At 70.8% G+C, this 114,040-nt stretch carries 105 protein-coding genes, 8 tRNA genes, 1 pseudogene and 1 riboswitch; of the genes and pseudogenes, 49 read left to right on the forward strand and 65 right to left on the reverse strand.

Annotated features, from left to right (window positions below):
• Nucleotides 1-89: 89 nt before the first annotated feature.
• From EMA17_RS10025 to EMA17_RS10035, 3 genes are all read right to left on the reverse strand, one after another.
• Nucleotides 90-162: transfer RNA gene (locus EMA17_RS10025), tRNA-Lys, on the reverse strand.
• A 260-nt stretch (nt 163-422) separates the two neighbouring features.
• Entirely contained in the window at nt 423-1,517 is a 1,095-nt protein-coding gene (locus tag EMA17_RS10030) for a C40 family peptidase (protein WP_126636549.1), read from the reverse strand.
• A gap of 8 nt (nt 1,518-1,525) precedes the next feature.
• Nucleotides 1,526-1,655: riboswitch (cyclic di-AMP (ydaO/yuaA leader) on the reverse strand.
• Between the two features lie 559 nt (nt 1,656-2,214).
• The gene (locus EMA17_RS10035; RefSeq protein ID WP_126636550.1) at nt 2,215-2,679 is read right to left on the reverse strand and encodes a winged helix-turn-helix transcriptional regulator; all 465 of its coding nucleotides are present in this window, start codon (nt 2,677-2,679) and stop codon (nt 2,215-2,217) included.
• Between the two features lie 192 nt (nt 2,680-2,871).
• Here EMA17_RS10035 and EMA17_RS10040 point away from each other — a divergent pair, with 192 nt between their 5' ends.
• Nucleotides 2,872-4,236, forward strand: coding sequence for an MFS transporter (locus EMA17_RS10040; protein WP_126636684.1), 1,365 nt, complete (start codon nt 2,872-2,874; stop codon nt 4,234-4,236).
• A gap of 76 nt (nt 4,237-4,312) precedes the next feature.
• On the opposite strand, the gene EMA17_RS10045 is transcribed toward EMA17_RS10040, so the two are convergent.
• Nucleotides 4,313-5,998 carry an MFS transporter gene (locus EMA17_RS10045; RefSeq protein WP_246126561.1) on the reverse strand — a complete coding sequence of 562 codons (1,686 nt, stop codon included), beginning with the start codon at nt 5,996-5,998 and terminating at the stop codon, nt 4,313-4,315.
• A 237-nt stretch (nt 5,999-6,235) separates the two neighbouring features.
• Between EMA17_RS10045 and EMA17_RS10050 the strand changes: the two genes are divergently transcribed.
• The gene (locus tag EMA17_RS10050; RefSeq protein WP_126636551.1) at nt 6,236-6,727 is read left to right on the forward strand and encodes a MarR family winged helix-turn-helix transcriptional regulator; all 492 of its coding nucleotides are present in this window, start codon (nt 6,236-6,238) and stop codon (nt 6,725-6,727) included.
• Nucleotides 6,728-6,775: 48 nt separating this feature from the next.
• Here EMA17_RS10050 and EMA17_RS10055 read toward each other — a convergent pair whose 3' ends face one another.
• A complete protein-coding gene (locus EMA17_RS10055; RefSeq protein ID WP_126636552.1) occupies nt 6,776-8,173 on the reverse strand; it encodes an MFS transporter in 1,398 nt (465 codons plus the stop codon).
• A 156-nt stretch (nt 8,174-8,329) separates the two neighbouring features.
• Between EMA17_RS10055 and EMA17_RS10060 the strand changes: the two genes are divergently transcribed.
• A complete protein-coding gene (locus tag EMA17_RS10060) occupies nt 8,330-8,878 on the forward strand; it encodes a CGNR zinc finger domain-containing protein (protein WP_126636553.1) in 549 nt (182 codons plus the stop codon).
• An 85-nt stretch (nt 8,879-8,963) separates the two neighbouring features.
• Here EMA17_RS10060 and EMA17_RS10065 read toward each other — a convergent pair whose 3' ends face one another.
• Nucleotides 8,964-10,460 (reverse strand): MFS transporter, encoded by a 1,497-nt coding sequence (locus EMA17_RS10065; RefSeq protein ID WP_246126562.1) that lies wholly within the window; start codon nt 10,458-10,460, stop codon nt 8,964-8,966.
• Nucleotides 10,461-10,591: 131 nt separating this feature from the next.
• A complete protein-coding gene (locus EMA17_RS10070; protein WP_126636554.1) occupies nt 10,592-10,969 on the reverse strand; it encodes a nuclear transport factor 2 family protein in 378 nt (125 codons plus the stop codon).
• A gap of 209 nt (nt 10,970-11,178) precedes the next feature.
• On the opposite strand from EMA17_RS10070, the gene EMA17_RS10075 reads away from it, so the two are divergent.
• Nucleotides 11,179-13,914: a helix-turn-helix transcriptional regulator gene (locus EMA17_RS10075; protein ID WP_126636555.1), complete on the forward strand. Its 2,736-nt coding sequence runs from the start codon at nt 11,179-11,181 to the stop codon at nt 13,912-13,914.
• A gap of 12 nt (nt 13,915-13,926) precedes the next feature.
• Here the strand turns inward: EMA17_RS10075 and EMA17_RS10080 are convergent, their stop codons facing one another.
• A complete protein-coding gene (locus tag EMA17_RS10080; RefSeq protein WP_126636556.1) occupies nt 13,927-14,706 on the reverse strand; it encodes a hypothetical protein in 780 nt (259 codons plus the stop codon).
• Between the two features lie 139 nt (nt 14,707-14,845).
• Nucleotides 14,846-15,424: a TIGR03086 family metal-binding protein gene (locus EMA17_RS10085; RefSeq protein WP_126636557.1), complete on the reverse strand. Its 579-nt coding sequence runs from the start codon at nt 15,422-15,424 to the stop codon at nt 14,846-14,848.
• An 89-nt stretch (nt 15,425-15,513) separates the two neighbouring features.
• Here EMA17_RS10085 and EMA17_RS10090 point away from each other — a divergent pair, with 89 nt between their 5' ends.
• Together EMA17_RS10090 and EMA17_RS10095 are read left to right on the forward strand one after the other, a co-directional pair.
• Entirely contained in the window at nt 15,514-16,308 is a 795-nt protein-coding gene (locus tag EMA17_RS10090) for a helix-turn-helix domain-containing protein (protein WP_126636558.1), read from the forward strand.
• A 77-nt stretch (nt 16,309-16,385) separates the two neighbouring features.
• On the forward strand, nt 16,386-17,624 hold the full coding sequence (locus tag EMA17_RS10095) for a DUF2786 domain-containing protein (RefSeq protein WP_126636559.1): 1,239 nt from the start codon (nt 16,386-16,388) through the stop codon (nt 17,622-17,624).
• Nucleotides 17,625-17,648: 24 nt separating this feature from the next.
• Here the strand turns inward: EMA17_RS10095 and EMA17_RS10100 are convergent, their stop codons facing one another.
• The 3 genes from EMA17_RS10100 to EMA17_RS10110 all read right to left on the reverse strand — a co-directional run bounded on the left by EMA17_RS10100 (nt 17,649) and on the right by EMA17_RS10110 (nt 22,278).
• On the reverse strand, nt 17,649-18,185 hold the full coding sequence (locus EMA17_RS10100) for a winged helix-turn-helix transcriptional regulator (RefSeq protein ID WP_126636560.1): 537 nt from the start codon (nt 18,183-18,185) through the stop codon (nt 17,649-17,651).
• 99 nt (nt 18,186-18,284) lie between these two features.
• Entirely contained in the window at nt 18,285-20,555 is a 2,271-nt protein-coding gene (locus EMA17_RS10105; RefSeq protein ID WP_126636561.1) for a DEAD/DEAH box helicase, read from the reverse strand.
• A 208-nt stretch (nt 20,556-20,763) separates the two neighbouring features.
• On the reverse strand, nt 20,764-22,278 hold the full coding sequence (locus EMA17_RS10110) for a hypothetical protein (RefSeq protein WP_126636562.1): 1,515 nt from the start codon (nt 22,276-22,278) through the stop codon (nt 20,764-20,766).
• Nucleotides 22,279-22,421: 143 nt separating this feature from the next.
• Between EMA17_RS10110 and crcB (EMA17_RS10115) the strand changes: the two genes are divergently transcribed.
• Both crcB (EMA17_RS10115) and crcB (EMA17_RS10120) read left to right on the forward strand, forming a co-directional pair.
• Nucleotides 22,422-22,805: a fluoride efflux transporter CrcB gene (gene crcB, locus EMA17_RS10115; RefSeq protein WP_126636563.1), complete on the forward strand. Its 384-nt coding sequence runs from the start codon at nt 22,422-22,424 to the stop codon at nt 22,803-22,805.
• Nucleotides 22,802-23,152, forward strand: a complete 351-nt coding sequence (gene crcB, locus EMA17_RS10120) for a fluoride efflux transporter CrcB (protein WP_126636564.1) — start codon at nt 22,802-22,804, stop codon at nt 23,150-23,152. The genes crcB (EMA17_RS10115) and crcB (EMA17_RS10120) overlap by 4 nt, the downstream gene beginning before the upstream one ends.
• A gap of 6 nt (nt 23,153-23,158) precedes the next feature.
• Here crcB (EMA17_RS10120) and EMA17_RS10125 read toward each other — a convergent pair whose 3' ends face one another.
• Nucleotides 23,159-23,518 (reverse strand): metallopeptidase family protein, encoded by a 360-nt coding sequence (locus EMA17_RS10125; protein WP_126636565.1) that lies wholly within the window; start codon nt 23,516-23,518, stop codon nt 23,159-23,161.
• Nucleotides 23,519-23,645: 127 nt separating this feature from the next.
• Here EMA17_RS10125 and EMA17_RS10130 point away from each other — a divergent pair.
• From EMA17_RS10130 to EMA17_RS10150, 5 genes are all read left to right on the forward strand, one after another.
• Nucleotides 23,646-23,718: transfer RNA gene (locus EMA17_RS10130), tRNA-Glu, on the forward strand.
• A gap of 106 nt (nt 23,719-23,824) precedes the next feature.
• Nucleotides 23,825-23,899, forward strand: a tRNA-Asp gene (locus EMA17_RS10135).
• A gap of 44 nt (nt 23,900-23,943) precedes the next feature.
• Nucleotides 23,944-24,020, forward strand: a tRNA-Phe gene (locus EMA17_RS10140).
• Between the two features lie 176 nt (nt 24,021-24,196).
• Nucleotides 24,197-24,928 (forward strand): VIT1/CCC1 transporter family protein, encoded by a 732-nt coding sequence (locus EMA17_RS10145; RefSeq protein WP_126636566.1) that lies wholly within the window; start codon nt 24,197-24,199, stop codon nt 24,926-24,928.
• A gap of 86 nt (nt 24,929-25,014) precedes the next feature.
• A complete protein-coding gene (locus EMA17_RS10150) occupies nt 25,015-25,344 on the forward strand; it encodes a DUF6401 family natural product biosynthesis protein (protein ID WP_126636567.1) in 330 nt (109 codons plus the stop codon).
• A gap of 3 nt (nt 25,345-25,347) precedes the next feature.
• Here the strand turns inward: EMA17_RS10150 and EMA17_RS10155 are convergent, their stop codons facing one another.
• The 3 genes from EMA17_RS10155 to EMA17_RS10165 all read right to left on the reverse strand — a co-directional run bounded on the left by EMA17_RS10155 (nt 25,348) and on the right by EMA17_RS10165 (nt 28,694).
• Nucleotides 25,348-26,121: a mechanosensitive ion channel family protein gene (locus EMA17_RS10155; RefSeq protein ID WP_126636568.1), complete on the reverse strand. Its 774-nt coding sequence runs from the start codon at nt 26,119-26,121 to the stop codon at nt 25,348-25,350.
• Nucleotides 26,122-27,074: 953 nt separating this feature from the next.
• Nucleotides 27,075-27,281, reverse strand: a complete 207-nt coding sequence (gene bldC, locus EMA17_RS10160) for a developmental transcriptional regulator BldC (RefSeq protein WP_020555617.1) — start codon at nt 27,279-27,281, stop codon at nt 27,075-27,077.
• A gap of 534 nt (nt 27,282-27,815) precedes the next feature.
• Nucleotides 27,816-28,694 (reverse strand): DUF8083 family protein, encoded by an 879-nt coding sequence (locus EMA17_RS10165; protein WP_170222141.1) that lies wholly within the window; start codon nt 28,692-28,694, stop codon nt 27,816-27,818.
• 154 nt (nt 28,695-28,848) lie between these two features.
• Between EMA17_RS10165 and EMA17_RS10170 the strand changes: the two genes are divergently transcribed.
• Complete coding sequence (locus EMA17_RS10170) at nt 28,849-29,949, forward strand: Glu/Leu/Phe/Val family dehydrogenase (protein WP_126636687.1); 1,101 nt, start codon at nt 28,849-28,851, stop codon at nt 29,947-29,949.
• Nucleotides 29,950-30,188: 239 nt separating this feature from the next.
• Nucleotides 30,189-30,440 (forward strand): DUF3073 domain-containing protein, encoded by a 252-nt coding sequence (locus tag EMA17_RS10175; RefSeq protein WP_020555620.1) that lies wholly within the window; start codon nt 30,189-30,191, stop codon nt 30,438-30,440.
• Nucleotides 30,441-30,635: 195 nt separating this feature from the next.
• Here EMA17_RS10175 and purM read toward each other — a convergent pair whose 3' ends face one another.
• The 3 genes from purM to EMA17_RS10190 form a co-directional block, all read right to left on the reverse strand.
• Nucleotides 30,636-31,709: a phosphoribosylformylglycinamidine cyclo-ligase gene (purM, locus tag EMA17_RS10180; RefSeq protein WP_126636569.1), complete on the reverse strand. Its 1,074-nt coding sequence runs from the start codon at nt 31,707-31,709 to the stop codon at nt 30,636-30,638.
• Nucleotides 31,710-31,824: 115 nt separating this feature from the next.
• Nucleotides 31,825-33,381, reverse strand: a complete 1,557-nt coding sequence (gene purF / locus EMA17_RS10185) for an amidophosphoribosyltransferase (protein ID WP_126636570.1) — start codon at nt 33,379-33,381, stop codon at nt 31,825-31,827.
• 37 nt (nt 33,382-33,418) lie between these two features.
• On the reverse strand, nt 33,419-34,207 hold the full coding sequence (locus tag EMA17_RS10190) for a maleylpyruvate isomerase family mycothiol-dependent enzyme (protein ID WP_126636571.1): 789 nt from the start codon (nt 34,205-34,207) through the stop codon (nt 33,419-33,421).
• 126 nt (nt 34,208-34,333) lie between these two features.
• On the opposite strand from EMA17_RS10190, the gene EMA17_RS10195 reads away from it, so the two are divergent.
• Complete coding sequence (locus tag EMA17_RS10195) at nt 34,334-34,696, forward strand: hypothetical protein (RefSeq protein WP_126636572.1); 363 nt, start codon at nt 34,334-34,336, stop codon at nt 34,694-34,696.
• Nucleotides 34,666-35,541, forward strand: a complete 876-nt coding sequence (locus EMA17_RS10200) for an NlpC/P60 family protein (RefSeq protein ID WP_126636573.1) — start codon at nt 34,666-34,668, stop codon at nt 35,539-35,541. The genes EMA17_RS10195 and EMA17_RS10200 overlap by 31 nt, the downstream gene beginning before the upstream one ends.
• Nucleotides 35,542-35,617: 76 nt before the next feature.
• Here EMA17_RS10200 and purL read toward each other — a convergent pair whose 3' ends face one another.
• Genes purL through purS form a run of 3 tightly spaced genes read right to left on the reverse strand, consistent with a single transcriptional unit; the run spans nt 35,618 to nt 38,804 of the window.
• The gene (gene purL, locus EMA17_RS10205; RefSeq protein WP_126636574.1) at nt 35,618-37,867 is read right to left on the reverse strand and encodes a phosphoribosylformylglycinamidine synthase subunit PurL; all 2,250 of its coding nucleotides are present in this window, start codon (nt 37,865-37,867) and stop codon (nt 35,618-35,620) included.
• Nucleotides 37,867-38,544, reverse strand: coding sequence for a phosphoribosylformylglycinamidine synthase subunit PurQ (gene purQ / locus EMA17_RS10210; RefSeq protein ID WP_126636575.1), 678 nt, complete (start codon nt 38,542-38,544; stop codon nt 37,867-37,869). Before purQ ends, purL begins: the two co-directional genes overlap by 1 nt.
• A complete protein-coding gene (purS, locus tag EMA17_RS10215) occupies nt 38,541-38,804 on the reverse strand; it encodes a phosphoribosylformylglycinamidine synthase subunit PurS (RefSeq protein ID WP_078976147.1) in 264 nt (87 codons plus the stop codon). The genes purQ and purS overlap by 4 nt, the downstream gene beginning before the upstream one ends.
• A gap of 493 nt (nt 38,805-39,297) precedes the next feature.
• Between purS and EMA17_RS10220 the strand changes: the two genes are divergently transcribed.
• From EMA17_RS10220 to EMA17_RS10230, 3 genes are all read left to right on the forward strand, one after another.
• Nucleotides 39,298-39,624, forward strand: a complete 327-nt coding sequence (locus EMA17_RS10220) for a histone-like nucleoid-structuring protein Lsr2 (protein ID WP_126636576.1) — start codon at nt 39,298-39,300, stop codon at nt 39,622-39,624.
• A 214-nt stretch (nt 39,625-39,838) separates the two neighbouring features.
• A tRNA-Gly gene (locus EMA17_RS10225) sits at nt 39,839-39,910 on the forward strand.
• A 91-nt stretch (nt 39,911-40,001) separates the two neighbouring features.
• Nucleotides 40,002-40,077 (forward strand) — tRNA-Gly (locus EMA17_RS10230).
• A 141-nt stretch (nt 40,078-40,218) separates the two neighbouring features.
• On the opposite strand, the gene EMA17_RS10235 is transcribed toward EMA17_RS10230, so the two are convergent.
• The 7 genes from EMA17_RS10235 to EMA17_RS10265 form a co-directional block, all read right to left on the reverse strand.
• Nucleotides 40,219-41,121, reverse strand: coding sequence for a phosphoribosylaminoimidazolesuccinocarboxamide synthase (locus EMA17_RS10235; protein WP_126636577.1), 903 nt, complete (start codon nt 41,119-41,121; stop codon nt 40,219-40,221).
• Nucleotides 41,122-41,194: 73 nt separating this feature from the next.
• Nucleotides 41,195-42,571, reverse strand: coding sequence for a M48 family metalloprotease (locus EMA17_RS10240; RefSeq protein WP_246126563.1), 1,377 nt, complete (start codon nt 42,569-42,571; stop codon nt 41,195-41,197).
• 192 nt (nt 42,572-42,763) lie between these two features.
• The gene (purD, locus tag EMA17_RS10245) at nt 42,764-44,044 is read right to left on the reverse strand and encodes a phosphoribosylamine--glycine ligase (protein ID WP_126636579.1); all 1,281 of its coding nucleotides are present in this window, start codon (nt 44,042-44,044) and stop codon (nt 42,764-42,766) included.
• 43 nt (nt 44,045-44,087) lie between these two features.
• Nucleotides 44,088-44,690, reverse strand: a complete 603-nt coding sequence (locus EMA17_RS10250; protein WP_126636580.1) for a putative DNA-mimic protein — start codon at nt 44,688-44,690, stop codon at nt 44,088-44,090.
• 90 nt (nt 44,691-44,780) lie between these two features.
• Nucleotides 44,781-45,503, reverse strand: coding sequence for a GntR family transcriptional regulator (locus EMA17_RS10255; protein ID WP_126636581.1), 723 nt, complete (start codon nt 45,501-45,503; stop codon nt 44,781-44,783).
• Nucleotides 45,504-45,744: 241 nt separating this feature from the next.
• Nucleotides 45,745-47,097: an aspartate aminotransferase family protein gene (locus EMA17_RS10260; protein WP_126636582.1), complete on the reverse strand. Its 1,353-nt coding sequence runs from the start codon at nt 47,095-47,097 to the stop codon at nt 45,745-45,747.
• A 108-nt stretch (nt 47,098-47,205) separates the two neighbouring features.
• A complete protein-coding gene (locus tag EMA17_RS10265; RefSeq protein ID WP_126636583.1) occupies nt 47,206-48,498 on the reverse strand; it encodes an adenylosuccinate synthase in 1,293 nt (430 codons plus the stop codon).
• Nucleotides 48,499-48,622: 124 nt separating this feature from the next.
• Between EMA17_RS10265 and EMA17_RS10270 the strand changes: the two genes are divergently transcribed.
• A complete protein-coding gene (locus tag EMA17_RS10270) occupies nt 48,623-49,564 on the forward strand; it encodes a diacylglycerol kinase family protein (protein WP_160161360.1) in 942 nt (313 codons plus the stop codon).
• A 176-nt stretch (nt 49,565-49,740) separates the two neighbouring features.
• On the opposite strand, the gene EMA17_RS10275 is transcribed toward EMA17_RS10270, so the two are convergent.
• Nucleotides 49,741-50,157 (reverse strand): DUF3151 domain-containing protein, encoded by a 417-nt coding sequence (locus EMA17_RS10275; RefSeq protein ID WP_126636585.1) that lies wholly within the window; start codon nt 50,155-50,157, stop codon nt 49,741-49,743.
• A gap of 88 nt (nt 50,158-50,245) precedes the next feature.
• Nucleotides 50,246-51,268 carry a class II fructose-bisphosphate aldolase gene (gene fbaA / locus EMA17_RS10280; RefSeq protein WP_126636586.1) on the reverse strand — a complete coding sequence of 341 codons (1,023 nt, stop codon included), beginning with the start codon at nt 51,266-51,268 and terminating at the stop codon, nt 50,246-50,248.
• Between the two features lie 594 nt (nt 51,269-51,862).
• On the opposite strand from fbaA, the gene EMA17_RS10285 reads away from it, so the two are divergent.
• A complete protein-coding gene (locus EMA17_RS10285) occupies nt 51,863-52,489 on the forward strand; it encodes a SigE family RNA polymerase sigma factor (protein ID WP_246126564.1) in 627 nt (208 codons plus the stop codon).
• A complete protein-coding gene (locus EMA17_RS10290) occupies nt 52,486-53,451 on the forward strand; it encodes a hypothetical protein (protein ID WP_126636587.1) in 966 nt (321 codons plus the stop codon). Before EMA17_RS10285 ends, EMA17_RS10290 begins: the two co-directional genes overlap by 4 nt.
• Before the next feature lie 27 nt (nt 53,452-53,478).
• On the opposite strand, the gene EMA17_RS10295 is transcribed toward EMA17_RS10290, so the two are convergent.
• Complete coding sequence (locus EMA17_RS10295) at nt 53,479-54,858, reverse strand: FAD-dependent oxidoreductase (RefSeq protein ID WP_126636588.1); 1,380 nt, start codon at nt 54,856-54,858, stop codon at nt 53,479-53,481.
• A gap of 160 nt (nt 54,859-55,018) precedes the next feature.
• Between EMA17_RS10295 and EMA17_RS10300 the strand changes: the two genes are divergently transcribed.
• Nucleotides 55,019-55,684: a DedA family protein gene (locus tag EMA17_RS10300; RefSeq protein WP_126636589.1), complete on the forward strand. Its 666-nt coding sequence runs from the start codon at nt 55,019-55,021 to the stop codon at nt 55,682-55,684.
• A gap of 584 nt (nt 55,685-56,268) precedes the next feature.
• Here the strand turns inward: EMA17_RS10300 and pyrE are convergent.
• From pyrE to murJ, 3 genes are all read right to left on the reverse strand, one after another.
• A complete protein-coding gene (gene pyrE / locus EMA17_RS10305; RefSeq protein WP_126636590.1) occupies nt 56,269-56,808 on the reverse strand; it encodes an orotate phosphoribosyltransferase in 540 nt (179 codons plus the stop codon).
• A gap of 37 nt (nt 56,809-56,845) precedes the next feature.
• Entirely contained in the window at nt 56,846-57,589 is a 744-nt protein-coding gene (locus EMA17_RS10310) for an SRPBCC family protein (protein WP_126636591.1), read from the reverse strand.
• 88 nt (nt 57,590-57,677) lie between these two features.
• On the reverse strand, nt 57,678-59,537 hold the full coding sequence (murJ, locus tag EMA17_RS10315; protein WP_246126565.1) for a murein biosynthesis integral membrane protein MurJ: 1,860 nt from the start codon (nt 59,535-59,537) through the stop codon (nt 57,678-57,680).
• Between the two features lie 138 nt (nt 59,538-59,675).
• Here murJ and EMA17_RS10320 point away from each other — a divergent pair, with 138 nt between their 5' ends.
• Nucleotides 59,676-60,869 (forward strand): lipid II:glycine glycyltransferase FemX, encoded by a 1,194-nt coding sequence (locus EMA17_RS10320; protein WP_126636592.1) that lies wholly within the window; start codon nt 59,676-59,678, stop codon nt 60,867-60,869.
• A 25-nt stretch (nt 60,870-60,894) separates the two neighbouring features.
• Here EMA17_RS10320 and EMA17_RS10325 read toward each other — a convergent pair whose 3' ends face one another.
• On the reverse strand, nt 60,895-62,472 hold the full coding sequence (locus tag EMA17_RS10325; protein WP_218042742.1) for a polyamine aminopropyltransferase: 1,578 nt from the start codon (nt 62,470-62,472) through the stop codon (nt 60,895-60,897).
• Between the two features lie 109 nt (nt 62,473-62,581).
• On the reverse strand, nt 62,582-63,088 hold the full coding sequence (locus EMA17_RS10330; protein ID WP_126636593.1) for a DUF2617 family protein: 507 nt from the start codon (nt 63,086-63,088) through the stop codon (nt 62,582-62,584).
• Between the two features lie 231 nt (nt 63,089-63,319).
• Between EMA17_RS10330 and EMA17_RS10335 the strand changes: the two genes are divergently transcribed.
• Entirely contained in the window at nt 63,320-64,471 is a 1,152-nt protein-coding gene (locus EMA17_RS10335) for a pyridoxal phosphate-dependent aminotransferase (protein ID WP_126636594.1), read from the forward strand.
• A gap of 83 nt (nt 64,472-64,554) precedes the next feature.
• Here EMA17_RS10335 and EMA17_RS10340 read toward each other — a convergent pair whose 3' ends face one another.
• The 4 genes from EMA17_RS10340 to EMA17_RS10355 form a co-directional block, all read right to left on the reverse strand.
• Complete coding sequence (locus tag EMA17_RS10340; RefSeq protein WP_078976169.1) at nt 64,555-65,046, reverse strand: type III secretion system chaperone family protein; 492 nt, start codon at nt 65,044-65,046, stop codon at nt 64,555-64,557.
• 73 nt (nt 65,047-65,119) lie between these two features.
• On the reverse strand, nt 65,120-66,214 hold the full coding sequence (locus EMA17_RS10345; protein WP_126636595.1) for an RNA ligase (ATP): 1,095 nt from the start codon (nt 66,212-66,214) through the stop codon (nt 65,120-65,122).
• A 1,477-nt stretch (nt 66,215-67,691) separates the two neighbouring features.
• Nucleotides 67,692-67,811, reverse strand: coding sequence for a DUF397 domain-containing protein (locus EMA17_RS53915; protein WP_246126566.1), 120 nt, complete (start codon nt 67,809-67,811; stop codon nt 67,692-67,694).
• The gene (locus tag EMA17_RS10355; protein ID WP_246126567.1) at nt 67,771-68,688 is read right to left on the reverse strand and encodes a helix-turn-helix domain-containing protein; all 918 of its coding nucleotides are present in this window, start codon (nt 68,686-68,688) and stop codon (nt 67,771-67,773) included. Before EMA17_RS10355 ends, EMA17_RS53915 begins: the two co-directional genes overlap by 41 nt.
• A gap of 261 nt (nt 68,689-68,949) precedes the next feature.
• Between EMA17_RS10355 and EMA17_RS53920 the strand changes: the two genes are divergently transcribed.
• Nucleotides 68,950-69,243, forward strand: coding sequence for a hypothetical protein (locus tag EMA17_RS53920; RefSeq protein ID WP_246126568.1), 294 nt, complete (start codon nt 68,950-68,952; stop codon nt 69,241-69,243).
• 193 nt (nt 69,244-69,436) lie between these two features.
• Nucleotides 69,437-69,775, forward strand: a complete 339-nt coding sequence (locus tag EMA17_RS10365; protein ID WP_126636596.1) for a hypothetical protein — start codon at nt 69,437-69,439, stop codon at nt 69,773-69,775.
• Nucleotides 69,776-69,967: 192 nt separating this feature from the next.
• On the opposite strand, the gene EMA17_RS10370 is transcribed toward EMA17_RS10365, so the two are convergent.
• The gene (locus EMA17_RS10370; RefSeq protein WP_170222142.1) at nt 69,968-70,348 is read right to left on the reverse strand and encodes a hypothetical protein; all 381 of its coding nucleotides are present in this window, start codon (nt 70,346-70,348) and stop codon (nt 69,968-69,970) included.
• A 155-nt stretch (nt 70,349-70,503) separates the two neighbouring features.
• On the opposite strand from EMA17_RS10370, the gene EMA17_RS10375 reads away from it, so the two are divergent.
• Nucleotides 70,504-70,866, forward strand: a complete 363-nt coding sequence (locus EMA17_RS10375) for a cupin domain-containing protein (protein ID WP_126636597.1) — start codon at nt 70,504-70,506, stop codon at nt 70,864-70,866.
• A 65-nt stretch (nt 70,867-70,931) separates the two neighbouring features.
• Here the strand turns inward: EMA17_RS10375 and EMA17_RS10380 are convergent, their stop codons facing one another.
• From EMA17_RS10380 to EMA17_RS10400, 5 genes are all read right to left on the reverse strand, one after another.
• Nucleotides 70,932-71,327, reverse strand: a complete 396-nt coding sequence (locus EMA17_RS10380; RefSeq protein ID WP_126636598.1) for a hypothetical protein — start codon at nt 71,325-71,327, stop codon at nt 70,932-70,934.
• A 15-nt stretch (nt 71,328-71,342) separates the two neighbouring features.
• The gene (locus EMA17_RS10385) at nt 71,343-72,299 is read right to left on the reverse strand and encodes a hypothetical protein (RefSeq protein WP_126636599.1); all 957 of its coding nucleotides are present in this window, start codon (nt 72,297-72,299) and stop codon (nt 71,343-71,345) included.
• Between the two features lies 1 nt (nt 72,300).
• Nucleotides 72,301-73,152, reverse strand: a complete 852-nt coding sequence (locus tag EMA17_RS10390) for a hypothetical protein (protein WP_126636600.1) — start codon at nt 73,150-73,152, stop codon at nt 72,301-72,303.
• A 97-nt stretch (nt 73,153-73,249) separates the two neighbouring features.
• Nucleotides 73,250-74,227, reverse strand: a complete 978-nt coding sequence (locus tag EMA17_RS10395) for a hypothetical protein (RefSeq protein WP_126636601.1) — start codon at nt 74,225-74,227, stop codon at nt 73,250-73,252.
• Entirely contained in the window at nt 74,224-75,270 is a 1,047-nt protein-coding gene (locus EMA17_RS10400; RefSeq protein WP_126636602.1) for a hypothetical protein, read from the reverse strand. The genes EMA17_RS10395 and EMA17_RS10400 overlap by 4 nt, the downstream gene beginning before the upstream one ends.
• A gap of 338 nt (nt 75,271-75,608) precedes the next feature.
• On the opposite strand from EMA17_RS10400, the gene dnaK reads away from it, so the two are divergent.
• The 5 genes from dnaK to EMA17_RS10425 all read left to right on the forward strand — a co-directional run bounded on the left by dnaK (nt 75,609) and on the right by EMA17_RS10425 (nt 81,794).
• On the forward strand, nt 75,609-77,456 hold the full coding sequence (dnaK, locus tag EMA17_RS10405) for a molecular chaperone DnaK (RefSeq protein WP_126636603.1): 1,848 nt from the start codon (nt 75,609-75,611) through the stop codon (nt 77,454-77,456).
• Nucleotides 77,453-78,046, forward strand: a complete 594-nt coding sequence (gene grpE, locus EMA17_RS10410) for a nucleotide exchange factor GrpE (RefSeq protein ID WP_126636604.1) — start codon at nt 77,453-77,455, stop codon at nt 78,044-78,046. Before dnaK ends, grpE begins: the two co-directional genes overlap by 4 nt.
• 121 nt (nt 78,047-78,167) lie before the next feature.
• On the forward strand, nt 78,168-79,340 hold the full coding sequence (gene dnaJ, locus EMA17_RS10415; protein ID WP_126636605.1) for a molecular chaperone DnaJ: 1,173 nt from the start codon (nt 78,168-78,170) through the stop codon (nt 79,338-79,340).
• 1 nt (nt 79,341) lies between these two features.
• Nucleotides 79,342-79,812: a heat shock protein transcriptional repressor HspR gene (locus tag EMA17_RS10420; protein WP_126636606.1), complete on the forward strand. Its 471-nt coding sequence runs from the start codon at nt 79,342-79,344 to the stop codon at nt 79,810-79,812.
• 152 nt (nt 79,813-79,964) lie between these two features.
• Complete coding sequence (locus EMA17_RS10425; protein WP_126636607.1) at nt 79,965-81,794, forward strand: TIGR03767 family metallophosphoesterase; 1,830 nt, start codon at nt 79,965-79,967, stop codon at nt 81,792-81,794.
• 54 nt (nt 81,795-81,848) lie between these two features.
• On the opposite strand, the gene EMA17_RS10430 is transcribed toward EMA17_RS10425, so the two are convergent.
• On the reverse strand, nt 81,849-82,514 hold the full coding sequence (locus EMA17_RS10430) for a nucleoside/nucleotide kinase family protein (RefSeq protein WP_126636608.1): 666 nt from the start codon (nt 82,512-82,514) through the stop codon (nt 81,849-81,851).
• A 165-nt stretch (nt 82,515-82,679) separates the two neighbouring features.
• Between EMA17_RS10430 and clpB the strand changes: the two genes are divergently transcribed.
• Both clpB and EMA17_RS10440 read left to right on the forward strand, forming a co-directional pair.
• Entirely contained in the window at nt 82,680-85,298 is a 2,619-nt protein-coding gene (gene clpB, locus EMA17_RS10435) for an ATP-dependent chaperone ClpB (protein ID WP_126636609.1), read from the forward strand.
• A 373-nt stretch (nt 85,299-85,671) separates the two neighbouring features.
• A complete protein-coding gene (locus EMA17_RS10440; RefSeq protein ID WP_126636610.1) occupies nt 85,672-87,900 on the forward strand; it encodes a (Fe-S)-binding protein in 2,229 nt (742 codons plus the stop codon).
• 88 nt (nt 87,901-87,988) lie between these two features.
• On the opposite strand, the gene EMA17_RS10445 is transcribed toward EMA17_RS10440, so the two are convergent.
• Entirely contained in the window at nt 87,989-88,291 is a 303-nt protein-coding gene (locus EMA17_RS10445; protein WP_126636611.1) for a hypothetical protein, read from the reverse strand.
• Nucleotides 88,292-88,396: 105 nt separating this feature from the next.
• Between EMA17_RS10445 and EMA17_RS10450 the strand changes: the two genes are divergently transcribed.
• Together EMA17_RS10450 and EMA17_RS10455 are read left to right on the forward strand one after the other, a co-directional pair.
• On the forward strand, nt 88,397-89,062 hold the full coding sequence (locus EMA17_RS10450) for a Yip1 family protein (RefSeq protein ID WP_126636612.1): 666 nt from the start codon (nt 88,397-88,399) through the stop codon (nt 89,060-89,062).
• Between the two features lie 285 nt (nt 89,063-89,347).
• Nucleotides 89,348-89,950: a bifunctional DNA primase/polymerase gene (locus EMA17_RS10455; RefSeq protein WP_126636613.1), complete on the forward strand. Its 603-nt coding sequence runs from the start codon at nt 89,348-89,350 to the stop codon at nt 89,948-89,950.
• A 36-nt stretch (nt 89,951-89,986) separates the two neighbouring features.
• Here the strand turns inward: EMA17_RS10455 and EMA17_RS10460 are convergent, their stop codons facing one another.
• Together EMA17_RS10460 and dcd are read right to left on the reverse strand one after the other, a co-directional pair.
• A complete protein-coding gene (locus EMA17_RS10460; RefSeq protein ID WP_078976193.1) occupies nt 89,987-90,484 on the reverse strand; it encodes a phosphoribosyltransferase in 498 nt (165 codons plus the stop codon).
• Between the two features lie 127 nt (nt 90,485-90,611).
• Nucleotides 90,612-91,193 carry a dCTP deaminase gene (gene dcd, locus EMA17_RS10465; protein WP_020557430.1) on the reverse strand — a complete coding sequence of 194 codons (582 nt, stop codon included), beginning with the start codon at nt 91,191-91,193 and terminating at the stop codon, nt 90,612-90,614.
• Nucleotides 91,194-91,320: 127 nt separating this feature from the next.
• Between dcd and EMA17_RS10470 the strand changes: the two genes are divergently transcribed.
• Nucleotides 91,321-91,391: transfer RNA gene (locus tag EMA17_RS10470), tRNA-Gly, on the forward strand.
• A 65-nt stretch (nt 91,392-91,456) separates the two neighbouring features.
• Here EMA17_RS10470 and EMA17_RS56385 read toward each other — a convergent pair.
• The 5 genes and pseudogenes from EMA17_RS56385 to EMA17_RS10495 form a co-directional block, all read right to left on the reverse strand.
• A pseudogene (locus EMA17_RS56385) lies at nt 91,457-92,608 on the reverse strand (site-specific integrase).
• Nucleotides 92,608-92,823: a helix-turn-helix domain-containing protein gene (locus tag EMA17_RS10480; protein ID WP_126636614.1), complete on the reverse strand. Its 216-nt coding sequence runs from the start codon at nt 92,821-92,823 to the stop codon at nt 92,608-92,610. Before EMA17_RS10480 ends, EMA17_RS56385 begins: the two are co-directional and overlap by 1 nt.
• A gap of 211 nt (nt 92,824-93,034) precedes the next feature.
• Nucleotides 93,035-93,340, reverse strand: a complete 306-nt coding sequence (locus EMA17_RS10485; protein WP_126636615.1) for a hypothetical protein — start codon at nt 93,338-93,340, stop codon at nt 93,035-93,037.
• A 15-nt stretch (nt 93,341-93,355) separates the two neighbouring features.
• A complete protein-coding gene (locus EMA17_RS10490) occupies nt 93,356-93,598 on the reverse strand; it encodes a hypothetical protein (protein ID WP_126636616.1) in 243 nt (80 codons plus the stop codon).
• Nucleotides 93,591-94,082, reverse strand: a complete 492-nt coding sequence (locus tag EMA17_RS10495; RefSeq protein WP_126636617.1) for a hypothetical protein — start codon at nt 94,080-94,082, stop codon at nt 93,591-93,593. Before EMA17_RS10495 ends, EMA17_RS10490 begins: the two co-directional genes overlap by 8 nt.
• A gap of 213 nt (nt 94,083-94,295) precedes the next feature.
• Between EMA17_RS10495 and EMA17_RS10500 the strand changes: the two genes are divergently transcribed.
• Nucleotides 94,296-95,675, forward strand: a complete 1,380-nt coding sequence (locus tag EMA17_RS10500) for an NsdA family TPR-like regulatory protein (RefSeq protein ID WP_126636618.1) — start codon at nt 94,296-94,298, stop codon at nt 95,673-95,675.
• Between the two features lie 7 nt (nt 95,676-95,682).
• Here the strand turns inward: EMA17_RS10500 and EMA17_RS10505 are convergent, their stop codons facing one another.
• Nucleotides 95,683-96,600 (reverse strand): aminoglycoside phosphotransferase family protein, encoded by a 918-nt coding sequence (locus EMA17_RS10505; protein ID WP_126636619.1) that lies wholly within the window; start codon nt 96,598-96,600, stop codon nt 95,683-95,685.
• 338 nt (nt 96,601-96,938) lie between these two features.
• On the opposite strand from EMA17_RS10505, the gene EMA17_RS10510 reads away from it, so the two are divergent.
• Both EMA17_RS10510 and EMA17_RS51685 read left to right on the forward strand, forming a co-directional pair.
• Entirely contained in the window at nt 96,939-98,078 is a 1,140-nt protein-coding gene (locus EMA17_RS10510) for a toll/interleukin-1 receptor domain-containing protein (protein WP_126636620.1), read from the forward strand.
• Between the two features lie 619 nt (nt 98,079-98,697).
• Nucleotides 98,698-98,758: transfer RNA gene (locus tag EMA17_RS51685), tRNA-Gly, on the forward strand.
• A 65-nt stretch (nt 98,759-98,823) separates the two neighbouring features.
• On the opposite strand, the gene EMA17_RS10515 is transcribed toward EMA17_RS51685, so the two are convergent.
• Together EMA17_RS10515 and EMA17_RS10520 are read right to left on the reverse strand one after the other, a co-directional pair.
• On the reverse strand, nt 98,824-99,096 hold the full coding sequence (locus EMA17_RS10515) for a site-specific integrase (RefSeq protein WP_126636621.1): 273 nt from the start codon (nt 99,094-99,096) through the stop codon (nt 98,824-98,826).
• A gap of 541 nt (nt 99,097-99,637) precedes the next feature.
• On the reverse strand, nt 99,638-99,988 hold the full coding sequence (locus tag EMA17_RS10520) for a hypothetical protein (protein WP_126636622.1): 351 nt from the start codon (nt 99,986-99,988) through the stop codon (nt 99,638-99,640).
• Between the two features lie 158 nt (nt 99,989-100,146).
• On the opposite strand from EMA17_RS10520, the gene EMA17_RS10525 reads away from it, so the two are divergent.
• From EMA17_RS10525 to EMA17_RS10550, 6 genes are all read left to right on the forward strand, one after another.
• Nucleotides 100,147-101,073, forward strand: a complete 927-nt coding sequence (locus EMA17_RS10525; RefSeq protein WP_126636623.1) for an alpha/beta hydrolase — start codon at nt 100,147-100,149, stop codon at nt 101,071-101,073.
• 486 nt (nt 101,074-101,559) lie between these two features.
• Complete coding sequence (locus EMA17_RS10530) at nt 101,560-101,850, forward strand: MTH1187 family thiamine-binding protein (RefSeq protein ID WP_078976209.1); 291 nt, start codon at nt 101,560-101,562, stop codon at nt 101,848-101,850.
• Between the two features lie 933 nt (nt 101,851-102,783).
• Nucleotides 102,784-103,299: a SigE family RNA polymerase sigma factor gene (locus EMA17_RS10535; RefSeq protein WP_126636624.1), complete on the forward strand. Its 516-nt coding sequence runs from the start codon at nt 102,784-102,786 to the stop codon at nt 103,297-103,299.
• Between the two features lie 159 nt (nt 103,300-103,458).
• Entirely contained in the window at nt 103,459-104,808 is a 1,350-nt protein-coding gene (locus EMA17_RS10540; RefSeq protein ID WP_126636625.1) for a hypothetical protein, read from the forward strand.
• A gap of 472 nt (nt 104,809-105,280) precedes the next feature.
• Nucleotides 105,281-106,075, forward strand: a complete 795-nt coding sequence (locus EMA17_RS10545; protein WP_126636626.1) for a hypothetical protein — start codon at nt 105,281-105,283, stop codon at nt 106,073-106,075.
• Nucleotides 106,076-106,145: 70 nt separating this feature from the next.
• Nucleotides 106,146-106,625, forward strand: a complete 480-nt coding sequence (locus EMA17_RS10550) for an RrF2 family transcriptional regulator (RefSeq protein WP_174861334.1) — start codon at nt 106,146-106,148, stop codon at nt 106,623-106,625.
• Here EMA17_RS10550 and EMA17_RS10555 read toward each other — a convergent pair.
• A complete protein-coding gene (locus tag EMA17_RS10555) occupies nt 106,555-107,595 on the reverse strand; it encodes a LysR family transcriptional regulator (RefSeq protein ID WP_126636628.1) in 1,041 nt (346 codons plus the stop codon). The two genes, EMA17_RS10550 and EMA17_RS10555, sit on opposite strands and share 71 nt — an antisense overlap.
• Nucleotides 107,596-107,729: 134 nt before the next feature.
• Between EMA17_RS10555 and EMA17_RS10560 the strand changes: the two genes are divergently transcribed.
• Nucleotides 107,730-108,728 carry a nitrilase family protein gene (locus EMA17_RS10560; protein ID WP_126636629.1) on the forward strand — a complete coding sequence of 333 codons (999 nt, stop codon included), beginning with the start codon at nt 107,730-107,732 and terminating at the stop codon, nt 108,726-108,728.
• Nucleotides 108,729-108,742: 14 nt separating this feature from the next.
• On the opposite strand, the gene EMA17_RS10565 is transcribed toward EMA17_RS10560, so the two are convergent.
• From EMA17_RS10565 to EMA17_RS10585, 5 genes are all read right to left on the reverse strand, one after another.
• Entirely contained in the window at nt 108,743-109,753 is a 1,011-nt protein-coding gene (locus EMA17_RS10565; protein ID WP_246126569.1) for a zinc-binding dehydrogenase, read from the reverse strand.
• A gap of 640 nt (nt 109,754-110,393) precedes the next feature.
• Complete coding sequence (locus EMA17_RS10570) at nt 110,394-110,690, reverse strand: hypothetical protein (RefSeq protein ID WP_126636630.1); 297 nt, start codon at nt 110,688-110,690, stop codon at nt 110,394-110,396.
• 96 nt (nt 110,691-110,786) lie between these two features.
• Nucleotides 110,787-111,773, reverse strand: coding sequence for a hypothetical protein (locus EMA17_RS10575; RefSeq protein WP_126636631.1), 987 nt, complete (start codon nt 111,771-111,773; stop codon nt 110,787-110,789).
• A gap of 3 nt (nt 111,774-111,776) precedes the next feature.
• Nucleotides 111,777-112,082, reverse strand: coding sequence for a hypothetical protein (locus tag EMA17_RS10580; protein ID WP_126636632.1), 306 nt, complete (start codon nt 112,080-112,082; stop codon nt 111,777-111,779).
• A 455-nt stretch (nt 112,083-112,537) separates the two neighbouring features.
• Nucleotides 112,538-113,494: a pirin family protein gene (locus EMA17_RS10585; RefSeq protein WP_126636633.1), complete on the reverse strand. Its 957-nt coding sequence runs from the start codon at nt 113,492-113,494 to the stop codon at nt 112,538-112,540.
• Nucleotides 113,495-114,040: the final 546 nt, after the last annotated feature.

A 114,040-nucleotide genomic window follows, 5' to 3' on the forward strand; every position in this document is an offset into this window, starting at 1 on the left:
GTGCCTTCGGTTCCGGAGCAGGTCGAGGTGCACAGGGTGCGTCCTGGGAACCGCAGGCCCCTGACCAGGGGCGGAGCCGGTCGATGCGGTGGGCCGTCAGGGGATCGAACCCTGAACCCGCGGATTAAAAGTCCGCTGCTCTGCCAATTGAGCTAACGGCCCCGTCGGGCGTCCGGCGGTGATCCGCTTTTTGCCCACCGGCAGCGTACCGGTATCGGATCGAACATGCTGCGAGTATCCCCGGACACGCCGTGACCTGCGGCTATACAGGCGCGGGCGCGGAGAGCCGAGGTGCGAATCGGGCACTTCCCGCTACTCGCGCGCAGGTGGTGCGGGACGGTCGTGCCGAGGTGATCGGTCCGGGAGGTGGGTGTCGCACCTCCCGGAGCCGATCGCCGTGAACGCGCGCGCGGTCGGTGGGTCTAGCCGGGTCGCATGGCCGCGTAGAACGGCATCGAGTCCAGGGGGGCCTCGGTCACGTTCTTGCCGGGGCGGGGGGCGTGGATGATCTTGCCGTTGCCGATGTACATGCCCACGTGCGAGTTGTCCGAGAAGTAGAACACCAGGTCGCCCGGCTTGAGCGCGTCCTTGGAGATCCGCGGGCCGTCGTTGACCTGGGTCCACGTGGTGCGGCTGAGCGAGACGTTGGCGGCTCGCCACGAGGCCTGGGTCAGGCCCGAGCAGTCGAAGGAGTCGGGGCCCACGCCTCGCGGCGCGTACGGCTTGCCGATCTGGGCCCGCGCGAACGCGATCGCGGCCGCGGCCCGGCCGGACACGGGGACGTCCTTGCCCGTCGTCGGCGGCTCGTCCGTCTTGCCGCGCGAGCTGCGGTCGGTCTCGGTGCGCGAACCCGCGTCGTTCTTGTGGTCGTTCGAGTCGAGGACTTCCTTCTGCTGCTGCGCGGTGAGCGTGTTCAGCAGGCGCTGTGCCTCGGTGAGCTTGTTCTGGATCTCGCCCTTGTGCCGGTTCAGCTCGGTGCGCAGCTTCTCCAGTTCCGCGAGCTGCGAGGAGGCCTCGGTGCGGTCCTGCTGGAGGGCGCGGGCCTGCGCCGCGATCTGCTTCAGCTTCGCGGCCTGCTGGCCGTCGAGCTGGGACAACATCTGCGACTTCTGCAGGTAACCCTCGGGGTCGCCGCTGAGCGCGAGCGAGAGGGACGGCGGCAGGCCGCCGCTGCGGTACTGGTTCGCCGCCAGGACGCCGATCTGGTCGCGCAGCGTGTTCAGCGCGGCCTGTTCCTCGGTGATCCGGGCCTGCGTCTGGTTCGCGGTGCCCTGTCGCTTGGTGATCTGCTCGTCGACGCCGTTGGCGGCTTCGGTGGCCTTGATCGCCTCGCTGTGCAGCTGGTTGACGCGGTCCTTGGTCTGCTGGAACGACTGCGCGGGGTCCGCGCTCGCGGTGCCGGCGAAGGTCATCACACCGGTCATCGTCGCGGCGGCCGTGACCACGGTCGCGGCGGTACGCACGGCGGTGCGGGGTTTGGGCTTGCGGTGCTGCCCGGATCGACGCTGGGACGCCACTGGCGGCGGTCTCCTTCCTCGGCCGCCTACCGGGTTAGCTGACGGGTTCGGGCGGAAGAAGACGCCCTACGGTGCCGGAGCACCGATTCACCCCAGGGACTGCGAGGGTCCCCGGTTCCGGCTTCGCGTCGCGACGACCGTGGTTGCCCACCGTCACCGAAACCCGTCACCGAATTCGGCGGAGGCGATCGTGTCGACCGGGTGGCCGACGTGGAGCCGCTCGCCTATCGCAGAACGATAGTCACAGGGGTGTCACGGCCCTCACCCCGAGTCTCTGCATTACCAAAACTTTACCAAGATTTCCGTTTCCCCAGTCGTCGTATCACAGGAAAAGCACTCGGAATCCCGAAAGTCGATCTTGGACCGTTTTGGCAGCGATTGGTGGCAAGGATCCGGCGTCCGACCTCCACAAACGTCGCCGCACCCGGGAAATGGGCCGACCGCGGGGTTACCACCCGCGAGGCTCCGCTGTTTCGACCGGCTTGCCGGTACTTTTCGAACCCGACATTCGCCGGGCCGCCGCACCGAGGCGAATACGCGACGTCGAACAGGTGTGGGGCGGACCCCCGAACCCGGTTTCGAAAAGCGGCCCCGGACGGTCGTCGGCCGCCGGGCCTCGACCTCCGGACCGTCCCGACCCGGCCGACGATCGCCGCCGAACCGCCACCGAGGGTGAGCGGAACGAGCGCCGCGCCGACTACCCCGCCGCCGACCGGCCCGCCGCCACCGCCAGGTCGCCTTCCGCTCCCGTGCGCGCGTCGTACTCCGCCCGCGCCTCGGCGATGCGTTCCTGATGTTCCTCGGTCCAGGTGACCAGCGAGCGGATCGTGGTGTGCAGCGTGGTCCCCATCGGGGTGAGCGCGTAGTCCACCCGAGGCGGCACGACCGGATACACCGTGCGGCGCACCAGGCCGTCGCGTTCGAGCTGGCGCAGCGTCACGGTGAGCATGCGCTGGCTGATCCCGTCGATCTCCCGCCGCAGCTCGGTGAAGCGCAACGTGCGGCTCTCCAGGATCGCGATCACCAGCAGCGACCACTTGTCGGCGACCCGGTCCAGGATCTGCCGGACCTCGCACCCCTCGCGCACGTCCCACTGGAGGGCGTCGTAGTCCTCCTGGTTACTCGGGCAGGGGGTCGGTTCCTTCGAAGTGCCTTCTTCCATGGAAGTCGATGCTGCCGAAGGATGGAGTCGGTTACAAGAGGGAACCGGGTTCGTCCGAAGAACCGACCCCCGGGCCCCGATCCCACCGCGATCCCACCCACCCGCGTCCCGAGGGGCTGCCGCATGTCCACATCCACGTCCGCACCCGGCAGCACCACCGAATCCGCCCCCGGCAGCGTCGCCGCCGGTCGGATGAGCCCCCGCGCCTGGGGCATGCTGCTCGTCCTCTGCGGCGCGATCTTCCTCGAGGGCATCGACGTCGCGATGCTCAACGTCGCGCTGCCCACCATCCGCGAGGACCTGGGCATGTCCACCGGTGGCGTGAGCTGGGTGATGAGCGCGTACGTGCTCGCCTACGCCGGTTTCATGCTCCTCGGCGGCCGTACCGCCGATCTGCTCGGCCGGCGGCGGATGTTCCTCTTCTGGCTGACCGTCTTCCTGGTCTTCTCCGGCCTGGGCGGATTCGCCACCGAGGGCTGGATGCTGATCGTCGCCCGCTTCGTGACCGGCGCCTCGGCCGCCTTCATGACGCCCGCCGGGCTGTCCATCATCACCACCGGCTTCCCGGAGGGACCGCAGCGCAACCGGGCACTGCTCTTCTACGCAGGCACCGCCGCGGGCGGCTTCTCGCTCGGCCTGGTGATCGGCGGACTGCTGACCGCGATCGACTGGCGGCTGGTGTTCTTCGTACCGGTCGTACTCGCCGCGGCGATCCTGGTGGCGGCGGCGGCGCTGATCCCCCGGGACGAGCGGCCCGAGGCGGGTGGGGGCTTCGACCTCGTCGGCGCGATCAGCGTGACCGGCTCGATGTTGCTGCTGGTCTACGGCGTGGTCCGGCTCGAACACCCCGCCGAGGGCCCGGGCCGGACGATCCTGGTCTTCGCGGGCGGGGTCGCCCTCCTGCTCGCCTTCGTGGCCGTCGAACGACGCGCGGCGAATCCGCTGGTACGCCTCGGCATCCTGCGCTCGGGCGCGCTGGTGCGGGCGAACCTGGGCGCGCTGTTGTTCGCGGGCTCGTTCTTCGGATTCCAGTTCATCGCGGTCTTCTACCTGCAGGAGATCCGCGGCTGGTCGACCCTGGAGACCAGTTTCGCGCTGCTCGCGGTCGGGGCGGACGCGGTGCTCGCGCCGACGCTGACGCCGCGGCTGGTGGAGCGCTTCGGGAACCGGCGGGTGATCCTCGGCGGGATGGTGCTGGCCGCCGTGGCGTACGCGCTGTTCCTGTCGATCGACGGCGACACCTCCTACCTGGCGATGTTCCCGACGATGCTGCTGCTCGGGTCGGCCTTCGCGCTGGCGTACGGCCCGCTCACCATCGCCGCGACCGACGGCATCGACGAGGACGAGCAGGGCCTGGCCGGCGGACTCCTGTACACCGCCTTCCAGTTCGGCGCGGCGCTGGGCCTGTCGACGGTCACCGCGGTCCTGGCCGGTGCGGGCGGCTCCGAACTGGACGGCTTCCGAACGGCGCTGATCGTGCCGCTGGTGGGGGTGGTCCTGGGCGCGGCGGTGACCGCGTCCGGACGTCGCGGGCGGCGGGCGCGGACGGCGGCCTAGCCGAGCGGCCGCAGCCGACGAAGCCGCTCGCCGATGGGCGAGCGGCTTCGTCGGGGTGTCACGGTCGGGTCGGGGTTCAGGCCCCGTCCGCGCCCGCCGCCGAACCGGTACCGGCGGCCACCGTCGCGGCGGCGGCCCGCGCCGGCACCCGGCCCGACGCGGTCGCCGGTCCCGACGCCCGAACGGCCGTGCCCCCGTGCGGCTTCGCCCGCCGAACCCCGATCGTCAGCACCGTGATCACGGCGGCCGCGAACATGCCCGCCCCCGCGATCGTCATGCAGACGTGCATCGCGTCCGCGAAGCTGTCGCCGATCGCGCCGAGCGCCCTGCCCGTGGGCTCGGGAGCCAGGCCCAGGTGGCCGGCCGCCGACAACCCCTCGTCCGACACGGCCGAGCGCACGTGTTCGCGGTCGGCGTCGGCCAGCCCGGAGTCGGCCAGGTGACCCGGCAGGCCCGCGGTGATCCGGCTGGTCAGTACCGCGCCCAGGACGGCCGGGCCGAGCGCGCCACCGAGTTGGCGCAGCGTGTTGTTGCCCGCGCTCGCCATGCCGGCCAGGTGGTGCGGGACGCTGCTCACCGCGATCGAGGTGATCGGCGTCATGACGAAGGCGAAGCCGACGCCGATCACCGCCAACGGAGCGATCAGCGCGGCGAATCCGGTGTCCGTGTCCAGCGTGTTCAGGGACAACATGCCGATCCCGGTGAGCACCAGGCCGCCGGTCAGCAGCAGCCCCGGGGCGATCCGTCCGACCAGCCGGCCGACGATCGGGCCGAACACCACGCCGAGACCGTTGACGAGCAGGAAGCGGTAGGCGATCTCGAGGGCGCTCAGGTGCTGGACGTTGCCGAAGAACAGGCTGAGCGAGAAGACGATCCCGACCAGGCCGAACATGGTCAGCATGGTCACCACACCGGCGCCGCTGAAGACCCGCGAGGAGAACAGGTCCAGCGACAACATCGGCGCCGCCGAACGGCGCTCGACCCACACGAACGCCACCAGGCCCAGCACCGCGAGCGCGAACGCGGCCAGGACCGGACCGTGCGTCCAGCCGCTGGTGCCACCCTCGATCACGCCGTAGATCAGACCGGAGATCGCCACGATCGCGGTGAGCTGACCGGGGACGTCGATCGCCCGGCCGTGCGCCGAGCGCGAGTCCTCCAGGAGCGCCACCGCGATCACCGCGCCGATCAGGCAGATCACCACGGTCGGCGCGAAGATCCAGCGCCAGGAGGCGTGTTCCAGGATCGTCCCGCTCACCAGCGGGCCCAGGGACATGCCCAGGCCCAGGGACGCGGCCCACGCGGATATCGCCTTGGCCCGGGTCCGGAAGTCGGGGTAGGCGTGGCTGATCAGCGCCAGGCTGGAGGTGAGCAGGGCCGCGCCGCCCGCGCCGGAGAGGGCCTGGCCCACCCAGACCTGGGCCACGCTGTGCGCGGTCAGGTTGACGGCGGCGCCGACGGCGAGCAGGGCGAGGCCGGCCAGGAACGCCTTCTTGCGCCCGTACAGGTCGCCGATCAGGCCGAAGGTCAGGATCAGCGCCGCCATCGGCAGGATGAAGAAGTCGCTGATCCACTGGAGATCGCTCGTGGACGCGCCGAGCCCGCGCTGGATGGTCGGCAGGGACACCGCGACCCCGCCGATGGGCACGTACGAGGCGAAGACCCCGAGACAGGCGAGCACGACGGTGAGCGCAGGCCGGGCCACGGCCCCGGTCGGCGGCGGACTCGTTGCGGACGGGGTGGACTGCGGGGTCGTGGACATGGTGAGACAGCCTTCCGAGTAATCGAAGACTGTCAAGTTATCAGAAGCCTGTGAACTTGTATGCATACTTAGAACATGCATACTCCCTGCGAACATCCGCGTCTCCTGGGAACATGCACCTCACCTGCGAACATGTACGTCGACACGGCACGAGCCGGGGCCGGACGTGCCCTACGGTGACCGGTGAGGCACCCACGGGGTGCGGACCCCCGGCCATCCGATGAAGGGAAACGTGTGATGCCCGCCCCCCGGGAAGTCGCCGCCGCCGCGTGGAGCGAGCAGCTGCCCCATCTGCTCTGGCGTGCCCAGCAGTCGGTACAGCGGCTGCTCAACGAGCGCCTGGAAGGCATCGGCGTCTCGATCAACCAGCTGGGCCTGGCCGGTCGGCTCGACGAGAACGGCGCGTTGTCCGCCGCCGACCTCGCCCGCGCGCACCACATCACCCCCCAGAGCGTGACCACCGCGATGCTGGCGCTGGAACGTGTCGGCTGGATCGTCCGCCGCCCCCACCCGGTACACAAGCGGGTGGTCCTCCTGGAGCTGACCGAACTCGGCAGCGCGGGCGTCGCCGAGGGCCGGCGCGTGGTCAAGGACGTCGACGGCATGATCAGCCGGACGATCGGCCCCGAGGCGGCCGAGGTGTTCGCCGAGAACCTGCGGATGCTCAGCGCGATCATCGACGGCCCGGACGTCCCGGCGGGCCGGATGTGGCCGGAACCGCCGCACTGAGGAGGGGCCGGGCGATTCGGGCCGGCGCGGCTCGACCGGGGGTGCCGGCTAACGTGTCCTCGGCTCCTTCGCCGACGTTTCCTCCGCCCCCGTCTTCCCCGCCCCCGGCTCCTCCGCCCCGGGCACGCGGAATGCGGGGGCCAGGCGGGTGTCGGTGACCACCCGCAGGTACGGCGGGATCGTCGCGGCGGCGGCGACGGCGAAGGCCAGGAACGCCGCCCGGACGCCGAACCACTCGGCGAGCACGCCGATCAAGCCCGCGCCGACGGGGATCGCGCCCCATCCGAGCAGGCGGGCGGCGCCGCTGTAGCGGCCCATCATGTGCTCGGGGACCAGGTTCTGCGCGATCAACCGGGCGTTGACCGACCACAGCGTGCCGCCCAATCCGCCGACGAACGCCGCGCCGGCGATCGCCCACATCCCGGTGGTCACCGCCGGCACCGCCATCATCACGATCGTGGCGATCAGGTCGGCCAGCATCACCCGCCGGTGACCGAGCAGCCGGTTCAACCGGCCCACGAGCACCGCCCCGAGCAGTCCGCCGACGCCGAGCGCGCTCAGCACGACCCCGTACTCCCGGGCGGACATGTGCATCGTGTCGTGCGCGACCAGCGGCATCAGCGCCAGCCACGCGCCCCAACTCGCGAACAACACGGTGAGGATCAGCGTCATCGTGCGCAGGAGGCGATGCCCCCAGAGGTAACGCAGCCCCTCGGCGATCTGCGCATTGACCGTGCCGGGCGCATCGGGCGCACCCGACCCGTCCGACCCATCGGACCCGCCCTCGTCCCCGACCTCCACCCCCGCCCGCCCGACCGCCCGAAACCGCCCGGTCAGCAAAAGCAGCAACAGACTCGCGGCAACGTACGCCACCCACGTCGCCCCGAGCGCCAGACCGGTGCCCGCGGCCAGCAACAACCCGCCAACGAACGGTCCGGCGAACTCGTTCGCGGCCGTCTCCGCCCCGGTGATCAGCGCGTTGGCCCGCTCCCGATCGGACCGCGGGACGATCACCGGGATCAACGCCGCGGTCGAGGTGAGCGCGATCACCTCCGCCACGCCGAGCACGAGGCCGCCGAGCCCCAGTACGACGATGCCGGCCCGACCCGCCAGGACGATCGCGAGCAGCCCACCGATCGCCAGCAGCCGCAGCCCGCCGGCCAGCCACAACAATCGGCGCCGGTCGGCCCGATCCACCAGCACGCCCACGTGCAGCGCGACCAGCAACCACGGCAGCGACAGGGCCAGCGACACCAGCGTGACCAGCGCCGGCGAGTCGGTGGCCCGGGCGGCCAGCACCGGCAGCACGATCTTGGTGATGCCGTCGGCCAGGTTGGTGACCACGGTGAAGGCCAGCAGGACCGCGGTGTTCCGCGCCCGAGGACCGCCCGCTCGTGGTGCGGCGGACCCGACGACCCGCTCGGTTCGTGCGCCCCGCGAGGCCATCGCCCACCCCTAACCACCAAAGCCGTTTACCGGTTGGCCCGACTCCCGTGGATCCTGGCATCGACCCGCGCGGGGCGTCAACCGGTAAAAGCGATAGCCGGTTAGTCGCAGTAGAGTGGACCCGGCGGCCGAATCGACCCGAAGACGGAGGCGCCGATGCCCGAGGCACCCGCCGCGGCCCTGCTCGTCCAGGCGTTCGTCAACACGGTCGACGTCGACCTCGGCACCGACGACCTGGACAAGCCCACCCGGCTCGGCACGTGGCTGGCCGAGCAAAGGCTGCTCGATCCCGACGTCCCGATCGGCCCCACCGAGTACGCCGCCGCGCTGGCGCTACGGGCCGGGCTGCGCGAACGGCTGGGCGTCCCGGTCGGGGATCCGCCCGACCCGGACCTGCTGCGACGCGCCGACGAGGTGACCCGCGCGTTGCCCCTGGTCGTCGAACTGGGTCACGACGAGCGCCCCGCCGTCCTCGTACCGAGCCCCGAACTCCCGCCCATCCGGCGGGCACTGGCCGAGCTGACCATCGCCTGGAGCACCCTGGTCGGCAGCGGCGAGGCGACCCGCCTCAAGCGCTGCCCGGAGCACGGCTGCCACTGGGTCTTCTGGGACGTCTCCAAGAACCGGAGCCGACGCTGGTGCTCGATGCGCGTATGCGGGAACCGCACCAAGGCCCGCCGCTACGCGGCCAGACACGCCGAGTAGAACAACCCGCGACACCAAAGCGGCGACGGGACCCCTCGGGCCCCGCCGCCGCTCGCCACACCCCCGAAACCTCACTCCGCGGACCTCACACCAACACCGCCACCTCGGCCGCCGGTGCACCCGCCTCCGCCGCCCCGCCCGCCACGACCGTGCCCGCTCGCCGCCCCGGCAACAGCTGCACCAGCGCCGCGACCACCGCGCAGAAGGCCGTCAGCAGCCAGAGCCCGTTCACGAACGCGTCCCCGAAGGTGTCGGCCGTCGGCGCGCCGCCCAGCGTGTCGTAGAAGACGATGCCCACCAGGGCCACCCCCAGCGCCCCGCCCACCTGCTGCGCCGTGGACAGCAGGCCCGCCGCCGAACCGGCGTGCCGGGCGCCGATCCCGGCCAGCACCGTCGCCGCCATCGGACCCATCACCAGCCCCATCCCGAACCCGGTCAGCGCGAGGCCCGGGATCAGCCACAACGTCTCGTGCGTGTCGGACACCGTCGCCACGAGCGCCACCTGCCCCGCGCCCTGCACCAGCGCACCGAGCGCCAGCACCTGCCGACCCAGCCCCGCGGCGATCCGCCCCGAGACCGCCGAGGACAGGAAGTACCCGACCCCGAGGGCGATGAACAGCAGCCCCGAGTCCAGCGCCGACATCCCGTGGCCCAACTGCAGGTACAGCGCCAGGATCAAAAAGAACGCCACGTTCACCAGGCCGTACACCAGCGCCGTCGTGATGCCCACCGAAAACGGCCGCTCCCGGAACAACACCGGATCCACCAGCGGCGCGCCGCCGTTCCCGGCGAGCCGGCGCTGGTACAGCGTGAACGCGCCGAGCAGCAGCGGGGCGACACCGAGCGACAGCCAGGTCCACAGCGGCCAGCCCTGCTCCCGCCCCTGGACCAGCGGCAACACCACGGCGACCAGGCCGAGCGTGACCAGTACGGTGCCGACCGGGTCGAGCCGGGTGCCGCCCTCGCCGCGCGTCTCCGGGATCACCTTCGGGACCAGCACCAGCGCGACCAGTCCGACCGGGACATTGATCCAGTAGATGGCGCGCCAGTCGAGCCCGAACACGTCGGCCTGGATCAGGGCGCCCCCGATCAGCTGACCGAACACCCCCGCGAAGCCCATCGCCAGCCCGTACGCGGTGAACGCCTTGATCCGCTGCTCGCCGACGTAGAGCACATTGACGATGCCGAGCACCTGCGGCATCAGCAGCGCCGCCGCCGCGCCCTGTACCACCCGGGCCGCGATCAGCGTCTCCGCGTTCCCGGCCAGCCCGCAGCCGGCCGACGCGACGGTGAACAGGGCCAGACCGATCGCGAACATCCGCCGTCTGCCGTGGATGTCCCCCAGTCGACCGGCGGTGATCAGCCCGGCGGCGACCGCGAGGCCGAAACCCGCGACCACCCATTGGATCGCGGCCGGCGTGGCACGCAGGTCCTCCTGCGTGGCCGGGATCGCGACGTTGACGATGAAGAAGTCCAGCGTGGTGATGAAGATCCCGGCGAGCAGGACCAGCAGCGCGCCCCACGACTGCCGGGGCGTCGATGTCGCGGCGTCGGGGACGATGGCCGTCGTGGAGGCGGACACGGGTGATTCCTTCCGGGAAAGCGCCCGGCCGGCCCGAACGGACCGACCCGGACGGCGGGCACAAGAAGAGAAGAGACGAAAGACCGCGGGGCCGAGCTACCGTGGCCCGGCCCCGAGTCCGACGCGGCGGCTCACAACCCCGCCGGCACCTTGTCCAGGAAGCCGCTGACCCGCCCGATCCGGCCGTCCTCGGCGATGTTGATCACGTCGAAGCCGACCACGATGGCCTCCGCGCCCGCCGGGCCGAGGTTCCACGTGAAACGCGCCAGGTCGTGGTGCCCGTCGACGGCCCCGCCCAGGGTGAAGACCAGGCCCGGGAACTGGCTCTGGACCGCGCCGAGCGTCGCGTCGATCGCGTCGTGCCCGAAGGCCGCCACCAGCGGGTCGACATACCCGGCGTCCTCCGTGTACAGCCCCTCGATCAGCTTGCGCCGGGCGGCCGGGTCGGTCTCGTTCCAGACGGCGATGTAGCGCTCGGCCAGGGCGGTGTAGTCGATGTTCGTGGTCATGGCGACCGTCCTTCGTGGGGTGTTCCGGGCTTCCGGCGGTTCCGGCGAGCTCCGTTGCCCATGAACCTACGGAGCCCCGAATCGACGGGAATCGGTCGCGCATAGGTACTTTGGCGCGCAGGAGTCGGTAGGTCCGTACCGGTATCGACACCACACACCCGGACGGACGGGCCGGCCACGGAGCGGGCGGACATGGGGGACGCATCGGCATGCTGTACGGACGAGACGCCGAGCTGGGCGCGATCAAGGAGCTGATCGCCGCGGCCGAGGAGGGTCGCAGCGGCGTGCTCGTGCTGCGCGGCGAGCCCGGGATCGGCAAGACCGCCCTCCTCGATCGGGTGGTCGCCGACACCGACCTGCGGGTGATCCGCGGGACCGGCGTCGAATACGAGGCCGAACTCCCGTACGCCGGGCTCAGCCTGCTGCTCCGTCCCGCGCTCGGCGGCCTCGACCGGCTCCCCGACCCGCAACGCCAGGCCCTCGAAGCCGCCTTCGGCCTGGCCGTCGGCGAGCGTTCGGAACCGATGTTCGTCGGCCTCGCGGTGTTGTCCCTGCTCTCCGAGTACGCCGGCGACGGACCGCTCCTGTGCGTCGTCGACGACGCGCAATGGCTGGACCGCGCCTCCGCCGACGCGCTGGTGTTCGCCGCCCGGCGGCTGTACGCCGAGGGCATCGCGCTGATCCTCGCCGCGCGCGACGACCGCGACGCCTTCCCCGTCCCCGGCCTGCCCGAACTGCACCTGCCCCCGCTGCCGCCCGAGCAGGCGAGCGCGCTCCTGGACGCACACGCGGAGGAGCTGAATCCCGCCGCCCGCCACCGGGTGCTCGCCGAGGCCCGGGGCAACCCGCTCGCGCTGCTCGAACTGCCCGTGTCGCTGGCCGGCGAACGGGCCGGGGACACCCTGCGGCCGGGGGCGTTGCCGCTGACCAGCCGGCTGCAGATCGCCTTTCACGGCCGGGTCACCCGGCTCGACGAGCGCACCGGGATGTTGCTGCTGCTCGCCGCGTGCGACGACTCCGGCGACCTGGGCGTACTGCTGCGCGCGGGCGCCGCGTTCGGCGCGGGCGCGGCCGACCTGGCCGGCGCCGAGGAGGCGTCGCTGATCGTCGTCGACGACGACCGGCTGCGCTTTCGGCATCCGCTGATCCGCGCCGCGGTGCAGCAGCGCGCGCCGATCGACCGGCGCCTGGCCGCGCACCGCGCGCTGGCCGCCGCGTTCGGCGCGCCCGACCACGCGGACCGCCGCGCCTGGCACCTGGCCGCCGCCGCGACCGGCGTGGACGAGGCGGCGGCGACCGCCCTGGAGAGCACCGGCGAGCGGGCCCGCGAGCGCAGCGGCCACCTCGCCGCCGCGCTCGCCTACGAACGGGCCGCCCGACTGACCGAGGACGTCGCCGCGCGCACCCGGCGGCTGACCCTGGCCGCCGAGGCCGCCGCCGAGGCGGGCGAGTCGGACCGGGCCCGCACGTTCGCCGAACGGGCCCTGACCGACGCCGCGGACGACGCCGTCCGAGCCCGGCTGCTGCACGTCCACGCGCTGGCCGACTTCTGGCAGGGGGCGTTCCCCGGCGCACACGAGTCGCTGCGCCGGGGCGCCGCGCTCGCCGCCGGGGCCGACCCCGAACGCGCGGCCCGGATGTTGCTCCAGTCCGTGCACACCGCGTGGTATCTGGGCGAGGGGCAACTACGGGAGAGCATCGACGAGTTGGCCGCACTGAAGCTGCCGCCGACGGCCCCGGTGACGCCGGTCGCCGCGTTCGTGACCGCCGCCTTCCCGGCCGACGAGGACACCACCGAACGCCCGGTGCTCGGCGACCTGGTCCGGGTCGCCCACGACTTCGGCGGCGACGAACAGGGCGCCCTCCTGCTCGCGTGCGGCGTCGGACTCACCCTGGGGCAGGACGTCGACGCACACGACCTCGCGGCGGTGCTCGCCGCCGACAGCCGGCGACACGGCGGCATCGGTCGACTGCCGACGATCCTGTTCTTCCGGGCCGAGACGGAGGTCTTCGAGAGTCGGCACACCGACGCGCTGGCCACCGCGACCGAGGCGCTGCGGATCGCCCAGGACACCGGACAGCGGCAGTGGATCAGCCAGTTCGAGAGCGTGCTGGCCTATCTCGCGGGCGTCGCCGGCGACGAGGAGGCGGCCCACCGGCACGCCGCCGCGGCGCTGACCGGCGGCGTCGGCAGCGCGATGCCCGCCGGCGCACCCTGGTCCGCCTGGGCGCTGGGCCTGCTCGACCTGGGCCTGGGCCGCCCCGACGCGGCGCTCAACCGGCTGGAACGGCTCACCCGCGAACCGATGCGCCATCACATCTGCGCGACCCGCTCCGTCCCCGACCTCGTCGAGGCCGCGGTGCGCGCCGGCGACCCCGACCGGGCCCGCGAGCCGCTGGACCGCTTCGAGCGATGGGCGCACCGGGCCGGCCGCCCGTGGGCCGACGCCCTGGTCCTGCGCTGCCGCGCGCTGCTCGCCGGCGACGACGCGGCGGAGCGGTCCTGGCTCGCGGCACTGGCCCGGCACGAGGGCGAGCGCCGACCGCTGGAGCGGGCCCGGACCGCGCTGCTGTACGGGGAGTGGCTGCGCCGCGTGCGCCGCAAGACCGAAGCGCGCGATCGCCTGCGGACCGCCCTGGCCGAGTTCGACCGGCTCGACGCCCGCTCCTGGGCCGACCGGGCCCGTACCGAACTCGGCGCGATCGGCGGCAGCGCCACCCCACGCGGCCCACGACCCGCCGGCGTACTCGCCCTGCTCACCCCGCAGGAACTGCAGATCACCCGGCTCGCCGCCCAGGGCCTGTCCAACCGCGACATCGCCGCCCAGCTGTTCCTGAGCCCGCGCACGGTCGGGCACCACCTGTACAAGGCCTATCCCAAGCTCGGCATCGTCTCCCGCACCGAACTGACCGCGATCCCGGAGCTGACCGCCTCGACCGGCTGACCCGACGGGTCCTCAACCACCCACCCGCGTCCGGCGCGGCCAGCTTGCCGCCGACGCGCGCAGCGCCGGATGCTCGGCCCCGCCACCGGCGCCGACGTGCTCGTACACCCCACGCAGCACCTCCGCGCCCCCGGCCGCCCACAACTCCTCGGCGACCCGGGTCAACCGGAAGTGGAACCACGCGAAGTTGACCGCGCCGTGCTCGAAGGAGCGCTCCATGTCCGCGAGTTCGCGCAGCGGGGCGACCTCGACCGGCAGGTCGTCCACGGTCGCGGTGAAGGCGCGCAGGACCGGCAGCAGGTCCGGCTCGACCTCGTGCGCGTAGCCGACCATGGCCAGGTTCGCGTGCAGCTCGGCGATCCACATGCCGGGACGGGCCGGCCAGAGCTGGTCCTGGAAGAGGTGGGTCAGCTCGTGCACCGCCACCAGGTCGAAATACGGCCGCAACGCGAGCGGTTCCCCGTACACCTCGCGCAGCCGCCCGACCGTGCCGGCGCCCAGGTGCGGCCGCAGGTCCGCGTACAGCCGTGCCCCGAACCAGCCGTCGTCGGCCGCCACCCGCAGGTGGTCCCCGCTCCCCTGCGGCGTGCCGTACAGCGGCACCGTCGCCACCGCGTCCCAGTCGTCCGCGTCCGCCACCGACAACCGCACCCGCGCCGCGAACCCGAGCCGGTCGCCCAACCACGCCGCGGCCCGGTCGACCCGCCCGGCGACGAACGCGGCCCGCCGCTCCGCCCCCGGGCTGTACCGGACCGTACTCGCGAAGCCGTCGAGTGTCGCCATCGTTGCCACGCATACCTCCGGAGGGGTTCGGCGGCCACCATAGGCACAGCCGATCCACCCCCGCGCGGATTTCCCGACGCCGAAACGGTCCGGTCCGATCACCGACGGGATCGAACCGGCCGACCCCCGCCGACCCCCGGACCCGGGGTCAGGGCGTCCAGCGCGGATCCCGCCCCGAGGCGGCCAGTGCCCGCTCGAACGCGCTCGCGTCCGCGAAGCCCGCCACCTCCTCGGCGAAGCCGGCGTACTCGCGGTACATCCGCGCGTACTTCGCCACGACGGCCTCGATCCCCTCGCCCAGCTCGGTCGACGCCCGGTAGTCCTGCCCGGTCGCCCGGGCCACGTCCCAGCCGTGCAGGACCAGCTCCGCGAGCAACATCGCGGCGATCTCCGGCGCGGGCATCGTGCCGCCCCCGCCGAAGTCGATCTCGCCCTCCCACACCGCCGGATCGGCCCAGGCCGCCACGCCCCGGCCCAGCTGCGCGGCATACGCGTCGGCCCAGTCCGGCTCGGCGACGAAGTCGCGCGCGATCAGTTCCTCGGACAACTCCCGACGCAGCGCCCGATGCTCCAGGCCGTGCGAGGTGAACACCACCCAGTGGTTGATCAGCGCGCGCAGGTCGTAGTCGGTACACGGCGTCGATCCGGCGGCGGGCGCGGGGGCGACACCGTGGGCGATCCGGTCGGCTTCGGCGGCCGCTTCGACGAACAGGTGGTGAATATTCATGGAAACGACGCTATGCCCGCTCTCGTGACCGGTCTTGAACAAACGCGACAGCCCGAGCCGATGTCACCGGCGCCGGCTACCGTGGCCGGATGAGGCTTCCCCACCGCCCTCGCGGGGTGCTGCGCACCGACGCCGCGCCCGGCCATCGTGTGAGCCTCTACGAGCCGGCCGCCGACCTGGCGCCGTTCGTCGAGCACCACTGGATCGTGCACTGGGATCTGCGCGGGCGGGCGCCCCTCCGGCAGAAGGTGCTCTCGCATCCGAACGTGCACGTGGTCTTCGAGCGGCCGTTCCCGGCGGTCTACGGCGTGGTGCGCGACATCTTCGAGCGCGAGCTGAGCGGGGTCGGCCACGTGTTCGGGATCAAGTTCCGCGCGGGCGGTTTCCGGCCGGTCCTGGGCGCTCCGGTGGCCACGCTGACCGATCGGGTGGTGCCGGCGGTCGACCTGTTCGGCCCGGCGGTCGTGGCCGCCGGCGAGCGGGTGCTGGGCGCGGCCGCCGAGCCGGAGCGGGTCGCCCTCGCCGAGACCTGGCTGCGCGCCGCGCTGCCGGGGGCCGAGCCCGATCCCGCGGTGGCCGAGACCGCCGCGATCGTCGCGCGGATCACCACCGCGCCGAACCTGTTCCGGGTCGACGACCTGGCCGAGGAGGTCGGCGTCCCGGTCCGCCGCCTTCAGCGCCTGTTCGCCGAATACGTCGGGGTCGGCCCCAAGTGGGTGCTCCGCCGGGCCCGGCTCCAGGAGGTCGCCGAGCGGGCCGAACACGGCGCCGGCATCGACTGGGCGGCGCTCGCGGCCGATCTGGGCTACGCCGACCAGGCCCACCTGACCCGCGATTTCACCGCCGCCGTGGGCACCGCGCCCGGCCGCTACGCCCGCGCCTGAGCGCCGCGGTCGCGGCCGTGAACGGGGCCACGCGCGGGCCCGGCTCGTCCGCGCGCCGGAAATGCAATGCTTGACGGGTGTCCTCCACGCTCGTCGAAACCCAATTCCATGCCGTCCTGAGCGCGTCCGACGACGCCCTGGCGGACGCGATCGACCTCGGCGCCTCCCTGCTCGCGGCCTCCGCCGCCGACTGGCCCGACGTCTCGCGCGCGGTGCTCGTGCTGTACGAGCGCACCGCCGACGGCTGCCGGCGCCGCGGCTGGGAGCCCGCCGACGTGGTCCGCGCGGTCACCCGCGACCTGGGCGAGCGACACGCCCCGATCGCCGCCGACCTGGTCGCCGCGCAGGCCCGGGGCTACGCGGGCACCGGCCGCCGGTGGACCGCCCAGGTGCGCGAGTTGAACGCGACGACCCCGTGGTGGAGCACCGACGACGCCTACCTCACCGAACTGGGCGCCCGCGAGGGCCTGGACCGCTTCGGCACCGCCGCGCGAGTGCTCGAACTGCTGCGCTCGATCGCCCGACTGCCCGCCATCGAACCGCTCACCGCCGCGACCTACCGGGAACCGGCGCAGACCCGCCCGGCCACCGGCGAGGAGCGCCAACTCGCCCGCGTGCGCGCCCTGTTGGCTAAGGCCGAGTCGACCGAATACCCGGAGGAGGCCGAGGCGCTGACCGCCAAGGCCCAGGAGTTGACGACCCGGCACCGGATCGACGAGGCGCTGCTCGGCGTCGGCACGGACGCGGCGCACACCCCCGGTGCCTGCCGGATCGGTGTGGACAACCCGTACGAGGGCGCCAAGGCGCTGCTGCTCGACGCGGTCGCCGACGCCAACGGCTGCCAGGCGATCTGGTCCGGTGCGCTGGGCTTCTCCACCGTGGTCGGCTTCGACTCCGACCTGGACGCGGTCGAACTGCTCTACACCTCGCTCCTGGTCCAGGCCACCGTCGCGATGAACCGGGCCGGCTCGCATCTGCACGACTCCGGCCGGGCCCGGCGCACCAAGACCTTCCGCCAGTCGTTCCTGATCGCCTACGCCGACCGGATCCGCGAGCGGCTGACCGCCGCCGAGGAGGAGGCCGTCGCGGACGCGAACGCGGCCTCCGACAACCGGCTCCTCCCGGCGCTGGCCGCCCGCGAGGTCGCGGTCAAGGAGAGCACCGAGCGCATGTTCCCCACCCGCACCACGCACCGCCTGCGCGGCCGGGACGCCGACGGTTGGCGGCACGGCAAGGCCGCCGCCGACCGGGCCGACCTCGGCACCCGCAACCGCCTGGAACGCGGCGACCGCGCCGCCGAACCGAGCCGGGGGTAGGCCGCGCGGAGCCGGCCGGCCCCGCTACCAGGGCCCGCGCTGCGCCGGCACCGTCGACGCGCGGGCCCCGCATCGCCCCTCGGCCACCGCCCGATGCGCCTGACGCGGCGTCATACCCGGTCCGGTCAACGGCTCGACGTCCTCCAGGTGGAGCGGGTCGCCGCATACCGAACAGACCACCTCGGCCTGCGCCTCGTGCCCCTCCGAGCCGCCGTGCCGATAGACCACGGGCGGCCCGTCCTCGTCCGCCAGCCAGGTGTCGCCCCATCGGCCGATCGCCACCAGCACGGGAAAGAAGTCGCGCCCCTTGGCGGTCAGCACGTACTCGTGCCGGGGTCGCCGTTCCTCGTAGGGCACCCGATCGAGCAGACCCTCCTCGACGAGCAGATTCAGCCGCTGGGCGAGCACGTTGCGGCCGATGCCCAGGTTCTCCTGAAGATCCTCGAACCGCCGGACCCCGTAGGACGCCTCGCGCAACACGAGCGGCGTCCATCCGTCGCCGAACAACTCGAGGACGCGGGCGATGGAGCACGGCCAGGTTCCGAACGAGGTCCGCTTCATGCCGCCACATTACTGAGCGGGGCGGGATCGATACGCGATCGATCCCGCCCCGCCCGGTGGTTTTGACTACAGAACGATTACCGTTCGATTACGCACCGCTTACGCGTCGCGCTTCCAGCGCGGCTTGCGGTCGCCCGCGCCGCCGGCCGGCCGGTCGTAGTGCCCGTCCCGACGCGGCGCACGGTCGTGCGAACGCTCGCCCGAGCCCGAGCCGTACGACGGACGGTCGCCGTAGGACGGACGGTCGCCACGCGGCGCGCGGTCGTTGCCGTACGCGGGCCGGTCGGTGCGCGGCGCACGGTCGCCGTACGACGGACGGTCGCCGCGGTAGCCGCCCTCGCGCCGGTCGCCGCCGCCGTAGGACGGACGGTCACCGGTACGCGGACCCCGGTCGCCATAGGACGGACGGTCACCACGCGGGGCGCGGTCGCCGTAGGACGAACGCTCGCCGGTACGCGCGGAACGGTCGCCGCCGTACGACGGACGGTCGTTGTACGCGGGCCGGTCGCCGCGGGGGCCGCGGTCGCCCTGCGGACGGTCGCCGCGGTAGCCGCCCTCGCGCCGGTCGCCGCCGCCGTAGGACGGACGGTCACCGGTACGCGGACCCCGGTCGCCATAGGACGGACGGTCGCCACGCGGCGCACCACCACGACGGTCGCCGCCGCGGTCGCCGTACGACGGACGATCGCCGCGGTCACCGCGGTAGCCGGCCTCGCGCCGGTCACCGCGGTCGCCGCGCTCACCACGGTCGCGGTCCGGGCGCTCGTAGCGCTCGGTGCGCACCGGGACGTCGCCGTTCTTCGCCGCCTCGGCCAGCTCGGCCGCCTTGCGGCGCAGCTCGGCGGCCTCGGCCTTGAGCTCGACGATGCGAGCCGCCAGCCGCTCCGCCTCGGCCTCGGCCTCGACCGCGGCGTCCGCCACGGACTGGGCCTTGACCTCGGACAACGTGCGCGCGCCGGTCAGCTTGCGCATCTCCGGGTCGTTGGAGCCCTGCACCCGAAGGCGGGTCGGCTCGACGCCGGCGTCCTCCATCAGGCGGTCCACCGTGCGGCGCTGGTGCGGCAACGCGAGGGTGACCACCGCACCGGCCTCGCCGGCGCGCGCGGTACGACCCGCGCGGTGCAGGTAGTCCTTCGAGTCGGCGGCCGGGTCCACGTGCAGGACCAGGTCGATGCCGTCGACGTGGATGCCGCGGGCGGCGACGTCGGTGGCGACCAGGACCGGCGTGCGGCCCTCCTTGTACTCGGCCAGGGTGCGGGTACGCGCGCCCTGGGTCATGCCACCGTGCAGCGCCTCGGCGCGGACACCGGCCTCGCGCAGCTGCTGCGCGACACGGTCGGCGCCGAACTTGGTCCGCACGAAGATCATCGTGCGCCCGCGACGGGCCGCGATGGCCGCCGTGACGTACGTCTTGTCCTTCGGCTGCACCACGAGCACGTGGTGCGACATGGTGGTGACCGACGACGCGTGCGGGTCCACCGAGTGGGTGACCGGGTTGTCCAGGTACTTGCGGACGATCGCGTCCACGCCCTTGTCCAGCGTGGCGGAGAACAACATCCGCTGACCGCCGGCCGGGATCAGGTCGAGCAGCGCGCTGACCTCGGGCAGGAAGCCCATGTCGGCCATCTGGTCGGCCTCGTCGAGGATGGTGATCTCGATGTTGTCCAGCACGGCCGAACCGCGGTCGACCAGGTCCTGGAGCCGACCGGGGGTGGCCACCAGGATCTCGACGCCGCGCTCCAGCGCGAAGATCTGCTTCGGCATCGACATGCCGCCGGTGACGGTCTTCATCCGCAGGTCGAGGATGCGACCGTACGGCTCGAGCGCGTCGTGCACCTGCATCGCGAGCTCACGCGTCGGGGTGAGGATCAGCGCCAGGGGACGCCGGGCGCGGGCCTTGCGACCGGAGAGCCGGGTGAGCATCGGCAGACCGAAGCCCAGCGTCTTGCCGGAACCGGTACGACCGCGGCCGAGGATGTCCTTGCCGGCCATCGCGTCCGGCAGCGTCGCGGCCTGGATCGGGAACGGGTGGGTCACGCCGCGACGCGCGAGCGCCTCCACGACGTCCTTGTGCAGACCGAACTCGGCGAAGCTGGGGCCGGTCGGCTCGGGCCGCTCGTCGGCATCGGCCTCGTCCGAAGCCTCGACCCGCTCGTCGGCCTCGTCGGCCTCTTCGTAGTCCTCGACGCCCGCCTCGGCGTCGATGTCGGTGTCGGTGTCCTCGTCGGCGTCCGCCGCGGACACGGTGTCGTCGTCGTTCGCGACGACCTCGTCGGCGATCTCGGTGATCTCCGAAGCGACCTCGGTCACCTCGGCTGCCTGCGCATCCGCCACACCCTCCTGCACCTCGGCACCTTCGGTACCGGGCATGGGCGTAGCAGTGTCATTGGCATAGGGGGGCATGCAAAACCTTCCGGATGCGGCCCGTCTCGAAGGTCCGCAGCCGAAATGTGGTCGCACGAGAAAGCGACACTTCTGCGGAGCACCAGAACGAGCCTACGAGGCGCCGCGACTCATGGCAGCGCCTGGATATGGGCAAAGCGATTCACCAGCGTACCCGATCACTGCGCGTTTACGCCTATCGGGTGCGTTCGTACTCCACCCGCACACGTGCGTCCTCGTGCACCACGAGCAGCCTCGGGTGCCGCCACGACCAGTGCTCGGGGAGCAGGAACAGCGTCCCCGGGGCACGTCGCAACAAGCGCAGACCGGTGTAGCGGTAACGATAGGAAGCACCGATCTCTTCCTCGACCGCGATCCCGTCCCCGGACCGCATCCGCAGATCCTGCACGGAGTAGAGCACCACCCCGGTCCGCCGCGGCAGTTGGTGCGCGACGGCCCGGCCGTCGTCCCGCCCCGACACCTTCGCGTACGACCCCGACGCCCAGAACAGGCACAGCACCACGACCGCGGCGGTGAGCGCCATCGGCAGCGACCACGGCCGCCCGCCCGCGACGGAGCCGCGCCGGTGCGCGCCGATCCGACGCGAGAGCAGCACCCCGTAGGCGCAGATCGACAACCCGACCGCGAGCGCCCCGGGCAGCAGCAGCGGCTCCCAGCGCGGATCCCGCACGGGCCACCGGTGTGCGCCGAGCAGGACCGCGGCCGGCACCACGAGCCACGCCCAGCGCAGCGCGCGAACGCACCACCCGGCGATCCGTCGGTGCCGACGCAGCCACACCAGCAGCCGGGGGTGCGCCATCCGCGCGGCGAGCAGCCCGGCGGTGACCACGAGCAGCGGCCGGTACAGGGTGCGCAGGGCGTCCGCCGGATACTCCCGGGCCGGCGTGCCCAGCACGCTCTCGTCGAACCCGAGATAGTCGGACCGGGCCACGGCGCGGGTCCAGCCGAAGTGGTACAGCAGGCCCGCGAGAATCAGCGCCGGCACCACGAAGAAGGTCACGAACTCCCAACCGGCGCCGGTCGATCGCTCCTCGGGCAGCCCGCGCGCGACCTGCGTGCGGGCGGTCTCGGCGGTCCGACGACCCCGGTGCGCGGACCGGTGCCGCCGCGCGGCCCGCCGCTCCGTCGCCACGGTCTCGTGCTCGACGCGGGGCGCGCTCGGGATCGAATCGGGTTCGCCGAACCACTCGGCGAGCATCGACACCGGCTCGCCGTGGGAGCCCTCCGACACCTCCGCCACCTCGGCCGTGAGCCTGCCGCCGGTGCGGAAGAGGGCGAAGTCCCCCGCCGGGTCGCCGATTCGCTCCGGGGGCGGAACCCGGGAGACCGCATGCCCGACGGTCCCCGGATCCCGCGCCCCCGGTTCGGCGGTCGGGTCCGACCCGAACTCCTCGACGTCGCCGGGGCTCGGGACGGGCCGGTCGCGCGGCGGCTCCGGACTCCCCCACGCCTCGCCGGCCACCGGCTCGTACGGCTGTGCGCTCGGCGCCGGACGCCGGGCGTCGCGAGCGCGCGGCACGGCGGGCTGCCCCGTGTGCTCCGGCTCGAACCCGGGCGTCCCGGGGTCGCGCGCGGCATCGCCCGACCGCCGATCGGGCTCGCCCACTCGGGTCGACGATCCGCTTCCGGGAAACTCGGGCTCGTCGTCGGCGAAGTCCGGCATCGGCCCGATGTCCCCCTGCGTGGTCACCGGTTCAGCATGGCCAGGGACCAACTCCCGCTCCAATTTCGGGACACCGCCCGTCACTCGTTCGGCGGCGGCGCGTGATGGCGCGCCGGGAGCGTGCGCGATCCCCCGGCGGTGGCCGCGACCGGCCGTACTACCGTGGGCCGGTGCCCCCGTTCCGACTCCTCGCCGTGATCTCGCTCGGCGGCGCCATCGGCGCGCTGGGCCGCTGGGGGATCGCGCAGGCGATGCCGCACGCGGGGACCGCCTTCCCCTGGGCGACGCTGATCACCAACGTGCTCGGCTGCCTGCTGATGGGCGTCCTGATGGGCGTGACCCCACCCGACCCGCTGCTGCGCCCGTTCCTGGGCACGGGGGTCCTGGGCGGCTTCACCACGTTCTCCACGTTCGCGATCGAGACCCGCACCCTGCTCGCCGGCCACGCCTGGCTCCAGGCCTGGCTCTACGTGGCCGGCAGCGTGGTCCTGGGCCTGACCGCGGTCCGCCTCGGCCCGGCCGTCGTGCACCGCTCGCGCGGGGCGGCCGGATGATCCCGCTGATGGTGGTCCTCGGCGCCCTGGTCGGCGCCCCCGCCCGCTACCTGACCGACCGATACGTCTCCACCCGGTGGAAGTCGGCCTTCCCGTGGGGCGTGCTCACGGTGAACGTGGTCGGCTCGCTGATCCTGGGCGTCGTCACCGGCCTCGCCCCCGGACAACGGGTGACCACCCTCGTCGGCACCGGCTTCTGCGGCACGCTCACCACGTTCAGCACGTTCGCCTACGCGACGGCCGAACTGCACACCCTGGGCCAACGCCTGCTCGCCGCCCTGTACGTACTCCTCAGCGTCACCCTCGGCCTGACCGCCGCCGCCCTCGGCTACGTCCTGGCCCACTGACCCGCGTCAGCCGTACCCGTGCTCGTGCAACCACGCGTCCCCGATCCCGAAGTGATGCGCCACCTCGTGCACGACGGTCACCTCGACCTCCTCGACGACGTGTTCGTACGTCTCGCAGATCCGCAGGATCGGGTTGCGGTAGACGGTGATCCGGTCCGGCAGCACCCCGGCGTACCAGTCCCCGCGCTCGGTCAGCGGGATGCCCTCGTACAGACCGAGCAGGTTGGTCCCGTGCTCCCCGGCGGGGTCGGGCTCGTCCTCGACGAAGATCGCCACGTTGTCCATGAGCCTGGTCAACTCGGGCGGGATCCGGTCCAGGGCCTCGGCCACCAGTTCCTCGAACTCGTCGCGCGACATCTCCAACACCCCCTCATTCTGCGGCCTCCACCCCCGCCCCGCGGGGCCCCGGTTATCCGCTTTGCAAGCGCCGGCGAAAACCCCGTATAGTTCGGGACGTCCCCGACGGCAACAAGACGCCGGACACGGCCAACAAGCCCCCATCGTCTAGTGGCCTAGGACGTCGCCCTTTCAAGGCGGTAGCACGGGTTCGAATCCCGTTGGGGGCACGCACCAACCCCCCTCGGGGGCCGCAACAAGCCGGACAGCCAGTACGGTAGGGTTCAACACGAAACACCGCGAGGGAAACCCGGGAAGCCGGGAAGAGATCGCAGAGGTCCTGTGGAGCAGTTTGGAGTGCTCGTCACCCTGTCAAGGTGAAGGCCGCGGGTTCAAATCCCGTCAGGACCGCAAGATGGAAGATCGGGGCGCCGAAAGGCGCCCTGATCCATCGAGGCCAGGTAGCTCAGTTGGTACGAGCGTCCGACTGAAAATCGGAAGGTCGGCGGTTCGACCCCGCCCCTGGCCACCAGGCTCACTCAGCCACAACGCCCCGAGCGACGCGTTCGCCAGGGGCGTTTTCGCGTTCCCGAATGGTGTGTTCTCGGGGTGCGTTCGACGCCGGTGGACTGGGCCGCTCGGGTTCGGCGCGGGGATTCCGGTCGTGTCCGGGGGCTTCGCGGTCGGGCGGATCGTGATACTTCGGGCATGAGTGCCGCTGACGGGTTCGATCGGGCGTCGCCCACACACGCTCCGCACGACGAGGGCATGGGTACGCGGCTGAACTGGCTGCGGGCGGCGGTGCTCGGGGCCAACGACGGGATCGTCTCCACCGCCGGTCTCGTGGTCGGGGTGGCCGGAGCCACCGACGAGCGGGCGCAGTTGCTCACCGCGGGGCTGGCCGGGCTGCTCGCCGGGTCGTTGTCGATGGCCGCGGGCGAGTACGTCTCGGTGAGCACCCAGCGCGACGCGGAGCGGGCCGCGCTGGTCCAGGAGCGCCACGAACTGAGCGACGAACCCGAGGCCGAGCTCGACGAGTTGACCGGACTCTACGAGAAGCAGGGACTCACCCGACCGCTGGCGCGCGAGGTGGCCGAACAGCTCACCGCGCACGACGCGCTCGCCGCGCACGCCCAGGTCGAGCTGAAGATCGATCCGGACGAGCTGACCAACCCGTGGCACGCGGCCGGCGCCAGCTTCCTGGCCTTCACCGTCGGCGCCTTGTTGCCGCTGCTCGCGATGGTGTTGCCGCCCGCCTCGATCCGGCTGCCGATCACGGTGGCCGCGGTGCTCGCCGCACTGGTCCTGTGCGGCTGGAGCGGCGCCCGCCTCGGCGACGCCCCACCGGTCCGCGGGATCGTCCGCACCACCGCCGGCGGGGCCCTGGCGATGGCGGTCACCTATGCCGTGGGCACCCTGCTCGGCGCCGGCGGAGTCTGACCGGGACCCCGGCGCCGGACCCCCGACGTCTGATTCGCCACAAAAAGCTGCAGATTGATGCCGAAAAATATGTTTAAAGTGGAGACATGAGCCGACTCTCCGACGCCGAGCCGCCCCGCTGCCCCCTCGCGGGGGTCGTGGACGCGTACCTGCCCCGGCTCGCGGAGTTCGCCTTCGAGCCGGGGCTGGTCGCCGCCGTGGACCAGCACGCCGCGGCGGTGCGCACCTCGCTGGCCGCCGACGGCGCGGAGTTGATCCCGCGCCAACTGCGCCGCGAGGACCTCGCCGACTATGTGCTGGGGTTCACCGACGTACTGGCCGAAATCGACTGGCGCGAGCCGGTCGGCTACGACTTCGCCGCGTTGCGGCTGACCGCCGTGTGCTGGCTGGTCCGCGAACACGACCTGCTGGGTTGAGCCCTACCGGCGTTCCTCGCGCGTCTGCGCGGGTTGCCCGGCGATCGCGTCGCCGCGGCCCCGCTGGTACGCGTCGACGCTGGCCCGCGCGTTGGCGGTCTCGCGCTCGGCCACGTCCAGCCAGCGGTCCCAGCGCTGCCGCATCGGCATGACCAGGCCGCCACCGACGCCGACGATCATGATGCCCGCGATGGTGGCGAGCACCGCGGTCAGCACCGGACCGGTGATCGCCCCGGCGATGCCGGCCTGGCCGAGCGCGGCGATCACGCCGAGCGTCACGATGAGGGCCCAGGCGATGGTGCCCATCGCCCTGCCGTAGGAGACCCCGCCGAGGGCCGAGCGCACGATGTCGCGCACCGCACCGGCGACGGCCATCGCGACGACCACGATCACCAGCGCCACGATGCCGCGCGGGATCCACAACACGATGGCTCGGAGCATGTCGCTGATCGGGTTCGGCCCGAACACCCCGAAGCCCAATTGCAGCGTCATCAGCAGGATCGCGTAGTAGACGATCTTGGCGATGATCCCGGTGGCGTCGTATTCGGAACCCTCCAGGGTCTTGGCGACCCCGCCGCGTTCGGCCACCTTCTCGAAGCCGACCTTGCGCAGCACCCGGTCGAGGACTCGCGCGATCACCTTCGCGACGATCCAACCGATCACCAGGATCACGAGGAACGCGATCAGCTTCGGCACGAACGTCGCGAAGGAGGACCACGCGTCCGTGAACCCCTGGCTGAAGTCGACCGACAGCGCGAGATTCTGAGTCTGTGTCATGGCGTCCCTCTTCACTGAGGTCACTGAGGTTTCCGCGCGTCACAGTGGTCACACGCGTTCCCTCAAGTGGTAACACCGGGTACACGGACCCGCACGCGGAGCATCGCCCACCTACGCCACAGTGATGACCGCGCCGGCCCCGGCCGCATCGGGTCGGGCGCGGGCGCCGAATCCGGCCGGCCGAGACTGCTCGCACACAGTCACGAAGGCCGGCGTCGCGACGTGATCCGAATCTTTGCCCGAGACCGCCGATGATCACTCAGCGTGTTCGACTGCCGATTTCGGTCCCGGCCCGTCGAATCCGTCCCGATCGCCTCGTCCGTCGCACCCGCGGAGCCCGATCCGGACCGTCCCGCCCGACCCCGCGAAGACCGGCCGGACCGGCGGGCGCCACACCCCTCACCACGGCTCCGAGCGGGCTCGAACGGGCCCGATGCCCGCCCCGCGACCCCGGCCCGAGGCGCCCGCGGCACCCGCTCGCCGCGGCCCGACGGGCGGCCCGGGCGGGCGCCTCGCCGCCGCACCGACACGGCCCCGGCCGGCAGAGGTTCGAACCATTGGCGCGAGTCGCCGAGGCACTCTCCGAGGAGTCCCGTGTGACCAAGGTCACTGTTTCGACCGGCGATCGTTTTCATCGACGGCCGGAAATCAACCGTGCATTCTATGTGATATTTTACTGGACATCGTCGTGATCCCCCGGCGAAAGCGCCACCCCGAAGCGCCGTCGGCGCCCCGACCGCCCCGGGTCCGACCTCGACGGAAGCACCGCGCCGGCCCCGCGACACGGCCGCGCCACCGCCGCCGACCGGCCCGAGCGCACGGCGAGCGCGCACGGCGGACGACGGGGACCCGAGGGGCACCCGGCGGGCACGTGTACGGGCATACAAAAGAGTGCTGCACCGGACCCGGCGGGATCCGGTGCAGCACTCAGGGGAAAAGCTTCGACGCAGCCCTCAGGCTTCGCTGCGCTGCTGCGGAATGCCCGCGAGCAGGGCGCGGACCTCCACCTCGCGGTAGCGACGGTGTCCGCCGAGCGTGCGGATCGACGTGAGCTTGCCGGCCTTGGCCCAGCGCGTCACCGTCTTGGGGTCGACGCGGAACATGCTGGCAACCTCGGCCGGCGTCAGCAGCGGCTCGGCATCAGGCGTACGAGCGGTCATGAGCGGCCTCCTCGGGAGAACCGAACCAACACGGTTCTTTCTTCAAATTCTGCACCTTGACCCACGATGTCCTAAATAGTTCACGAGGGCCAAGTCGGTTATAGGACGAACGGCTTGTCCTTCACAGTACAAGTACACCATCCGCCGCACCCGGTTGGTCAAACCGCCGGAATTGGCATCCCAGGGTTCAAGCCACGCGATCCCGAAGGACCAGGCATAGCGGACAGTCACATGACTGTGACGATGAGTCACACGGGCCCGGCCGTCCCCTCGCGTCCACCCCGCCCCACCAGCAACGAAGTATCCCCGATGACCCGACCCGACCAGACCGACTACATCTGGTTTGTCCTTTTCATCATATACGAACCATTCGCTGGCGTATGCACCTTGTTGTGAGTCGATCTCCGGCAACCTGGAGAGCTGGGAGTCCCACAACTCGAACCAGCAGGTTGAGAGGCTTTCAGATCGCGGGGTGACTGAACACGAAAGAGTGACGACGGTCACGCCGAAACTTCATGAAATGCGGACGCTTGCTCAGCTCGCGTGCTCCAGCGCGCGTACCGATTGCCAACGCTCCGTAATCCTGCGGTAGGCCGCCGATGCTCGCGCTCCGTCACCGGACCCCAGGGCGGCGATGCCCTCCGCGACGTCCGCGACGGAGGTGTCGGCGGTCGGATCGGGGGCGACCAGGCGCACCAGGCCCCCGTAGTCGAGCTCGACCATCGCGCGCGGATGGAACTCCTCCAGCCACCGGCCGACGTTCTCCAGGCCGGTGATCAGCGCGCCGTCCTCGACCGTCTCGCGCAGCACCTTCAGCGCCCGGGCGATCCGCCGCCTGGCCTGCACCATGGGGGTCCGGTAGTAGAGCTCCCCGGGCCCCGCCGAGCCGCCCTCGGCCGCGGGCACCACGACCCGCTCCTCCGGCGCGAACAGCACGAACCAGCGCACCGGGACATGCCACGTGCTGCTGTGGATGTGCGGCTGCACGTCCGGGTGCGCCGACTTCCACCGCTCGTGCTCCAGGTGCGCCTGGTCGATCACCAGCCGGGGCCAGAACACGTCCAGGACGGTCGCCGGATACTCCCGGCGCAGCTCGGCCAGCGCCGTCCAGCAGCGCAGCCGGGGCTGCCGGGGGCAGACCACCGTGACGCCGTCCAGGACCTGCACGTAGGCGTCCTCGCTCTCGTGCGGCGGCGCGATCACCGGAGGGGTGGCCAGAAGGTTCTCCAGGCCGCTCCGGTGCTCCTGCGCGGTGAGTCCGGCGGGCGAGGGCGGCTCGGCGGTCGCCGAGGTGCCTGACGGCCGCGTGGCGGCGTACGCGGCCCACCGGCCGCGTTCCGGCTCGGGAAACGCCGCCAGCGGCTCGTACACCCGCAGATACGCCGCGTAGGGGGCAACCACCGAAGTCCGCACGAACGCATCTTGGCACGTCGCCGATGTCTCGACGTGGAGAAGGTCCAACCCGGTGATCCGCTCGGGTTCTAGGCTTGAACCGCCGCGCAGATCCGCGCGGCGCAGTGTCATCACGTCACCACGAACCCATGGAGTCACCACAGTGACCGACAGCATGGACGGCCCGCACGACACGACGTCGGGCCTGGTGTTCGGCAGGTCGACCGGCCACGAACAGGTCGTCTTCTGCCAGGACCGCGCGAGCGGACTGCGCGCGATCATCGCGATCTACTCCAGTGCCCTGGGGCCCGCGCTCGGCGGTACCAGGTTCCACCCCTACGACACCGAGGAGGAGGCCGTCGCGGACGTCCTCAACCTCTCCCGCGGCATGGCCTACAAGAACGCCCTCGCCGGCCTCGACCACGGCGGCGGCAAGGCCGTGATCATCGGCGACCCGACGCGGGACAAGTCCGAGGTGCTGCTGCGCGCCTACGGCCGCTTCGTCCAGTCCCTGGGCGGGCGCTACATCACCGCCTGCGACGTGGGCACCTACGTCGACGACATGGACGTGGTCGCCAAGGAGTGCGACTTCGTCACCGGCCGCTCCCCCGAGAACGGCGGCGCGGGCGACTCGTCCGTGCTGACCGCGTACGGGGTCTTCCAGGGCATGCTCGCCTCCGCCGAACACCGCTGGGGCGCCCCGACGCTGCGCGGACGTCGGGTGGGCGTCGCGGGCGTCGGGAAGGTGGGCCGGCACCTGGTCGGGCACCTGGTCGCCGACGGCGCCTCGGTGGTGATCACCGACGTCGACGAGCGGGCGGTGGCCCGGGTGCGACACGAGCACCCCGAGGTGGACTTCGTGTCCGACACCGACGCCCTGATCCGCATACCGGATCTGGACGTCTACGCCCCCTGCGCGCTCGGCGGCGCGCTGAACGACGACACCGTGCCGGTGCTGACCGCGGCCGTGGTCTGCGGCGCGGCCAACAATCAGCTGGCCCATCCGGGGATCGAGAAGGCGCTGGCCGAGCGCGGCGTGCTCTACGCGCCGGACTACCTGGTCAACTCCGGCGGGGTGATCCAGGTGGCCGACGAGCGGCGCGGATTCGACTTCGAGCGGGCCAAGCGCAAGGCCTCCGGCATCCGCGCCACCACCGCGCGGATCTTCGCCCTGGCCGACGAGGAGGGCGTGCCACCGGCCGTCGCGGCCGACCGATTGGCCGAGCGGCGCATGGCGGATGTGGGCCGGCTGCGTGACATCTACCTCCAAAGCTGACCGACAAGGTATCGTCAGACCCGGCAAAGGACCCCAGATCAGGCCCCTGACCAGCTGTAACGGCACAGCCCGGTCGGGGTCCGAGCCCCGCTGTCACCCATGCGACGTACCGTCCGGCGGCGGAAGCAGGTACCGTTAATCCCCTACGGGCCGGTTCTCAAGTGCCATCGAACCGTCCCTGACTATGAACGCGTGTCAAGACCCGGGGCCGTGAGCCCCGTCGTTGAGGGGGTCGAGCCATGGGGCGCGGCCGGGCCAAGGCCAAGCAGACAAAGGTCGCCCGCCAGCTGAAGTACAACAGCGGCGGTACGGATCTGAGCCGTCTGGCTGAAGAGCTGGGCGCGTCGTCGCCAACCGACTTGCCGATCGGCAAGCCCGAGGTTGACGACGACACGAGTGAAGACGAGTTCGACGACCCCTACGCGGGGTATTCGGCTCGCTACAACGACGACGAGGACGAGGAAGACGACGGCCGATCGCGCCATCGTTGACCCCGCACCCCTCGTCGTCGGGCACGGGAGGAAACACCCTCTTCAGCCGGGGTGCCCGTGCGCAGTGACACCGCCCGGTCCGGGACCGAGTAGGACGACTACTCGACCCCGGGCCGTTTGGCGTGTTCGCGAGCACGCCCGCGGCCGAGCCGCCGTCCCGTCGCGGGACGACGGCAGGCGCCGCGGGTGCCTTCGTCATGCCCGGTGATCGCCACTCAGTACGGCCCGGCCGGAACCGGTGACCACGTCGCCGAGGATCCAGGCCGGCACGCCGCGCTCGGCGAGCACCGCGAGGGCGGCGTCGGCCGCGTCGGGGGCGACCACCGCGACCATGCCCACGCCCATGTTCAGCGTCTTCTCCAGCTCCGCCCGGGGCACCTCGCCGAGCTCGCCGACCAGGCCGAAGATCGGGGCCGGGGTCCAGGTCGAGCGGTCCAGACGGGCGTCCAGGTGGGCCGGGAGCACCCGGGCCAGGTTGGCCTCCAGGCCGCCGCCGGTGACGTGCGAGTAGGCGTGCACGTCGGTGCGCCGGGCCAGGTCCAGGCAGTCGAGCGAGTAGATCCGGGTCGGCTCGAGCAGTTCCTCGCCGAGCGTGCGGCCCAGTTCCGGGACGTCGCGGTCGAGGTTCCAGCCGGCGACGGCGAAGAACACGTGCCGGGCCAGCGAGTAGCCGTTGGAGTGCAGGCCGGAGGCGGCCATCGCGATCACCACGTCGCCCTCGCGCACCCGCTCCGCGCCGAGCAGGCCGTCGGCCTCCACCACGCCGGTGCCGGCGCCCGCGACGTCGTACTCGTTCGGGTCGAGCAGGCCGGGGTGCTCGGCCGTCTCGCCGCCGACCAGCGCGCAGCCGGCCAGCACGCAGCCCTCGGCGATGCCCTTGACGATCGCCGCGACCCGCTCGGGGAAGACCTTGCCGGTGGCGATGTAGTCGGTCATGAACAGCGGCTCGGCGCCGCACACGACCAGGTCGTCGACGACCATGCCGACCAGGTCGTGGCCGATCGTGTCGTGCTTGTCCATCGCCTGCGCGATGGCGACCTTGGTACCCACCCCGTCGGTCGCGGTGGCCAGCAGGGGGCGCTCGTACCGCTTGAGCGCGGAGACGTCGAACAGGCCGGCGAAGCCGCCCAGGCCGCCGACGACCTCGGGCCGGGTGGCCTTGCCGACCCATTGCTTCATCAGCTCGACGGCGCGGTCACCGGCCTCGATGTCGACGCCGGCCGCGGCGTAGCTCGCGGTGCGGGGGGTGGGGGTGGACTGGTCGCTCACGGCGGCGGCCCTTTCGGGTCGGGTCGGTGGATCCTTGCGGAACGCCCGTCGCGCCCCCGGGAAGGGGGACGCGACGGGGCGCGCCGGAAACGGGAACTCGCTGGACTGCGGCGGATCAGGGACGACGGAGCGCGTCCTCCGCGCCGCCACCGCCGAGGAGGGCCTGCACGCCGTCCACGTCGGTGCGGACGGACTGCTCGATGCCTTCGAGCAGGTGCTTGCCCAACCGCTCGGGGTCGGGCAGCTCGATCGGGTATTCCCCGTCGAAGCAGGCCCGGCACAGCCGGTCCTTGGGAATGGTGGTCGCCTCGACCATCGCGTCGAGCGAGATGTAGGCGAGCGAGTCGGCGCCGAGCGACTTGGCGATCTCGTCCACCGAGAGACCGTTGGCGATCAGTTCGGCCCGGGTGGCGAAGTCGATGCCGAAGAAGCACGGCCACTTCACCGGCGGCGAGGAGATCCGCACGTGCACCTCGGCCGCGCCGGCCTCGCGCAACATGCGCACCAGCGCGCGCTGGGTGTTGCCGCGCACGATCGAGTCGTCGACCACGACCAGGCGCTTGCCCTGGATGACCTCGCGCAGCGGGTTGAGCTTGAGCCGGATGCCCAGCTGGCGGATGGTCTGGCTGGGCTGGATGAAGGTCCGGCCCACGTAGGAGTTCTTGACCAGGCCGTTTCCGTACGGGATGCCGGACTGTTCGGCGTAGCCGATCGCGGCGGGCGTGCCCGATTCCGGGGTCGGCATGACCAGGTCGGCGTCGACCGGGAACTCCTGGGCCAGCCGGCGACCCATCTCGACCCGGGACGCGTGCACGCCGCGGCCCGCGATGGTGGTGTCGGGGCGGGCCAGGTAGACGTACTCGAAGACACAGCCCTTGGGCTTGGCCTCGGCGAAGCGCCGGGTGCGCAGGCCGTGCTCGTCGACCGCGATCAGCTCGCCCGGTTCGATCTCGCGGATGAACGAGGCGCCGACGATGTCGAGGGCGGCGGTCTCGCTCGCCACCACCCAACCGCGCTCCAGGCGGCCGAGCACGAGGGGCCGGATGCCCTGGGGGTCGCGCGCGGCGTAGAGCGTGGTCTCGTCCATGAAGACCAGCGAGAAGGCGCCCTTGACCTCGGGCAACACCTGCATCGCGGTCTGTTCCAGGGACAGGTCGGGACTGCCGGCCAGGAGCGACGCGAGCAGGTCGGTGTCGCTGCTGGCCTCGATCCGGCCCTGGTAGGGGTAGTTGAGCTCGCCGCTGTCGGGGCCCTGCTCGGCGACCAGACGGGACAGCTCACCCGTGTTGGTGAGGTTTCCGTTGTGGCCGAGCGCGATGCTTCCGGTCGCGGTGGCCCGGAAGGTCGGCTGGGCGTTCTCCCAGACGGACGATCCGGTGGTCGAGTAGCGGGCATGGCCTACGGCCATGTGCCCGCGGAGCGAGCCCAGGGTGGTTTCGTCGAAGACCTGGGAGACCAGGCCCATGTCCTTGAAGACCAGGATCTGGGATCCGTTGCTCACAGCTATGCCGGCGGATTCCGTCCCGCGGTGCTGCAAAGCGTAGAGACCGAAATAGGTGAGTTTTGCGACCTCTTCGCCGGGGGCCCAGACGCCGAAGACGCCGCAGGCGTCCTGCGGGCCCTTCTCGCCGGGGAAGAGATCGTGGTTGAGTCGTCCATCGCCACGTGGCACGTGATCGAGTCTACGACAGGGCCGGATCGGTCGCGGATCACCCCATCAGTGGCAGGTATCCGGACAAGTCGCTCCGTTCCCCACTGGCCAGGACCCGGCCGTCGTCGACGGCGTCCGCCCAGGTCAGACGGCCGGTGGCGAGGCGGATCCAGGTCCTTGGGTCGGTCTCGACCACGTTGGGCGGAACGCCCCGAGTGTGCCGGGGTCCTGTGACGCACTGCACTACGGCGAACGGCGGGACGCGGACCTCGACGGAGTGTCCGGGGGCGCGGACGGCGAGTGCGTCGGCCAGCGCGCGGACCACGGTGCCCAGCGCGTGGCGGTCGTGCGGGAAGGGCTCGCCGGTGGCCCGCTCCAGGTCGTCGCTGTGCACGACGCCCTCGACGAGGCGGGTGACGAGCATGTCGGTGAGGCGCATCGGGCCGATCCGGGTGATCGTCGTGCGGGTGTCCGGGACCCCGTCCAGGGCGGCGATCGCGGCGTCGACGCAGTCGGCGGGGGTGCGGCCGGCCTCGGCCATGTCGTCGGCGATGGCGGAGATCACCTCGGCGTACGCGGTGGTGCCGTTCGCCCACTGCTCGACGGTGATCGGCGGGCCGGTCGGGACGGGTTCGGCGAGCCAGCGTGGAACCGCCTCGACGCTCGCGGCCATGTGGCCGACCAGGTTGGCGGTGGACCAGCCGGTCAGCCCGGAGGGGGCGGCGAGTTGCTCCGGGGTCAGCCGCGCCGTGACCTCGGCCATCGCGCGCCACTCGGCGATCAGCGCGGCACGCACCTTGACCGGATCGACCTTGCGGGGGCGGGGGGCGGCGGGGCGGTTCGTCATGGGTGCAGGTTAGAGGGCGGTGCGCGGGCGGGGTGGAGGGTTTTCGGCGGGGCGTAGGCGATTCGTTTCTGCACGGATTCGCCGCGCGCTCGCCCGCCGCAGCCGGCGGTCCGTGACGCTGGGGACATGAGCGATTACGGGGATCCCGGCCGGGTCGAGGCGATCGCGGCCGAGTTGGCCGGGGCGGCGAAGCGGGTGCCGCCCGTCTCGACGGCGGTCGACTGGCGCGGCGGGGCGGCGGAGGCGTTCGCGGCCCGGGCACAGGTCTGGCGGCGGGAGTGTGCGGCGACGGAGCCGGCGGTGCTGGCCGTGGTCGAGGCGCTGCGGGCGCACGCGGCGGCGATACGGGCCGCGCTGGGCCGGATCGCGGCGAACGAGCGGGCGGCTCGGGAAAAGGCGGTGTCGGGAGCGCCCGGGGCGGATGCGGCGGAGCGTTTTCCGGCGTCGGGCAGCGCGGCGTGGTTGGACGAGCGGTGGGCGGCGCGGTGATCGCCGGGTTCGCCGCCGCGCCGGGTGCTCTGGTCGCGCTCGCGGGTCGGTTGCGGGCGGTGGCGCGGGAGGTGTGGGGGCTGCGCGAGCGGGTGGCGGCGGTCGATGTCGCGGCGAGCCGCCCGTTGGCGCCGGAGACCTTCGAGGTGCTGCGGACCCGGCTTCGGGAGGCGGTGGAAACGCTGGATCGGGCCGAGCGCGGCGGGGTGGATCTGGCCGATCGGCTGGTCGACAACGCCCGGTCCTACGCGGAGGCGGACGACGCCGCGGCCGGCCGGCTGCTCGACCTGGCGTCGGCGGGCGGGCCGCCCGCGGGGCCCGGGCCGGCCGGCGGGTGGAACCGCGCGGGCGAGCCGTCGTTCGCGCCGCCGGAGGTGTACGACGGGCCGTACGCGGTCCGGCCGATCGGTCGTGGGGCGGGCGTCGTGCGGGTCGCGGCGCCGAGGCCGGAGCCGGGCGAGGAGGAGATCGTGGCCCGGGCGAAGCGGTGGGCCGACCTGGGGTTGGGCTACAGCATGAGCGGGTTCCACGAGGGCTACCGCACGGACTGCTCGGGGCTGGTCTCGATGGCCTGGGGACTGCCGCCGCCGGGGCTGACCACGGTGACCCTGCCGGAGGTGTCGCACCCGATCGGCAGGGACGACCTGCGGCCCGGCGACATCCTGCTCAACACCGCGCCGGGCGCGGCCGGCCACACGCTGATCTTCGCGGGCTGGGCGGACGCGGCGCACACGAGGTACCACGCGTACGAGGAGAGTTCCGGGAAGGGCGCGCACCACGGCACGATCCCCTATCCGTACTGGCCCGGGCACGGCACGTTCCGGCCGTATCGGCTGGGGGCGTAGGGACGGCGGCGCCCGGGAGACGGCGATGCCCGTGAGGGATGCACGAGACACCCCTCACGGGCGGGAGAGTCGCCGCTCAGCCGAACAGGGCCTTCAGGGTCCGCTCGTGGGCGGTGCGCAGTTCGTCCAGCGCCACCGTGAAGTGGCCCTGGAAGTCGAGCGTGTCGCCGTCGACCACACCGATCCGGGCGCACGGCAGGCCGCGCACCTTGCACATGTCGGAGAAGCGCATCTCCTCGCTCCTGGGCACCGCGACGATCGCCCGGCCCGCCGACTCGCTGAACAGCGCGACGGTCGGGTCGAGGTCCTCCGCCAGCACCACCCGCGCGCCGTGGCCGCCGGTCAGGCACGCCTCGACCAGGGCCTGGGCCAGACCGCCGTCGGCGAGGTCGTGCGCGGCGTCGACCATGCCGTCCCGCGAGCCCGCGATCAGGATCTCGGCGAGCAGCCGCTCGCGCTCCAGGTCCACCCTCGGCGGCAGGCCGCCGAGGTGGTCGTGGGCCACCTGCGCCCACGCCGAGCCGGACAGTTCCTCGTGCGTGTCGCCCAGGAGCAGGATGATCTGCCCCTCCTCGGCGAAGCCGACCGGCGTGCGCCGCTCGACGTCGTCGATCACGCCGAGCACGCCGACCACCGGGGTCGGGTGGATCGCCGTCTCGCCGGTCTGGTTGTAGAACGACACGTTGCCGCCGGTCACCGGCGTGCCCAGGACCTGGCACGCGTCCGCCAGACCGCGCGTGGTCTCGGCGAACTGCCACATCACCGCCGGGTCCTCGGGCGAGCCGAAGTTCAGGCAGTCGGTGACGGCCAGCGGCCTGGCGCCGGTGGTGGCCACGTTGCGATACGCCTCGGCCAGCGCGAGCTGGGCGCCGGTGTACGGGTCGAGCTTGCAGAAGCGGCCGTTGCCGTCGGTGGCGAGCGCCACACCCAGGCCGGTCTCCTCGTCGATGCGGACCATGCCGGAGTCCTCCGGCTGGGCCAGCACGGTGTTGCCGAGCACGTAGCGGTCGTACTGGTCGGTGACCCACGACTTGTCCGCCAGGTTCGGCGAGGCGACCAGGTCGAGCAGGGCCGCCTTCAGCTCGTCGGCGGTGCCCGGGCGGGGCAGCCGCTCGGCCGCGTCGGCCTGGAGGGTGTCCTGCCACTGCGGGCGCGCGTACGGCCGCTCGTAGACCGGGCCCTCGTGCGCGACGGTGCGCGGCGGCACGTCGACGATCTGCTCGCCGTGCCAGAAGATCTCCAGCCGGTCGCCCTCGGTGACCTCGCCGACGACGGTGGCGATGACATCCCACTTGTCGCAGATCTCCATGAAGCGGGCCACGTGGGCCGGCTCCACGACGGCGCACATCCGCTCCTGCGACTCGCTCATCAGGATCTCTTCGGGCGAGAGCGTGTGGTCGCGCAGCGGAACGGTGTCCAACTCGACCCGCATGCCGCCGGACCCGGCCGAGGCCAGCTCCGAGGTGGCGCAGGACAGGCCCGCGCCGCCGAGGTCCTGGATGCCCGCGACCAGGTGCTCGCGGAACAGCTCCAGGGTGCACTCGATCAGCAGCTTCTCCTGGAACGGGTCGCCGACCTGGACGGCCGGGCGTTTGGCGGGGCCATCCGCGTCGAACGTCTCCGAGGCCAGGACCGAGACGCCGCCGATCCCGTCGCCGCCGGTGCGGGCGCCGTAGAGGATCACCAGGTTGCCCGCGCCGGACGCCTGCGCGAGGTGGATGTCCTCGTGCTTCATCACGCCCACGCACAGCGCGTTGACCAGCGGGTTTCCCTGGTAGCAGGGGTCGAAGACGATCTCGCCGCCGATGTTGGGCAGACCCAGGCAGTTGCCGTAGCCGCCGATGCCCGCGACCACGCCGGGCAGCACGCGCCGGGTGTCGGGGTGTTCGGCCGCGCCGAAGCGCAGCGGGTCCATCACCGCGACCGGGCGGGCGCCCATCGCCAGGATGTCGCGCACGATGCCACCGATCCCGGTCGCGGCGCCCTGGTAGGGCTCCACGTAGGACGGGTGGTTGTGCGACTCGACCTTGAAGGTCACCGCGTAGCCCTGGCCGACGTCGACGACGCCGGCGTTCTCGCCGATGCCCACGAGCATCGCGTCGTTCTCGGGCATCTTGTCGCCGAACTGGCGCAGGTGCACCTTGCTCGACTTGTACGAACAGTGCTCGGACCACATCACCGAGTACATGGCCAGCTCGGAGGAGGTCGGCCGGCGGCCCAGGATCTCCCGGATGCGGGTGTACTCGTCCGGCTTGAGGCCGAGTTCGGCGAAGGGCTGCTCGACGTCGGGGTGTTCGAGCGCGTTCTTGACGGTGTCGAGGCTCATCAGGCGTTCACCAGGCGCTTCAGGATCGAGGTGAAGAAGGGGAGGCCCTCGGTCGTGGGACCGGTCAGCGGCTCCACCGCGTGCTCGGGGTGCGGCATCAGACCGACCACGTTCCCGGCCGCGTTGCTGATGCCGGCGATGTCGCGGCGCGAACCGTTCGGGTTGAGGTCCAGGTAGCGGGCGATCACCCGGCCCTCGGCCTCCAGCATGTCCAGGGTGCGCTCGTCGGCGACGAAACCGCCTTCACCGTTCTTGAGCGGAACGGTGATCTCCTGTCCGGGCTCGAAGTCCGACGTCCATGCGGTGGACGTGTTCTCGATCCGCAGCTTTTGGTCCCGACAGATGAAGTGGAGGTGGTCGTTGCGGGTGAGCGCGCCCGGCAGCAGGTGCGATTCGCAAAGAATTTGGAAACCGTTGCAGATGCCCAATACCGGAAGACCGGCCTGCGCCTGCTCGATCACCGATTCCATGACCGGCGAGAAGCGCGAGATGGCTCCGCAACGCAGGTAGTCGCCGTACGAGAATCCGCCGGGCAGGACGACCGCGTCGACCTGCTGGAGGTTCTTGTCCTTGTGCCACAGGGCGATCGGCTCGGCACCGGCGATGCGCACCGCACGCCGGGCGTCGTGGTCGTCGAGCGAACCGGGGAAGGTGACGACGCCGACGCGGATCGTCACTTCTCCCCCTCCGCCTCGACGCGGACGGTGAAGTCCTCGATCACGGTGTTGGCGAGGAAGGACTCGGCGGCTTCGCGGATGCGGGCGAGGGCGGCCTCGTCGACCGGTCCCTCCAGCTCCAGCTCGAAACGCTTGCCCTGGCGGACGTCGGTGATTCCGTCGAATCCCAGCCGCGGCAGCGCGCGCTGCACGGCCTGTCCCTGGGGGTCGAGGATTTCCGGCTTGAGCATGACGTCGACGACGACGCGTGCCACAGGCACTCCCACTGTGATGGTTCGGGCCGGTCGTCCGTATCGCGGGATACGGGGGGTCGGACCCTGCTGCTGGATCGGGTCGGTCGACGCCGGCACCCGATGGATCGGCGGTATCAGGGTACCGGCCGCCTCCGGGCGACCCGTCCCGGCGCCGAGTTATCCACAGCTTTGGGGTTGTCCACAGGGGGGTCGACCGGGTCCCGATGTCAATAAATCGCCTTCAAACGGGCAATGTGCCCCGCCTGGGCTCGTCCGGCGAACGACTCGGCCTCGCGTTGTCCACAGGCTGTGGATCAAACCGGCGACACTCGGGACACGCCCGCCCTCGCGCGGCGAGAGGAATATCTCGCGTATCGTGAAAACGAATCGCCGACCGGTAAATTAGCGCTTACCGAACCGGAGAACAGCGGACACACCGCAACGGTTCGCGTTTAGCGCCTAGACTCGGCAATGTAGTTTTGTTTTTCGCCTCGGTGCTATCACCCGAGAGGACACCGCCATGGCCCAGCGTGTAGTCGTCAGCCTGCACGACGACATCGACGGAAGCGAGGCCACGGAAACCATCCGTTTCGGCCTCGACGGCAAGTCGTATGAAATCGACCTTTCGGAAGAGCACGTTCAGCAGATGCGGGATGCGCTGGCTCCTTATCTCGCGGTCGCGCGGCGTACCGCGCGCACCGGAAAGCCCTTCCGCCAGACGACCGTCACCTCCGACCCCGCGGCGGTACGGGCCTGGGCCCGTGCGCGCGGGATGGACGTACCCGCCCGCGGGCGCATCCCGGCCCGGGTATACGCGGAATTCGAGGCCGCCAACACCGCGAACTGAGCGCGCCTTCGCACCGGCGACCGACGTCACACGTGTCCGACCCGGCCACCTCTCGGCCCCCGTCCCCGCCCGCGGCGGAGCGGGGGCCGGGGTCGCTCCGGAAGAACTTTCCCTGGCAAATCCGGACATCCGTGATGATCCGACTCCGGAGCGTACTGGGCACCCTCGGGGGTCCTATAGAGTTCTCTTGCACCCGGGAAACCGGGGAACACACGCAGGCGTAGCTCAGTGGTAGAGCGCCCCCTTTCCAAGGGGGAGACGCAGTGTTCAATTCCTGTCGCCTGCTCTGCTCGACCCCTCGAACCGAGGTCGGTGGCAACCACCTCCGCGGATCGGGTAGGGTTGGGGACACAACGCGGGGCAACGCCCCGAGTCGTGCGGACGTGGCTCAGTTGGTAGAGCATCACCTTGCCAAGGTGAGGGTCGCGAGTTCGAATCTCGTCGTCCGCTCCATGAGAAGGCCGGATCACTTATGTGATCCGGCCTTTTCGTCGTGTTCGCCGAGTCCGCCGGGCAAGGCGGCCGAATAGCGCCCCCGGCCGTCCCGACGGGTGTCGGGACGGCCGGGAATCCGCGTCCGTCGGGCTCGATCGATCAGGTCCAGCGGTTGCCGGTCAGTCGCTCGTACACCTCGACGTACTTCTCGTGCGTGCGCGCGACGATCTCCTCGGGCATGTCCGGCGGCGGGGTGTCCGCCACGCGGTCCCAGCCCGACTCGGGCGAGGTGAGCCAGTCGCGCACGTACTGCTTGTCGAAGGACGGCTGGGCGTGCCCCGGTGCCCAGCGGTCGGCGGGCCAGTAGCGGGACGAGTCGGGGGTCAACACCTCGTCGGCGAGCACCAGGCCGCCCGCCGGGTCGAGGCCGAACTCGAACTTGGTGTCGGCCAGGACGAGCCCGCGCCCGCGCGCGATGTCCCGGGCCCGGCCGTAGACGGAGAGCGTGGCCCGGCGCAGCGCGTCGGCCAGTTCGGCGCCGTGCCGCTCGGCGACGTACGCGAAGGAGACGTTCTCGTCGTGCTCGCCGACCTCGGCCTTGGTGGCCGGGGTGAAGATCGGCTCGGGCAACTCGGAGCCCTCGGTCAGGCCCTCGGGCAGCGCGACGCCGCACACCGAGCCCGAGGCGCGGTACTCCACCGTGCCGGAGCCGGCCAGGTAGCCGCGCGCCACACACTCGACCGGCACCATGTCCAGGCGGCGGCACACCAGGGTGCGGCCGGCCCAGTCGGCGGGGGCGCCGGCGGGCACCTCGGTGGACGACACGTGGTTCGGATACAGGTCCGCCAGCAGGTCGAACCACCACAGCGACAGGCTCGTGAGGATCCGGCCCTTGTCCGGGATCCCGGGCTCCAGGACCCAGTCGTAGGCGGAGATCCGGTCGCTCGCCACCATCACGAGGTTGTCGTCGACGTCGGTGTACAGATCGCGCACCTTGCCGGTGTGGATGTGGGTCAGACCGGGAACCTCGACCGGCTCGGGCTTGGTGACGAATCCGCTCACGGAACCAGCGCTTTCTTGGGGTGTGGTGGGGCAGGGTGAGTCTTTCACGGGCCCCACCGCGGACCCGAGGGCGTCAGGCCGCCGAGCCGTCGGGGTGGACCGGCTCGCGGGTGGCGATCCCGATCCGGGCCAGCCAGGCGCGCAGCGGGGCGTCGTTGCGCTCGTCGACGGCACGGGTGATCAGCGTCGCCAGGTCGACCGCGCGGCCGGAGCCGTCGACCAGGACCGGGCCGTCCAGCCAGTCCACCGCCGGGTGCATCCGGCCGGTGTCCAGGGCCGCGCACGCGACCACCGCGAACAGGTGGTCGGCGGCCTTGCGGTGGTCCTCGTCCGGATCCCGGCGCAGCACCGCCAGGGCGTCGTCGACGGGGGCCGCGAACGCCGCGGCGCGGGCCCGCCACACCGGCTCGATGACCGCGTCGGGGTAGTCGCCCCACGAGACCGGGTCCGGGGTGGGTCCGTCGGCGAAGATGCCCGCCGCGAGCCGGGAGATCTCGCCGTCCATGGCGACCGGGTCGGCGAGCAGGTCGCCGGCGGCGCGCTCGCCCAGGCGGGCGCCGAACGCGTCGGCGAGCCGGTCGCGCCGGGACAACTCGGTCAGCGCCGAGACCACACCCGCCATCAGCGCGTCCGGGCGCCGGCCGATCGCCCAGGCGGGAGCGGCGAGCCGGGTCAGCAGGCGGTCCCAGCCGGCGTAGGCCAGGCCGACCTGTTCGTGCGCGGTGGCGCGCAGTTCGGGCTCCAGCGGGATGGCCAGGGCCGCCGCGCCGACCGCGATCTCCCGCTCCATCAGTTCGGCGTGGCCCTGGCACAGGCCCAGCAGTTGGCGGGCGAAGGAGCGGGAGAGCCGGCGGGCCGGGCGCAGCGGGGCCGGGCCGAGCGGGCGCCGTACGTCGGCGACCGCGTCGAGGCGGCGGACCCAGCGGCGGGCACCGGCGACCACCGGTTCGGCCGACGCCTCGGTGCCCGCCACGACGGGGGCCAGCAGGGCTCGCAACTCGCCCACCCGCAGCCACCACAGGAATGGCGCGCCGACCACCAGGACGGTGCGCCGGGGCCGGCGGGGGTCGGGTTCCAGCCAGCTGTCGCATTCCGGGCACAATCGGATGCCGTCGGGCACCGGCACGTCCAGGCGCTCGGCCAGCTCGCGCACCATCGTGTGCAGTTCCGGCGCGTCGTCCGGGGCCAGCGCGACCGCCGGGACACCGCTGCGGCGCACCAGCGCCAGGTCGAGCGCGACCCAGCCGAGGATGGCCACGATGGCCACCGCCAAGACGGCGAGCAGCGTGCCCGGGGCACTCTCGCCGAAGGTGCGCGACGCCCAGTACACCAGCAGGCCGGCGGCCGTCAGCGCAGCCAGGACGGCTCCGTTGCGCACCCACAGCACCGCGCGCGCCCGCGCGCGCGCCTCGGCCAGCGCCAGTGGTTCGGCCGACTCGCCCACACGCATCGCCCCCATCCGATCCTGGATCCGGGGATCACTCGTCCGGGTCGTCGGTCACGACCCGCGGTGCTCGCACGATAATGCGACGAGTTCGGGTGTTCAGCCGCTTCCGGCCGAACACCATCCCTGCGAGTGAGATCCGGGGCCGGACGGCTGTGTGGGTTTGAGCCGACCGGTAAAGGGGCCGAACGGCCGAATTCAGCCCCGGGGCGGGTATCCGGCGACCGAGATCTCGCCCCGGCTCGCCTTGGCGGCGATGTCGGTGCGGTGGTGCGAGCCGGGCAGGCCGATCAGGGCCACCCCCTCGTACGCGTGCTGCCGGGCCTGCTCCAGCGTCGCCCCGGTGCCGGTGATCGAGAGCACCCGGCCGCCGGAGGACAACACCTCGCCGGCCTCGCCGCGGCGGGTGCCGCCGTGCAGGACGTAGGTGTGCGGGAGCTTGGCCACCTCGGCCAGGCCCTTGATCGGGTCGCCCGTGCGCGGGGTGGCGGGGTAGTTCTCGGCGGCCACCACCACGGTCACGGCCGCGCCCTCGTGCCAGCGCAGCGGCTCCAGCTCACCCAGTCGCCCGGTCGCGGCGGCGTGCAGCACGCCGGCCAGCGGGGTGGCCAGGCTCGCCAGCACGACCTGGGTCTCGGGGTCGCCGAAGCGGCAGTTGTACTCGATCACGCGCGGGCCGCGCGAGGTGAGCGCCAGGCCGATGAACAACACGCCGGAGAACGGGGTGCCGCGGCGGCGCATCTCGTCCACGGTGGGCTGGGCGACGGTGCGCACCAGGTCCTCGGTCAGGCCCTCGGGGGCCCACGGGAGCGGGGTGTACGCGCCCATGCCCCCGGTGTTGGGGCCCGCGTCCTCGTCGCCGACCCGCTTGAAGTCCTGGGCGGGCTGGAGGGCCACCACGTCGTCGCCGTCGCAGAGCACGAACAGCGAGACCTCGGGGCCGTCCAGGAACTCCTCGATCACCACCCGGTCGCAGGACGCGGCGTGCGCGCGGGCGACGTCGAGGTCGTCGGTGACCACGACGCCCTTGCCGGCGGCGAGGCCGTCGTCCTTGACCACGTAGGGCGGCCCGAACGCGTCGAGGGCGCGGTCGGCCTCCTCGGCGGTGACGCACACGTAGCTGCGGGCGGTGGGCACGCCGGCGGCGGCCATCACCTCCTTGGCGAACGCCTTGGAGCCTTCCAGACGCGCGGCGGTGCCGGACGGGCCGAAGCAGTCGATGCCCCGCGCGCGCACGGCGTCCGCGACCCCGGCGACCAGCGGGGCCTCGGGGCCGACGACGACGAGGTCGACGCCGAGGCGCTGGGCGAGGTCGGCGACGTCCCCGGCGTTGAGGGCGTCGACCTGGCGCAGTTCGGCCACCTGGGCGATGCCGGCGTTGCCGGGCGCGCAGTAGACGGCGGACACCGCGGAGTCGAGGGAGAGCGAGCGGCACAGGGCGTGCTCACGGGCACCGCTGCCAATCACGAGGACCTTCACACGGGCAGCCTAGTGGCACGCCCGGCGGCGGATGCCCTCGCGCTCAGGCGAAGACGACCATCGCGCCCAGGGTCACGCTCTCCTGGGCGGCTGCGTACAGGGTCGCCCAGACGAAACGTTCGCGCGCGAACGGGGCGCCGTCGTAGGTCGGCGTCGGCCTGGGCGGGTCGAGCAGGTCCACGCCGATGTACGGAGCCAGGTCCTCCAGCTCGCGCAGCATGCCCAGGCTGGAGCCGAGCGGCCCGCCGTCCTCGGGCAGCGGGTCGTCCATCAGCGGTTGCGGGAAGTCGATCGGCAGGTAGGCGCCGGCGTGGTCGTAGTGCCACACCAGGTGGGAGAACTGGGCGGCCGCCTCGAAGGTCTCCAGGAGGCGGTCGTAGTCCTCGCCCAGCCGCTCCACCGGGGTGACCGGGAACCCCGTGCGGTGCAGCAGGTAGGCGCGGCGCAGGTAGTGCAGCGACTCGTGGTCGAACGCGCCCGCGAGTCGCACCTCGGCGGTACCCGGCTGCCAGGTGCGCACCGGCACGGTGGGCAGGCCGTGGCCCACCAGCGCGGCGTCGTAGGCGGCCAGCTCGTCGCGGAACGGATTCTCCGGGTTGTGACACAGCGCGTCCACCAGCGGAACGAGCCAGACGTCACAATCCACGGTGCAGCTCCCGGTCCTGTCGATCCCACGCGGCGGGTTACCGGCGCCACCGTACCGCCACCGCGCCGGACCGCATCCGATGGGCAAGCGTCAGTGCGCGTCAGCGAGTTCGCGGGCGAGCCGGCGACCGGCCGAGGTGTAGTCGCGCATCAGGGCCATCGAAGCCTCCGCGTCGCGCGCGGCGACCCGGTCGGCGAGTTCGCGATAGCGGCCCCAGCCCGACGCGGTCGGCGGGGCGTCGCGCAGGTAGGGGACGATGTACATCCAGGCCTGGACCCGGAAGACCGCGAGCACGTCCGCGAGTCGGCGATTGCCGCTCCAGCGACCCAGTTCGCCGAAGAACCGCCGGTCGAGCAGCGCGACCTCGGACACGTCGCCGTTCCAGTGCGCGCCGTCGAGTCGGTCGCCGAGCGTGCGCAGCACCGGCATCGCCTCGTCCGGCGCGGTCCGGGCGATCCGACCGATCAGCGGCACGCCCAGCAGACGGCGCGACTCGACGATCTCGGCGAAGTCGGTCCAGGTGAACCGGCAGACCTGGAAGCCGCGATGGTGGCCGCCGAGCAGCAGGCCCTGCGCGGCCAGCTGGATCAGGGCCTCGCGCACGGGGGTCGCCGAGACCCCGAAACGTTGCGCGGTCTCGTTGACGGTGAGCGAGGTACCCGCCGGCAGCCGGCCCGTCACCAGGTCGTCGCTCAACACCTCGGCGATCTCCTGGCGCAGGCTGATCCGCCGCAACGGGGCCTGAGCACCGCCGGGATCGGCCGGGCCGAGAAACAGGCCGCCGTCTAAAACACTGCCCTGTGCCGACTGCACGCGGTCTCTTCTCGCCGGCCGTCGGCACCGTCGCGCCGACGGGCACCCGTCCGATCAAGTCGATCGCGTCGATCATATGAACCGATATCCGATTTGGGGAGCAACGTGCCCATCCGATTTCGCCCGGGACGCCGGGAGTCGGCGCCCGAAGGGGTGCGCGGGCGGCGAATACCGGGGGCGGAACCACGAAAAAGCCGTACCCGCGCCGAAGTCGGCGCGGGTACGGCCCGGTTCGCGAAGGCTACGCGCAGAACGCGTCGGCGACGGTCAGCGCCTCGTCCAGGATGGCCAGGCCCTCCTTGACCTCGGCGTCGGTGCTCGTGCACGGCGGCACCACGTGGGTGCGGTTCATGTTGACGAACGGCCACAGGCCGCGCGCCTTGCACGCCGCGGTGAACTCGTTCATCGGCTGCGCGGCGGGGCCCGCGGCGTTGTAGGCGACCAGCGGCTCGCGGGTCTCCTTGTTCCTGACCAGCTCGATCGCCCAGAACACGCCGAGGCCGCGCACCTCGCCGACGCTCGCGTGCCGTGCCGCCATCGCGCGCAGTTCGGGGCCGATCACGCTCTCCCCGAGCCGCTTGGCGTTCTCGACGATCTTCTCGTCGCGCATCGCGGTGATGGTCGCGACGGCGGCGGCGCAGGCCAGCGGGTGGCCGGAGTAGGTCAGGCCGCCCGGGTAGGGACGCTCGCGGAAGGTCTCGAAGATCCGGTCCGAGATGATCACGCCGCCGAGCGGGACGTAGCCGGAGTTGACGCCCTTGGCGAAGGTGATCAGGTCCGGGGTGATGTCCCAGTTGTCCACCGCGAACCACGCGCCGGTGCGGCCGAATCCGGCCATCACCTCGTCGGCGATGAAGATGATCCCGTACTTGTCGCACAGCGCCCGCACGCCCGCGAGGTAGCCGGGCGGCGGCACCAGGATGCCGGCGGTGCCGACCACGGTCTCCAGCACGATCGCGGCGATCGTCTGGGCGCCCTCGAACACGATGGTGTTCTCCAGGTGCGCCAGCGCGCGCTCGCACTCCTGCGCCTCGCCGTCGGCGTGGAACGCGGAGCGGTAGGCGTACGGGCCCCAGAAGTGCACGATGCCGGACACGCCGGTCTCGTTCGGCCAGCGGCGCGGGTCGCCGGTCAGCGCGATCGCGTTGGCGGTGGCGCCGTGGTACGAGCGGTAGGTGGAGAGCACCTTGTGCCGGCCGGTGTGCAGCCGCGCCATCCGGATCGCGTTCTCGTTCGCCTCGGCGCCGCCGTTGGTGAAGAAGACCCGGTTCAGGTCGCCGGGCGCGAGCTCGGTGATCAGCCGCGCGGCCTCGCTGCGGGCGTCGTTGGCGAAGGCCGGCTGGACCATGCACAGCTTGTCGGCCTGCGCCTTGATCGCCGCGACGACCTTGGGGTGCTGGTGTCCGATGTTGGTGTTGACCAGCTGGGACGCGAAGTCCAGGTACCGGTTGCCGTCGTAGTCCCAGAAGTAGGAACCCTCGGCGCCCGCGACCGCCAGCGGGCTGATGAGCCCCTGTGCGGACCAGGAGTGGAAGACGTGGGCGCGGTCGGCGTCGTATACGGCCTTCCCGGCCGCCGGGTCCAGAGTGCTCATGCGGCCACCCTAAGGCCGGGCAAACGCCGTCCGAAGCGACAGACTGTCAACGATCACGGGGTCCTGCCGACAGTGTGTCGGCAGGACCCCGCGTGGCCTCGACCCGCGCTACTTGCCGCGCAGCAGGCTGTTGATCTCGATGGTCTGCGTACGGCCGGGGCCGACGCCGATCGCCGAGATCGGGGCGCCGGACATCTCCTCCAGGGCCCGGACGTACGCCTGCGCGTTCTTGGGCAGGTCCGCGAAGGCGCGCGCGCCGGTGATGTCCTCGGTCCAGCCGGGCAACATCTCGTAGATCGGCTTCGCGTGGTGGAAGTCGGTCTGTGACATGGGCAGTTCGTCGTGCCGCACGCCGTCGATGTCGTACGCGACGCAGACCGGGATCCGCTCCCAGCCGGTGAGTACGTCCAGCTTGGTCAGGAAGAAGTCGGTGAGCCCGTTGACCCGCGTGGCATAGCGCGCGATGACCGCGTCGAACCAGCCGCAGCGCCGGTCGCGCCCGGTGGTCACGCCGCGCTCGTGGCCGATCCGGCGCAGCGCCTCGCCGTCCTCGTCGAAGAGTTCGGTCGGGAAGGGCCCGGCACCCACGCGCGTGGTGTACGCCTTGAGGATGCCGATCACACCGGTGATCTTGGTCGGGCCGATACCCGATCCGGCGCACGCGCCGCCGGCCGTGGGGTTGGACGAGGTGACGAACGGATAGGTGCCGTGGTCCACGTCCAACAGCGTGCCCTGACCGCCCTCCAACAGGACGACCTTGCCCTGGTCCAGGGCCTGGTTCAGGACCAGCGTGGTGTCGGCGACGTAGGGCCGCAGTCGGTCGGCGTAGCCGAGGTATTCCTCGACGATCTCCTCGACCTTCAGTTCGCGGCGGTTGTACATCTTGACCAGCATCTGGTTCTTGTCCGCCAGCGCGCTCTCGACCTTTTGGGTCAGGATGCCCGCGTCGAACAGGTCCTGGACGCGGATCCCGACCCGGTTGATCTTGTCGGCGTAGGACGGGCCGATGCCGCGTCCGGTGGTGCCGATCTTGCGCTTGCCGAGGAACCGTTCCGTCACCTTGTCCAGAGTGCGGTGGTACGGCGTGATCAGGTGCGCATTGCCCGAGATGAGCAACTTGGAGGTGTCGATGCCGCGTTCGACCAGGGTGCTGATCTCGTGCAGCAGCACCCCGGGGTCGACCACGACACCGTTGCCGATGACGGGCGTGCACTCGGGCGTGAGGATGCCGGAGGGCAGCAGGTGGAGGGCGTACTTCTGATCGCCGATGACAACGGTATGGCCGGCATTGTTGCCGCCCTGGTACCGAACCACGTAGTCGACGGATCCGCCGAGCAGGTCGGTAGCCTTCCCCTTGCCCTCGTCTCCCCATTGGGCGCCGACGAGTACGAGTGCGGGCATGAGGCGTACACCCCTTCCAGGCGGGGCATGTTTGACAACGGGAGCCCCGGACGGTCCAAGCCCCTTGACGCGATGCGCGGCAAGGGGCTCTTGCGGGGAGAGGTTACCTGAGGAAGGACGACCGGTGTCGGCCGAGCGCTCGCTGCTCGTGATCACGGACCCTGCGGCTCGCTCGGCGGACGGCGAATCCGTCCGGGTCGCGCTCGATGTTCTGCGGGCCTGCGCCCCCAGCAAGATCGTCATTCCCACCGACCCCGCCGACCTGCAGCGCGCCCTCGCGCGGCGCGGGCGTCGGCGTGTCGTGGTGATCGGCGGGGATGCCGGAGTACATGCCGTCGCCCGGTTACTGGATCGTGCGGGCGAGCTCGGCGAGACCCCGCTGGGCATCGTCCCGATCGACACCGGAAGCGGCCACGGGCTGGCCGAGGCGCTGGGCCTGCCGGCCGAGCCCGCCAAGGCGGCACGCGTGGCACTGGGCGAGAACGAACGTTCCTTCGACCTGATGTCGGACGACCTGGGCGGCCTCGCGCTGCGCTCGGTCCGGATCGGCCACGGCGTGCGCGCCGGCCGCGCCGGGCCGGCCGCGGGCATGGCCGGACGCGGCTGGCGCGGGTTGTGGGACCACGCCGCGCGGACCGTGTCGAGCACCGTCGGCGCCGCCGTCGGCCCCTCGGGACACCGGCTGCGGATCGAGGCGGACGGCCGGGTCGTGGCCGACACGGATCGCCCCGTGTTGTCCGTGCACCTGGGCTGCGACGGGTCGACCACGCCCGGCCCGAGGATGACGGAGGTCACAGTGAACGGGTACGGCGGCCGAAACGGAACACACGGGGCAAACGGCTCGAACGGCGCGGGCACGGCAACCGTGATGATCACCGGCCACCCGGGCGCGTCCCGCTTCGGCCCCAACCCGGCCCTCGACGCGCCGGTACAACTGCGCGCACACGAAATCACGGTACGCGGTCGCGACTTCACCTACGCCGCCGACGGCATGCCCACCGGCCCGGTCCACCTGCGCACCTGGACGGTACGCCCGACGGGCTGGCGCCTGTTCGTCCCGGCGTAGCACCGCGGCCGAACAGCAGCCGCAGCCAAAAAACGCCGGCCGGGCAAACCAACCAGCCCGGCCGGCGTTTGAGGCCAATCAGCCCGGCCGGCGCTTGAGCCCAACCAGCCCGGCCGGCGCTTGAGGCCAACCAGCCCGGCCGGCGTTTGAGGCCACCTCGGTCGGGGGCCGGGGGCTCAGCCCTCCAGGGCGTTGGCCCCCGTCGCGCTGCTGTCCCGCAGGAAGATGGTGCAGCGCGAGTACTCCTCCTCCTCGCCGATGGCGCCTGCGGCCCGCGCAAGCGCGTGCAGGGAGCGCAGGAACCCCCGGTTCGGCTCGTGCTCCCACGGCACCGGCCCGTGCCCGCGCCACCCCGCCCGCCGCAGCGCGTCCAGTCCGCGGTGGTAGCCCACCCGCGCGTAGGCGTAGGACTCGATCACGTTGCCCCGGCCGAAGGCTTCGTCGGCCAGGTCGGCCCAAGCGAGCGAGAAGGTCGGGAACTTCGCGGCCACCTCGGCCGCCGGCACGCCGTCCACGAGCAGCGCCAGCGGCTCGGGCTCCTCGGGAAGGTAGGTGGGGTCGGGTCCGCCGAAAAGGTTCTGGTCGATGGTCATGGACCCCATGATCGCCCATCACGCGCCGAGGCCCGCGACCTCGTGGTCGCGGGCCTCGGCGCGGATCGATGCCGATCGCGGGTGTCGGCTACTTCATCCGGGTGCCCGCGGAGCGCAGGTCGCGGCAGGCCTCGACGACCCGCTCGGCCATCCCGGTCTCGGCCGCCTTGCCGTACGAACGCGGGTCGTACAGCTTCTTGTTGCCGACCTCGCCGTCCACCTTGAGCACACCGTCGTAGTTGCGCAGCACGTGGTCGACGATCGGGCGGGTGAAGGCGTACTGGGTGTCGGTGTCGACGTTCATCTTGACCACGCCGTAGTCCAGCGCCTCGCGGATCTCCTCGAGCAGCGAGCCGGAACCGCCGTGGAAGACCAGGTCGAACGGCTTCTCCCGGCCGTACTTCGCGCCGACCGCGTCCTGGAGGTCCTTGAGGATGCTCGGCCGCAGCTTGACGTTGCCCGGCTTGTACACGCCGTGCACGTTGCCGAAGGTCGCGGCCAGCATGTAGCGGCCCTGCTCGCCCAGGCCGATCGCCTCGACGGTCTCCAGCGCGTCGGCCGCGGTGGTGTAGAGCTTGTCGTTGATCTCGTTGGCGACGCCGTCCTCCTCGCCGCCGACGACGCCGATCTCCAACTCCATGACGATCCGCGCGGCGGCGCACTTGGCGATCAGCTCACGGGCGATCTCCAGGTTCTCCGCCAGCGGTACGGCCGAGCCGTCCCACATGTGCGACTGGAACAGCGGGTCCTGCCCCTTGGCCACCCGCTCCGCGGAGATGTCGATCAGCGGGCGCATGAACCCGTCGAGCTTGTCCTTGGGGCAGTGGTCGGTATGCAGCGCGATGTTCACCGAGTACTTCTCGGCGATCACCTTCGCGTACTCGGCGAACGCGACCGAGCCCACCACCATGTCCTTGACGGTGGTGCCCGACAGGAACTCCGCGCCGCCCGTGGACACCTGGACGATGCCGTCGCTCTCCGCCTCGGCGAACCCGCGCAGCGCCGCGTTCAGGGTCTGGGACGAGGTCACGTTGATCGCCGGGTAGGCGAATCGACCGGCCTTGGCCCGGTCCAGCATCTCGGCGTAGACCTCGGGAGTTGCGATGGGCATGCGTGTGCTCCTTGTTGCTCGAGCCGGCGGTGATATGAGGGTTTCGGACACGGATGGCCGTATCCCCGCTTGCCGCCCATCCTGGCAGACCGTCCCGGTCGACACCGCATCCCGTCCGCCACGTTCGGCGGAGCGAACCGAGGATCCGACGGATCATCGAAGCGGTGCCGCGGAGGCCACACCGGGCTCGGAAAGATCTTCCGTACGAACTTTCGATCGGGCGCGACCATCCCATCGGACACGTGTCTCGGATGCGGCAGGCGGAGAGCGGCGGATCACAACGCTCGGAACCCGACGGCGCCGGCTTTCACGGCGCCCGGGGCTCCGGTTCGTCTTCGTTTTTCTTCCCCCCACCTTCCCCGGGGGACACCCCTGTCATGCACGTGTCCGCCATGAGCGCTGTCGCGAGGACGTCGGCCGGATCCGCGCCCGTCGACCCGCGCCGCGCGGCCGGGCCGGGCACCGCGAACGGACCCGGCGACACAAGGACTTCGAAGGCGGGCGCAACCCGCGGCGAGTCGAGACGTCTCCCTGACACGGGCCGTGCACAAGGGGTGGGGACGGTCCGACGACAGCGAAGGGGGCGGCGGGGCCGTGGCGCTGCTGAGCATGCCGGCATTCGGGGGCGACGAGCGATCGCCGGACTCCGCGTCCGACGACGCGACGGCCGGCGCCGCACCGCGTCGACCGCGGCTGCGCATCCTGCGGGGCGGTCGGGAGGAACCGCCGGCCCGGCCGACCCTGACCGAGCTCTACCACGCCCGACGGCTGGGCATGGTCCGGCTCTCCATCCTGCTCGTGGACGACCTCGGCACCGCCGAGGACGTGGTCCAGGACGCCTTCACCGCGTTGTACCGCCGCTTCGGCGAGGACCTGGACGACGTCGACAACGCGATGGCCTACCTGCGCACGTCGGTGGTCAACCTCTCCCGCTCGGTGTTGCGCCGGCGCCGTACGGCCCGTGCCTACGTCCCCCCGCACGAGCCGGCCGCCGCCTCGCCGGAGGACGCCGTGGTGCTCTCCGAGGAACATCTGCGGGTGCTCGGCGCAGTACAGCGCCTGGCCCCGCGACAGCGCGAGGTGCTCGTGCTGCGCTACTGGTCGGACATGACGGAGGCGCAGATCGCCGAAACGCTCGGACTCTCCCGTGGAGCGGTGAAGTCCACGGCGAGTCGTGCCATCGACGCCCTCGAAAAACTCATGAAGGACGAACAGTCGTGACCGAACCCAATGCGCGCGACGAATCGGTGGAGGACCTGCTGCGCGCGGCGATGGCGGCCCGGGCGGACACCGTCACCGCGCACCGACTGCGACCGCCGGCCCCGCCGCACGCCGACCGGTCCGCGCACTCCCGGTGGAAGAGCATCGGGCTCCCGCTGTCCGCGGTGCTCCTGGCCGCGGCGGTCGTCGGCGGGGTGTCCCTGGTGGGGGCGCCCACCACGAACCGGAGCACGCCGCTCCAGTCCCGGGTGCCCACACCGCCGCCCACCGCATTCGTGACGCCCTCCCCCGGCATGACGTCGGCGCTGCCGACGCACGACGCTCCGACCGACGTCCTCGAGGCGAACGGGACTCCGGAGTCGAGCACGGCGGAGTCGGAGGACACCCGGCCGGACACCCGCCCGACGACCCGGCCGCCGTCGTCGAAGCCGGCGAGCACCGCTCCCGGTTCGTCCACCAAGCCCAGGTCCGACGACGTCTCGGCGGTGAGGTTCCGGACCCAGCCGTCGTGGCGGGTCGTGCGGGCGGACGCCCGGCACGAGTGTGTGCTCGCCGACCCCGCGTACACCGGTGACTGCCTGGGTCACGGCGCCTGGGTCAGCGTCAGACCCGTCCCGGATGCCTCGGGAGGCTGGCCCGCCGAGGCAACCGTCGACAAGGACGACGGCGGGCCGACCCGGCCGTCGTGCATGCGCGACGGCGTCCCCGTCACGCCTTCGCCGCACGGGGGGCCGACCATGCGGCTGACCGCCAAGTCGACCGTGACGGTCGCCGGCCACCCCGCGAAGTACCGCTCCTGGACCGTGACATGCGCCGAAGTGGGGTCGTACGACATCCGGCTGTGGTGGCTGGTCGACCAGGGTGTGTACATCCACACCGTCGGGCTCCCGGCCGGCTCCGACATCGCCGACCGGGTGGTCGCGTCCCTCGATCTCTCCGGCTACAAGCCGCCGACGAGTTGACCGCCGGCCGGCGGGGCCGATCGCCGGTCAGCGATCCTCGGCGACCTTTTGTGCCGCCTTGCGGGCGGCGACCAGGATCGGGTCCCAAACCGGGGAGAACGGGGGCGCGTAGCCGAGGTCGAGCGAAGTGATCTCCTCGACCGTCATCCGGTGGGTGAGCGCGACGGCCGCGGTGTCGATGCGCTTGGCGGCGCCGTCGCGGCCGACGATCTGTACGCCGAGAAGTCGGCCGGTGATCCGCTCGGCGATCATCTTGACCCGCATCGACCGCGCGCCCGGGTAGTAGCCGGCCCGGCCGGTGGACTCGATGGTCGCGGTGACGAACTCGAAGCCGGCCGCCGCCGCGTCCTTCTCGCGCAGGCCGGTGCGGCCGATCTCCAGGTCGCACACCTTGCTGACGGCGGTGCCGACCACCCCGGGGAAGGTGGCGTAGTCGCCGCCGATGTTGGTGCCGATCACCCGGCCGTGTTTGTTCGCGTGGGTGCCGAGCGCGATGTGCCGGCGGCGGCCGGAGACGAGGTCGAGCACCTCGACGCAGTCGCCGCCGGCCCAGATGCCCTCGGCACCGCCGCCGACGCCGACCCGCATCCGCAGGTCGGTGGTCAGTCCGCCGCTCGCACCGAGCGGCAGACCGGCCGCGCGGGCGAGTTCGGTGGCGGGACGCACGCCCAGGCCCAGGACCACGATGTCGGCGGGGAACCGGCCGTCGGCGGTCAGCACGGCGCTCGCCCGACCGTCGGTCACCTCGATCCCCACCACCTCGGTCTCGGTCACCACGTCGATGTCCATGCCCTCCATGGCCTCGTGCACCAGCGCGCCCATGTCGGGGTCCAGGGTGGACATCGGCTGCGCGGAGCGGTCCACGACGGTGACCGCCAGGCCCTTGCGGACCATCGCCTCGGCCATCTCGATACCGATGTAACCGCCGCCGACCACCACCGCCCGGCGGTGTGCGGGGGCCAACCACTCGATCAGCTCGCGGGCGTCCTCCAGGGTCTGCACCCCGTGCACGCCGGGTGCGTCGATCCCGGGCAGCGGCGGCCGGATCGGCACCGCGCCGGTGGCCAGGACCAGCTGGTCGAAGCCGATCCGGTCGGCCCTGCCGGTGGTCAGGTCGCGGATCTCGACCGTGCGGCGATCCAGGTCGAGACCCTCCGCCTCGACGCCCAGGCGCAGGTCGATCCCCCGCTTGCGGTGCTCGTCGGGCGTGCGTGCGATCAGCGCGTCGGGGCCGTCCACGTCCCCGGAGACCAGATAGGGGATGCCGCACGCGGAGTACGAGGTGAACCGGCCCCGCTCGATCACCACGATCTCCAGGTCGTCCTCGCCGCGCCGCCGCCGGGCCTGCGAGGCCGCACTCATCCCGGCGGCGTCGCCGCCGATCACCACCAGCCGCTCGTTGCCCACGTGTCACCCCTGACTCTGTGTACGTACATGTGTCCGCGCAGGTGCGGACACCGCCGAAAACGGCCCTCGATCGCCGCGGGACGTCCCGACCCGGTAATGATGCGTGCCCGGAAGCGGGGACGGGTGACCACCCGAGCCGCCCGCGCACTACCCTCACAAGGTGGAATTCCAAGCTGTCAACGTCCTCGACGCGACGTCCCTCATCTCGACGTTCGGACTCATCGGCATCCTCGCGATCATCTTCGCCGAGACGGGTCTGCTGGTCGGGTTCTTCTTCCCCGGCGACTCGATGCTGTTCCTGGCCGGCGTCGCCGCGTCCTCGTCGGCGGACGAGATCGTCGGCACGTCCATCTCGCTGCCCTGGCTGCTCGTCGGGGCACCGCTGTGTGCGATCGCCGGTGCCCAGTTCGGCCACTTCCTGGGGGCCCGCTACGGCACGAAGATGTTCAGCAAACCGGACTCGAAGCTGTTCAAGACCGAGTACGTGACCAAGGCCGAGCAGTACTTCGAGAAGTTCGGCCCGGCCAAGGCGGTGCTGCTCGCCCGGTTCATCCCGATCGTCCGCACCTTCCTGAACCCGGTCGCCGGGGTGCTGGAGATGCCCGCCCGGACGTTCTTCCTCTGGAACGTCATCGGCGGCCTCGTGTGGACCGACGGCATCATCCTGCTCGGCTACAAGCTCGGTGACACGATCGGCAGCAGCATCGACAAATACCTGTTGCCGGGCGTTTTCGTCATCGTGCTCATCTCGGTGCTGCCGATCATCATCGAGGTCGTGCGCAGCAAGCGGGAGGCGAAGCGCGAAGCGGCTTCCTCGGGTAACTGAACACATACGCTCCGAAGCGGCGGTGCGCATTGGCGCGCCGCCGCTTTTTGTCGTCCCGGAGGATGTTCCGGGTACGGCACCGGCAATTGATCGGAATGAAATACGCGGGCGTACAACCTTTCCGGCTCGCCGTGCGTCGGGTCGCCGGACGGTCGGGGCAATGCGAAACACCCCGCCCCCGGACGGGGACCGGGAGCGGGGTGGACTCGGTACCGGCGGTGGCCGGGGCGGTGCCGTCCTCGGCGCCGCCCCGGCCACCGCCGGAGCGGCTGCGGGGACGGCGTCGAAGAAGAAGGTGGCCGCCGGGTCGGACGGGGAACCGACCCGGCGGCCCGAGGGGAAAGAGCAGAGTGTTCAACGCCCCGATCGGCACAGGACGACTCGGCCGCGAGAGCGCGGCGAGCGCATGCAGGGCGGCATACACGACGAATTCATACTTCCCCCCCGGGAAGTCCGGTCGACGGATGCGCCGACGTCGGAACTGGTTCGACAATATCCGAGACCGCGAAAAAAGCAATGGCCGTCCCATGAATGCGCAAGGCATCACACGGGACGGCCGACGGCGGAATGCGCGAGCGGGGCGGCTAATTCAGTTCGAGGTCTTCCAGGTGGTAGGCGACCCGATACTCGAGGCCGGCCTTTTCCACGGTGGGCGCGGCACCGCGCTCGACGATCACCGCGACCGCGACGACCTCGGCGCCGGCCTCGCGCAGGGCCTCGACGGCGGTCAGCACCGAGCCGCCCGTGGTGGAGGTGTCCTCGACCGCGAGCACCCGCCGGCCCCGCACGTCCGGGCCCTCGATCCGGCGCTGCAGGCCGTGCGCCTTGCCGGCCTTGCGCACCACGAACGCGTCCAGCCTGCGGCCCTGCGCGGCGGCGGCGTGCAGCATCGCCCCGGCGACCGGGTCGGCGCCCAGGGTCAGTCCGCCGACCGCGTCGAAGTCCAGGTCGGCGGTGAGGTCGAGCATGACCTTGCCGACCAGCGGCGCGGCCTCGCCGTCCAGGGTGATCCGGCGCAGGTCGACGTAGTAGTCCGCCTCCCGACCGGAGGACAGGACGACCCGGCCGTGCACGACGGCCTTGGTCTTGATCTGTTCGAGCAGCGCATCACGGTCGGAGGTCATGGCACGGGAGCCTATCGCCGCCGCGCACCCGGCCCGTTCAGGCTCGGCCGACGCGCTCGCGGCGGGCCCGCACCCGGACCAGGCGCCAGAGCACGACGGCGCCCAGCGCCGGGACCAGCACCCGGATCGCCCGGCGCGCGGCGCGGCCGCCGCCGTGTCCGACCTCGGACCACAGGTCCGCCTCGGAGCCGGGCTCGGCCGGACGCGGTGGCACGGGCCGGGTGCGGGGCGGCGTCGAGAACGGCTCGGCGAGCGGCCGGACCGGCTCGAACGGCGTGTCGGCCGCCGCCTCGGGCGCGAGTTCGTCGGCCAGCGCGGCGGCGAACAGGTCGGCCGCGCGGGCGAACGCGGCCTGCCGCGCGGCCTCGACCGAGCCGAACTCGCCCGGCTCGGCGGCGAATACGATCCGGGTCTCGCCGGCGTGCTCCGCGTCGTCGTCCTCGGCCGCGACGAGGTCGTACAGCCGCACCGTGAACTCGGCGTCGAGGCGGGCGGCCGGCGGCCCCTCGCCCCCGGCCGCGCCCGGCTCCTCGACCCCGACCACGGTCGCGATCAGCGCCAACGGCTCGGCCGCGGCGGCGAGCCGCAACAGGCCGCGGAAGGCGACGGTGTCGGCGCCGACCCGTACCCGCCAGCGGCCGGTCAGCACGACGCCCTCGGTACCGCCGCGGACCGGTTCCTCGGGCACCAGGCCCGGAATGCACCGCCCAAGGCGTTCGGCGTCGTGGAAGGTCTCCCAGACAGATCGGACCGGGATCGGCACGACGACTTCGTACTGCATCCGTTCTCCCCCGTTCGTGGCGACGGGCCGCCGTCCGACGACGCGCCCGCGCACCGACCCGGACGGTCGGTGTGTACCGCCCACCCCATCACATCCGCCGGTGCCGCCCGGTCGGTGCGTCGGGGTCGATCACCCTCGGCAGCGCCTCCGGGTCCGGGGCCGGGCGCGCCGGCTCCTCGGGCAACCACAACCGGCGAGCCCTCGGGTAGGCGACGGGCGCCACGATCACCGCGAACAACACGGTGGCGCCGGCCAGCGCGACCGCGGCTCCCGCCGGCCCCGAGCCGAGCGTGTGCGCACACCAGCGGGCCAGGAGCCAGGAGCCGCCCGCCGCACCGGCGGAGACCAGCGCCAGGCCCAGGTGGGTGCGCGCCACCCGGACCGTGTCCAGGCCGCGCAGCTTCCGGCGCAGCACCCGGGCCAGCCACACCAGGCCGATCACCTGCGCGACGCTGTATCCGGCGGCCATCCCGGTGACCGCCCACTCGGCGGGCAGCGTCCAGTAGGCGATCAGCGAGAACAACGCGCCGGCCAGGGTCATCGCCGCGTTGGCCCAGAACGGCGTGCGGGCGTCCTGTACCGCGTACAGGCCGCGCTGGATCAGGTATTGCCCCGAGTAGGCGATCAGTCCGGGTGCGAACGCGGTCAACATCAGGCCCATCGCCCGGGTGTCCGCCTCGGTGGTGATGCCGTGTTGGAAGACCACCGCGGTCACCTGCGGGCCGAGGGCGAGGAACAGGAACGACACCGGCACGATCACCAGCGCGTTCAGCCGCAGGCCCCGGGAGACCAACGCGCGGACCGTGGCGGGGTGTCCGTCGGCCGCCGCACGGCTGATCCGGGGCATCAGCATGGTCGCGATCGACACGGTGACCACGCCGTGCGGTACGACCCAGAGCAGTTGCGCGTTGGCGTAGGCGGTGTAGCCCACGCCGTGGCCGAGACCGGACTTCACCGCCTTGTCGGACACCTCGACCGCGAGCCGGGTCACCAGCCAGTAGCCCAGTTGCGAGACGCCGACCATGGCGACCGCCCAGCCGGCCATCCGCAGCGGCGCGCCCAGGCCGTGGCCGCGCCAGTCGAAGCGGGGCCGAAAGCGCACGCCCGCCGCGCGCAGGTACGGCACCAGGGTCAGCGCCTGTACGACGATGCCGAGTGTGGTGCCCAGGCCGAGGAGGCGGACCTGCGCCGGGGTGATGCCCTGCGCGTCCCGCACGTCGTGCGCGACCAGCAGGAAGGACCCGAAGACCGCGATCACCACGACGTTGTTCAGGATCGGCGTCCAGGCCATCGGCCCGAACCGCCCGCGCGCGTTGAGTACTTCGCCGACCAGCGCGAACATGCCGTAGAAGAGGATCTGCGGCAGGCACATCCGGGCCAGCGCGACGGTCAGTGTGCGCTGGGCGCCGTCGTAGTCCGCGTAGGCGGACACGATCGCGGGCGCCGCGAGCACGCCGGCGAGGGTGAGCACGAGCAGCAGGCAGCCCACCGCGGTGAGCAGCCGGTCGGTGTACCCGGCCCCGCCGTCCGCGTCGCGCCGGGCCGCGCGCACCAGTTGCGGCACCAGGACCGAGTTGAGCGCGCCGCCGACGAGCAGGATGTAGAGGATGTTGGGCACCGTGTTGGCCACGTTGTAGCCGTCGGCGAACAGGCCGGTGCCCAGCGCCGCGACCACGGTGGCGCTGCGGGCGAACCCGGTCAGGCGGGAGACCGCGGAGCCGAGCGCCAGGTTCGCGCCGCCGCGCAGCACCGATCGGCCGCCCGCCTTCTCGGTTCCGCCCCCCTGGCCCCGGCCCGGCGCCCGCTCGATCGAGCGCGCGGGTGCGTCCGCCGGCGTCTCGGACGCGGGCGGGCGATCCTCCGCACGAGCGTGCCGGCCCCCCGGTCGGCCCGAGACGACATGGCTCACAAACGTCTCCAATTCGGCCGCGTTCGGGGTTTCGGACATGCTCCCCCGTTGTCTGAGTGCCTGGGAGGCCACTTCCGTTGCATCCGAATTTGTTGGTGACGAAACCGTTCGCCCACGGGCTCTAAGGGTTTGCGGGGCTACCCCACCCGCATCACTCCGTCCCCTAGGAGACGTCCCGTGGTCACGCTGCTTCCGGCGCCGCCCGCCCGACCTTCCGTCACCGCAGTGCCCGCCGGCTCCGTCGCGCCCGCCGGGCCGGCCGACCGGGCGTTGCGGGTCGCCCCGCTGACCGAGGACGCGCACCTCGCGCACCTCGACGGGCGCGGCGACGCGGGGTTCCTGCAGTACCCCTCGTGGGCCGTGGTCAAGGAGGCGTGGCGCAGCGAGGGCATCGGCTGGTTCGACGCGAACGGCGCCGTGGTCGGCACGGCCCTGGTGCTGTACCGCAAGATGCCCAAGGTGCCGTACTGGTTCGCGTACCTCCCCGAGGGTCCGGTGATCGACTGGGCCGACCCGAACCCGCAGCGCTGGCTGGCGCCGCTGATCGAACACATGCGTGCCCGGCACGTGTTCACCGTGCGGATGGGCCCACCGCTGGCCCACCGGCGCTGGCAGGCGCAGACCGTCAAGGACGCGGTCCGGCACGGGCTCAAGCACCTGGATCGGGTCACCCCGGACGAGATCGACCCGCTCGGGGCGACGGTCGCGCTGCGACTGGGCGACCTGGGGTGGCGGGCCTCGGGCGACGGCGCGGACGCGCAGCCCCGGTACACCTTCGAGCTGCCGTTCGAGGGGCGGGCCCTGGACCAGGTCAAGGCGGGCTTCAACCAGGAGTGGAAGCGCGCGATCGCCAAGGCGGGCAAGGCCGGCGTGGACATCACCGTGGGCGGCTACGAGGACCTGCCCGCGTTCTTCGACCTGCTCCAGGTGACCGAGCGCCGCAACGGGTTCCGGCTGGGCCGCGAACTCCCGTACTACCAGCGGCAGTACCGGGCGCTGAACACCGAGGCGGCGGGTCGGATGAAGCTGTATCTGGCCCGGTTCGAGGACCGGCTCCTGGCCGCGCACACGCTGATCACCGCGGGCGAGCGGGTCTGGTACCAGACCGGCGCCTCCACCGACCACGGCCGAGGGGTGCGGCCCAGCCACGCGCTCCAGTGGCGGATGATCCAGGACGTGCACGAGCGCGGCATACCCGTCTACGACATGCGCGGGGTCAGTCCGGTGATCGACCCCGACGACCGGCTGTTCGGGGTGCTGCGCTGGAAGCTCGGTACGAACGGGCGCGTGGTGGAGAACCTGGGCGAGTGGGAGTACCCGGTGCAGCCCGCGCTGCACAAGGCGTTCCGCGCCTACATGTCGATCCGCTGAGCGGGTGGGCCACTCGCGGGCCGGGCTACTCGCGGGCGTAGTCGGCGATGCGCGGGTCGTTCAGGGTGGACGGCGGCACCTCCACCCGCGCCTCGTGCGGCGGGAACACGCTCGCGAGGGCCGCGCGGTCGGCGGCGAGGAACGGTACGACCGCCGGGTCCGGCGCGTCGTCGGCCGGCCGCGGCGCGGCCCCGGGCACGAGCGCGAGCGCGGCGAGCAGGAAGCCCCGATCCGCCGGGCCCGGCACGGTGATCCGGTAGGGCAGCGTGCGCAGCCCGGCGGCGCGCAGGCCCGCGTCGGCGCACCAGAACGCCCGGGGGTGCGCGTCGGGCGCGGGCGCGCGCACCACGATCCGGCCCGCCGGGCGCAGCACGGTGCGGGCCAGGCCGTAGAACTCCTGCGTGTACAGACGCGCGCCGGCGCCGACGGTGGGCCCGGGCAGGTCGGCGACCACCACGTCGAAGCGCTGGGCGGTCGCCCGTACCCACGCGAAGGCGTCCGCACCGACCACCCGCACCCGGGGGTCGGCGAACGCGTCGCCGGCGAGGGCGCGCAGGGCGGGATCGGTGCGGGCGGGCGCGGTCTCGGCGACGTGTGCGACCACGACCACCACGTCGCGCACCGCCGCGTAGCGCAGCACCTCGCGCAGGGCCAGCCCGTCGCCCCCGCCGAGCACGAGCACCCGTTCGTGTCGGCCGGCCATCGCCGGGTGCACCAGCGCCTGGGCGGTCTCGCTCGCCCCCGCGGCCGCCACCCGGCGCTCGCCGGCCACGTACATCTCGGGGCCGGCGGCGGTGCGGGTGACCACCACGTCCCCGCGGGCGGACACCACGTCGCCGTCGTAGAGGGCGTCGCGCGCGGCCCGTTCGAAGGCGGGCGTGTACAGCCAGGTCCCGGCGAGCAGGGCGAGCACGGCACCCACCGCGGCGTACATGCCCACCCGTGAGCGCACCGGCAGGTCGGCCCGGAACAACCACAACACCACGAGCGCGCCGGCGATCGCGTTGACCATGCCCGCGAGCACCACGGTGCGCAGTTGGCCCAGGTGCGGCAGAAGCAGGAACGGGAAGAGCAGGCCGCCGACCAGCGCGCCCACGTAGTCGGCCGCGAACAGGTCGGCCACCGCGCTGCCCGCCTCCTGCGGCCGGATCCGCTGGACGAGGGTCATCAGCAGCGGGATCTCGGCGCCGATCAGCAGCCCGAGCACGGCCGCGACGGCGATCATCGGCCAGCGGTAGACGTCGTACCAGGCGAACCCGGCGAACAGCACGGTCGCGCACATCCCGCCGCACGCGGCGAGCAGGATCTCGGCGGCCAGGAACGCGGGTGCCGCGCGGCGCACGAACGGCTTGGCGACGAGCGCGCCGACGCCCATCGCGAAGACCATCACCGACAACACGATCGAGGTCTCCACCACCGGATCACCCCCCAGCGTGCCGCCGAGCGTGGCCAGCGCGAGTTCGTAGACCAGGCCGCAGGCCGCGCAGACGAGGACGGCGAGCAGGACCACGAATCGCGCGGGCCCGGGGGCGATCGCGGTGGAGGGGGACCGGGCGGCCGACGCGCGCACGATCGTGGCGGCGCGCGGCGCTGGGGAGTTCACCCGGAGCACGCTAGGCGCGGAGCGCGCGGGGGGCGCCGAACGCGCCGACGGTTCACCCGATCCGACTACGCGTCGCGGGTGGGTGCGCCGGGTCCGCGCCCGAGCGGCCTCACATCGCGCGGCTCCGGGTGCTCACGATCCGGCATTCCTGCGGATACGTGTGCCACGTGGACCAGACCACGCCCGCCCCGCAGCGCTCCACCACGATCGCGGTGACCGCGTGGGGCAGCCCCGGATACTCGCCGATCAGGCCGTATCGGTGCCCGGTGGCCAGCGCGACGATCTCGCGCACCCGGGCCGCGAACACGGTGTCGCCGAGTTGCCGGGTCAGCGCGGTGAACTCGTACTCCCACCGACCGAGCCGGGTCGCCGCGCGGGCGGGCAACGGGGCGGCCGCGCCCGGCACGCACGCGACCGTCTCGGACACCGGCTCGGCCCCGCCCGGCTCGGGGGCGATCAGCACCTGGTGCGAGGCGCCGAGCAGGCGCAGGTCCAGCTTCAGTCCTTCGAGGTCGATGTCGCGCGCGGCCAACGCGGGAAGCGGCGGCATGCCCAGGCACCAGCCGAGGGCGTCCGCGCGGGTGTCGGTGTACGTGGTGGTGAGTGTGGCGTGCATTTCTCGCGCTCATCTGTCCGGGCAACGGGGAACACCCTCGGGAGGCTCCCGGGGCGACAATCGGCTGCAAACCAGGGGACATGACTCACCGTAGGTGCCCGAAGGCACACCGTCGTCACCCACGCAGGTGAAAGGCAATCACACGAACGGGTGAAGGGCGCCCTGTGAGCGGCGGGGTGTCGCAGGCGAGGATGGGCCCGAAGAGCCGACCCTCGCGAAGGAGCCGTACGGATGAACCGACCCCTGTTGGCCAGACACCTGGACGGCCTCGGCACGACGATCTTCGCCGAGATGTCCGCCCTCGCGCGCACCACGGGCGCGATCAACCTCGGCCAGGGTTTCCCCGACACCGACGGCCCGGCGGAGGTGATCGAGGCGGCCGTCGCGGCGATGCGCGACGGGGCGAATCAGTACCCGCCCGGCGACGGTATCCCGGATCTACGGCTGGCCGTGGCGGAGCACCGGCAGCGCTTCCACCGGCAGACGTTCGACCCGGACGGCGAGGTGCTGATCACCACCGGCGCCACCGAGGCGATCGCCGCCGCGCTGCTCGCGCTGCTCGAACCGGGCGACGAGGTGATCGCGCTCGAACCGTTCTACGACTCGTACGCGGCCTGCATCGCGATGGCCGGCGCCCGCCGGGTGGGCGTCACCCTGCGCCCTCCGCACTTTCGTCCGGACCTCGACGAACTGCGCGCGGCGGTCACCGACCGCACCCGGGTGATCATGCTCAACACCCCGCACAACCCGACCGGCACGGTGCTCACCCGGGCCGAGTTGGAGGCGATCGCCGCCGTCGCGATCGAGCACGACCTGATCGTGGTCACCGACGAGGTGTACGAACACCTGGTCTACACCGGCGAGCACATCCCGATCTCGACCCTGCCGGGCATGCGCGAGCGCACCGTCACCATCTCCTCGGCGGGCAAGACGTTCTCGTTCACCGGCTGGAAGGTCGGCTGGGTGTGCGCGCCGAGGGAGCTGATCGCGGCGGTGCGCACGACCAAGCAGTTCCTGACCTACACCTCGGGCGCCCCGTTCCAGCCCGCGATCGCACACGCGCTGCGCCTGCCGGACACGTACTTCGACGGGCTGCGCGAGGACCTGCGGCACAAGCGCGACCTGCTCGGCGGCGGACTGCGGGCGGCCGGACTGACCGTGTACGAGCCGCAGGGCACCTACTTCACCACCACCGACATCACCCCGCTCGGCTACGCCGACGGCCTCGACTTCTGCCGCAAACTGCCCGAACTGCGCGGCGTGGTGGCGATCCCCGAGGTGGTCTTCTTCGACAACGTGGAGGTGGGCCGCCCCCTGGTCCGCTTCGCCTTCTGCAAACGCGTCGAGGTCCTGGAGGAGGCCGCCAAGCGGCTCGCCGGCTGAGACCGGCCCGCCCGGGCGCGGACCCGGGGTGGTCCGATGGCGTGTGGGGGACGATCGGCGGCCCCCACACGCGCGGGGTCCGGCTATGCCTCGCCGTCGGTCGCCGGCTTGTCCTCGGGGCCGTACTGCTCGGTGATCCAGTTCGCGAACGAGATGCACGTGCTGATCCACGCGCGCGTGGTGAACACGAACAGCTCGCGGTTGATCCCCGGCTCGCAGTCGAGCTGGGCCTCGCCGATCAGCCGCAGCTGTTCCTCGTGCTCGTGCGTGTAGACCTTGGGCCAGAAGAACTGGCGGTGCCACTCGTCCAGCAGTTCCAGCATCCGCGGCCGGTCGGCCGGGTCGAACGCACGGTCCAGGAACATCCGGACCGTGAAGATCTCCTGCTTGTCTCCGCGCAGCATGAAGTAGACGCGAAAGCCGTCCCAGGGCGCACAGATGTCGCCCTCCTCGTCGGTGAAATGGTTCACCTGGAGTTCGTCGAGGACCTGGTTGATCAGGTCCGCCGACGGCTTGACGACCGGCGCGGCCGGAACGAAGGTCGACCTCGGAAGCGAGGACGGGTCGATGCTCATGAAGGATCCTCTCCAGACGTATCGACGCCATCCTCTCTCATTCGACCCGGACCGGTGGGGCCCGAGGGTGCGCTCACTCGTACTCCGTGCCGCCCTTGCGCATCAGGTAGGACGCGGAGACGATCTTGCCGATCGCACGCCCCCCGACCACGGCGCTGTACCGCTCGCGCGCCGGGCGCACCACCAGCCCTTCACGCAGGTGCGCGGCGGTGCCCGAGACGGTCTCCCGGCCCTCGGACAGGGCGAGCAGTTCGGCTTCGTCGTAGGGCCCGGCGTAGAGCGTCGGCACCACCGGCGGCGCGGTCGTGAGGTCGGCGAGCAGGTCGGCCAACTCCTCGGCGTCGACGTGCCGTACCGCGCCGGCGTCGTCCGCGAGCGCGATGTCGAACACCGCGTAGCCGGGCAGCTCGGACCGCCCCTGCGCGCCGTAGCCCAGGTCCTGCACACCCTGCCCGAACACCTCGCCGAACACGCCCACCCGGGCCGCGCCGAACCGCGCGGCCACCTCCGCGGCGACCTCGGGCAGCCGGTGCGCGAGCACGCTGCGCCAGTAGAGGTTGTGCTCGTCCCGGACCAGCGCCTGCGACCGCGCGCCGAAGCCCTTGGACGAGACGAAGCTCTCGCCGGTGTGGGTGAGGTAGGTGTAGAGGCAGGCGGTGCCGTGGATCTTCTCCGTGGCCACCACCGACTCGCCGGCCGTGAACAGGTCCGGGTGGCGCCGGATGTTCTCCATGTCGACCCAGGGCAGCAGATCGGGCGCGGCCACGACGTCGCCGCTCATGTGCACGGGGACGGGCGGCACCCACTTGACGATGCCGAGCAGTTCGGCGAAGTCCTTGCCGTCGGCGAGCGCGGCGTCGAGGTCGAGACCGAGCTCGGTCAGCGCGGCCGGCCGACAGACGATGCCCTGCGACAACTCGCCACGCAGCCGGATGGCCCGCACCCGGTTCTTGGCCGAGCCGGCGAGCCTCCCGGTGAGCCCGAGTTCGTCGATCAGCGCGTCGGGCAGGATCGCCTGCTCCGGGATGTACAGCGCCACATCCCCGGTCACGTAGGCCCCCTTGGCGACGACGGCCCGGTACAGCCCGACCTGGGCCAGCTCCAACGCATCGGCATCGGGGTGCGGGTGCACCACCAACCGCTCGACCGAGACCTTGAGTGTGGACATGGCTGACCCCTTCCCCGTGACCGCTACGGCGGCCGAACCTGCGTCACCTGCACGGTCCCAAGCGGCCGGGTAGGGCCGCCAACGATTTACGGGCGGGGCGAGCGGGCGGGGATGCGGCGGCAGCGGCGGGGAGGGTGGTCGGGTTGCCGGTCGACGCGCTGCGCCGTGGTGCGTGTCCGCTACGCGGCCCGGGGCCAGGTCTGGGCGGCGTTCGTCGTGGCGGCGGCAGGGGTGCGTTGGGGTGCACGTCTGCTCCGCAGCCGGGGTGGAGTCGACGCGCTGCGCCGTGGTGCGCGTCCGCTACGCGGCCCGGGGCCGGGCCTGGGCGGCGTTCGTCGTGGCGGCGGCAGGGGTGCGTTGGGGTGCGCGTCTGCTCCGCAGCCGGGGTGGAGTCGACGCGCTGCGCCGTGGTGCGCGTCCGCTACGCGGCCGAGGTGGGGGCTCGGGTCTAGTCGGCCGGGGAGGCTTCAAGGGTGGGTCGGGGCGGTTCGGGGGATGTCTGGGGAAAGGCTGGGGTTCGGAACCGGATCCCGGTGGGTGGTTGTGGGCTTCGAGTCTCGGTGACCTGCGGTTTTGTGGGGCGGGGATGGAAAGTCGGGTGTCGAGTGCCGGTTTCGTCTGCTCCGGCCCCTCAACTCCCGCGTGGCGACCGAAACCGCTCAATCGGAGCCGATCCCGGCCGCTGCGCCCTCCCGGAGGCCGCCGAGGAGACCGAAACTGCCCTGTGGGCGTCGAAACCGGATCCCGAGGCACTCGAAACGGCAACCGCCAGCGCTGACCTGCGGTCTTCTCTCGCACAGAGGCTGCGGCACCGCACGGGATCCGGTTTCGTGAAACCTCCGCCACCCACATGCCCACCACACCCCGAAAACACCCGGCCACCCGACCCACCCTGGAAGCCTCCCCGGCCGACTCGACCCGAGCCCCCGCCTCGGCCGCGTAGCGGACGCGCACCACGGCGCAGCGCGTCGACTCCACCCCGGCTGCGGAGCAGACGCGCACCCCAACGCACCCCTGCCGCCGCCACGACGAACGCCGCCCAGGCCCGGCCCCGGGCCGCGTAGCGGACACGCACCACGGCGCAGCGCGTCGACCCAACCCCGGCTGCGGAGCAGACGCGCACCCCAACACGCCCCCGCCGCCGCCACGACGAACCCCACCCAGACCTGGCCCCGGGCCGCGTAGCGGACACGCACCACGGCGCAGCGCGTCGACTCCACCCCGGCTGCGGAGCAGACGCGCACCCCAACGCACCCCCGCCGCCTTCCCGCCGACCAATGCACCCGTCTCGTCGGGAACCCTCCGCCTCGCAGCCCCGCACGCCGGCGGCGGCCCCGCTCGACGACTCTGACCCGCCCCGCACAGCCGACCCAGACGCGACCCTCGCCGGAAACACCCGACCCACCCGCGAAGCCGCCCCGGCAGAACAGCAGGAAGCCCCGCCGACCGACAACGGCCGACGGGGCGTCAGGTCGCACTAACCGCGCAGCGCCTCTGTGAGCACCGCCCACGAAGCCGCAGGGACAACGAGGTGCCCCAGGGCAGGGTCCTTCGAGTCACGCACCGGGACGGCGCCGGGGGATGTAGCGACTTCCACGCACTCCGCGCCTTGCTGGTTGCTGTAGCTGGAAGTTCGCCAACCGGTGGGGTGCACGATACATACCTTTCGCTACGGATCTGATCATCGCTTCGGACTCCCGAGCAGACAGGGCCGATGCCCGAAGTTGCTCGTAGGTTAGGCCAAACGCGTTCACCTCCGACCGCCCCTCCCAGAGTCGCCCATCGAATGCACTTTCGGTATACGCGTATCGGCTACCGTCCACTGTCTGAACGAGTGTCAGAGAGCCACCCATGGCCGCGTGTTCACCCGCATGGAACGGCAAGATCTGGATCTTGGTACCTGCGTTCGCCTCCTCCAGCAACCGAGCCATTTGAGCGCGCATCACGAACGGACTGCCGGCGCTCCGGGCCAGAACTGCTTCGTCGAGGATGACCCGGATACGGGGAGGGTTGTCGCCGCGCAAAATGCGCGCTTGGCGGTCCAATCGTCGCGAGATACGGTCCCGAAGCTGGTCGTCACTGGTTAGCGCTTGTCCGAGTCGGAGCGTGGCGCGAGCGTACGCCCTCGTCTGAAGCAGACCCGGCACAATCTGCGCGGCATAGAAACGCAGGTTGGTTGCCGCCTGCTCTCGGTCCATGTACTCACGGACATAGTCGGGGACCAGCTCCCGCTGGCTCGCCTTCCACAGGTCCGTGAGCAGGTCGTCTGCACCCAGCGCGGCATCCAGGCGCCAGGCCTGTTCCCACGTCGGCGGACTGCCCGTGCGCCGTTCGATTTGGGTGATGCGCGTGTCGTGCACGTGGATCAGGGTCGCCAGTTGTGCCTGCGTAAGCATGCGCAACTTACGCAGCTTGGTCACACGCGTGGCGAACATATTTGCGGACGATTGTGTGGGGTCGATCGCTTCGGCCAAGTCGTTTAATCCCTCAAGATCATTTATTCCTGATTGCTGCCCAAATCAGGTTCTCGCCTGGCCGCATCGTAAGGCGGTGGGTTGATCCTGGGATAGACATTCCGTGTCCACAGAATGTGGCCGGATATCTACCCGCCGCAGCGCGAGAGGGACAGGCATGCCATGACCGTGACAAGACAACAGCCGCCCACAGAAGCCGACTTGCGGCGTCGCCTGGCGACGTCCGACGAGGTGCGCGTGCGGGATACGCGGAGCGGATACGTGGGCACGCTCTACCGCGTGGCCACCGGCTATGTCGTGGCGCTCACGGCCAACAGCAGCGCCTACACCATTTCCATGGCCCGCCTCGAAGTGGTGGACGACGAAGCCGACATAGGGCAACCCGGCGTGGTCGCGCACGGTGTGCGCGGTGTGCGCGGACCCGGCGAGATCGTGGCGGCGCAACCGTTGCTGAACGAAGTGCGGTTCCTCATGGCCCGGTTCGGTCCGGATATCCAATGGCGCATGCCCTCCGACAGCGTGCGCCCGGCCGACCGACCGGAGCCCACTCCCTGAACTGCCGTGCCGCCGACTCCATTTGGTCGTGGCTACCGGCGGCACGGCGCCGAACCCTCTCCGCCTTCCCCCATGGCCCGGTCGGCGGAGAGGGCCACAAGCGGTATCCAGTCAGCAGCCAACCGCCAGGGGCCGGCGCTCGCTCGCCAGTGATCCGCCGGCCCCCGGTCTCCCCCACCGAAGCGAGGTCGACATGAAACTACCGATCCCACCGCCGGACGAAACAACATCGAGCGGCAGCGGCATCGGCATCGGGGACAAGGTGAAGCACGCCGACGACGCGCGCCGGCCCGAGCAGCCGCCCGGCGTGATCGTGCGCGTGGACGACACCGGCCGGGTGACGGTCCAGCCGTTCGACGCCGCGCGAGCGGAGTGGACCGCCGGCCCGGCGAACGTCGTGCCCGACGACGGCGTCTGGTTCCCCACCGACGGCGCCCAACCCGACGACCTGTTGCCCTTCCCGATCCCGCCCGGCACCATCACCCCGCTCCGCTACGGCGGCCTCCGCCCGAAGCCACGCCCCGGTCACTGACCCCGACGACGGAAGCCCCGGCCCTTCGAGAGTCGGGGCTTCCTTTCGCTTTTGTTACCCCATGAGTTCCACGACCGTGACCAGCAACGAGTTATTCGTGATTTGGTAGACCACGATCACGCTGCCACACGTCGCCTCGCGCCTGTCCTTGTGGTACGTCGCCGACGATCCGCATCCGTATCCCGGCGCTTGTCAGCGGGCAGACTCAGGCGGGCCCTCTCGCAGGCGGGACTGTACGCGATCGAGTACGACACTCCGTTCCTCCCCCATGATCGTCATTGCATCGGCTTCGGCGTGGATCCCTTCGACCCAGTCGTGCGTTCGCTCGATTGCCTCGTCGACTTCCGGGCGGGTGCGGCGGACCCATCGGTTGAGGGTCAGGGGCAGGTCCCGTGCCGGTGTGTCCTCGATCGCCTTGGTGAACTCCTCGCGCTGCTCGGCGGGCAGGGCAGCCCGAATGCCGGCGATGGTGGCCGGGAGTTCGATCAACTCGCCCGTTGCCCATGTGCGCCAGGTACGCCCGTCCGGTTCCGGCCCGTCCTGATGCTCGTGTTCGTCGATGTGGTCGTCCATACGCGCCCTTCGCCGTGTCACGACCCGGCTACTTACAGCGTTCCCTCCCAAGGGTGTCCGGCGGAAGCCGCGGGAGCGACACGGTCGAGACCGATTCCCCCGTCGCCGGGCAAGGCCGTCGACGATTCGGCGGCCTCCTGGGACAGGATGGGGCCATGCCGAAATTCATCGAGAAGCCGACCGTCGTCGAGGCGGCTGGGAACATCCCCAAGACCATTCGCGAGTTCGTGGGCCGGGTCAACACCGGCGACGAGGCGCTCAGCATCGCGCACATGACCAGCCCCGGCGGCTGGGAGGAGCCCGGCCAGCGCCCCGAGTTCGACGAGTACACGGTGGTCCTGCGCGGCGTGCTCACCGTGGAGCACGAGGGCGGCACCCAGGAGGTCGCCGCCGGCCAGGGCATCCACACCGCCGCCGGCGAATGGGTCCGCTACAGCACCCGAGGCGAAGAGGGCGCCGACTACATCGCCGTCTGCCTCCCGGGCTTCGCCCCGGACACCGTCCACCGCGACGAGTAGCCATCGTTCCGGCGAATATATGATCTCAGCGGTGAAACGAGCCGCCGAAAATTCGGCGGCTCGTTTCAAAAAAGGGAATTCAGCCAGTCATTTGACGCCGACACCGACCACGCCTCGTCGAGAGCGGACCTGGCCCTTTCCTCAGCGCCCATCGCCGCCTCACGCAGCCATTGGACGTGCAAATCTGCAGCCTCGTCCAAAGCGTGGCGAGCTACCCAGAAGGCATCTTCGGCGGCCACAGGGCATGTGGCCTGGGTATTTGCGACCCAGTTGGAAAGGTCGACTGCTGCGCTCGCCATAGCGGGCCCCGACGCACCGTTCACACTCTCGTGATGCAGCTGCGCCAACTCGTTCTGCCGCTGCGATATGCCGTTGAGGCACTGCGACGTACCTGCCGAGGCCGCAGGCGCAAGGGCGAGCAGTGCCGAGGAAACGAGGGTGCCGGAGGTGGGTTTGTCCACCCACCAACGGCAATCTCAGATCTTGGCGGCGATGCCGGGGACGACCTTCGACAGGGCGGCGGGGATCCAGTCGCTCGCCTTGACGAAGTTGCCGGACGCGTCGACCCCGCTGCCGCCGCCGGTCTTGGCGAACACCAGGTAGTAGCCGCCCTTGCGCATGTACATGTTGTCGCCCGAGTAGAACGCGCCGTCCATGCCGAGCGTCTTCGCGTAGTCCTTGAACTGCATGAACGCCGGACCCTTTTGGCTACGCGACAACTCACCCGAGTACCGGGTCTCGGACTCGGCCGCGTCGCCGATGTACGAGATCCGGATCTGGAGCTTGAGCGGGCTCAGTTGGTCGTGGAGCGCCGTGTCCTCCACCGTGTACTCGCACTGCGTGCTGCGGATCGGCGGATTCTCCCTGACCCAGGAGCCCTTGTCCGCGATGACCCCGTACTTCTCGATCTTCCCGGCCTTCGGCACCGCGAGCTTGATCTGCTCGTCCGTGACGAGGTCGCACGCGTCGGGCCAGGTCTTCGGGTCGTTCGTGGCGGCGAAGCGATCGCCCTGCTTGGGCGCCGGCGGCGCCGCCGGGCGCGAAGCGGCCTGGGACGGCGCCGCCGTCGAGGTGTTGTTCACCGCGTTCGGGTCGAAGCTTTCCAGCTTGCGGGCGCTCTCCGTGGGGGGAAGCTTTACCGCCTCGTTCTTCTTGCCGTCCGAGCCGTTGATCAGCAGCGCCGCGACCACAGTCGCCGCGGTGCCGCCCGCGACCACGGCGATCCAGCTGAAGATCTGCTTGCGGCGGTTGGGGCGCGGCGGCTGGGGCGGGGGGTATCCGGGCGGGCCGTAGCCGGGCGGCGGACCGTACTGCCCCGGCGGCGGGCCGTACTGGCCCGGCTGTCCGCCACCATACTGACCGGGCGGCGGGTAGCCGGGACCCTGCGGGCCCGGATACTGGCCGGAGTTCGGGCTGTTGTACTGGCCGGTCATCTCAGTCGTCCGTCATCTTGATGTTGAGGACGCGCACCAGCGCGGGTCCGGCCTTCTTGGTCCAGGCGTCCTTCGTCTCGGGGCCGCCCGCCGAGTCCTTGGTGTCGGCCTTGACGTCGAGCACCACGTAGTAGGCCGGCGAGTCCGGCTTCGTGCCCTGCTTGAACAGGTTCAGCTTGGTGGTGTCGTTCCGGAAGGCGCTCGGTACGAACAGCTTGTTGGCCAGGTCCTCGAAGCCGGTGAACGGGGCCGCCTCGCTCTTCGCCTTCTCGTACATGTCCTTGACCGGTCCGGCGTCGCCGATCGCCTTGATGGTCATGGTGAGCTTGGCCGGCGTCGCGGGGTCCGCGAGGTTGGGCAGCTTGAGGTTGACCGTGCATTCGTAGTTCCTGGGCGTCTTCGCGCCCTTCTTGCCCTGCCGACCGCCCACGATGCTCGAGTCGGGGATCGCGTTCTGGATCTCCTTGTCGGAGAGCATGTCGCACGCGTCCGGCCAGGTGGCGGTGTCCCCGCTGGCCCGGAACTTGGCGCCGTCGCTGAAGGCCACGCCGGGCGGCGGGGTGTACCCGTCGGGGAACGCGACCCCGTTCTCCGCGACCGGCTTGTCGCCCTTGTCGTTCTTCTTGTTGATCTCGTCGACGATGTACGAGCCGGCGACCGTCGCCAGCACACCGCCCACGACCACGCCGATCCAGCCGAGCACGGGCTTGAGCTTGCTGCGGCGCGGCGGCTGGTGGGGCGGCATCGGGCCACCGGGGTACTGCTGCTGGTACATGCCGGGCTGACCGTACGGCTGCTGCTGATGCGGCCCGCCGCCGTACTGGTTCCCCCCGGGGTTCCCGATTCGTACCATCCCCGTGCTCCTCCTGATTACCTGTTCCGAAGCGCTGTTCCGAGGCGCTGTCGCCGCTGCTGCCGTACCGCGCGGACCGCGGCCACATCCGTACTGGCTACATCCGTGCCACGAGGTAGCCGATGAGCGTCGGCCCGTACTGCTTCACCGCGTCGTCGTCCGGGAGCTTCGCGCCGCCGGGGCCGCTCAGCCCGGAGTGGACGTACAGCTCCACGTAGTACGGCCCCTTGTAGAAGTAGATGTAGCTGTCGTCACGGAACGCGTCGTCGGTGCCCAGCTTGGTGCCGAGCTCCTCGAACTCGCCGAACGGCTTGCGTGCCCGGTTCTTCTTGGTGTCGCCGTAGTGGCCCTTGGCGATCACCGGGGTGCTCACCTCGTGCAGTGTGAGCTCGATCTTGGCGTACGACGGATACTTCGGATTGTTCGGGTCCGGTACGGCCAGGTCGAAGTTGCACTGGTTGTCGGCCGCACCCGGGAAGTCGTACTTGACCGACACGGTCGTGTCCGGCTTCCTGGTCTTGACCGTGGCGCCCTTGATCACCTTCCCGATCTGCGCGTCGGACAGCATCTCGCACGCCTTCGGCCAGCTCTTGCCGTCGTTGGTCGCATTGAATCCTGGCCCGGCGTCGGCCGGCGGCGCTGCGGGGAAAACCATCGGTCGTTGCAGCGGCGCCGCGCTCTGGCCGCCGGGGCCGCCGCTCTTGCCGCCGCCGGAGGCACCGGGCGCGACGGGGGCGCCGGACGACGGGCCGGACTTCGCGGCGTCCTTCGAGTCGTCGTCCTTCTTCAGGAACAGGAAGCCGCCGACCCCTGCCGCGATCAGCACCAGCACGACCGCGATCCACAACACCGGCCGATTGCCCCGGCGTTGCGGCCCCTGTGGTCCGTACGGCCCGCCGGGCGGCCCGTAGCCGCCTTGCGGCGGGTAGCCGGGGTGCTGGGGCGCGTAGCCCTGCTGCTGCGGGAATCCCTGCTGCCCGGGCGGGTAGCCCGGATGTTGCGGATATTGCCCGGGTTGGCCGTAACCGCCGCCTTGCTGCCCGGGTTGTTGCGGCTGCTGCCAACCCCCGCTCACAGCTTCTGTCCGACGATCGCCGCCGTGGTCGGGCCGAACTGGCGCGCCAAGGTGCTGTTCTTGAGCGGGTTGCCCTGCGAGTCCTCAAGTTGGGCGGAGAGGATGATCCAGACCCGGAAGCCGTTCTTGGAGATCTGCACCGTGCGGTCTTCCCGGAACGCCCCGTCCACGCCGATCTTGTCGGCCGGGATGTCGTCGTACTGATCGGGGAATGCCTTGGCCGAGCGCTCCTGGCTGGTCTTTTCCTTGGCGAAGGAGACCTTCTCGTCGGCCAACGTCTTGTATCCGTACGAGGTGATGCTGATCGAGGCCGGGTAGTTCGACGACTGGAGATTCGGCAGGTCGAACGTGATCTCGCACTCGTTGTCGTTCACGTTGTTGCCGAACATGTTCGAGATCCGGCCCATGCGGCTCTTGCGCTCGCGGATCGTGGCGTCGGGAATCGCCGTCTTGATCTCTTCGTCGGTCAGCAGGTCGCAGGCCTTGGGCCAGGTCTTCGGATCGACCGTGATGCCGGTGATCTTCGGGCCGGTGATCGGCGGCAGCGCCGTCGGGATCTTCAGCTCGTTGGACATGTCGGCCTTCTTCGGCGCGGCCGCCGCGCTGTTGCTCGGCGCGGCCGTCTTGCCGACCACGATCGGCGCCGGCTTGCTCGCCTCGGCCGCCGGGTCCTTCTTCTCCGTCGGGTCGTCGAAGCCGATCACGGCGACGACCACGGAGGCGACCACGGCGCCGGTGATACCGGCGATCCAGGTGCCGATCACCTTGCGGCTGCGCGCCCCCCGCGGCGGACGGCCGTTGGCGTCGAGCTGGATCGGGTTCTGCGCGTACTGCTGGTAGTGGCCGTACTCGCTGTACTGCGGGTACGGGTAACCGCCGGTCTCCTGGAAGCCGCCCTGCTGGGGCTGCTGCTGCGGAAAACCGCCGGGCTGCTGCGGATGGCCGGCCGGCGGCGGTGGGTAACCCCCCTGCGGCGGTCCGGGCTGGCCCGGCGGGCCGGGCGGCATCGGCGGTACGGGCGGATAGCCCTGACCATCGCTCATGGGGGTCCCCCTGGGATCTCGAGTTTCGCCCGCCGTCGGCGCGGCAGGCAGCAGGCGCGCGAACATGCTGCCATGTGCACCCGGAGGCCGCAGAGGTCAAGGGTGTCGTTTGTGGTGACATTCACCTGAATAAGTCTCCCGGGGCGCACAACGTTTCGATGACGCCAAGCGTCCGGGCCTCGTGGTCCCGTGACGTGATCGAGGCGCCGAACCCCGCCCCTCACAGCCGCCGAGGCACTAAAGTTGAGCGAGGAATACTCAAGCGATTTGACCCGTTGAACCGGGCAGCTCATGCTTGAGCGACAAGCACTCAACTCTTCCCCTGGAGGAACCGAATCATGGCACGTGCGGTCGGTATCGACCTCGGTACGACGAACTCCGTCGTCAGCGTTCTGGAAGGCGGCGAGTCGACCGTCATCACCAACGCGGAGGGGTCGCGGACCACACCGTCCGTGGTTGCCTTCGCGAAGAACGGTGAAGTCCTGGTCGGCGAGGTGGCCAAGCGCCAGGCCGTCACCAACGTCGACCGGACCATCCGGTCCGTCAAGCGCCACATGGGGACCACCTGGTCCGTGGCGATCGACGACAAGAAGTACACCGCGCAGGAGATCAGCTCGCGCATCCTGATGAAGCTCAAGCGCGACGCCGAGGCCTACCTGGGCGAGAAGGTCACCGACGCGGTCATCACCGTGCCGGCGTACTTCAACGACGCCGAGCGGCAGGCCACGAAGGAGGCCGGCGAGATCGCCGGTCTGAACGTGCTGCGCATCGTCAACGAGCCCACCGCGGCCGCGCTGGCGTACGGCCTGGACAAGGCCGACGAGCAGACCATCCTCGTGTTCGACCTCGGCGGCGGCACGTTCGACGTGTCGCTCCTGGAGATCGGCGACGGCGTGGTCGAGGTCAAGGCCACCAACGGCGACAACCACCTCGGTGGCGACGACTGGGACCAGCGGGTCATGGACCACCTGGTCAAGCAGTTCCAGAACGCCCACGGCGTGGACCTGTCCAAGGACAAGATGGCCCTCCAGCGCCTGCGCGAGGCGGCGGAGAAGGCCAAGATCGAGCTGTCCTCCTCGATGGAGACCTCGATCAACCTGCCCTACATCACCGCCTCGGCCGAGGGCCCGCTGCACCTGGACGAGAAGCTCACCCGGGCCCAGTTCCAGCAGCTGACCCAGGACCTGCTCGACCGCACCAAGGTGCCGTTCCAGAAGGTCATCGAGGACGCGGGCATCCCGCTCTCGGCGATCGACCACATCGTCCTGGTCGGCGGCTCGACCCGGATGCCGGCCGTCGCCGACGTCGTGCGCGAGCTGACCGGCGGCAAGGAGCCCAACAAGGGCGTCAACCCGGACGAGGTCGTGGCCGTCGGCGCCGCGCTCCAGGCCGGTGTGCTCAAGGGCGAGGTCAAGGACGTCCTGCTGCTCGACGTCACCCCGCTGTCCCTCGGTATCGAGACCAAGGGCGGCATCATGACCAAGCTGATCGAGCGCAACACCACGATCCCGACGAAGCGTTCGGAGATCTTCACCACGGCGGAGGACAACCAGCCGTCGGTGCAGATCCAGGTGTTCCAGGGTGAGCGCGAGATCGCCGCGTACAACAAGAAGCTCGGCATGTTCGAGCTGACCGGCCTGCCGCCGGCCCCGCGCGGGCTGCCGCAGATCGAGGTCACCTTCGACATCGACGCCAACGGCATCGTGCACGTGTCCGCCAAGGACCTGGGCACGGGCAAGGAGCAGTCGATGACCATCACCGGCGGCTCGGGCCTGCCGAAGGACGACATCGACCGCATGATGCGCGAGGCCGAGGCGCACGCGGAGGAGGACCACCAGCGTCGCGAGGCCGCGGAGACCCGCAACCAGGCCGAGCAACTGGTGTACACCACCGAGAAGTTCATCAAGGACAACAGCGACAAGGTCCCGGCCGACGTGAAGACCGAGGTCGAGACGTCGCTGACCGAGCTCAAGGACGCGCTCAAGGGCGAGGACCTGGCCGCCATCCGCGACGCCGCGGAGAAGGTCAGCACCACGAGCCAGAAGCTGGGCACCGCGATGTACGCGAACGCCCAGCCGGGCACCGAGGGCGCGGCCGGCGCGGGTGACGCCTCGGCCAACACCGCCGACGACGACGTCGTGGACGCCGAGATCGTCGACGAGGACCGCAAGGGCGGTGCTGCGTGACCGAAGGGAACGGCTCGAACCACGGCGCCGTCCCGGGCGACGCCCAAGAAACCGAGTCGAAGCCGGAAACCGGGACCGCCGCAGCCGCGGCGGCCCCGGCCCCCGGGGCGGCCGAACTCGCCGAGCTGCGCAACCAACTCGGCGAGCGCACGGCCGACCTGCAGCGGCTTCAGGCGGAGTACGCGAACTACCGCAAGCGGGTCGAGCGGGACCGCAACGTGGCGGGCGAGCTGGCCGCCATCAAGGTGCTGAGCGAACTGCTGCCGGTGCTCGACGACATCGGTCGGGCCCGGGACCACGGCGAACTGGCGGGCGGCTTCAAGTCGGTCGCCGAGTCGCTGGAGTCGATCGTGGCCAAGATGGGGCTGCAGAGCTTCGGTTCCAAGGGCGACCCGTTCGACCCGACGGTGCACGAGGCGCTGCTGCACTCGTACGCGACCGATGTCACCGAACCCACGTGTGTGGAGATCCTGCAGCCCGGTTATCAAGTGGGCGAGCGAATCATCCGTCCGGCACGGGTGGCGGTCGCGGAACCCACGGCGGAGGCCGAGGGCGGTCCGGAGGAGTCGGGCGAAGCGGCCGGCAGCTGAACCGTCACCGGGATCGAGACGACGAGAAGCGGAGAGGAGGGACGCCGATGCGCGGGTGGTGTGAATCCGGAAACGGGCGCTCGGAGCACGAGGGCACCCCGACCCGATCGGCGAGGGGCGCATGAGTACGAAGGACTACCTGGAGAAGGACTACTACAAGGTGCTCGGCGTCCCCAAGGACGCCGGCACCGCCGAGATCAAGAAGGCGTATCGCAAGCTCGCCGTCGAGTTCCACCCGGACAAGAACAAGGGTGACACGAAGGCCGAGGAGCGCTTCAAGGAGATCTCGGAGGCCTACGACGTACTGGCCGACGACAAGCGGCGCAAGGAATACGACGAGGCCCGGACCCTGTTCGGCAGCGGCGGCGGCTTCCGCGGCGCCGGCGGCGGACAATCCGGCACCGGCGGCTTCCCGTTCGACCTCGGCGACATCTTCGGCGGCCAGCAGGGCGGCGCGGGCAACACCGGCGGTCTGGGCGACATCTTCGGCGGCCTGTTCGGCGGCGGTCGGCAGACCGGGCGCCAGCAGCCCCGGCGCGGGACCGACGTGGAGTCCGAGGTCACCCTCGGCTTCGCCGACGCGGTCGACGGCGCGACCGTGCCGATCCGGCTGACCAGTTCGGAACCGTGTCGGCACTGCAACGGCACGGGCGCGGCCGCGGGCACCACCCCGCGGATGTGCCCGACCTGCGCGGGCTCGGGCAACGTCAGCAAGCCACAGGGCGGTTTCGGCTTCTCCGAGCCGTGCCGCGACTGCAAGGGCCGCGGACTGCTCGTGGACGACCCGTGCATCGTGTGCAACGGCAGTGGCCGGGCCAAGAGTTCGCGCACGATGCAGGTCCGGATCCCGGCCGGGGTCCAGGACGGGCAGCGCATCCGGCTCAAGGGCAAGGGCGCTCCCGGCGAGCGCGGCGGCCCGGCCGGCGACCTGTACGTCGTGGTGCACGTCAAGGCCCACTCCGTCTTCGGGCGCAAGGGCGACAACCTCACGGTCACCGTGCCGGTCACCTTCCCGGAGGCCGCGCTCGGAGCGGACGTCACCGTACCCACGCTCGGCGGCATCCCGGTCACGCTCAAGCTCCCCGCGGGCACGGGCAACGGCCGCACGCTGCGGGTGCGCGGGCGCGGGGCGGCGCGCAAGGACGGCACTCGGGGCGACCTCCTGGTCACCATCGAGGTGACGGTCCCTCAGCACCTGAACGACAAGGCGCGCGAAGCGCTGGAGGCGTTCCGCGAGGCGACCGTCGCGCACGATCCCCGAGCCGATCTGCTGGACGCGGCGAAGGGGGCATGACATGCGACCGGGCGGCTTGGGCGGTGGCGGTGTCGGCGGTGGACACGGCTTCGAGATCGACGAGACCTCTCCGGTCTACGTGATCTCGGTGGCCGCCCAGTTGTCCGGCCTGCACCCGCAGACGTTGCGACAGTACGACCGACTCGGCCTGGTCTCGCCGGACCGTACCGCGGGCCGGGGGCGGCGCTATTCCGCCCGCGACATCGTGCAGTTGCGCGAGGTGCAGCGGCTCTCCCAGGAGGCCGGCATCAACCTCGCCGGGATCAAGCGGATCCTGGAGCTGGAGAACCAGGTGCTCGCGCTGCGCATGCGCGTGGCCGAGATGGAGCACGCGCTGCACGAGGCGACGGACGCGAGCGCCCGGCGCGAGGCGGCCGTACACGCGTCCTACCGGCGCGATCTGGTCCCGGTCCGGCCCCAGGCGGGCACCGCGCTCGTGGTGTGGAAGCCGCGGCGCGGGCGCTCGGACTGACGGCCGCGACGACGTCGAGGAGGCGGTACGGCCCCGGCCGTGCCCCTTCCTCGACGCCTCGTCGATACAGCCTCGACGCCTCGTCGATACAGCCTCGAAGCAGCCCCGACACGTCCTTGATGCGGCTCGCTACGCGTCAGTAGGGTCGCGGCATGAAGCCGAATCGTCGGGACGTCCTGAAGTACTCGGCCGCGAGCGCGGCACTGCTCGGAGTGGCCGCGTGCTCCGACGACGACAAGGACAAGCCCGACGGGAAGTCGAGCGACACTCCCAAGTCGGGCGCGCCCAAGCCGGCCGGCGCGGCCGGCACCACGCTGGAGCGCACCCTGGTGCTCGGCCCGCCCGGACCGGGCGGCTACCGCAAAGTCGTCGCCGGCCCCGGTGAACCACACCTGCTGCGCAGCGAGTTGGTCCCCGGTGGCGGCTCGGGCGACAAGGCGAAGCGGCGTTCCCTGGTCGCGTTCACCCAGTTGACCGACATCCACATCCAGGACGCGCAGTCGACGGCGCGCGTGGACTTCCTCGACCGGCACAGCGACAAGGACCAGCCGTTCGCCAAGCTGCTGCCCTTCCAGTCGGCGTACCGCCCGCAGGAGGTGCTGACCGCGCAGATCGCCGAGGCGATGGTGCAGTCGCTCAACCGGATCGGCAAGGGTCCGGCCCTCGGCGCGCCGCTGGCCTTCACGATCTGCACCGGCGACAACACCGACAACATCCAGTTCAACGAGCTGCGCTGGTACATCGACGTGCTCGACGGCGGCAGGAAGGTCACGCCCGACTCGGGCGATCGCAACAGGTACGAGGGCCCGATGGACGCGGTGGCGTACCACGAGCGCTACTGGCACCCCGACGGCACGCCGCCCGGGCAGAAGGACGACGTGCCGCGTGCCCAGTACGGCTATCCCACCGTGCCGGGCCTGTTGGACGCGTGCCGGCGGCCGTTCGACGCGACCGGCCTGAAGACGCCCTGGTACAGCGCCTACGGCAACCACGACGGCCTGGTCCAGGGCAACCTGCCGGTCAGCGAACTGCTGGGCAAGGTGGCGGTCGGCGACGAGAAGGTGCTCGACATATCGCCCGGACAGACCGTGGTCGCGCTGGCCCTCGGCCTGCAGAGCGGCAAGCCCGACGCGCTGGCGGCGCTGTTGGCCGGCCCCAAGCGCAAGGTCACCGCCGACCCGGATCGTCGCCTCGTCGACCGCGCGGAGACGATCAGGGAGCACTTCAACACCACCGGCCTGCCCAAGGGCCACGGCTTCACCCAGCAGAACCTGGACACCAAGACCGCGTACTACACCTTCGACCAGGGCCCGGTGCGCTGCCTGGTCCTGGACACGGTGAACTCGTACGGCTCGGACTCGGGATGCCTGGACCCGACCCAGTTCGCCTGGCTGGAGGACCAGCTGGTCAAGGGCAGTTCGAGCCATCTCGACGAGCGGGGCGGGGTGGTCCGGGGCACGGGACAGGACAGGCTGTTCGTGCTGTTCAGCCACCACACCATCGAGACGATGACCAACAAGACCGTGCCGGCCGGGGAGCCCGCGCGGATCCTGGGGCCGCAGGTGCTGGCGCTGTTGCTGCGGTTCCCGAACGTGGTGCTGTGGGTCAACGGGCACACCCACGACAACAAGGTGAAGCCCTATCCGCGCCCGGCGGGCAGCGCGGTCCCGGGCGGGTTCTGGGAGATCAACACCGCGTCGCACATCGACTGGCCGTCCCAGGCGCGGATCGTGGAGATCGCCGACAACGCGAACGGGACCCTGTCCATCTTCGGCACGATCATCGACTCGGCCGGCCCGGAATCACACGGCAACAAACTCGACTCCCCCCTGGCCCTGGCCGCCCTCGCCCGCGAACTCGCCGGCAACGACTGGCAGGAGCGAGACCGCCCCGACCCCAAGGTCGACGGCCGTCGAGGGCGCCTGGAGGACCGGAACGTGGAACTCCTGGTACCGGCGCCCTTCAGCCCGTCCGGCGCCTGAGCACGGCGGGCCGCGGGCCGGCCGCGTCGACCCGCGCCGACGAGCGTCGTGGGCTCACCACCCCACCGTGACCACTCGGGCGCAGCGCGACTTCGAGCGTTTGACCAGTTCGCCGTTGGGGCGATCGCTGCCCGCGACCCAGGCCATCGCCTCGCCGGGGCTGCGACCGCCCCGGCGCTGGCGCCTGGTCAGCCGCTCGTCGCGCACCCGGTCCGAGGCGTGTACGTACCAGACCTCGGTCATCAGGCAGTAGGCGTCGGCCCAGCCGGGCGCGTCCAGCGCCAGGTAGTTGCCCTCCGTCACGACGATCCGCGTGCCGGGCCGCACCACGTGCCGCGCGGCCACCGGCTCGTGCAACGTCCGGTCGTAGTCGGGCACGTACACGTCCCGATCCACCTCCCGCACCACCCGTGCCAGCGTGGTCGCGTAGCCCCACACGTCGAACGTGTCCACCGCGCCCTTGCGATGCAGCCGCCCGATCCGCTTGAGCTGCACGTTCGAGAGGTGGAACCCGTCGAGCGGCACGTAGGCGGCGGTACCGGAGCCGACCCGCTGCTCGATCGCGCGCACCAGCCGACCGGCGAGCGTGGACTTCCCGGCTCCCGGCGGACCGGCGAGACCGAGCACGACCCGATCGGCCTCGGGCGCCGCCGGAATGAGTCGTACCGCCTCATCCGCGAGCGCGTCGAGTGTTTCGAGAGCACCGGACACATCTGGCATGTCCGCAGTGTAAGCATCCCGGCCAACGCATGGTTGAGTGGAATAGACTCAACTTAGTTGTGGTTGGGATAGTCAACGAACCGTTCGGGTGCGGTACACGCGCGGCACGGACGGGATGATGGCCGTGACAGCGCGTGCCCGAAGCGAAGGAGTCGCACACCTCACATGGATGCACAGAAGCTCACCACCAAGGCCCAAGAGGCCCTTTCGGTCGCCATCCGCAAGGCTGCCGCGGCGGGACACCCCCAGGTGGAGCCCGCGCATCTGCTGCTCGCCCTGCTCGAACAGCCCGAGGGAATCGCCGTCCCGCTGCTCGGCGCCGCCGGTGTGGACGTGCCGCTCCTGAAGGTCGCGGTCGACCGGATCGCGGATCGTATGCCGAGCGCGTCCGGCTCGACGGTGGCCGCCCCACAGCTCGCCCGGGAGACGATGCTCGCGCTGGACGAGGCGGAGAAGCAGGCCGACAAGCTCGGCGACGCGTTCGTGTCCACCGAGCATGTCCTGGTCGGGCTCGCCTCCGGCCGCTCCGGCCCGGTCGCCGAGGCGCTGCGCGAGGCGGGCGCCACCCCGCAGGCACTGCTCGACTCCTTCAAGGCGGTGCGCGGCAGCACGCGGGTCACCTCGCAGGACCCGGAGAGCACCTACCAGGCGCTGGAGAAGTACGGCCGCGACCTGACCGAGGAGGCCCGAAACGGCAAGCTCGACCCGGTCATCGGCCGCGACTCGGAGATCCGCCGGGTGGTCCAGGTGTTGTCCCGCCGGACCAAGAACAACCCGGTGCTGATCGGTGAGCCCGGCGTCGGCAAGACCGCCGTCGTGGAGGGCCTGGCCCGGCGGATCGTGGCCGGCGACGTCCCCGAGTCGCTGCGCGACAAGCGGTTGATCGCGCTCGACCTGGGCGCGATGGTCGCGGGCGCGAAGTATCGCGGCGAGTTCGAGGAGCGGCTGAAGGCCGTCCTGAACGAGATCAAGTCCAGCGACGGCCAGGTCGTCACCTTCATCGACGAACTGCACACCGTGGTCGGCGCGGGCGCCACCGGCGACGGCTCGATGGACGCGGGCAACATGCTCAAGCCGATGCTCGCGCGCGGCGAGTTGCGCCTGGTCGGCGCGACCACGCTGGACGAGTACCGCAAACACATCGAGAAGGACCCGGCGCTCGAGCGCCGGTTCCAGCAGGTGTTCGTGGGCGAGCCCAGCGTCGAGGACACGATCGCGATCCTGCGCGGGCTCAAGAGCCGCTACGAGGCGCACCACAAGGTGCAGATCGCCGACTCCGCGCTGGTGGCCGCGGCCACCCTGTCCGACCGCTACATCACCGCGCGCTTCCTGCCCGACAAGGCGATCGACCTGGTCGACGAGGCGGCGTCGCGGCTGCGGATGGAGATCGACTCCTCCCCCGTCGAGATCGACGAGCTGCAGCGGTCGGTGGACCGGCTGCGGATGGAGGAGATGGCGCTCGCCAAGGAGACCGACGCGGCCAGCCGGGACCGGCTGGAGCGGCTGCGCAAGGACCTGGCCGACAAGCAGGAGCAGCTCAGCGGGCTGACCGCGCGCTGGCAGCAGGAGAAGGCCGGGCTGAACCGGGTCGGCGAGCTGAAGGAGCGCCTCGACGCGGCGCGCGGTGAGGCCGAGCGGGCCCAGCGCGACGGGGACTTCGAGACGGCCTCGAAGCTGATGTACGGGCAGATCCCGACCCTGGAGCGCGAGCTGGCCGAGGCGGCGGCGACCGAGGGCGATCGGGGCACGGACGGCACGGCGATGGTCAAGGAGGAGGTCGGCCCGGACGACGTGGCCGACGTGGTCTCGTCCTGGACCGGCATCCCGGCGGGGCGGCTGCTCGAGGGCGAGCGCGGCAAGCTGCTGCGGATGGAGGACGAGCTGGGCCGGCGGCTGATCGGGCAGCAGGCGGCCGTGACGACCGTCTCCGACGCGGTGCGCCGGGCCCGGTCCGGCATCGCCGACCCGGACCGCCCGACCGGCTCGTTCCTGTTCCTGGGCCCGACCGGCGTGGGCAAGACCGAGCTGGCCAAGTCGCTCGCCGACTTCCTCTTCGACGACGAGCGCGCCATGGTGCGCATCGACATGTCGGAGTACGCGGAGAAGCACTCGGTCGCGCGTCTGGTCGGCGCGCCGCCCGGCTACGTGGGCTACGAGGAGGGCGGCCAGCTGACCGAGGCGGTGCGCCGGCGGCCGTACTCGGTGGTGCTGCTCGACGAGGTGGAGAAGGCGCACCCCGAGGTCTTCGACGTACTGCTCCAGGTGCTCGACGACGGGCGGCTGACCGACGGCCAGGGCCGCACGGTGGACTTCCGCAACGTGGTGCTGATCCTGACCTCGAACCTGGGGTCGCAGTACCTCGTGGATCCGGCGCTGTCGCCGGAGCGGCAGCGCGAGATGGTGATGGACGTGGTCCGCACCTCGTTCAAGCCGGAGTTCCTGAACCGCCTCGACGACATCGTGCTCTTCGACGCGCTCGGCACCGACGAGCTGGCGCACATCGTCGGCCTCCAGGTCGATCGGCTCGGCGCCCGGCTCAAGGACCGGCGGATCACCCTGACGGTGACCGACGCGGCACGCGAATGGCTCGCGCTGACCGGCTACGACCCGGCGTACGGCGCTCGGCCGCTGCGCCGGCTGATCCAGACCGCGATCGGCGACAAGCTCGCGCGCGCCCTGTTGTCGGGCGAGATCGGCGACGGCGACACGGTTTTGGTCGATCTCGACGAAGCGGGCGACACGCTTGTCGTGCAACCTCGGAAGCAGGCCGTCAAGACACTGTGATCGGCCGCCTCGGCGGTCGGTGGGGCATGGTCGAAAATCACGGCGCCGGGACCTCTTGCGGGTCCCGGCGCCGTGGCATGGCAGCATGCGTGTGTACAGATCTGACGGTGCGTCACACAACTGGCGAGCCGGGCGGATCGGTACGCCGCGTCCGGATCGGCTCGGGAGCCGGTCCGGGGTGGAGTGTGGGGTCCGACAAGATCGTCCGGCGTGGGATAAAGCGGGCAAAACCTGCGAAGCCGATAGCGTCCGGCGTGACAGATATCATCGTCGCAGTGGTTAAGTTACCAGTGGGTAAGATGCCCGCACGGCCGTACGCTGTCGGCCGATACACGCCCCGGAAGGGACGTCCCACCGGAGGAGCCGAACGCCCATGCAGCTCGCAGCGATCGTGATCTCGCTGTTCATCAGCGTGATCGGGTTCGCCCTACTCGGGCGCACCGCCGCATACATCTACTCGTTCGTCAAACTCGGACAGCCCGTTCGCGGCCGGACCAATGCGGCCGGCAAGCGTCTGGGCACGATGCTGACCGAGACCGTCGGGCACACCCGGATGCTCCGTTGGGGCATCGTCGGCGCCGCGCACTGGTTCGTCATGGTCGGCTTCGGCGCGCTCATCCTGACCCTGGTCAACGCGTACGGGCAGCTCTTCACGCCCGAGTTCGCGCTGTGGGGGCTCGGCCACTGGGACCCGTTCGAGGTCTTCACCGAGTTCATGGGCCTGATGACCGTGCTCGGCATCCTGGTGCTGATCGTGATCCGCCAGCTCAGCCACCCGCGGCGGGCGGGCCGCAAGAGCCGGTTCGGCGGGTCCAACTTCGGCCAGGCGTACTTCGTCGAGTTCGTGGTCGGTTCGGTCGGCGTGTGCATCATGCTGCTGCGCGGCCTCGAGGGCGCGCTGGCGGGGGTGGACTCGTACGAGCCCGGCTACTGGGTCAGCTATCCGCTGGTCTCCGCGTTCGGCGGCCTCTCCGAGAACTCGCTGGAGAACCTGGTCTACCTGGTCGCCACGATCAAGATCGTCATCTCGATGACGTGGGCGATCACCATCGGCCTCACCCCCACCATGGGTGTCGCCTGGCACCGGTTCCTGGCGTTCTTCAACATCTACTTCAAGCGCAACGCCGACGGCACGGTCGCGCTGGGCGCGCTGCAGCCGATGACCTCCGGCGGCGAGCCGATCGACTTCGAGGACCCCGCCGACGACGCGGTGTTCGGCGTCAGTCAGGTCGAGCACTTCTCCTGGAAGGGCCTGCTCGACTTCTCCACCTGTACCGAGTGCGGTCGGTGCCAGTCGCAGTGCCCCGCGTGGAACACCGGCAAGCCGCTGTCCCCGAAGCTGCTGATCATGTCGCTGCGCGAGCACGCCTACGCCAAGGCGCCGTACCTGCTCGCGGGCGGCGGCAAGGACGAGGAAGGCAACGAGAAGGCCACGCCCGAGCAGCTGGCCAAGGTCCCGGCGGCGGCGCTCGCCGAGGCCGAGCGGCCGCTGATCGGCACCGCGGAGGAGAACGGGGTCATCGACCCCGACGTGTTGTGGTCGTGCACCACGTGCGGCGCGTGTGTCGAGCAGTGCCCGGTCGACATCGAGCACGTGGACCACATCGTCGACATGCGCCGCTACCAGGTGCTGATCGAGAGCGCGTTCCCGTCCGAGGCGGCGACGATGCTCAAGGGCCTGGAGAACAAGGGCAACCCGTGGGGCGTGGCCACCAAGGCCCGGCTCGACTGGGTCAAGGAGCTGAAGAAGACCACCGGCATCGAGGTCCCGATCGTCGGCCAGGACATCGAGCCCGCCGAGCTGGAGTACCTGTACTGGGTCGGCTGCGCGGGTGCGCTGGCCGACGGCCCGAAGAAGACCACCAAGGCGTTCGCCGAGCTGCTCGACATCGCGGGCGTCAAGTACGGGATCCTCGGCAAGGAGGAGTCCTGCACGGGCGACTCGGCGCGCCGGCTCGGCTCCGAGGTGGTCTTCCAGATGCTCGCGGCGCAGAACGTCGAGACGCTGAACGCGGCGCTCGAGGACGCGCCGAAGAAGCGCATCGTCACCACCTGCCCGCACTGCTTCAACACGCTGGCGAATGAATACCCGCAGTTGGACGGGCACTTCGAGGTCATCCACCACACCCAGCTGCTCCAGCACCTGATCGACGAGGGCCGGCTGCTGCCGGTCGGGCCGGTCGACGGTCTGGTGACCTACCACGACCCGTGCTACCTCGGTCGGCACAACAAGGTCTACACGCCCCCGCGCGAGATCATCGCGAGGGTGCCGGGCCTGCGGAACGAGGAGATGCACCGGCACAAGGAGCGCGGCTTCTGCTGCGGCGCCGGCGGTGCGCGCATGTGGATGGAGGAGCGCATCGGCAAGCGCATCAACAACGAGCGCATGGACGAGGCGCTGTCGCTCAAGCCGGACATCGTCTCCACCGCGTGCCCGTTCTGCCTGGTGATGTTCACCGACTCGATCAACGCCAAGAAGCAGGCGGGCGAGGCGAAGGAGGAGCTCCAGGTGGTCGACGTGGCGCAGCTGCTGCTCCAGTCGGTCAAGCAGCCGGAGCCGCCGGCCGAGGAGGACGTCCTGGAGGACGCGGGGGCCAAGTAGCTTTTTCGCGGCGCGCTTCGGTGCGCTCGATGTGCGGCGAGCGCCGTCGGTTCCCTCGGGGCCGGCGGCGTTCGGTTTTGTGCCCGAATTACCACCGTCCCGCGACGACGGAGGGGGGTGTGGTGCCGGTACCGTCAGGGGTGTGACTGGCAATGGACCCTACGACCCGTACCGGCAACAGCCCCCGCCTGCCGGCCAGGGTTACCCACCTCAGTACGGCGGGGCTTACGGCGACGGGCACGGGGGGCAGCAGGGGCAGCCCGGATATGGGCACCCCGGGCAGCAGGGGCAGCCTGGGCAACCCGGGCAGCAGCCCGGGTACGGGCAGCCGGGGTATGGGCCGCCCGGGCAGCAGGGGTACGGGCAGCCTGGGCAACAGGGGTATGGGCAACCGGTTCCTCCCGGGCAGCAGGGGTACGGGCAGCCGGTTCCTCCGCCGCCGTCGCCGCAGGGTGGGCGGGGCGGGTCGCCGGACTCGGGTTACGGGCCGCTGTCGTTGCCCGACGAGACGAGCCTGTACATCTACGGCGCGCCGCCGGAGGAGTACACGACGGTGACGCCGTCGGTGCCGCCTCCGCAACCGCAGCAGTACCAGCCGCCGCCGTACGGCGGACCGCCGAGGTACCTGCACTGGAAAGAGGTGCTGAGCGGGCTCGTGCTGCGCCCGCTGCGCACCATGGACGAGGTCCGCGACCAGGCGGTGTGGTGGCCGGCGCTGATCATGTCCGCGCTCGGCGGTGTGCTCGCGGTGCTGGCCAACGACGCGTCGCGCAAGGAGATCGTGCACTCGACGCTGAGCACGAGCGTGCCGGCGATCGGCATCGTCGTGGTCATGGTGCCCGCGTTCTGCGCGCTGCTCGGCCTGGTCTCGCACGCGCTGGCCACCCAGTTCGGCGGCAACGGCTCGCCGACGCCGTTCATCACGCTGTCGATGATCGTGGTCTGGATCGCGGACGCGCCGCGGCTGGCGGTCGCGATGTTCGCGCCGGACAAGAACTCGATCGTGACCGGCGTCGGGCTGCTCTCGTTCGTGCTGACGGCGTGGTTGTTGACGACGTTGATGATGCGCGTGCACGAGCTGGCGTGGCCGCGTGCGCTCGGTTGTGTGGCGGTCGAGCTGATCGCGTTGTTGTTGGTGTTGAAGCTGCCTTTGACGTCGTGAGGTCGTGAGGTCGTGAGGTCGCGACGTCGGGGGGTCGGGGGCGTGGGGCGGGGCTCTTTCGGCCCCGTGCACCGGGTTCGGGGCGGGGGCGGGGGCTGACGCCTGGTCAGGCCGGCGGCGAAGCGTGCCGGCAGTGGACCAACCGGACCGCAAGCGGCACGGTCGAGCCGCGTTGCGGATCTGTTCGGGGGCCGTTTCGGGCGGTGTACTCGTAGGAGTACGGGAGTACACCTGCCGGACCACGACACTTCGCCGTGGTCGCGGCCCGCGAGGAACGGAACGGACATGCTTGTGCGGCAACGCACCCGGGCTGCGCTCCAGGCCGCCGCCCTCTTCTACGTCGTGGACCGGGGTTGGCCCGTGCTGCCCGGTGCCTACGTCGAGGACGGCCGATGTTCGTGCGGCGACACCGAGTGCCCCGACCCCGGGGCACATCCCGCCGCCGAACCGGGGCTGACCCGGGCCACCCGGTCGACGGACGACGTGTGGGAATGGTGGAGCGGCAAGCCGTACACCGTCCTGCTGGCGAGCGGGCTGGAGTTCGACGTCCTGGACGCGCCGGCACAGGTCGGCTACGCGGCGATCCGCCAGCTCGAGGTGGTCGGCCTGCCGCTGGGGCCGGTGTTGCAGCTACCGGGCGAGCGGTTGTTGTTCCTGGTCGACCCGGGCGCGCGCAACCTGTACTGGTACACGGTGGACCACAACGACACGGCCCGGTTCGACGTCCGGCACCACGCGGTCGGCCACTTCGTACCGGCGCCGCCCTCGTCCACGGCGTGCGGGGGGCGGACGCGGTGGGCGGTGCCGCCGGACCCGATCGAGCGGGGCCTGCCGGGGGCGGTGGACGTGCTCGGTGCGTTGATGCGGTTCAGCACACAGGCGCGGTGACCGGGGGCGAAGTCGTCCCGTACCGCCGCTCGTCGCTCAGGCGTCGAGGATCTGGCCCTGGCGGGTGACCACGGGCGGCTCGACGGACCACGGGAAGTTGATCCAGTCGTCGGTGTGCTTCCACACGTATTCGCACTTCACCAGCGACTGCGGCTTCTCGTACACCACGGCGCAGCGCACCTCGGCCACATTGCCCTCGCAGAAGTCGCGGACCAGGAGCAGCGTCTTGCCGGTGTCGGCGACGTCGTCCGCGATGAGCACCTTCTTGTTCGAGAAGTCCACCACGTCGGGCACCGGCGCGAGCATGACCGGCATGTCCAGCGTGGTGCCGATCCCCGTGTAGAACTCGACGTTGACGAGGTGCAGGTTCTTCACGTCCAGCGCGTACGCGAGCGCGCCGGCCGCGAACACGCCGCCGCGGGCGATCGACAGGATGATGTCGGGCTCGTACCCGTCCGCCGCGACCTGCATGGCCAGCTCGCGCGTGGCCTGGCCGAAGAGCGGCCAGGTGAGGTTTTCGCGCACGTCACTCATGTCCGGGGATGCCTATCTTCTGTTCGGGGGTGTCGGTCGCGGGGACGTGGACCGGAGTCGGGGCCGACGTCGGGATCGGGGCCGTGGGCCGGGTCGTCCCCGACCGTCGTCCCGGGCCACCGCCTCCCTAGTCGCGGACGTTCGTGCGGTGGAAGTCCTTGAACGAACGTGAGGGGGTCGGCCCGCGCTGTCCCTGGTAGCGCGACCCGTACACCGAGGACCCGTACGGGAACTCGGCCGGCGACGACAGCCGGAACATGCACAGCTGGCCGATCTTCATCCCCGGCCACAACTTGATCGGCAGGGTCGCGACGTTGGACAGCTCCAGCGTCACATGCCCGGAGAAGCCCGGGTCGATGAACCCGGCGGTCGAGTGCGTCAGCAGCCCGAGCCGCCCCAACGAACTCTTCCCCTCCAGCCGCGACGCGACGTCGTCCGGCAACGACACGACCTCGTAGGTCGAACCGAGCGCGAACTCGCCCGGGTGCAGGATGAACGGTTCGCCCTCCGGCGGCTCGATCATCCGCGTGAGGTCGGGCTGCTCGACGGCGGGATCGATGTGCGGGTACTTGTGGTTCTCGAAGACCCGAAAGAACCGGTCGAGTCGAACGTCCACACTCGACGGCTGAACCATGGCCGGCTCGTAGGGATCGATCCGAACCCGACCGCAGTCGATCTCCGCGCGAATGTCCTTGTCCGATAGAAGCACGGGCAAAGCGTAATCGCAGCCCCCCGGATCCACCCAAACGCTCCCGCACCCACCGCCGGAACGATGCTGCGACCACACTCGACCATCCGGTAGAGTGACGGTGCAGCGCTCCAAGGAGCCCTGTGTTGCGGGCGTAGTTTAATGGTAGAACATGAGCTTCCCAAGCTTAGAACGCGAGTTCGATTCTCGTCGCCCGCTCGTTTGATGAAGGCCCAGGTCACGGACATGATCCGAGATCTGGGCCTTCGTCGTTTCCAGGGCTCCTACGCCTCGCGTGCCAGATCCGTGCCAGATTGGCGATGATCTTGGGGCCTGGATTTCTTGATCCGCTTCGCGATCGAGTCCGCGATGGCCTGGTCCCGGCCGGCGCGGGCGTGCTGGTAGATCAGGGCTGCGCGAGAGGTGGACTGGCCCATGCGGTCCATCAGCTCGCGGAGAGTGGCGCCGGTCTCGGCGGCGAGGACGTTCCCGGTATGCCGTAGATCGTGGAAGTGGAGATCGGTCACGCCGACGTGACGGGTTCCGCGTCGCCACACCCGGGTGAAGTGCACCGGCGGAGAGCGGCGCCCTTAGGTCCGACGAAGAGCAAGCCGTCGTCCTCCTTCTCCGCAAACCACTCCACGTGCCGACGCGGGTCGAGGAGGATCGGCGCGGGGATGGTGACGGTGCGCTTGCCGGCGGCCGACTTCGGCGGGCCCGTAATGCGCTCGCCGTTGCTCATCTCGATCGCGGAGACGTCGATGCGGATGGTGCCCGCGTCGAGGTCCACGTGATCGCGGCGGAGGGCGGCGAGTTCGCCCCAGCGCAGGGAGCCGAAGGCGGCGAGGAGGACGAGAGCCCGGTAGCGCGGGCCCACACCGTCCGCGAGCGTGAAGACCTGTTCGAGGGTGAGGATCGGCCGCTCCGGAGCCTTCTCGTCGCCGCCGCCCTTGATGCGGCACGGGTTGCGGCGGATCAGGCCGTCGTCCACGGCGGTGTTCATGATCGCGCGCATGAGTCGGTACGCCTTGGCTGTGGTCGACACACCGAGGCCGCCTTCGAGCCGAGTGGCACGCCAGCGGCGTACGTCGGCCTCCTTGATCGCCGGAATGGCTGCTTTGCCGAAGGTGGGCATCAGGTGAAGGCGGAGCAGGATGCTGTACAGCTCACGTGCGCGGTCGGAGATTCGGCCGCTCCTTGATCCAGGCCATGGCGAACGTACCGAAGACCATGTCGCCGCGCGGGTCGATCCAGTCTCCGCGTCTCATCTCCGATTCGGTGTCGGTCAGCCACTTTTCGGCTGCCGTCTTGGTAGCGAAGGTCTCGTCAGCCGTGCACAGTTGGCCGTCCGGCCCGGGGTAGCGCGCCTGCCACCTCTTGGACGGAAGTTGGCGGACCGTTCCGAAGCGACGACGCCGCCCCTTGTTGTTGGGCATCAGGCTGCCTTTCCATAAGTTCGGCCGGGCTCGACAAGACCAGCGCGAATGAACGCGTCGACCGCGTCCGCCGGAATCCGGACATGGCGGCCGATCCGAATGAAGGTGATGCGTCGCTCTGCGATGAGGCGACGGACAAAGCGCTCACCGACGTTGAGCCGGTCGGCGACTTGGGGGACGGTCAGGAGCCGTCCGAGCGTGCTCTTCTGGTTCACGGGAGCAAGTCCCCTCGCAGGTCTGGACTGGTCAGGTCACGTCCTGTTGGGGCCCGGCTACGTGGGGACCTCGGCTGGTTGTCTCGACACCGTTGGGCGTTTGGTCGGTGCGAGCCGGCCTGTGGCGGCCGTTGCCGAATATTGGTCAGGTGGTGCGTTGGTCCGGGCGGATGCGCGGGAGCCCTCTCGTGCATCCGCCCGGGGTATGCGATCAGGCCGCTTCGTTGTGCACGGCGATGTGATCCAGTTCGACACAAAGGCCGTTGGCCAGGAGCGTGGCCAGGCGGTGGACCGCGTCGGCAGAGACGGGGCCAAGGTTGACCAGGCCGTCACCGTGGACGTTCACTTCCGCCTTCAACGCTCCGAAACCGTCGTGCAGGCCAGCCAGGGTGAGACGTGTGGCGAGTTCGGTCGTGGCGCTATGCGCTTTGCTCCAGCCACGGACGTAGGGGATGCCGGCGTGCAGAACCTCGGCATTCGGTGCGCAGGTTCGCGCGTTGTCAGCGGCGGGACGCATGGCGATACCTCCTTCTCAGGTGGGGTTCTTCTCGGAGGCGGCGAGAAGTTCAGCAAGCCGGGTAGCGGCTTCCGGTGTCGTGCGGCCGAGTTCGACGAACCCGTGACCGAAGGCATTGATGTCGGCACGGAGGTAGGGGAAGTGCTCGGCGAGGCCGGCGGCGATCAGGACGTCCCGCAGGGCGGCAACGGCGGCCCGCGCCTCGTACCAGGCGGTGGTATCGATGGGCGACCAGGAAGCCGCATCGTGGTCACTCATCACCCGTGCCCTCGGCAGCGGCGGACAAGTTGCGCAACGCGATCAGGAGATGAACGGTAAGTACTGCGACCGCGTCACGATCGAGGGTGGACTCCTCCGTGGGCTTGCTGAGCCACTGGTAGCGGTCCCCGGTTTCCACACCCAACCCCGGGACCACCAGGTACCCGCCGGTCGAGAGGTAGCGATACGGCACGTCCCCACGTAGGACCGTCAACGCGCCGGCGAAGAAGGGCTCACCGACCGGCGCGATGAGGAAGGCAACTTTTCGCGCCTGGTGGTCGATGACGGACGGCGGAGCCTGGGAACCGAGACGCCGGTACCAGTCGACCGCTTCGATGCCCAGTCGGTCCGCCACGATGACCGCGTCCAGGACGTGGCCGGTCGCCCACAGCCGAGGCGCCCGAGGGTACGTGGTCCCAGCCGAGGTACCGAGGGCTGCGAGCAGCAAGGCACCGGCGGATTCACTCGCCTGATGAAGCGTCATGTTCATCTCCCGAAACCCGCCGGCCGTTCCGCCGGGCATCACCACGATGCGACGGCGACACCCGTCCGAGGCAGACGGCAAGGGATGACAAGGGGTGACATGCCTTGTCACCCAGGCGCGCACCACAAGATCAACTCACCGCAAGCCTTTGACGACGCTTCGTGTGCGTGAGCATGATGGCCGGATCTGGCTCCGCTTCCGGGGAGGCGATTCGTGGTGTCGACCACCACGCCGTATCAAGCCGATCTCCTACGCGCGGCCCGAAATCACCTCGGCTGGAAGAAGCCCCGTCTCGTCTACGCTCTGCGCCAGGCCGCCGCGCAGGAAGGCCGCTCCCTGCCCACCGACACATCCCTCCTGCGAAGCATCGCCCGCTGGGAGAACGGCCAGACCTACCCCGCCGACTACGTCGAGCTGCTGGTGAAGGTCTACGGCCAGCCGGCCCATCGACTCGGGTTGGCTGACGCGCCGGCCGCTCCAGAGACCCCAGGGACGGTCTACCCGACCACCCCCACAGACAGCGTTGAAGCACTCACGGCGTTGTGGCGCACCGATCTCGCACCCGGTAGCGACATGCAGACGCTGTCCCCAGACCCAGCCGCCTGGAACGCGGCGCCGCTCGCCTGGCTCGTTTCCGGACAGCAAGAGCAGTTACCGAATTCCCGAACCCGCACCCAGGTAGGGATGTCAGACGTCGAAGCCGTCCGTGCAACGGTTGACGTCTACGCCGACTTGGACAACCGCTTCGGGGGCGGGCACGGCCGCCGAGCCTTGATCCAGTACCTGAACGGGGACGTTGCCGAATTGCTGACCGCGCGAAGCACGGAGCCGGTGGGCCGCTCCCTGTTCGGCACAGTCGCGGAAGCCACGCTTCTCGCCGGGTGGATGAGCTACGACAGCGGCCACCACGGCTTGGCCCAGCGCTACTTCATCCAAGCCCTCCGCCTGGCCCAGGCCGCCGAGGATCGCCGTCTCGCGGGAAGCGTCCTCTCCGCGATGAGCCATCAGGCCACCTACCTCGGCCGCTTCACCGAGGCAGCCAACTTGGCCCGCGCCGCCCAGCTCGGTACCACAGGCCACGCAACCCCAACCCTGACCGCACAGTTCCTCGCGATGGAGGCCCGAGCGCTCTCCCGAGTCGGCGACCACGCCGGATGCAACACAGCCTTGACCCGATCAACGACGATCTTCGAACGCACCAAACCGGGTGAAGACCCGGAGTGGATCGGCTACTTCGACCAGGCGGAGCTGTCCGCCGAACTCGGCCACTGCTTCCGCGACATGGGCCAGGCCCAGCAAGCCACCACATACGCGGAACTGTGTCTCGGCGGCACGGACGGCCGCTACGTCCGCAGCGACTTCTTCGCGACCATGGTCCTGGCCGAAGCCCACCTGACAGCCGGAGAACCCGAACTCGCCTGCCGCAGCGCCCTCACCGCACTGAAACTCGGGCAACAGCTCAAGTCCGCCCGATGTGTGACGTATCTGTCGGAATTCCGCTCGAAGTTGGCAGGGTTCGCAACCTCAGCTCCAGTTGCCGAATTCCTGGAGGAGGCCGAGAGCCACCGCCTGTGGCAGCAGACCGCGAGTTGATCCGCCCTCAGAACGGTTTCCACCCGTGCCGGTCGGCACCGGTCCGCAGGTCCGACATGCGCCGCTCGACCTCCACCGTCACCGCAGCGTTGCCGGCCATGTTCTGCGTCAGCCACACGGTCATCATCAACTCACGCATGTCCGCCAGGACCGGGTAGCCGTACCAGTTCATGACGTCGAACCCGTAGGCGTTCACGAACGCCTCGTACTCGGCGCGGCTGTGCCACCCGTACCGCTCGTAGTACATCGCGGTCAGCACCAAGTCCCACTCACGCGGCCCGAGCGCGAACCCGTCCAAGTCGATGAGGACAGCCCGCCCCGCGTCGTCGACGAGCGCGTTCCCGACGTTCGCGTCCCCATGCACGAGCCCGAAGGGAAGGACGAACTCCAGAGCGTCGTACCGCTTCCGAAGCTCCTCCGCCCGCTGCCGAAGAAACCCACGGTCCTCATCGCCCAACGCCACCGCGGCGTCGATCCGCCCCCAGGTCGCCGCCAACGGCTCCAGATACGGCAGCCCCAGCGACTCCGGCTCCTCCAACCAGTGCAACCGCCGCAGCAGCTCGGCCAACGCGACCACACCCGCGAACAGCTCCTCCTCGGCCACCAGCTCCCAGAACGTCACCACACGCCCATCAACCACGAGCGGTTGCCGCACCCGCGACATGACCCGCACCGCCGGAAACCCCACCTCGGCAAGCCACCGAGCAGCAGCCACGGTCCGCTCATGCTCATCGATTCGGTCCGCCGACCGTGCCACCCGCACCACAACCGGATCACACAACCGGAAAACAGCGTTCTCCCCAAGCCGCAGCAGAGCCGCCCCCTCAGCGCTCAGCCCGGCCACGGCACACGCCGAGCCCAACACCTCCCAAGCATGCTCCGCAGTGAACGCCCCACCGGCCCCAGACACCCCGCCATCCGCCATACCGCGAAGCTACCCGCATCCCGTGCCCTGTCGACCCACCAACGGTGCCCAATCAACCATTGCCGAATTTGGCTCTACTGGATTCAAGGGCGCCGCGCTTCGCGCGCCGCATGGGGTCACGCCGCGCGTGCGGCGTGACCGCCGGTCACGGCGTCGCCCCATGCGCACGTTCCGTCATCGAAAGGCGCAAGGACTTGCGATCAACATCTCCCCTGATTCTCAATGCCCCTCATCGCCATGAATCGATCATTTCTCGATTAGACAAGCCAATATCTGATCGATTCACGTCTATATCGCGATCAAAATTACAACCCGCCATAACCATGTATGCTAACCAAATGAACAATGAGCATCCCGTAGGATTTTGGAGCTACACCCATCGCGATGACGAATTGGACGATGGCCGAATCCGCCGCCTTGCCCAGTCAATCGGCGACGAGTTCGAGATCATCACAGGCGAAGAACTGAAAGTTTTCGTAGACAAGAAATCAATTGAGTGGGGTGATGGGTGGCGCATTCGAATTGACACCGCACTTACGAGTAGTACGTTTCTCATCCCCATCATTACTCCAAGATATTTCAAAAGCCAGCAATGTAGGCGAGAAATCATCACATTTGCCGGACATGCAGCCAGTCTGGGGTTGGACGAGCTGCTTCTTCCTATCCACTACGTAAATGTGCCAGAATTGACTGACAATAAGGATGAAGATGAAGTCATAGCACTCATTCGCAAGCGCCAATGGGTTGACTGGCGAGAGCTTCGCCTAGAGGATGAAAAGTCCCCGGAATATCGGAAGGCAATTAATCAACTAGCTGCACGGCTAAGTAAAATCTTGGAGGAGTCGGCGTCCGTTGAAGCTCCACCTCCCGTTGATCTCGCCAGCGAGGATGACGGCCCGGGGTTTGTCGAGATTATGGCGACAGCCGAGGCGGCTATGCCGCGTTGGGTCGAAACTCTCCAGTCGCTGACAGACGTCATGACACTCGTCGGATCAGAAATGAACTGGGCGAGCCAATCATTCACGGAATCAGATTCCAGAAATGCTGGCTTTGCCGGACGGCTTCGTATCTCACAGGAGCTCGCCAAGCGACTCGATGGCCCCGCGCAGGAAATGTTGACGCTGGGCTCCAAGTACTCGACCGAACTAATCGACATCGACCCTGCCATTATCAGCATCATCCGATATGCGGCAGAAAATAAATTGAATAAGGAAGACAAGCAATCTTTTCGCGAGTTCTTCGAAATTCTTGCAGGATTGATTGCGGCTACTCGCGCCAACGCTCCACATATGCAAGCTTTCGCAGAAGGGGCACGTAGCACCGCCCAATCAAGCCGGTACATCCGGCCTGTCATGAATATCCTGCAAGCAGCCATCCAGCATGTAATCGATGGCCAGACCATCATCGAGGAATGGGATCGACTTCTGAAAGACGTAGATGACGATCCCGAATCCCCTGACGAAGACGTAGATGAATAGACCGCAGGGCGTCACCCAGTTCCTGGCACAATTGCGGGAATGGGGCTCTGCCCCGGACCTGGCCCTCTCTCGGAGGGCGGTCCGGGCATGGCCACTGCGGTTCATGGGTGGTCTTGGGGCCTAGGCGTTCCCTCCTCGATCGGGCACCGGAGGCGTACCCGGAACCCCAGAGAGGCGCAACGGCAGAGCGCAAGCGTCACGTTGTGAGCCGTTGCGCCCCTCCGGGAACCCGGGTCCGTGTAGGCATGCCCGATCGAGGAGGGAACCCCCAGACAGACCACCCACTTGTGGAGCGGGGCAAGCCCAACTTGCGCACTGAATGCGAACCGAAATGGGGCGCGGCTCACGGATTCTCGCGGGCGCTTAGGCAAAGAGCGAATGCCTCGCCGCCGGTGAGCGGTTGCGCAGGTCGACTCCAAGATCGCGGGCGGGTCTTCCGAGCTGGGAATCCGCTGCCGTCGCCTCGGGCGAGGCGATCTCAACAAGCGGGAGGCGTGTGCTCCTCGCCGTGCCAGATGCGTGCCAGAACGGATGGGGACTCGCGGTCATCCAGGGGTACTGACGGGCTATCGCACCAGGAGCACCAGCCAGGACGCGGCACAGGTCACGAGGCCTCTCTGCGGGCCGCTGGAACGGCGCTTCCCAAGCTTAGAACGCGAGTTCGATTCTCGTCGCCCGCTCGTGGAGTGAAGGCCCAGGTCACGGACATGATCCGCGACTTGGGCCTTCGTCGTTTCCAGGGCCCCTACGCCTCGCGTGCCAGATCCGTGCCGGATGCGCGTTGATCTTGAGGTCGACACTTCGTGATCCGCTTCGCGATCGAGTCGGCGATGGCTCTGTCCCGGCCGGCACGGGCGTGTTGGTAGATGAGCGCGGCTCGCGACGTCGACTGGCCCATGCGGTCCATCAGCTCGCGGAGGGTGGCGCCGGTCTCGGCGGCCAGGACGTTGCCCGTGTGACGCAGGTCCTGAAAGTGAAGATCGGTAACGCCGAACTGCCGGGTCTCGCGTCGCCACACTCAGGTGAAGTTGCAGCGGCGCAGGGCTGCCCCCTTCGGGCCGGCGAAGGGCAAGCCGTCTTCTTCGTTCTCCGTGAACCGCTCCACATGCCGACGCGGGTCGAGGAGGGTCGGCGCGGGGGTGGTGGCGGTGCGCTTGCCGGTGGTCGACTTCGGCGGACCCGTGATGCGCTTGCCGTTGCTCGTGTCGATGGCGGAGACGTCTCGTGCCCACGTCGGGGTGCATGTGATGGTGAAGGAGAGCGGTCGGCTCGCCCCGGCGCAGCGAATGCGCGGCGTTGGTGGGCGGTTGTGCAGGCCGACTCCGAGGTCGCGGGAGGTGTGCGCTTCTCGCCGTGCCGGATGGGTGTCGGAACCGGCGGGGGATCGCGGGTGGCAGGGGACATCGGTGGGCGATCGGGCCTTGGGGGCCGTTCAGGACGCAGGGCTGCTTGCGCATGGGGTGTTTGGGTGTGCTGTTGGGACGGTGCTGCCCCGGTTTGGCTGGGCCCAGGTCGCGGATGGGGTCCGTGGCCTGGGCCTTTGTTGTGTTGCGGGTGGGTCAGTGGAATTCGTGGATTAGTTGGATTTGGCCGACTATGTGTTTGTTGAATTCTGGGAGGTCTTCGGCTGGGACCCAGAGTTCGAGGATGGTTTTGCCGCCTGCCTGGCGGACCGGGTAGCGGATTACGTATTCGGTTTCGATTTGGAAGCGGGTTACGTAGCCGGAGCCGGAGGCGGGGACGTTCCAGTCTCGGGCGATTTTGATCGCGTAGTCCTCGTTGAGGACCGGGTAGAAGATCGGCTGGTCGGGCAGCCGGGCCGGCCACGCGGTCCAGCCGGACTCGCGTACGAGCTCCAGCTCGGCCGGTCCAGTCGGCCGCCAGAGGGTCGTCGTGGGGATGGCGTTCATGGGGTTATGGTGCGTCCGCCGGTGGGTGGGGTGGAAACGGATTTCGCAGGTGGGGCGCGCGGGCGGCGGGGTGGCGGGCGAGTGACTTCCGCCTCGATCGGGTGGGATCTGACGGGCCGTCATGGAAGTTGCCGGCGGGCGCTGCTAGCTTCCGCGGCATGGATCACCGCATAGACCCCGAATTGCTCGCGGTCCTCCCGTACCTGCCGACCGTGGACATCGCCGAGCCGGCGGCGTTTCGGGCGGCGCAGCGGGCTCGGACCCAGCCTCCGCAGCGTCCGGACGGGCTTCTGGTCGAGGATCGGGTGGTGGCCGGGGGTGTGCCGGTGCGGATCTATACGCCGACGGCCGCGGTGGAGGCGGCCGGGGCGGGTGGGGCGCTCGGGGTGCTGGTGTGGTTCCACGGCGGCGGGTTCGTGTTCGGGGACATGGACAGTACGGATGGCAGTTGTGTGGCGACCGCCCTCGAAGTGGGCTGCGTCGTGGTGAATGTGGAGTATCGGCTTGCGCCCGAGAATCCCTTTCCGGCGGGCTTCGACGATGCGTGGGCGGCGCTTCGGTGGGTGGCGGAGCATGCGTCGTCGATCGGGGCGGATGCGGGGCGGATCGCGGTCGGCGGGGTGAGCGCGGGTGGCGGGTTGGCCGCGGCTTTGGCGCTGCGGGCGCGGGACGAGGGTGGGCCGGCGCTGGTGTACCAGGTGTTGGACACGGCGGTTTTGGATGATCGGCTGGACACTCCCTCGATGCGGGAGTTCGATGCGACGCCGTTGTGGAGTCGTCCGCAGGCGGAGTTGAGTTGGCGGTACTACCTGGCGGGTGCGGAGGCGAACGCCTACGCGGCGCCGGCGCGGGCCGAGGATGTGGCGAACCTGGCGCCCGCGTACATCACGGCGAACGAGTTCGATCCGCTGCGCGATGAGGCGATCGAGTATGCGGTGAGGTTGATCCGGGCAGGTGTTCCGGTCGAGTTGCACCACCGGCCGGGGACGTTTCACGGCTCCAACGCGATTCCGTCGGCGGAGGTCTCGCGGCGGGCGCTCGAGGACATTCGGCGGGCCCTGCGGGCGGCTTTTCGGGTCGGGTGAGTCCGGGCCTGGCGGAGTGGGCGGTACGAAGGACGGGCGGCGCACGGCGGGCGGCGGGCAGTTGGTGCCTGGGCGTGGGTGCCGGGTATTTGGGGTGGGCGCCAGGTCCCCGGGGCGGGCATCGGTTGACGGCGTCGGTTGACGGCGTTGGTTGTGGGTCCCGGATGCGGCGGGTGCCGGCGGTTGGATGCCTGGGTCGAGTGCCTGGGTCGGACCTTGGCCGGCGGGACAGGCATCGGGTTACGGAGTCCGGGCTCAGGACACGGGCTCAGGACACGGGCTCAGGACATGGGCTCAGGACATGGGCACGGGCACGGGCGCGGGACATGGGCACGGGCACGGGACATGGGCACGGGGCCGAGGCACGGGTTGGGAGTCGCGGCCGGGGGTGTGGGCGAACGGCGGCGTGTCGGTGGGGCTTTGGGGCTGTGGGGACCGTTCGTCCTACGCTGGGGGCGTTCGGGACGGGCTCTGGAGGGTGTCGTTGTGATCGTTGCGTTTTCGGTGTCGCCGTTGGGTGTTGGTGAGGATGTCGGGGAGGCGGTGGCGGCTGCGGTGCGGGTGGTGCGGGCCAGCGGGCTGCCGAATCGCACCGACGCCATGTTCACCTCGATCGAGGGCGAGTGGGACGAGGTGATGGCCGTGGTCAAGGAGGCCGTCGAGGCGGTCAAGGCACACTCGAACCGGGTGAGTCTGGTGCTCAAGGCGGACATCCGCGAGGGGGTCGTCGACGGGCTGACGGCCAAGGTCGAGACGATCGAGCGCTATCTGGCGTAGGCGGGCCGGTCCGGATCGGCCGGTTGGTCGGCACTCGGGTGGTCGGGCGATTGGGTCCCGGGCGCTCAGGTAGTCGGCCTCGGGGATCGGCCGAGGGTCGCGCGTTCAGGCGGCGGTCGGCGCACTCGGGTATCCGGACGACAGGCAGCCGGGCCTTGGGAGGCGGGCGGGCGAGGGGTTGCCCGGTCACGTAGGCGGGTGGGCCCGGGGTTGGTGGTTCGCGTAGGCGGGCCGGCGGGCCGGCTATTCGGGTCGGTCGCGATATCGGTGGAGGACTGTGGGGCGGTTCGCCGGGGCGAGGTCCTGTCGGAATGAGTGGGGCGGGCTCGGGGCCGGGCTTTGGTCCCGCAGGCCGAGTCGGGTCGAACGGTCGGAGCGGTCCGTCGAGTGGCAGGGTGTGGGCCGGTCGTGTGTGCCGGCGGGTTCCGTCGCGGGTCCGTTGTCCCAGGTGAGGCAGAAGTGCCCTGAGGGCAGTTCGAGGGGCGTGCCGCGTCGGCCCGGAACGGGTTGCCCGACTCCGGGCTCGCGGCCGGTGCGTCGAACAGTTCGGCCGGGGCGGTCGCCCACTTGGTGGGGTCGATGACCCTCGATCCGATGCCCCACTCGTCTGCGGGTGACCTGCTTCGAGCGCCGCGACTCATCGGCACCGGCGGGCGACCGCGGGGCCGCGTGGTCGATCGGACGGTGCGGGGCGAGCCGTGACACGAAGCGGTCCCACGCCGCCCCGAACGCGGTGTCGGCTTTGTCGATCACGCCGAGATCCTTCACCGCGGCACCGACGCGGCCCGGCGGCCTTGGTGACGATCCGGAGGGGGCCGATCTCGGGTAGTCCGGGCGGGATTTTCGGGCTTGGAGGTGGTGCGCGAGAGGCGATGTAACGTTTCCGTTGGATCGGGCCATTCCCCTGGTGACGTCGACGAACGGGGGACATCGATGGCCGGCGGAAGCGATGCGGACTTCCGAGAGTTCGCCGCCACGCACAGCCGCAGGTTGTTCCGTACCGCGTGTCTGCTCACCTCCGGTGACTGGCACGGTGCCGAGGACCTGCTTCAGGAGACACTCGGCAAGCTCTATCCCAAGTGGCGCAGGATCGGCCGGATGGAGTGGCCGTTCGCGTACGCGCACACCACGTTGGTCCGCACCTACCTCGAACAACAGCGCCGCAAGAGTTCCGGCGAGCGCGCCACGGACAACGTGCCGGAGCGTGCGGCCCGCCCGACGGGCGATCCCGAGTTGCGGCTCACCCTGCTCGACGGCCTGGCCGAGTTGGCTCCGGGGGATCGGGCGGTGCTGGTGCTGCGCTATTGGGAGGACCGCTCGGTGGAGCAGGTCGCCGAGATGTTGCATCTGTCGGCGGGAGCGGTACGGGTTCGCTCCCATCGGGCGCTTGATCGGCTGCGCGCGGTGCTGGGCGATCAGTTGCCGGGCCTCGCCCTCGACCGCAGCTGAGTCTCCGTCGGTACCGGTGAGCACCGATGGCACCGAAGGCATACATGGACGCGCATCGGCGTGCACGGGCGTGCGTGGCTCCGCGCCAGCCGCCGGGCCCGCGTTCCGCTCACCCCTTACTGCTTCCGCATTCCTATCGAAAGGACCGGTGATCTCACCGTGCCCGCTGCCGGCTTTGGTACCAGCTCCCGGGATCCGGGACCGCACGGCCAGTACCACGACCCCGACTTCGAGCAGGCGCTGCCGGGTGCGCTGAATGCCGTGGTCGATACCTTCCCGGCGTACGACCCCGAGGTGATCCCGCGCGGCGTCGCACGCGGCAAGCGGATCCGGCGGGTACGGCGCATCCGGATCGGGGCCGCCGCGTGTGCGATGGCCGTCACCGTGGTGGGCGTCGGGGTCGTCCTCGATCGGGCGATGGAGACCGACGCGTCGGCGGCCTCGCGGCGCACGCTGCCGGACGGCGAGGGGCCCTCGGCCTGGCCGGTGACGGGAAATCAGATGATCGCCGCCCTGGAGAGCCTGCTGCCCGCCAAGGGCAAGGTCAGCGAGGTCTCCGGCGGCGGGTCGCAACTCACGCCCCAGGATCCGCCGTTGATCGGTCGCAATCCGTTCGCGCAGCTCGTCTACACCGATTCGGGCGGCTCGTCCGGGATCCGGGTGATGCTCGCCCGCCCGGCGCCCGACAGCCCGGAGAGCCGAATCGCGGACTGCGGTGCCGTCGACGAACGTAGGCCCTACGACGAGTGCACGACCCACCGGCAACCCGACGGATCGAAACTGAGCGTGGCCAAGACCGTCAAAGGCATGTCGGGCGCGCCCGGGCAACGGCACTGGCGAGTGATCCTGGACCGACCCGACGGCGGCCGGGTCTCGGTCGACGCCTTCAGCGGCGGGGCGCGGGACCAGTGGACCGGTGATAACCCGAACGGCGTCGGCGTCGGCCTGGATCCACGATTGACGGTCGACCAGCTGACCCGGATCGCGACGGACGCCCGCTGGATACGCGGGATCGACGCCCTACCGACACCGGATCGACGGGTGCTCGGCGTCCTGCAAAGCGTGCTTCCCGCCGGTACCGACATCACGGCCAAGGGCGAATCGGCGCACGGTGCGACAGTCGTGCTCCGGGACGGAAAGGGGCTGACGAACCTTTCCGCGAGCGTCCGGATGACCGCCGGGCCCCTGGAGTCCTGTGCGGGAATCGCCGATTGTCGCACCAGGACCCTGCCCGACGGCTCCACGACCTTCGCCGCCCGACAGCCCGTGGGCAATGCCGCGCCGGAGTTCGTCCAGTGGCGGGTCGCGATACGCCATCCGGACGGGCGAACGGTCCTGCTCAACGCCGGGAACAACGCCCGCCCGGAGTCGGTCGTGATCAACCACGACGACTATCCGGGGATCGTGATGGAAGCGAACCTCAGGCAGCCGAAGACATCGCGCACCGAACCGGGGCTGACTCTCGACCAGTTGGAGGCGATCGCCGCCGATCCGCGCTGGACGCGGTGAGATCCACGTAGAGGGCGCGCGGCGCGTACGGCCGGCGGGGGCCGGCGTACGCGCCGCGTCGGGGCCGGGCCGGACCGGACCGGACCGGACCGGCCGTGTACTCGCGCTCACGCCCACGCCGCCATCCACCGGGCGGACCCTCCGAAGTGCGTGAAACCCGCTGTACGGCAAGGAACTTCGTCGCGGAAGCGTTTGTGCCGGTGGGACCGTCGATGCGGTTTCCGGTTGTGCGGACACGGCGCCCTTCTAGGACCCACTAGGCCGGCCGCCCCTTCGGGGCGGCGGCCGGCCCTGGGTGCAAAACCGCCCAGGAAAACGTCACTCGGGTGGGTGATTGACGGCAACTGCCACAGCACTGTGTGCTGTTCCGTGTCCGAAGCGTGAGTGATTCAGAACGTAAGTCGGCCCCCGTCGGTGCAGCGAACACCGATGCGAGGGCCTGACCATTCAACGAGAGGAAAGCCCCCCTCGCATGGCTAATTCCCAGCGTACTGATGTCCCCGTCTCTGTCGAGAACCCCGCCGCCGCCGTGTTGGCCCAATTCGGCGGCCTCTCCGGATGGGCGTTCGAAGCCGCCATCCGGTACGAGGCCGCGCCTCCCGGCACCCCGATCTCCATCGAGACCATCCGCGAACTCCTCGGCGTGGGAACCCACATCGCCCGCCGCGTGCTCCAGGAGCTCACCGACGCCGGCATCGCGGTGGCCAAGCGCTTAAGGGACTCGGCGACCGGGCGCCTGCTCGGTCGTCTCACGGAGTGGTCCGGGCCGCGCGCGGTCCGGGGCGCTCCCGAGGCAGGTTCACCGTCCGCGCCGAAGACCCCGCCGACGGCCGGGCCGGAGCCGGATCCCGCCGTACGCGCCCTCGAACTGCTCCGCTCGCTGGCCGACGTGGACGAACGATTGGCGTTCAAGGAACGGGAGTTGCTGACCCTCGTGCCGTTCGTACAGGCCCGCTTCACGGCCGGCGCCACGGACGACGAGGTCTTCCGGGAGTTGACCGACGACCTGCCGCCGCCGAGCCGCGAGCTCAAGACCGGCCTGCTGCACTTCCGCCTCACCCGTACCCCGCCACCGCCGACGGCTCCCGTGATCCCGGCCCAGTCGCGCCGCCCGCGCCTGGTCGAGTGCGCCGACTGCGGGCGCCCCGGGCCCGACCTCGTCCCCGGCGATCTGTGCCGCCACTGCCGCAGCGGTACCGCGCCCGTTCCGCTCGACGGCTTCGCCCGCGCGAAACGGCTGATGCAACTCGCCGACCTGCCGCTGTGACCGTCGAGGAAGGAGCCATCCGAGGGAGTGGGGGTTGTCCCGGGTATTCTGGATGGGTAGCGTCCAGCATATGCAGATGAGCGAAGGCGTGGAGTGGGCGCTGCACAGCTGCCTGAACCTGGCGTGGGCCGAATCCGGTACGGCGGTGACGGCCACGAAGCTGGCCGCGTTCTACGGTCTGCCCGCCGCGTACCTGAACAAGCAGCTCCAGGCCCTCGCCCGCGCCGGCATCGTCGCCTCGACCTCCGGCCCGCGCGGCGGATTCCGGCTGGCCAAGGCCCTGAAGGACATCACCCTGATGGACGTCGTCGTCGCCATCGAGGGCCCCGACGCGGCCTTCCGCTGCCAACAAATCCTGCGCAGCGGCCCCGACGCCGACCCGACGGTCGACTACCGCACCGCGTGCGTCGTCTCGCAGGCGATGTCCCGCGCCGACCTGGCCTGGCGTCGCGAACTCGCCGCGCAGACGCTCGCCGACATCAGGGCGACGGTGGAGTCCCGCTCCCCCGACACCCCGGAGCTGACCCGGAACCGGCTGGCCGCGAAGTAGCCCCGCGCCGCCGGACGAGATCGCGCACGACGGCGAGGAAGTTGTCCCGCACCCGCGTGACCCGCGCCGGATCCCAGACCGCCCCGATCCGCCAGGAGACCGCGGCTGAGACCACATCCGAGACCGCCCCCGAAGCCGCGGCCGAGACCGCCCCCGAAGCACCATCCGAAACCCCGCCCGCCCCACCCCCGTCCCCGATCGCCGTCACCACAACCGTCGAAGACGCGATATCGGCCGCCCCCGCCGGCACCAGCGCCACCCCCACCCCCGCCGCGACCAGCGCCAACACGGTCTGGAGATCGGACGCCTCCTGAACCGGCTCCGGCCGAGCGTCGAACTCCCGCTCGAACAGCTCGATCTGCCGAACCAGCCCCGGCCCCTTCGCCCGGGTGAGCCGCACCACCGGACGCCCCCGCAACCACGCGGCGACCCCCATCGGATCCGTCGGCGGCGGATCCGCGTCCCGGGGCGCCGCGACCGCGAGCGTGTCGGTCAGCACCACCAACCGGGCCAGGTCGTCCGGCGCCGGCAGCCGTACGAAGCCGACGTCGAGGTCGCCCCCGCGGACCGCCTCGATCTGACTCGCGGAGGACATGTCCTCCAACGAGATCTCCACCCCCGGAAAGCGCCGGCGGAAGGCCGCCACGGCCTGCGGCGCGAGATCGATCCCGGACAGCCCGAACCCGACCGCCAGACTGCCCGCCTCCCCGCGCCGGAACTGCCCGGCCCGCCGGGTCAACTGGTCGGCCCGACGCACCAGTTCGCGCGCCTCCGGCAGCAGCGTGGCGCCCAGCCGGGTCGGCTCGGCGCCGTGCCGCCCTCGGGTGAACAGGGCGCCGCCGACCTCCGCCTCCAGTGTCCGGATCTGCTTGCTCAACGCGGGCTGGGTGATCGACAACCCCCGCGCCGCCACCCCGAAGGCGCCACAGTCGGCCACCGCGACCAACGCGCGCAGCAGCCGGATGTCCATGGCGGGAGTCTAGGCGGCCATCCATTCCGCCCGGTTATCGAAGCACCCCGAAGTTTCATTGGACCGGAATGCCGAGGTACGGCTGTGATGGGAGTCGGGACGACCATCAGCCACCCCACGGACAGGAGTCGTCGATGTCGACGGAGCACCTGCGCTGCGCGTCGGTACAGTTCGAGCCGCGCCCGGACGACAAGGCGTACAACCTGGCCCGCGTCGAGCACTTCACCCGCCGCGCCGCCGCCGACGGGGTACACCTCGTCGTGGTCCCCGAGATGTCCCTCCTGGGCTACTGGCACCTGCGCCGGCACCCCGTCGAGCGGCTGCGCGAACTCGCCGAGCCGGTCACCGGCCCGTCCGTCACCCATGTGAGCGAGTTGGCCGTCGCGCTGGGCGTGGCCGGTGGCCTGGGCTTCCTGGAGCGGGACGAGGTCGACGGGCGGTTGTTCAACTCGTACGCGGTCTGCCTCCCCGACGGCCGGGTGCACTGCCACCGCAAGCTGCACGCGTTCGAGCACGAGGCCGTCTCCAGCGGCGACCAGTACACCGTCTTCGACACCCCGTGGGGCATCCGGGTCGGCATCCTCGTCTGCTGGGACAACAACCTCGTCGAGAACGTGCGGGCCACCGCCCTGCTCGGCGCCTCGATCCTGGTGGCACCACACCAGACCGGCGGTACCGACTCGCGCAGTCCGCACGGGATGCGGCCGATCCCGCCGGCCGTGTGGGAGAACCGCCACCGGGACCCGGCCGCCGTCGAGGCCGCGTTTCGCGGCGACAGCGGCCGGGGGTGGTTGCTGCGCTGGCTGCCCTCGCGGGCCCACGACAACGGCCTGGCCCTGATCTTCAGCAACGGGGTGGGGCGCGACGACGACGAGGTCCGCACCGGCAACGCGATGATCCTCGACCCGTACGGCCGCATCCTCGCCGAGACCTGGGCCGCGGCGGACACGATGGTCACCGCGGACGTCGACCTGTCGCTGATCCCGCTGTCCACCGGCCGCCGCTGGCTCAAGGGCCGCCGCCCCGACCTGTACGGCGTCCTCACCCACCACTTCGGCGACGAACGCGACGCCAGGACCGCCCGCTTCTCGCCGGACCCGGCGGCGGTGGCCCCCACGGTGCTCCCGGACTGAAATCCGCAGCCGGCTCAGCCCTCGGTCAACCCGACGAGTTTGCCGACCGCACGGCCGAGTTCCATGTCGGTGTGCGCGCGGCGGATGTCGTCGAGGCCGTAGGTGTGGATCGGCCCGAGGCTGATCCGCCCGGCGGCGATCTCGTCGAGGTGGTGCTGCAACACGTCGGCGGGCAGGTCACCGCTCTCACCGCCGTAGGCGGTCAGCCGAACCCCCTTCGGGAGGTAGCCGATCGGATAGAAGTCGGGCACGATCCACTCGTTGGACAACATCCCGGTGAAGCACACCGTCCCGTGCACCCGGGTGGCGGCGAGGGTGTCCGGCAGGGTCGGCGTCCCGACCAACTCCAGTGCCGCGTCGACGCCTTCGGGATACAGCGCGCGTACGGCGGCGGCGACGGCACCGTCGTCGACCAGGACGTGGTCCACCCCCTGGGCCCGCAGCACCTCGACGTTTCCGGGTCGGCGCGTGGTCGCGAGCACGGTGGCGCCGATCCCCTTGGCCAACGCCGCCGCGGCCAGGCCGACGGAGGAGGTCCCGCCGCGAATCAGCAGGCTCTGCCCGGCGCGCAGGTCCAGCCCGGTGGTCAACGAGCCGTACGCCGTCTGCAACGTCTCCGGAACCGCGCCGATCACGTCCCAGGGCAGATCCGACACGAACCCGATCACCTGGTCCACGGGTACGAGCGTGTACTGCGCATAGCCCCCGTCGTAGGTCCGCCCCATGTTGCCCATCATGGTGACCACCTGCCGCCCGACCACGAGCCCGCTCTCGGCATCGGCCGGATCCAGCGCGTCCACGACCCCGACCGCCTCGATCCCCGGCACCCGGGGGAACGTCACGCCTTCGGCCAGGCCGAGCCGGGTGTGCAGCTCCGAGCGGTTCAGCCCGAACGCCTTCACCGCGATCCGCACCCACCCCGGCCGCACCTCGGGCACGGCCGGGTCCCGCAGCACCAGGTTCTCCACCGGTCCGGGTCCGGTCAGCACCACGGCCCGCATCGTCGCGGCCACGTCCACCTCCATGGCAAAGGATCAAGACACAACGTCGCAGGCGTAACGGGGCGCGGGGATCCCGGCATTCCGTGAGCGACGGCGCGTCGACCATGCGCCACTCGGCCGCCGGCCGGTCGACCGCCGAGCGTGCGCGGCCCCGGGTTCCGCTCGGGCGCGACCGCAGTCCGGGCGGCCGGGTATGCCCGGGCCTGTGCCGGCGCGAGGGTGTGGAGGAGGAAGCCGCGCAGGAGCATGCCGCCGCGCCCGACCCGCTCGGGCTCGACCCGACCGGCCCGGTGGCGCGGTTCGACCCGGCCGCTCTCGGTGATCGAGCAGGCGAACGCCCCGGGCGGCGGTGCGGCCGTCGCCGTCCGGGCAGCCGGATTCGTGCCCCCGGCGATGTGCGCCGCCCGCTGCCCAGCGCTCGTCCGGGCCCGGTAGGCCGGGTCACGTCGGCCGCCCCCGCGAACGGCGCACGACGAGGGCGCCGACCGTGTCGGGCGCTACGTCGTGCGCCGGGCACACCGGTACCGCGACGACGTGCCGGACGCGCCCGCGACGCCGTGGCGTGGTGGGCGGGCGGCCCGACCGCGGGCACGGTCACGGTCGCGGGTGGAGCGGCTCGACGGGCCGGGCGACCCGATTCCGGTGCGGGACGCCCGGATCCGACTCAGCTGAACGTGTCGCTGACCGCGTTGACGCCGGCCGTCACGAAGTGGTCGACCAGCTCGGAGAGCGAGGACGCGACCTGCGTGCCGGACAACATCACACCGGCCACGAACGCCAGGATCAGGCCCAGGAGCTTGTAGCCCTTGTGCGTGACCATGTAGAAGAGGATGAAGATGATCAGGATCGGGACCCCGACGGTCACCCCTCGACCGACACTGCTCGTCTCGGTCGCCACCGCCTGGAAGTTGACGATGGATTCGGGCGCGGCAGCGGCCACGGCGCTCAGCGACATGTGCATGATTCCCCTCCGGTCCCGCGGACGTCCGCCGGTCCCTGTTTGCCTTGGCGTACCCGTGATATGACGGTTCGTAAGCTACTCACGTCGCCCGCACCGTCACCCGCCACCGATGGGGATGGTCGCCCCGGCCATCAGGCCGGCCAACACCCAGGCCCAGCGCATGAGTCGCACCAGGGGCCATTTGGCGCTGATGATCACGATCCAGAAGCCGGCCATCAGCCACAGGCAGAAGGCCGCCATGAAACCCGCCTCATGGGAGCAGTTCACCAGGAGCCCGGCGCCGTAGTAGGCGGCCAGGCTGGCGGGAACCAGCATGATCAGGTCGGTACCGCTGAACGGCCGGGAGGGTCCGATCATGCCGCCGGGGCCGCCCGTGAACGGCGGCGGCACCCCGGGCTTGTCCGAAGTCCCGTCCTGCGTGGCGGAATCGCCCGGCCCGCCGGGAGAGTCCCCGGGCGCGGTACCGCGGCGGACGAATCGGGCCAGACCGGACACCGGACCACTCGCGGCGGCAGGTGCCGCGTCGCCGGCGCCGACCGCCTCGGCCGCGCCCGCCGCGCCCGTCCCGGCCGCCTTGGCGGACGGTCGCCACGGCAGCTTGCGCGCGGGCGGGGCCGGAGTCGCCGGGGCCGCGGGGGTGTTGTTCCGCCCCGGATCGCGGGGTTTCATCACGTGCCGCACCGTGGGGCGCGGAGAACGGCCGGCGGCGTCGGTGCCGGGCTCGGCCGGATGTGCCCGCGCGCTCTCCGAGTACCGGGCCGAGTCGGGGCGTTCGCCGGCGCCGCGCCGCCCGGGGCGCGCGTCGGGACCGCTCCTGCGCTCCGTCGTACGCCGGGACTCGGCGGCGGCCGTCGCGTCCGCCTCGCGCTTCCGACGCTCCCGCAAGTCGCGCCGCCAGGAGGGCTCTTCGTCCTCGTGTCGAGGGCTGCGCGAGGCGCGGGCGGATCCGCGCGCGGGTTCGTCCCGGGGCGCGGGGAAGGCCGGTTCCTCGTCCTCGGGATCGGAGAGATGACGCCATCGCCGCAGGTCGCCGAGCCGAAGTCCGCGCGCCTCGGGGGGCGGTGGCGGTTCGTAGCCGCTCATCGCCTATCCACCTCCCGACTGACGTGGGCACGGCTTGCAGGACCGGCTGTGCCGGTATGCCGCCAGTATCCACGGCACCGCGATCGCGATGGCGAAGAACTCGCCGTCTCGGGCCCGGCCGCGGACGTGCAGAACGACCGCGAACAACGCGGCGGTTCCCAGGATGAGCATGGTCAGCGCGTTGGAGTGCACGATGCGCAGGGCCAGCCAGTTCGCGGACGAGGTCCGGGTCTTGACCGTGCGTTCCTTGAACTTCTTGCGCCAGTCGTCGGCCATCAGGGCCTCCGGGACCCGGAGCCGGCGGTCCACGAAAGAATCGCGAAAGCGCCGGTGGACGGCCCGAGCGGGAACGGACCGGTTCCGGTCGGTCGATCGGCGAAATACGAAGCGCGGGGCGGCCGTCGGTCACCGTCGCCGATGCCGTGTGCCACCCGGGAGGGCCAGGACATACGCGGACTCCTCTCGTCCGGTGTCACATCGCGCCCGTCGACCGGAGCCACAGCGACCCGGCGGCGGAGCTCACGGTGGTGAGATGCCGGCTCCACTCCTCTTTCCGCAGGCCGCGCCCATGGCGCGGCAAACCGTTACGTTCCATTTGACCTTGTTCAGTGTGGCCAGTGGGCGGGACAGCGTCAAGGGGCGACCGCTCGGCTGCATTGCGTAGCCCACGCGCCCGCCCCTATGAGGCATTCCCTTGCACTCTAAGGGCTCTGACGATGCGTCAGATCCCCTGCCGATGATCTTCGGCCACTGTTGAAACGCCGTCAGATCCGGTCCGCCGGAATCCGGCCCATGCGACCGGCCTTGAAGTCGTCGAACGCCTGCGCCAATTCCGCGTGGGTGTTCATCACGAACGGGCCATACCAGGCCACTTCCTCCCCGATCGGCTGCCCGCCGAGAACGATCACCTCGAGGTTGGGCTTGTTCGAATCCTGGCGTGCGTCCGCCTGGAGGTCGATCGTGTCCCCGGCGCCCAGGACCGCGAGCCGGCCGGTTTCGATCGGTCGCCGATCGGTTCCGACGGTCCCGGAACCGGAAAGGACGTACACCAGCGCGTTGTAATCCTTGCGCCACGGCAGCGAAAGTCGCGCGCCCGGGTTCAGCGAGGCGTGCAGCAGGGTGATCGGGGTGTGCGTGATGCCCGGACCGTCGAAGCCGCCGACGGAGCCGGCGATCAGCCGGACCAGGGCGCCGCCGTCGTCCGAGGCGAGCAGCTTGACGTCGCCCGCGCGGATGTCCTGGTAGCGCGGGTCGCTCATCTTCTGCACGGACGGCAGGTTGACCCACAGCTGGATGCCGTGGAAGAGCCCGCCGCTGGTCACCAGCGCCTCCGGCGGCGCCTCGATGTGCAGCAGACCGGAGCCGGCCGTCATCCACTGGGTGTCGCCGTCGGTGATCACGCCACCACCGCCGGCGGAGTCCTGGTGGACGAACTCGCCGTCCAGGAGATAGGTGACCGTCTCGAACCCCCGGTGCGGGTGCCACGGGGTGCCCTTGGGCTCGCCCGGCGCGTACTCCACCTCGCCCATCTGATCCATCATGATGAACGGGTCGAGGTAGGTCTGGTTGACGCCCGCGAAGGCGCGCCGCACGGGGAAGCCCTCACCCTCGACGCCGCTCGGGGCGGTGGTGACGGCGAGTACGGGACGCGGGCGGGCATCGAGTGCGGGCTCCGGCAGACGCGGCAGAGCCAGCGGGTTGGCAACGGTGACGGCGGGCATGGCCTGCTCCTCGAGACGAGTACGGTCCGGCTTTCCCGGTCCTTGCACGGCTCAACAGTAGTTGCCCGCTCAACATTCCCCGCGCGGAGGGTTCGACATCACCCCCTCACCCAGGGAGCCCACCCCTCCCGAAAAGTCCCTGCCTCGGCCGCGTAGCGGACGCGCATCACGGCGCAGCGCGCCGACCGACCGCGGCTGCGGAGCAGACGTGCGTCCCACGCACCCAATGCGTCCCTGCCGCCGCCACGACGGGCGCCGCTCCGTCTCAGCCCGGGCCGCGTAGCGGCCGCGCATCACGGCGCAGCGCGCCGACCGACCGCGGCTGCGGAGCAGACGTGCGCCCCCACGCACCCAATGCGCCCCTGCCGCAGCCACGACGGGCGCCGCTCCGTCTCAGCCCGGGCCGCGTAGCGGACGCGCGTCGCTCACGCACCCGAGCGGTGTTCGTCTTGGCGGCGGCAGGAGCGCATTGGGGTGCACGTCTGCTTCGCAGCCGCGGTCGGTCGACGCGCTGCGCCGTGATGCGCGTCCGCTACGCGGCCCGGG

Origin of the sequence: Embleya hyalina, assembly GCF_003967355.1 — a bacterium.
In the GTDB taxonomy this organism is placed as follows: Bacteria; Actinomycetota; Actinomycetes; order Streptomycetales; family Streptomycetaceae; genus Embleya; species Embleya hyalina.

Coding starts and splice junctions, on each gene's coding strand:
- EMA17_RS10345 (WP_126636595.1), bottom strand. CDS start 66,214: ATGTCCACACTCAAGGTCTCGGTCGAGCGGTTGGTGGTGCACCCGCAC.
- EMA17_RS10240 (WP_246126563.1), bottom strand. CDS start 42,571: ATGCGTGTGGGCGAGTCGGCCGAACCACTGGCGCTGGCCGAGGCGCGC.
- pyrE (WP_126636590.1), bottom strand. CDS start 56,808: ATGACCTCCGACCGTGATGCGCTGCTCGAACAGATCAAGACCAAGGCC.
- EMA17_RS10060 (WP_126636553.1), top strand. CDS start 8,330: ATGCCCGAGGCACCCGCCGCGGCCCTGCTCGTCCAGGCGTTCGTCAAC.
- EMA17_RS10535 (WP_126636624.1), top strand. CDS start 102,784: ATGGCCGGCGGAAGCGATGCGGACTTCCGAGAGTTCGCCGCCACGCAC.
- EMA17_RS10045 (WP_246126561.1), bottom strand. CDS start 5,998: ATGTCCACGACCCCGCAGTCCACCCCGTCCGCAACGAGTCCGCCGCCG.
- EMA17_RS10220 (WP_126636576.1), top strand. CDS start 39,298: ATGGCCCAGCGTGTAGTCGTCAGCCTGCACGACGACATCGACGGAAGC.
- EMA17_RS10550 (WP_174861334.1), top strand. CDS start 106,146: ATGCAGATGAGCGAAGGCGTGGAGTGGGCGCTGCACAGCTGCCTGAAC.
- EMA17_RS10190 (WP_126636571.1), bottom strand. CDS start 34,207: ATGACGAACCGCCCCGCCGCCCCCCGCCCCCGCAAGGTCGATCCGGTC.
- purL (WP_126636574.1), bottom strand. CDS start 37,867: ATGAGCCTCGACACCGTCAAGAACGCGCTCGAACACCCCGACGTCGAG.
- EMA17_RS10055 (WP_126636552.1), bottom strand. CDS start 8,173: ATGGCCTCGCGGGGCGCACGAACCGAGCGGGTCGTCGGGTCCGCCGCA.
- EMA17_RS10400 (WP_126636602.1), bottom strand. CDS start 75,270: ATGAGCGATGGTCAGGGCTATCCGCCCGTACCGCCGATGCCGCCCGGC.
- EMA17_RS10510 (WP_126636620.1), top strand. CDS start 96,939: ATGAACAATGAGCATCCCGTAGGATTTTGGAGCTACACCCATCGCGAT.
- fbaA (WP_126636586.1), bottom strand. CDS start 51,268: ATGCCCATCGCAACTCCCGAGGTCTACGCCGAGATGCTGGACCGGGCC.
- EMA17_RS10330 (WP_126636593.1), bottom strand. CDS start 63,088: ATGCACGCCACACTCACCACCACGTACACCGACACCCGCGCGGACGCC.
- murJ (WP_246126565.1), bottom strand. CDS start 59,537: ATGTCCGAAACCCCGAACGCGGCCGAATTGGAGACGTTTGTGAGCCAT.
- EMA17_RS10040 (WP_126636684.1), top strand. CDS start 2,872: ATGAGCCCCCGCGCCTGGGGCATGCTGCTCGTCCTCTGCGGCGCGATC.
- EMA17_RS10340 (WP_078976169.1), bottom strand. CDS start 65,046: ATGAGCATCGACCCGTCCTCGCTTCCGAGGTCGACCTTCGTTCCGGCC.
- EMA17_RS10390 (WP_126636600.1), bottom strand. CDS start 73,152: ATGGTACGAATCGGGAACCCCGGGGGGAACCAGTACGGCGGCGGGCCG.
- EMA17_RS10310 (WP_126636591.1), bottom strand. CDS start 57,589: ATGCAGTACGAAGTCGTCGTGCCGATCCCGGTCCGATCTGTCTGGGAG.
- EMA17_RS10105 (WP_126636561.1), bottom strand. CDS start 20,555: ATGCCCGGTACCGAAGGTGCCGAGGTGCAGGAGGGTGTGGCGGATGCG.
- crcB (WP_126636564.1), top strand. CDS start 22,802: ATGATCCCGCTGATGGTGGTCCTCGGCGCCCTGGTCGGCGCCCCCGCC.
- EMA17_RS10525 (WP_126636623.1), top strand. CDS start 100,147: ATGGATCACCGCATAGACCCCGAATTGCTCGCGGTCCTCCCGTACCTG.
- EMA17_RS10425 (WP_126636607.1), top strand. CDS start 79,965: ATGAAGCCGAATCGTCGGGACGTCCTGAAGTACTCGGCCGCGAGCGCG.
- EMA17_RS10085 (WP_126636557.1), bottom strand. CDS start 15,424: ATGAATATTCACCACCTGTTCGTCGAAGCGGCCGCCGAAGCCGACCGG.
- EMA17_RS10575 (WP_126636631.1), bottom strand. CDS start 111,773: ATGAGCGGCTACGAACCGCCACCGCCCCCCGAGGCGCGCGGACTTCGG.
- EMA17_RS10585 (WP_126636633.1), bottom strand. CDS start 113,494: ATGCCCGCCGTCACCGTTGCCAACCCGCTGGCTCTGCCGCGTCTGCCG.
- EMA17_RS10335 (WP_126636594.1), top strand. CDS start 63,320: ATGAACCGACCCCTGTTGGCCAGACACCTGGACGGCCTCGGCACGACG.
- EMA17_RS10195 (WP_126636572.1), top strand. CDS start 34,334: ATGAGCGATTACGGGGATCCCGGCCGGGTCGAGGCGATCGCGGCCGAG.
- EMA17_RS10545 (WP_126636626.1), top strand. CDS start 105,281: ATGGCTAATTCCCAGCGTACTGATGTCCCCGTCTCTGTCGAGAACCCC.
- clpB (WP_126636609.1), top strand. CDS start 82,680: ATGGATGCACAGAAGCTCACCACCAAGGCCCAAGAGGCCCTTTCGGTC.
- dnaJ (WP_126636605.1), top strand. CDS start 78,168: ATGAGTACGAAGGACTACCTGGAGAAGGACTACTACAAGGTGCTCGGC.
- EMA17_RS10365 (WP_126636596.1), top strand. CDS start 69,437: ATGAAACTACCGATCCCACCGCCGGACGAAACAACATCGAGCGGCAGC.
- EMA17_RS10565 (WP_246126569.1), bottom strand. CDS start 109,753: ATGGAGGTGGACGTGGCCGCGACGATGCGGGCCGTGGTGCTGACCGGA.
- EMA17_RS10075 (WP_126636555.1), top strand. CDS start 11,179: ATGCTGTACGGACGAGACGCCGAGCTGGGCGCGATCAAGGAGCTGATC.
- EMA17_RS10265 (WP_126636583.1), bottom strand. CDS start 48,498: ATGCCCGCACTCGTACTCGTCGGCGCCCAATGGGGAGACGAGGGCAAG.
- EMA17_RS10570 (WP_126636630.1), bottom strand. CDS start 110,690: ATGCACATGTCGCTGAGCGCCGTGGCCGCTGCCGCGCCCGAATCCATC.
- EMA17_RS10385 (WP_126636599.1), bottom strand. CDS start 72,299: ATGACCGGCCAGTACAACAGCCCGAACTCCGGCCAGTATCCGGGCCCG.
- EMA17_RS10375 (WP_126636597.1), top strand. CDS start 70,504: ATGCCGAAATTCATCGAGAAGCCGACCGTCGTCGAGGCGGCTGGGAAC.
- EMA17_RS10100 (WP_126636560.1), bottom strand. CDS start 18,185: ATGAAGCGGACCTCGTTCGGAACCTGGCCGTGCTCCATCGCCCGCGTC.
- EMA17_RS10070 (WP_126636554.1), bottom strand. CDS start 10,969: ATGACCACGAACATCGACTACACCGCCCTGGCCGAGCGCTACATCGCC.
- EMA17_RS10155 (WP_126636568.1), bottom strand. CDS start 26,121: ATGACACAGACTCAGAATCTCGCGCTGTCGGTCGACTTCAGCCAGGGG.
- EMA17_RS10420 (WP_126636606.1), top strand. CDS start 79,342: ATGCGACCGGGCGGCTTGGGCGGTGGCGGTGTCGGCGGTGGACACGGC.
- EMA17_RS10555 (WP_126636628.1), bottom strand. CDS start 107,595: ATGGACATCCGGCTGCTGCGCGCGTTGGTCGCGGTGGCCGACTGTGGC.
- EMA17_RS10505 (WP_126636619.1), bottom strand. CDS start 96,600: ATGGCGGATGGCGGGGTGTCTGGGGCCGGTGGGGCGTTCACTGCGGAG.
- EMA17_RS10495 (WP_126636617.1), bottom strand. CDS start 94,082: ATGACGCTTCATCAGGCGAGTGAATCCGCCGGTGCCTTGCTGCTCGCA.
- EMA17_RS10090 (WP_126636558.1), top strand. CDS start 15,514: ATGAGGCTTCCCCACCGCCCTCGCGGGGTGCTGCGCACCGACGCCGCG.
- EMA17_RS10050 (WP_126636551.1), top strand. CDS start 6,236: ATGCCCGCCCCCCGGGAAGTCGCCGCCGCCGCGTGGAGCGAGCAGCTG.
- EMA17_RS10150 (WP_126636567.1), top strand. CDS start 25,015: ATGAGCCGACTCTCCGACGCCGAGCCGCCCCGCTGCCCCCTCGCGGGG.
- EMA17_RS10455 (WP_126636613.1), top strand. CDS start 89,348: ATGCTTGTGCGGCAACGCACCCGGGCTGCGCTCCAGGCCGCCGCCCTC.
- EMA17_RS10175 (WP_020555620.1), top strand. CDS start 30,189: ATGGGGCGCGGCCGGGCCAAGGCCAAGCAGACAAAGGTCGCCCGCCAG.
- EMA17_RS10440 (WP_126636610.1), top strand. CDS start 85,672: ATGCAGCTCGCAGCGATCGTGATCTCGCTGTTCATCAGCGTGATCGGG.
- EMA17_RS10430 (WP_126636608.1), bottom strand. CDS start 82,514: ATGCCAGATGTGTCCGGTGCTCTCGAAACACTCGACGCGCTCGCGGAT.
- EMA17_RS10145 (WP_126636566.1), top strand. CDS start 24,197: ATGAGTGCCGCTGACGGGTTCGATCGGGCGTCGCCCACACACGCTCCG.
- EMA17_RS10370 (WP_170222142.1), bottom strand. CDS start 70,348: ATGGACGACCACATCGACGAACACGAGCATCAGGACGGGCCGGAACCG.
- EMA17_RS10485 (WP_126636615.1), bottom strand. CDS start 93,340: ATGCGTCCCGCCGCTGACAACGCGCGAACCTGCGCACCGAATGCCGAG.
- EMA17_RS10460 (WP_078976193.1), bottom strand. CDS start 90,484: ATGAGTGACGTGCGCGAAAACCTCACCTGGCCGCTCTTCGGCCAGGCC.
- bldC (WP_020555617.1), bottom strand. CDS start 27,281: ATGACCGCTCGTACGCCTGATGCCGAGCCGCTGCTGACGCCGGCCGAG.
- EMA17_RS10170 (WP_126636687.1), top strand. CDS start 28,849: ATGGACGGCCCGCACGACACGACGTCGGGCCTGGTGTTCGGCAGGTCG.
- EMA17_RS10490 (WP_126636616.1), bottom strand. CDS start 93,598: ATGAGTGACCACGATGCGGCTTCCTGGTCGCCCATCGATACCACCGCC.
- dnaK (WP_126636603.1), top strand. CDS start 75,609: ATGGCACGTGCGGTCGGTATCGACCTCGGTACGACGAACTCCGTCGTC.
- EMA17_RS10035 (WP_126636550.1), bottom strand. CDS start 2,679: ATGGAAGAAGGCACTTCGAAGGAACCGACCCCCTGCCCGAGTAACCAG.
- EMA17_RS10520 (WP_126636622.1), bottom strand. CDS start 99,988: ATGAACGCCATCCCCACGACGACCCTCTGGCGGCCGACTGGACCGGCC.
- EMA17_RS10560 (WP_126636629.1), top strand. CDS start 107,730: ATGTCGACGGAGCACCTGCGCTGCGCGTCGGTACAGTTCGAGCCGCGC.
- EMA17_RS10275 (WP_126636585.1), bottom strand. CDS start 50,157: ATGACCATCGACCAGAACCTTTTCGGCGGACCCGACCCCACCTACCTT.
- EMA17_RS10260 (WP_126636582.1), bottom strand. CDS start 47,097: ATGAGCACTCTGGACCCGGCGGCCGGGAAGGCCGTATACGACGCCGAC.